This window comes from Streptomyces sp. NPDC005141 (genome assembly GCF_053599975.1).
In genome coordinates, this window is the sequence record NZ_JBSFYW010000010.1 from 1 (window position 1) to 113,825 (window position 113,825).

Consider the following 113,825-nt stretch of genomic DNA (forward strand, 5'->3'; position numbering starts at 1 on the left):
GGGTCCGCCTCCGGACGTACTTGTCGGCGACATCCTTTCCGTGCACGGGAGTTACCTGACAGTAATCGCGGGTGATTTGACCCACCCTGGGTGGGGGCACCGCCCCTGGGGGATCTCCCCGGCCGGGCGTCTCAGCCCCGCCAGGGCAGCTCCGCCGTGATCCGGGTCGGGCCGGCCACCGGCGAGTCCACCACCAGAATCCCGTCCACCGCGTCGAGCCGCTCCGTCAGCCCCGCGAGGCCCGACCCCTCGGAGATGTCGGCCCCGCCGACGCCGTCGTCGGCGACCTGGATCATCAGCCGGTTCTCGACCCGCCACACATCCACGGTCGCCCGTGTCGCCCGCGCGTGCTTGCTGATGTTCTGGAGCAGCTCGGAGACGGTGAAGTAGGCGATCCCCTCGATCGCGGGCGCCGGCCGCGCCGGCAGATCCACCTCCACCTGCACCGGAACCGTGCAGCGCGAGGCCACCGCGGACAGCGCGGCGTCGAGCCCGCGGTCGGTCAGCACCGCCGGATGGATACCGCGCGCGAGATCCCGCAGCTCCTGCAGTGCCGTCTTGACCTCGCCGTGCGCCTCGTCCACCATCCGCGCCGCGGCCTGCGGGTCCTCGGTCAGCTTCTCCTTGGCGAGCCCCAGATCCATCGCCAGGGCGACGAGCCGGGCCTGTGCGCCGTCGTGCAGATCGCGCTCGATCCGGCGCAGATCGGCGGCGGCCGTGTCGACCACGACCCCCCGGTCCGACTCCAGCTCCACCACACGCGTGGCCAGCCGCGAGGGGCCGAGCAGCCCGTGCACCATCAGCCGGTCCACGCTCGTCAGCGCCCGCACGATCCACGGGGTCGCCATCGTGAAGAGCAGCCCCACCAGCGCGGTCACCGTGATCTCGAACGGGTTGTCCAGATAGATCGAGTGCGTCCCGTCGCCGTACAGCTGGAGTCCGTCCTGACCGCCGTACATCGGGAAGATCCAGAACCACAGCGGATACGTCAGCAGCGCCCACCCGTACGCCCAGAAGTTCAGAGCCACGACGAAGGAGAACACCGACCACGGGAACTGGACCACCGCGTACAGCAGGTGCCGCCACGACGTGCCGCTCTTGAGCACGGCGCCCATCCACGCCATCGCCCCGTGCTTCTTCATCCTGAGCGGCTCGGGCTCGGCCACCTCGACACCGAGCAGCCCCCGCGCCCGCGCCCGCTCCAGCGAGCCGAAGCCGCGGCAGCCGGCCAGCGCCGCGGCGAGCACCGGTACGCCGAGGAAGGTGATCAGCAGGCCCGCGCCGAGCGAGACCATCGTGACGGCGAACGTGAACATGATGATCCCGAGCGGCAGGCCCAGCATCACGTAGCCGAACTCACGCCAGCTGCGGGCCTCGATCGGCGCCCGCAGCGGGGCCGGGAGACGGTGCCGCCGCTCGTCGGCACCCGCCCCGCCGAATCCGGGCCCGCTCCGGTGCCCGTATCCGTGTCCGTAGTCCGTGGCCATCGGTCCGTCCGTTCTCTCGTCTCGTCCTGCGCCTCGACTCGTCCTGCGCGTCGGCTCGTACCTCAACCCTGCCGTCCGGGACGCCCGCCGGCCATGGAGCGGATCGGCGTCTTGGACCGGGGGTTTTCCCTACCTCGGCGGACGTGGGCGGGCCCGTCTGCCGCGCGGGCTCGTGCTACCGGTCCCGCCACGGCAGTTCGGCCGTGATGACCGTCGGGCCGCCCACCGGTGACTCGACGACGAACAGTCCGTCCACCGCGCCGAGCCGGTCCGCGAGCCCCGCGATACCCGTACCGCCGTCGAGTCCCGCCCCGCCGCGGCCGTCGTCCGAGACCTGGATGAGCAGGCGCGCGTCCGTCCGCCAGACGTCGACGGACGCGGACCTCGCCCCGCTGTGCTTGCTGACGTTCTGCAGCAGCTCGGAGACCGTGAAGTACGCGATGCCCTCGATGGCGGCGGCCGGCCGCGTCTCCAGTTCGGCCGTCACCTTCACGGGCACGGTGCACCGCGAGGCGATCGCGGACAGGGCGGCGTCCAGACCCCGGTCGGTGAGGACCGCCGGGTGGATGCCCCGGGCCAGATCCCGCAGTTCCTGAAGGGCCAGTTTCACCTCGCCGTGCGCCTCGTCGACCATCGACGCCGCGGCGTCGGGGTCCTCCAGAAGCTTCTCCTTCGCCAGGCCGAGCCCCATCGCGAGATTGACGAGCCGGGCCTGCGCCCCGTCGTGCAGATCGCGCTCGATCCGGCGCAGATCGGCGGCGGCCGTGTCGACCACGACCCCGCGGTCCGACTCCAGTTCGGCGATGCGGCGCTCCAACTCGTCGGAGGGCGACAGCAGCCCGCGCACCATTGCCCGGTCCACGTTCGTCAGCCCCCGCGCGATGAACGGCAGTACCGGCCACAGTACGAACAGCGACACGAGCGTGATCGTGAACGTGGCGATGCCCCAGGGCAGCCGTATGAGGTCGTACAGCACCGCCCGCCAGCCCACCGGGTCCTTCAGACTCGACCACAGCCAGCCGAAGAAGCCGGTCCTGCGCACCGGCAACGGGCTCGGCTCGTCGATCCGCAGCCCCAACAGCCGCCGCGCCCGCGCCCGCTCCGCCTTGCCCAGCTGCCGAGAACCCCGCAGCCCGGCCGCGAGCAGGGGCAGCCCGACGACCGTCACCGCGAGCCCCGCGCCCGTGGCCAGCATCGTCACCACGTACACGAACCCGACGATCGAGGCCGGCAGATTCACCAGGAGATGGGAGATCTCCTTCCACGTCTGCGGTTCGAGGGCGAATCGTACGGTGGGCGGCCGGTCATCTTCGGACGGATCGTCCGGCGGACTGGCGGGCGTGATGCGTTCGGTCATATCCGCTACCCTGCCCGGCGGCGCGCCGCCGCGCCATGAGGTGGGCCGCCGCGATGCACTGGGGAAAACCCCACCCCCAGGGGTGACGGCAGGACGTGACGCCGAGATGCTCCCGGGCCATGTTCACACCGTGAGACGTGAACGCGTCCCCGGTGGCCGAGGGATGGTCGAGGCGTGACGGGCTGCTTACGCTCTCTTTAGCAGGCCCTAGACTCCCGTCCGTACAGATCGTCGAACACGGCGCATCACAGAGTGCGCGACGGCGCACGACGGGGCGCAACGAGGTCAGGGAGTGAGGGGCTGACGTGCCGGAACCGACCGTTGTCACGGCGACCGGAACTGTCGTCGCGGCGGACTACTTCCAGTCCTACTCGGTCGTCGGACTGCTCGCCGTGGTGGGCGTGCTGTTCGTCGCCGTAGCCTTCGGGGCCGGCCGCCTGCTGCGGCCCGTGGTCCCCACCCCCGAGAAACTCCTGACGTACGAGTGCGGCGTCGACCCGGTCGGCGAGGGCTGGGCCCACACCCAGGTCCGCTACTACGTGTACGCCTTCCTCTACGTCATCTTCGCCGTCGACTCGATCTTCCTCTTCCCCTGGGCCACGGTCTTCGCCGCTCCCGGCTACGGCGCCGCGACGCTGGTCGAGATGTTCATCTTCCTCGGCTTCCTGGCCGTGGGCCTGCTGTACGCATACAAGAAGGGCGTCCTGACATGGACGTGACCCCCTCCACCCCGGAACAGCCGGTGCTGCTGCCCGAGCCGAAGCGGCTCGGCGCGCTCGCCCGCCTCGCCCCCGAGCCCATGAAGGTGGTCCTGAACTGGGGCCGCCGCTACTCGCTCTGGGTCTTCAACTTCGGCCTCGCCTGCTGCGCGATCGAGTTCATCGCAGCGTCGATGGCCCGCCACGACTTCATCCGCCTCGGCGTGATCCCGTTCGCGCCGGGCCCGCGCCAGGCCGACCTGATGGTGGTGTCGGGCACCGTCACGGACAAGATGGCGCCCGCCGTCAAACGCCTGTACGAGCAGATGCCCGAACCGAAGTACGTCATCTCCTTCGGCGCCTGCTCCAACTGCGGCGGCCCCTACTGGGACTCCTACTCCGTCACCAAGGGCGTCGACCAGATCATCCCCGTCGACGTCTACGTCCCCGGGTGCCCGCCCCGCCCCGAGGCCCTGCTCCAGGGCATCCTCAAGCTCCAGGAGAAGATCGCCCGGGAGTCGCTGGGGGAGCGGTACGGGTCCGACGCGCCGCGACCGTCGGCCGCAGCGCTCCAGAGCGGCCTGGTGAAGCCCCCGGTCCCTTCGGCGACGAGCGTTCCGGGGACGGATGCGACCGCTCCCGGTGAGGAGGACCGATGACCGTCGGCTGGCTTCCCGGCCCCGCCGAGGAACTCTTCGGCCCCGACGCCACGGCCGAGGAGTCGTACGAGGTCCTGACGGTCGACGTACCCCCGGCGTCCTGGATCGCGGCCCTGGAGACGGCCCGTGACACGCTGGGCTGCACCTATTTCGACTGGCTGAGCGCCGTCGACGAACCCGGCACGGGCTTCCTCGTCTCGGCCCACGTCGTGGCCCTGTCCCCGGTACGCCGCCTCCTCGTCCGTACGACCGTCCCGCACGCCACCCCGGTCCTCCCGTCGGCGGTCTCCGTCTACGCGGGCGCCGCCTGGCACGAGCGCGAGACCCACGAGATGTTCGGGGTGGCCTTCGAGGGGCACCCCGGCCTCGACCCCCTGCTCCTGCCGGAGGGCTTCGAAGGCCATCCCCTGCGCAAGGACTTCGTCCTGGCCGCCCGCGTGGCCAAGGCCTGGCCCGGCGCGAAGGAACCCGGCGAGTCCGAGCACGGCGGCCCGAAGCGCCGCCAGATGCTTCCGCCCGGCGTTCCCGACCCCAACGAGTGGGGCCCGCTCAAGGGCCAGCTCCCCCCGGCCCCGTCCCGCCCGGCCCGCGGCGCGGCCCGCCCGGCCGGCGACCGCCCGGTGCGCAGGGCCCGCACGGCGGGGGAGGGGTCGGCCAGTCAGGCGCCTGCCGCTCCTGCCGCCGCACCCGCCGACGCGGGTACGTCCGGCGCGTCCGCCGGGGCCATGGACGCGGGTGCGGCTTCCGCGGGGGCGGGTGCCGCCTCCGGTGCGGAGGCCGCGCGGCCCGCGCGCAGAGCCCGCAGCGCGAGCCAGGGCTCGGCGACCCAACGGGCACAACAGACAGCGCCTGCGCCTTCAGATCCAACGCCCACCGCGGAACCGGCGGCAGCTGCGCAAGTGACGCCTGCTGCGGAGCCGACGGCTCCCGCCGGGCCGACGCCCACTGCGGAACCGACGCATGCTGCGGAGCCGAAGGTTCCTGTCGGGCCGACGGCTGGTGCGCAAGTGGCGCCCACTGCGGAGCCGACGCCTGCTGCGGAGCCGACGGTTCCTGCCGGGCCGACGGCTGGTGCGCAAGTGGCGCCCACTGCGGAACCGGCGCCTGCTGCGGAGCCGACGGTTCCTGCCGGGCCGACGGCTGGTGCGCAAGTGGCGCCCACTGCGGAGCCGACGCCTGGTGCGGAACCGACGCCTGCTGCGGAGCCGACGGCTCCCGCCGGGCAGACGCCCACTGCGGAACCGGCGGCTTCGGCCGAGGCGACCTCTCCGGCGAGTACCCCTCGGGCAGCCGGGCCCGACTCGGCGACGAGGCCCGTCAGAAGGCCTGCCGCACCGCGCAGCTCCGACGCTCCTTGGCACCAGGCGAAGCCCGCGTTCGAGGACCCGGAGCCGAAGGCGGAGCGGAGACCGGCGCCGGAAACGACGCCGGAGTCCCAGCCCGAGGGGACGGCGGAACCGACCCCCGAGGTGAAGTCCGCGGGGACCCCTGAACCGATCCCTGAGGCGAAGCCCGAGGCGAAAGCCAAGCCCGCCCCGGATTCCGGGCGGGAGTCCGAGCCCCGGCGGGAGCCGGAGCCCGAGTCCCCGTCGGACTCCGAGTCGGCGTCCGGCTCCGAGCCGGCGTCCGATCAGGAGCCGAACGTGAACCCCGGCCCCGGTTCGAAGCCCGGCCCCACCCTCGGTTCGAAGCCCGCCCCCACCCCTGACGACCCCTCCGGAGGTACGCAGTGAACGACGCTCTCGACGTCGCCCTACGCCTCCTTGTCGTCTTCGTCGTGTTCCTGACGTTCCCCCTGATCGTCGGCCAGACCGAGCACAAGGTGATGGCCCACATGCAGGGCCGCCTCGGCCCGATGTACGCGGGCGGCTTCCACGGCTGGGCCCAACTCGTCGCGGACGGAGTCAAGTTCGCGCAGAAGGAAGACATCGTCCCCACGGGCGCGGACCGCCGTATCTTCCAGATCGCCCCGGCCGTGGCCCTCCTCCCGTACCTCCTGGTCCTCCTCACCATCCCCATCGGCCCGGGCGAGGGCGCGGTCGGAGAGGTCGTCGACGCGGGCATCTTCTTCGTCCTCGCCGTCATGGGCGTGGGCGTCCTCGGCTCGCTCATGGCGGGCTGGGCGTCGGCCAACAAGTTCTCCCTCCTCGGCGGCCTCCGCACCGCCGCCCAGCTCCTCGCGTACGAACTCCCGATGCTGCTGACCGCGGCCTCGGTCGCGATGGCGGCCGGCACGGTCTCGCTCCCGGGCATCGTGGACGCCTTCGAGTGGTGGTGGCTGCCCTGGCAGATCGTCGGCGCGATCGTGTTCTTCGTCGCCGGTCTCGCCGAACTCCAACGGCCCCCCTTCGACATGCCCGTCGCCGACTCCGAGATCATCTTCGGCGCCTACACCGAGTACACCGGCCTGCGCTTCGCCCTGTTCCTGCTCGCCGAGTACGCCGGAATCGTCGTCCTGTGCGGCCTGACCACCGTCCTCTTCCTGGGCGGCTGGCACGGCCCCTGGGGTGCCGACGGCCTCGGCTGGGTCTGGACCTTCCTGAAGGCCGCGATCCTCGCCTTCGTCGTCATCTGGCTCCGCGTCACCTACCCCCGCCTGCGCGAGGACCAGCTCCAGAAACTCTCCTGGACCCTCCTCGTCCCTCTGTCCCTCGCCCAGATCGCCCTCACCGGCATCGTCAAGGTGGTGATCGCGTAACCATGGCTCCCATCCCTGGCTCCGGCCTCGCCAAGGGCCTGGCCGTCACCCTCCGCACGATGACGAAGAAGACCGTCACCGCGCAGTACCCGGACGCCCAGCCCGAACTCCCGCCCCGCACCCGCGGCGTCATCGGCCTCTTCGAGGAGAACTGCACGGTCTGCATGCTGTGCGCCCGCGAGTGCCCGGACTGGTGCATCTACATCGACTCCCACAAGGAGACGGTCCCAGCGGCCGCCCCGGGTGGCCGCGAGCGCAGCCGCAACGTCCTGGACCGCTTCGCGATCGACTTCTCCCTGTGCATGTACTGCGGTATCTGCATCGAGGTCTGTCCTTTCGACGCGCTCTTCTGGTCCCCGGAGTTCGAGTACGCGGAGACCGACATCCACGAACTCACCCACGAACGCGACAAGCTCCGCGAGTGGATGTGGACCGTCCCGGCCCCGCCCGCCCTCGACCCCGGCGCCGAGGAACCCAAGGAGATCGCCGCCGCCCGCAAGACCGCCGACAAACTCGCGGCCGAACAGGCAGCCCAGGCCGAACAGGCAGCACAAGCGGCACAGACCGACCAGGGTGGGCAGCCGGAGCCCCCGGCGACGCCCTCCTCCGGTCCGCAGGAGGGACAGTCGTGACCTTCTCAGCAGCCACGGCAACGGCGGCCCGTACGGCCACCACCGTCGCCACCGGACACCACGGCTTCCTCTCCCCGACCGGCGTCGAGATCGCCTTCCTCCTCGTCGGCCTGGTCACCTTCGGCGCCGCGCTCGTCACCGTCACCACCAAGCAACTGGTGCACGCCGCCCTGTGGCTCGTGGTGACTCTCGGCGGCCTCGCCGTCGAATACCTGCTGCTGACGGCCGAGTTCATCGCCTGGGTGCAGGTCCTCATCTACGTCGGTTCCGTCGTCGTCCTCCTGTTGTTCGGTCTGATGCTCACCAGGGCCCCGATCGGCCGTTCCCCGGACGCCGACTCCGGCAACCGCTGGGCCGCCCTGGCCGTGGCCGTCGCCTCGGCCGGCGCCCTGGTCTGGGTCGTCGTCGACGCCTTCCGCACGACCTGGGTCGACCTGAACGGCGCCGCCGCCGGTTCCACCGAGGTGACCGGAGCGAGCCTCTTCCAGAACTGGGTCCTTCCCTTCGAAGCGCTCTCCGTCCTTCTCCTCGCCGCCCTGGTCGGCGCGATCGTCCTCTCCCGCAAGGCGAAGGCGGACGCCGCGACGACCACCCCGCGCGTCCCCGGCAGCCGCAGCGGCAAGCAAGACAAGGAAGGTGTCCGCTGATGCACCTCGCCTATCCCGCCGTGCTCGCCGCCCTCCTGTTCTGCACGGGCCTGTACGGGGTCCTCGCGCGCCGCAACGCGATCCTGGTCCTGATGTCGGTCGAGCTGATGCTCAACGCCGTCAACCTGAACCTCGTCGCCTTCGACGTCTGGCTCTCCAGGACCGCCCGCGACACGCTGCACTCCGGCCAGGCACTGACCCTGTTCACCATCGCCATCGCCGCCGCCGAGATCGGCATCGGCCTGGCGATCGTCCTCGCCGTGTACCGCAACCGCGGCACCTCGGACATCGACAAGCTCCGCGACACCGCCGAGGGCCACGGCCCCGACGACCCCGACAGCGACGCCCCCGCGGCCGAGAAGGCTGAGGCCACCGCGTGACCACGACCACCCTCGCCGTCCTCGTCCCCCTCCTTCCGTTCCTGGGCGCCGCCGCCGGACTACTCCTCGGCCGCACGGCCCCGGGCTTCGTCCGTCCGCTCGCCGTACTGCCGCCTCTCGCGTCGCTCGTCCTCGCCGTGCTGGTCGCCGTGGACCAGGGCGGCGGCCAGGCCGTCGACGCGCACACCGAACTCACCCCGACCGGCTCGGTCCCCATCGAACTGAGCCTGCACATCGACGGCTTCGCCGCCCTCGTCGCCGTACTCGTCGGCGTCGTCGCCACCTGCGTGCAGATCTACTCGACGGGCTACCTGCGCGACGACCCGCGCTACCCCTCGTACGCCGCTCTCGTCTCCCTGTTCACCTCCGCGATGCTGCTCGTCGTCTACTCGGGCGACCTGGTGGTGCTCCTGGTCGGCTGGGAGATCATGGGCATCTGCTCGTACTTCCTGGTCGGCCACTACTGGGAGACGCCCGAGGCCCGCGCCGCCTCCATCAAGGCCTTCCTCGTCACCAAACTCGGCGACGTCCCCTTCCTCATCGGCCTGTTCGCGCTGGCCACCGACGCCGGCTCCTTCCGGATCACCACGGTCCTCGGCACCGTGGCGAGCGGCGGACTGCACCACCCGACCCTGGTCGCCCTGCTCCTCCTCGCGGCCGTGGCGGGCAAGTCGGCGCTGTTCCCGCTGCACACCTGGCTGCCCGACGCGATGGCGGGCCCCACCCCCGTCTCCGCGCTGATCCACGCCGCGACGATGGTCGCCGCCGGCATCTACTTCGTCGCGCGGCTCCTCCCCGTCTTCCAGGCCTCCTCGGCCGCGATGATCGTCCTCGCCGTCATGGCCGGTGTCACGATGGCCGGTTCGGGGCTCGCGGCGCTCGCCCAGGACGACATCAAACGTGTCCTCGCCTACTCGACGATCGGTCAGCTCGGCTACATGGCCGGCGCCCTCGCCGTCGGCGACCGCGGTGCCGCCGTCTTCCACCTCCTCGCGCACGGCGCCTTCAAGGCGCTGCTGTTCCTCGCGGCCGGCGTGATCATCCACGCCTCCGGCACCAACTCGCTCGCCGTCATGTCCCGTATGAAGGACCTGCGGGCCCGCGTCCCCGACGCCTACTGGACGATGACGGTGGCCCTGCTCGCGCTCGCCGCGATCCCTCCCTTCAGCGGCTTCTTCTCCAAGGAGGCCGTCCTCGGAGCCGCCGAGCACGTCGCCACCGGGCACACCGAGCAGGCCCCCGGCGCCGCGGGCTGGATCGTCCTCGTGACCGGTCTGATCACCGCCGTCCTCACCGCCGCGTACGCCACCCGGCTGTGGCTGCTGGCCTTCCGCGGGCACGGAGCCGAGGCCCCCGACCACGGCAGGCAGCCGGTCACCATGACGGCCGTGCTCTGGGTGCTCGCCGTCCCGTCGCTCGTCCTCGGCCTGGCGATCGGCCCGCTGCCCGACTGGTTCGACGGACGGGACCTGACACCGGTCCTCACCACCTCGGTGCTCGGCACAGGGCTCGCCCTGGTCGGCGTGATCGTCACCTACGGCGCCTGGCGGCACACCACCGCCCTGGCGGCCCGCGTACCGATGGGTGCGGTCGCGGCCCACCCCGGCGCCGATGCCGGACGGGTCGAGGCCGAGGCCATCGCCGCCCACGAACCCGCCTTCGGAGACGTGGCCCACGCCCCCGACCCCGCGGACCCGGGCCGGTTGCTGCTCGGCCCGCTGCACCGCCACGCGGCCGTCGGCTTCCACCTCGACGCCGTGTACAGCGTGCTGTTCGTCCGCCCGGTGCAGGCCGGAGCCTCGCTCGTCCGGTTCCTCGACCGCGAGGTCGTCGACACCTATGTACGCGGCGCGGGCGCCCTACCCCGCTGGCTGGGCACGGCCGTACGGCGTGCTCAGACCGGCAATGTGCAGACCTATGTGAGCGCGCTGCTCGCCGGCACCGTCGTCCTGGTGGTCGCCGCCCTCCTCGTCGCCACGGGAGCGTGAGCACGCGTGATCGATATCAGTGAATCCGTGATGCAGGTTCTTCTCGCGTTGATCGTCGTCGGCCCGCTGATCGGGGCCGTCGCGGTCCTTCTGCCGGCTCCGCCCGGGCTGAAGGGGAAGTCGCCGGAGCAGGCGGCGCTGCGGCACGGTGTGACCGTCACGGGCGTGGTGCTCATCGCCGCGATCGTCCTCGCGCTCGGCTTCGACCACGACCAGCCGTCGAGGATGCAGGCCACGACGGACATCAGCTGGATCCCCGCGCTCGACGTGCGGATCCACCTCGGCATCGACGGCATTTCCCTCCCCCTTCTGGTCCTGACCGCGCTGCTGACCTTCCTCTGCGCGCTGTACTCCTACTTCAAGATGCCCGCGGGCCCGACCCCGAAGGCATTCGTCGCGCTGCTGCTCGTCCTCGAGTCCGGCACGCTCGCGACCTTCGCCGTCCTCGATCTGCTGCTGTTCTTCCTGGCGTTCGAGATGGTGCTCATCCCGATGTACTTCCTCATCGCCCGGTGGGGAGGTGCCCAGCGCCAGGCCGCGGCCTGGAAGTTCATCCTCTTCACCCTGCTCGGTTCGGTCGTCATGCTGCTCGGCCTGCTCCTGATCGGAATCAAGGCGGGCACATTCGACATGGTGGCACTCGCCACTGACAACGGCCGGTCGCTGACCACATCCGTGCAGGTCATCGCCGTTCTGGCGATCGGGATCGGGCTCGCGGTGAAGACGCCGATGTGGCCGCTGCACAGCTGGCTGCCGGACGCCCACACCGCCGCTCCGACCGTCGGCTCGGTCCTGCTGGCCGGCGTCATGCTGAAGATGGGCACGTACGGGTTCGTCAGGATCCTGCTGCCCATCACCCCGGACGGCTTCCGCACCTTCGCCCCCTACCTCGCCGCCTTCGCCGTGGTCGGGATCATCTACGGCTCCCTGGCCTGCCTGGCGCTCGCCAAGCAGGGCGCGAAGGGCGACCTCAAGCGGCTCATCGCCTACTCCTCCGTCGGCCACATGGGCTTCGTCCTGCTCGGCATCTCGACGATGACCCCGACCGGCGTGAATGGCGCGCTCTTCGCCAACATCGCCCACGGCCTCATCACCGGCCTCCTCTTCTTCCTCGTCGGAGCGCTGAAGGACCGCACGGGCACCACCGACCTCGACACCCTCGCCGAGGAGACGGGCGCCGCGCTGTACGGCAAGGCCCCGCGCCTCGGCGGCCTGCTGGCCTTCGCCGCGGTCGCCTCGCTCGGGCTGCCGGGCCTCGCCGGGTTCTGGGGCGAGATGCTGGCGCTGTTCGGCGCGTTCGAGCCCGCCGCCGGCCTCAGCCGTCCCGCCTATCTGACGTTCATGGCGATCGCCGTGTTCGGCACCCTGCTCACGGCCGCGTACATGCTCATCGTCGTGCGCCGCGTCTGCATGGGCGGCACATCGCAGGAGGCGCCGAAGCTCGCCGACGTCCAGATCTACGAGTTCGCCGCCTGGACGCCGCTCGTCGCCCTCACCGTCGTCGCCGGTCTGTGGCCCCGGGCCCTCCTCGGCCTGACCGACCCGGCCGTACAGCAGCTCCTCGCAGGAGGCACCCGATGAGTTCCCTGGTCCAGTCCGTCGACTGGCTCGCCATCGCGCCGCCCACCCTCGCGGCGGTCGTCGGACTCGTCGTGCTCGTCGCCGACCTCTTCATCGGCGAGGCGAGGAAGGCCGTACTCGGCTGGGTGTCCGTGGCGGGTCTGGCCGCCTCCGCGCTGTTGCTGCTGCCCCTCCTGGACGGCGACCGGGCCACGTTCTGCCTGACGGGCGACGCGGACACCTGCAGCTATGTGGCGGACCGCTTCACCCTGGTCATCCAGCTCCTGGTACTCGGCGGCGCGCTCCTCGCCGCCCTGCTGTCGGTCACCGCCCTGAAGGACGCCGACAAGGAACTCCCTGAAGGGGAGTACTGGTTCCTGCTGCTCTCCTCGGCCGCCGGCGCCGCCCTGCTGCCCGCCTCCCGCGACCTCGCGACGCTCATCGTCGCCCTGGAGGTCGCCTCACTGCCCGCCTTCGCGCTCGTCGGCATCAGGCGCGGCGACAAGAAGTCCTCGGAAGCGGCCCTGAAGTTCTTCCTGTCCTCCGTCACCGCGACCGCCGTGAGCCTCATGGGCGTCAGCTTCGTCTACGCGACGACCGGCAGCCTCTACCTCACCCGGATCGCGGACAGGATCCAGCACGTCGACGGACAGTTCCACACCCTCGCCCAGGCGGGCGTCGTCCTCACCCTCGTCGGCTTCGCCTTCAAGACGGCCGCCGTGCCCTTCCACTTCTGGGTGCCCGACACCTACGTAGGGGCACCTTTGCCGATCGCCGCCTACCTGTCGGTCGTCGGCAAGGCGGTCGGCTTCTCCGGGCTGATCCTCGTCACCGTCATCGCCTTCCCGTCGTACGCCGATGTCTGGGGCCCGGCGCTGGCAGCGCTGGCGGCCCTCACCATGACGGTCGGGAACGTCGGCGCCCTGCGGCAGCGGGCCACGCGCGCGTACAGCGCGGTACGGCTGCTCGCCTGGTCCTCCGTGGGACAGGCCGGCTACCTCCTGGTCCCGATCGCTGCCGCCGCCTACTCCAAGGACGCCGAGAAGGCCATCGGCTCCACGGTCGCGTACGCCCTCATGTACGCCGCTGTGAACCTCGGCGCCTTCGCCGTGGCCGCCCTGGTGGCCCGCAGAAGTCCCCTGAACCGCATCAGCGACTACCGGGGCCTGTACGCCGAGAGCCCCCTCTCCGCGCTGGTCCTCGGCTTCTTCCTGCTCTGCCTCGCCGGTCTGCCGCCGGGCATCATCGGCCTCTTCGCCAAGGTGACCGTCTTCTCCGCGGCCGTCGACGCCGGGCTCGGCTGGCTGGCCGTCGTCATGGCCGTCAACGTGGTGATCGCGCTCTTCTACTACCTCCAGTGGACGACGCTGCTCTTCCGCGCCCCCGAGGGCGAGCCGGGCACGCACCGCGCCCCCGCTCCGCTCACCGCGGCCATCGCCCTGACGGCCGTCCTGGGCGTCGTCCTGTCCGGTGCGCCCCAGCTGATCCTGCGCTTCTCGGCGACCGGACTCTTCTGAATCGGCGGCCGGTTCCTCCGCCCGGGACAACCCGGTTTCTCCACCCCGTCCAAGAGGCCCACGCGCGCGTGGATCACCGTTCGATTCACCCGGACGGCCCACGCGCCAGGCCGTGCGCACAAGGGAACTAGTGCTCTCCGTCTGGCGTTGACCAGTACGGGAGGGTCCACTGAAGAGTGGAAGCAGAGCATCAGCAAGCAAAGGGTTCCCCTGCCGCACCACTTGGAGGGCGTACCGTGCACCGCCGGCACAACGGGCTCAGGACAGCCGTACTTCTCGGGGGGCTGTCCGCACTCATCATCGCCATCGGCAGCTTCTTCGGTCGCACCGGTCTGATCGTCGCGCTGTTCGTCGCGATCGGGACGAACGCGTACGCGTACTGGAACAGCGACAAACTGGCTCTACGCGCGATGCGAGCCCGCCCGGTGAGTGAGTTCGAGGCCCCGGCCCTGTACCGCATGGTCCGCGATCTCTCCACCCAGGCGCGCCAGCCCATGCCGCGCCTGTACATCTCACCCACGGAGGCGCCGAACGCGTTCGCGACGGGCCGCAACCCGCGCAACGCGGCCGTGTGCTGCACCGAGGGGATCCTGCGCATCCTGGACGAGCGCGAGTTGCGCGGCGTCATCGGTCACGAGCTCAGTCACGTCTACAACCGCGACATCCTGATCTCGTCCGTGGCCGGAGCCCTGGCCTCAGTGATCATGTTCCTGGTCAACTTCGCCTGGCTGATCCCGATCGGCCGCTCCAATGACGACGACGGTCCCGGCATTCTCGGGATGCTCCTGGTCATGATTCTGGGCCCGCTCGCCGCTTCCCTCATCCAGCTCGCGATCAGCCGCTCCAGGGAGTACGAGGCGGACGCGTCCGGTGCCCAGCTCACCGGCGACCCCCTCGCCCTCGCGAGCGCGCTGCGCAAGCTCGACGCCGGCACCAAGCAGCTGCCGCTGCCTCCCGAGCCGCGCATCGAGACCGCGAGCCACATGATGATCGCGAACCCCTTCCGCCCGGGACAGGGAATGTCGAAGATGTTCTCCACGCATCCGCCGATGGCGGAGCGTATCGCCCGGCTCGAGCAGATGGCAGGTCGTCACCAGTGAAGACAATTCTGAACGTCATTTGGCTCATCCTGAGCGGCTTCTGGCTGTTCCTCGGATACCTGCTCGCAGGCGTCATCCTGTGCATCACCATCATCGGCATCCCGTTCGGGATCGTCCTTCTGGGTTCAGCATCGCGCTCGGGTCGACCCGTCCTTCGATGACCATCGAGGGCAGGAGCTGAAGCTCCGGTAGGGGAACCTGTTCTCTGTCCGCCAAGGTGGCGTTTACGCGACCCCAGGTGCCGTCGGAGGCCCAGGTGTTGAAGTGTTTTGAAGCCTGGATGGTCGCACCGGTTTCCTTGATCACGTTGGGCCAGGACTTACCAGTGCGAGCCTTGTAGAAGATGGCGTCCACGGATCGGCGGACGGTCCCCCGGCGCCCCTTCGGGAGCAGGGGAGCGATCTTTGCCCACTCCTCGTCGGAGAGCCCGGTAGCGGGGATACCGAGGCCAGCAGCGGTGTACCAGGCCCGCACAGTGCAAGGAACACCGCCGCGCCGATCGTCGGGCACCGGGCCCGTGATCGTGACCTTCAGTTCCAGCATGGCCAAGATGGCCGCTTGCTGCTCCGGGGCCATGCCCGGGAACGACTTCTTCGCCATGCTCGCCAGCGCGATGAGATCACGGGTGCGCCGGTCGGTCTCCTCCATCTCCGTCAGCCATTCGGCAGCCTCGTCACGCAGGCTCTGAAGTTGTTGGAGTTCATCACCGAGGACCGCTGTAGCCGCCTCGATAGCGTCCGCCGACTTGCTTTGCTTGGCCGATGCGACGATGACGGCAGTGATCGAAGCGTTCATGCCCTCGATCTGCTGGTCGAGGTCCGCGATCCGGTCGACCAGGGCAACCGTGTCCCCTGCCGCTATCCCGATCCATTCGGCGGCCAGCTCTTGGAGCTTCTCACTGTCGCTCGCGATCTCGGTGACACGCTTCCAGACGTGCTTTTCAAGCGCGTTGGCATCGATGCGTGAGCAGCCACAGGACTTCTGACCAAGGTCCTTGGGCGCGTTGCCAGAGCATCGGTAGAACCGGGCGCCTTCCCGCGTCGGTGTGAAGCTGATCCCTGCGTACGTCTTCCCGCAAAGGCTCACAGTTCGGCCGCTCAGCGGATAGAGCCATCGTTGCCCGCTGCTGTGCTTCGCCGTTTCGGCGACCTTGCGTCGCAGCTCTGAACTCTGTTCCTCGGTCAGGATCCGAGGCAGTTCAATCTGCACAGAGTCGCCCCAGAGGGGGTCGCCATTCTCGTCATTCTTGGCGTGCTTTCCACGGAAGATGAGTACGCCGTCGAGTACGGGCGTCGACATGATGCGATCCCGGAGATTGTCGCGTGTCCAGGTCTTGCCGGAGCGCGCTGTGGACCCTTCGGCGATCAGACGGATAGTGGCCTTGCGGAGGTTGAGTCCTTCGCCGACGACCAGGTCGTAAACGCGCCGGATGACCCTTGCCTCGTCCTCGTCGACCACCAGGTAGGAGCCGGGGGTCCCCTTGTTGGCGATGCGGTAGCCGTAGGGAGGCCGCCCGCCGATGTGCGCGGCCGGCGTCAGTTCTGCTTTCTCCTGCAAGCCGCCCTGCGTACGATCTCGGATCGTCTCCCACTCGGTCTCGGCGTAATCGGCGTCACGGCGCATCTTCTTGCGCCCCTCCATCGTGGTGTTGTCGTAGTCGTCGGCGACGACGGCGACGTACACCCCGATGTCTTCGAGGGCCCAGACCCAGCGCCAGAAGGCACGGCCCTTGCGGCCGATCACACGGCCGTCGGGCACGACCACGATGTCGAAGGGGCGTGGGATCTGCTGTGCATCCTCCATCAGACGCTTCAGATCACCGCGGTGAGCCGCTTCCAAGGAGCCGGAGACTCCCTCATCCCTGTACGTCGCGATGTGCGTCCACTGCTTGAACGCGATGTGGCGGAGGGTCTTCCGGCTCTGCCTGGCGACGCCGTAGCCCTTCTTCTGTTCCTCGGTGGAGACCCGTAGATAGTCGACGGCGCGCAGCGACTGTGTGCCGGTTGATCGAGCAACGGTCTCGATGGCTGAAGACAGGGGTGTGCTTACACTGGACATGTCGACTCCCAATTAGTCGGCCAGCCCCGGGGCGGTTGCAGCCGCTGCCGGGGCATCTGTGTCAACTCCCAGCGTATCGCGACAATGTGACGTTGTGTCGGTTTTCCTAACCATTCTGCGGTGAGCATGAGGCCCGAACAGAATCCGGAGCAATAGCGCCCGCTCGGCCGGAGACAGCGTCTTGTCGGGGATCCAAATGACGCTGGAGCCGGGCACTAGATCACCTCCGGATTCGTCGCTAACTGCCGCGCGAATTCACGGTTCGAAGCCAGGTCTTCGGCGATGCCCGCGGCGATGAGCGCCGCGCCAGGGGTGTGGCCGGAGCCGACGTAGCGCCAATGAGCATCTGTGATCGTGCCTGGCACGGTTTCGTGGCCGCGATGTTCGGCGCGGTCGGCGCGCAGTGCAGCGTATGTCGTCGAGTAGGCACGTGACTTGGTGAGAATGTGACCCCGGTAGCCGAGCGTGTGAGCCCAGGCCCGCAGATGCAGGGGCGTGAACTCCGGGAGCCCGCCGAGGCGCCAGCACGTGCGCATGAGTGCCCGCACGTGATCGGAGACGCGGGCGGCGTCGATGTCTTCCCGGTTCGTGAGCCGGTAGTCGGTGCCGGCGCCTGTCTCGCCCGCTCCCTTGGTGACGTACTTGGCGACGTACGCGGCTACGGCATCGTCGTCCGGGCCGCCGGCATTGATGCGCAGCGGTCGGGCGTCGAGTTGTGCGCCCCAGCGGAGGGTGAGTTCGCCGACGGCAGGGCTGTGCGGTGTGCGGACCACGACTCGGCCGGCGGAGGCGCGCACGGAGTCGGCGAGTCGGTCGGTGGTTCCCCAGGCCGGGGGTTCGTCGTCGGGTCCGGCCGGGCCGTCGAGGCGGACGACCGCGTGGACGTGTACGGCGCCGCGTTTCTGGTACTCCGCGACGCGGGCAAACGACAGCCGGGCGTGCTTGGGGAAGCGGGACTGCGCGATGCCGACCGAGGTGGCGAGTTGGCGTCGGACGCCGATGACGAAGCGGTCCCAGAGCGGGCCCGCGTGGGCGTGCCAGAGCACATGTCCGGCGTAGTCGTAACAGTCGGCGCAGAGAGGTTGGCCCACGAGAGGGTCCGTCGCCTCATGGAGGGCCGCGCAGCCGAGTCGGCGACCGTGCTCGCATTCACCAATGCCGCGGCGTGGTCGGCAGAGCTCCCCGGCTCGGTGCACGGGCCCGAAGGAGGGGGCGGTCAGGGTGACGAACAGCCGGGGTCGATCTCGGACTGAGGCGGGGACGTTCTTGCCGCCGAGCAGACCCGCACGGACGAGGTGGAACGTGTCGCCCGCGTGGAGCCGGGAGCAGGGCGGACAGACGGTTGCGCGTCGGTTGCGGCAGCGGACGAGGAGCCGTTCGCCAGGTTCGCCGCGGGTGTCGTAGCGGTGGACGATCTCACCGGTTGTCGCGTCCAGGGTGGTCGTCGAGCCGGATAGCTGAATCGGGTGGGCGCAGCCGCCGCTTGCAGTGATCTGTACGATCCAGCGGGCAAATTGAGGATCTTGGGCGATGCGTATGGCGTCTCGGTCTGTTTCGGGGAGCTGACGCAGGCGCGCCGCGCGGTCGAGGGCGGCGCGCCTGCCAGCCGGGGTGAAGTCCGGGGTGATGGTGGTGACCTTCCGGGGTGGGCCGCCGAGGCGGCACGGGTGGTGGTTGGTGGCGCGGTGTCGTCCATGGGGGTCGCTCCTCACGTGGTCGGGCGGTAGGTGTGCGGGGTCAGCGGATGGTTCCGGTGCCGCGGCAGACGCGGCAGCGGTGCAGGCGTCCGGTCCAGGTTCTGCGGGCTCCGTCGCCCTTGCAGACGGGGCATCTCACGCGGGGCATGGGCATTGCGTTGGTCCTTTCTGCCGGTCTAGAAGTGGGAGAAGCCGCTCAGGACCCAGGTCAGGAGGCCGTTGATGGTGAGGCTGACGGGGGTCTGGCCGAGGTACATGCCGAAGAGCGCGATGCAGACGGCTTCCCAGGCGCGGACGTCGCGGGAGCGGACGAGGAGGAAGGTGATGATCCCGAAGACCACCACGAGGGACACGGCGGTACCTGTGCTGATCACTTGTCGTCTCCTTCGAGCGCTGCAAGGGCACGGACGATGGCGGGCAGTTCGGGGGTCAGGGCCGCGTGCTTGCGGGCCGTGGCCGCGGCTTCTTCGGTCGAGGTGAGGTGGGAGCGGGCCCGGCTCCAGCCGCCGTCAGGGCCGGTGCAGACGGCGACGCCCTGCTCGTCCGGGGTGATCGACTGGGCGACGGTGACGGCGTCCTTGTTGAGGTCGCCCAACGTCATCTCTGCCGTGCCGGGGTCATTCACGCGGTGGCAGATCCGGCCGCCGAGCTGGGCCCGCAGGGCGGTGACTCCGGGGCCGAGGTCGGAGCCGACGCGTTGGCCGGCGACGACCAGGTGCATACCGAGCGCGGCACCGAGCTGGGCCAGGCGCAGCAGGAGCGTGGAGCACTGTTCGGCTTCCGCCCTGCTCTCGCGCCGGCCGTCGGAGAGGTAGAGCTCCGCGATCTCGTCGACGATCACAACCACGGGTATGGGGCGCAGCTTCTCCGGGAGCTCCCAGATGGAGCGGACCCCCGCCGCACGGCAGACGCTCATGCGGTCCTGCATGTCGACGACGAGCGCCGTGAGCACGGCGACTGCCTCACGACGGCATGTCGTCAGCGCGCTGAGCCGTTCGGCGAAGAGGCCGAGTTCCATACCGCCCTTGCAGTCGATGCCGACCAGGGCGACGGGTTGCGGGGCGAGTTGGGTGATCAGCCGGGCCAACAGGGTGGACTTGCCGGAGCGGGTGGCGCCGGCGATAAGCCAGTGCGGGACGAGTCGCAGATCCATGACCCAGGCGCCGCCGCTTTCCAGTACGCCGATCAGGGCGGACAGGAGTACGGCGGGCGCCGAGGCTAAGCCGGGCCGGGCCAGCGGATCGCTCGCCGTCGCGGTCAGCAGCACGAGGCCGCGTTCCGGCGAGGTGACGCGTACTGCGTGGACCTTCCACGCGTGCACGAGCGCTTCGGCCGCCTTCATGTACGTCGCCGGGGTCTGGCCCGGGTGTAGGCGCACTGTCGCCGTCAGCCCCATGCGGTTGGCCCGCGGGAACGAGAGCCGCGGGACGATCGGACGCAGCGGATCGCCCTTGACGATTAGGTCCCCGAGCAACCCGCGGGGCGGACGGCGTGTGACGGTGAGGTCGTTGAGCAGGGCGACCTTGCGCCAGGTGAACACCACCCGGAGCGCGGTGGCCGGGTATCCGGCGAGGTACCAGTGCCAGGCCGGACGGTGCCGGCGCAGCAGGTCACCGACGACGAGCACCCACGCGAGTGCGGCGAGCCCGAAGGCGAGTGCGATCGGTCCCATCACGCACCGCCGCCCGTCTTGTTCGGTGCGGGGGTGGCGTGGACGGGGGTGATGGCGTCGGCGCGGAAGCTGATGCCGTGCCGGTCACCCATGGCCCAGGCGAACGCGGTCAGTCCGGTGACCTTGAGGATCTGTCCTTCCTCGATGCCCTTCGGCTCACCGGCGACCGCTATCTCGATGACGGAGATACGCCGTCCGTCCTGTCGGACCATCACGGCGACGGTGTAGACGGTGTTGCCGTCGCGGTCCTTCTTGACCTCCTGTGTCTCGAAGTTGCTGATCTTCGCTTCGGGTGTGATGGCGCACCGCAGTACGCCCAGTCGTGCCGTGTCCACGGGAATGGACTGCATTGCGTGGCCTCCCTGGCCAGTCGGAACGCCTGACATATTCAGACGTCACTTGTCCTTACGAGTTATGACTATGCGGCTCTGTACGGCGAGGGGTCAACTACTTATGCTGACGAGTGATGTCGCGCGTGCGACTGTCTACGACCTCACCCGGAGATGCCGAGATGACAGAGATCCAGCGCCCCGGAGCCCTCTACCAGCAGGTCGCCGCCGCGATCCGCGAAGCGATCCTCACCGGCGAGTACGAACCCGGCTCCTCGCTCCCCTCGGAAGCGCAGCTCATGGAGCGCTACAAGGTCTCGCGTCCGACTGTCCGCAACGCGGTCGCCGCTCTGCGCGCGGAAGGGCTCGTCGACGTCCAGCACGGCAAGGGCAGCTTCGTACGCTCCACAAGCGGCCCCGCCCTCCCGATCTCCCGTCATATCGGCAAGACGCCAGCCGGGCATTTCAGGCTGTACGGCGTAGCCACGTGGCAGCAGGCCGAGGAACCGCACACCTACCGCACCCACACCACCCAAGCCACGGCCCATCTGCTGGGACTCCAGACGGAAGAGGCCCTGTTCGGCTGTGACCAGCTGCTCGTCGACCCGGACACCGGAGCCCGAGCGATGCACCGGACACTGATCCCTTTCGCCACCGCCGAAGCCGTACCCGCTCTCGGCAAGACGCCGGACGCCGCCCCCGCCGCGATCTACGCCATGCTGACGGCGGCCGGGAACGAGCTGTGGTGGTCGGAGTCGGTACGGGCCCGCATGCCGCTGCCCGACGAGCGCACTACTCTGCGCCTGCTCGACGCGACCCCGGTCCTGCACGTCTCCCGCGTCACCTGCGGCACCGACGACCAGGCCCTGATCCTCGAAGAACTCCGCATCGGAGCGGCCCGCGCCGAACTCACCTACCGGATCGACGCCGACAATTAGCCCGCGCGGCGTGTCCGCAGCCGGGAGCCGGTGGCGATCGGTCGAATGCGTCTTCACTTCCTCAAGGGCGCGCCTGCGGCGCGCCGGGCAGCCCGGCCGCCCCGGCCGGGCGTGCGGCGTGGCCGCCGGTCCCGTCCGGTCGCCCGACTGCCCGCACCACGGCACGCCCAAGGAGTCGAGGCATCGACCCACCGTTGCGGGCCGGGGTCCGCGGGGCTGGGGGTCGCCGGCCACCGAGACTTTAGACAGCTCCCATGGGGCGAGCCTCGAAGAACAGGGGGCCGATCGGGCTGTTGCGGGCAGCTCCAAGGACTGCCCGATCCGCTGGCGAGCGTAAGGCCCCCTGTTCACTCGCCCCATGGCAGCTACCGTCCAAAGTCTCAGTGACCGACGACGTGCCCACGCGCGCCACTCACAAGCAAGACGCCTCACGCCGCGCCACCGTCGCCGCCCGAGATGCCCTCCAAGAGCCTGGAGAGCCGGTCCACCGCATCGAGCCGGCCCGCCACCCGCACTACTCCCCGCCCGCTCTCGTTCGTCGAGGCAACGGCCCGCACCTGGGACAGTTCGAACCCCGCACCGAGCAGTGCCCGGTTGAGCCGGTCCGCAGCACCCCGCGCCTCACGCCAACCCGCGATGTAGTCAACGCCAGGCACCCACATCCCGCAGGCCGCACCCTCGAAGTCGAGGCCGTCACTCAGCCGGTCCTCACCCGAGCCAGTCACCTTGCCCACCTCTGCCCTGATCTAGTAACGGATCGTCAACTCTCTTTTCTTCAGGGCAGATGCGCAGCGCAGCGGCCCCGGTACCATCAGGCACCGGGGACCGCTGCGTCCCCTCCCGGACCACCCCGGTTGCTTCCCGGCGCGGGGGTGGTCCGGTCTCGGTATGAGGTTGTGAAGCGCGGCCCCTCAGCTCAGGAGGGGAGCTCCTGGGATGGCCCGAGGAGCCGCGCCCCGTACGGCCGAAGCGGGTCAGGCTCCGGCCGGCGTCCGGACCGCCGCCTACTCCCGATCGCGTGGGAGTGGGCAGGCGTGCGGCCCGGAGATCTCTACGTAGCGCTGTCGAGGTCGAAGCGGCACCACACGGTCTTGCCTCCTGGGCCGTTTGGCGACCACCACACCGCGTCGGCCAGTCGCTGAATGATCAGTAGTCCCCGCCCCTGGTCTGGCAGCAAGGCTTCGGAGAAGTCACCCGCTAGCTCGGGTGAGACGAATTCGCGGGCCGGGAGATCGGGCGGGGTGGAGTCCTCGTCGGCGACGCCGATGAACAGCCACCCGGGCCACGTCTTCACCAGCACGTCGATTCGCCGCGCGGCACCAGGTTGTGTCAGGCAGTCGTCCGGCACCGCGTGGTGCACGACGTTGCCGACCAGCTCGGAGACGACGAGTCGGGCGTCGTCGACCATGTGGTCGAGCCCCCAGTCCTGGAGGCAGGCAGCGACCATGTTGCGGGCGGCGTAAGCGGTGCCGGCGGTCTCGTCGAAGAGCGTCAGTGCCCGGAAGTGACCCGCTGAGGGATCCTGCGCCGCGTCACGCAGCGGGACCGCACGCGGGGTGTTCGCTCTCCGTTTGCTCTGCCGAGCATCCATTGCGTCCCCTGCCACCTGCCGACGGACCCTGTAGCCCGTCGCTCCGTGCAGAACAGTGAACGGCGCGGCCCGCGGAACCGGGAGCGTTCACCCGGGGGTTCACGTGAACACCGGCAAATGCAAAGGGGGTTCACCGATGAACCCCCCAATGTCAGAGCCCTGTGCCACGATGAATACTCGCTGTCATTCTCGGGTTGGCAGGGGAGCATGAGCCGAGAGCCAAACGCACAGTTGATCGCGGTCATGACCGAAGCGAACGTCTCCAACAAGGGACTCGCCAAGCGGATGCAGGATGCCGCAGCCCGGCACGGAACGAGTCTCGGGACGACGCACGTCGCCGTGCAGCGTTGGCGAGACGGAGCGGGCATCCAGCCCCAGACGGCGGCAATCATGGCGGACGTTCTCAGTTCCAAACTGAACCGCCGCATCACACCCGCCAACCTCGGCTTCTTCCGCCACCTCCCGCAATCGTCACCGCAGCCGATCGGATACCCGGACACCGTGTCCGACGTGCTGTCCATGCTCGACGGACTTGCCGACGAACGGGTTGAAGCCGCTACTCCCGACCATCTGACGATCGCGGACACCGATCTCAACTCAGCGGTTCTGTCATGGATGATTGCGCGCCCCGACAGCATCGAGGCCGACAGACCCGCTCACCAACGCATCGGCATGCGCGACGTGCGCGCCATCCGAGACGCGGCCAGCATGTTCATGCAGCTCGACTTCAAGTACGGCGGAGGCCACGGCCACCGGGCGCTACGCCACTACTTCCGCCAGGAAGTGCTTCCGCTCCTGGAGGCCAGCTACAGCCAGAAGGTCGGCACCGCGTTATTCGGCGCCGCTGCCGAAGTGTCGCAGCTACTCGCGTGGACCGCGTACGACAGCGGAAACCAGCGACTCGCCCACCGCTACCTGACATCCACACTGCGCCTATCACAAGTCATCGGCGACCGCATGTTTGGCGCCCGCATCCTCGGCAACCTCAGCCACCAGGCCAACTACCTGGGCAACCACGCCCAAGCCATCCAACTCGCGCGCGCCGCCGTCGAAGGCGCCAAGGGCCGGGCCACTCCGCGAGCCATGGCGAACTACTCCGCCATGGAAGCCCGCGCCCTGGCCAACGGAGGAGACCGCATCGGCGCCGGCCGGGCGATGAACGAAGCGGAACGCCACTTCGAGCACGCCGACACCGCCGACGACCCCGCATGGCTCGACTACTTCGACTCCGCGGAACTCATGGGCGAACTCTGCCACTGCTTCCGCGACCTGAAGATGCGCCGCGAATCCGTCGAGGCAGCGCAACGCGCGGTCGATCAAACCGACCCGAAGTACGCCCGCACCCTGGGGTTCTGCCGCATGGTGCTCGCCCAAAGCCACCTGCTGAACGGCGAACTGGAAGCCGCCGTCACGACAGCCAGTCTGGCCGTGGACGGCGGGGACACCCTCCAGTCATCCCGCTTCCAGCGCTACGTGACCGACTTCCAAACCGAAGTCAGCATCCACGCCGCAAACCCAGTCGTGGCCGCCTTCAATGACCAGGTGCACGACGCCCTCGCCCGCTTGGACGACGACGAGTAGCTACCAGGGACGCCAATCCCGAGGCCCTTCGTCATTGCGCAGCCCAGCAATGCGACGGCCGTACTCGGCCGCCGTCCGCTCGTCTTCCTGCACGTTCTGCATCAGCCACGTCGTCATGCCGAACTCCTGCAACCCGCGCAGCGTCTCGTACCCGTGCCACTCGTACAGATCCCGCCCGTAGGCCCTAACGAAGTTGGCGTACTGATCGTCGGTCTGCCACCCAAGACTGTGGTGCTCGACGGCGGTTACCATCAGATCCCACTCGGGATGATCGAAGCAGAAGGCCTCGAAGTCGATCAGGATCACGTGTCCTTGATCGTCCACCATGAGGTTCTGCACGTGAGCGTCACCGTGCACCGGTCCCTTGGGCGTCTCGAACCGCAGCTCTTCGAACTTGTCCCGCAGCTCCCGCCACCGCTTCCGCAGGAAGACTCGGTCATCCTTGGGAATCGCGGCCCGATCGAGCCGCAGCTCCTGCTTGTCAAAGGGGTCGAACGAAGGCAGCTCCAAGTCAGCGGGCAGCGTCAAGGAATGTAGATCCTTCAGGATCGCACCCAACTCCCCATACGTTGCCTTGCGGTCTCCGGCCTCGATTAGATGCCAGAACGTCACAGGGTGCCCGCCGACCACGAGCGGCTGCTCCAGATCCTCAACGACCCGCGCAGCGGGAAACCCTTCCGCCGCCAGCCACCGCGCCACAGCCACCTCGTTGCGCGACTTCGGCAGCCACTCCTCCCCGCGAGCCACCCGCACGATCACCGGCACAGACGCCAGCCGGAACAACGCGTTTTCTCCGAGACGGATCAACTCCGCGCCTCTATGGTCGAGCCCGGCAGCCTGGCAGGCGGCAACCGCCACTCGCGTTGCCCCGGCCGAGGTGAACCCCTCTTCAGATCGAGCAGCGTCAACCGCCATGCCCGCACCAGCTCCCCTAGTTGCGCGCGATCAACCGGCGCGTCCGGGGGTGACCAACCCCGTACGCGCAGGACACAGGGGTGACCGTACCCAGGATCGCACGAAGGGTTCCAGAGCTCTCTTCTGGAATCAGGGCCTCGAACCGGCAACACCGCGGGATACTGATGACTCGGGCCACTATGCGGCGCGATTCGCTCTGAAACGGGGGAAGGCCCATGAGTTCTGGACAGCGGAAGATCGTAATCTTCACGGGACTGGCTGTCGGATTAATGGCTGGCTCTTTCTCGCTCATGAGTTGGAGTCACGCAAACGAAATCGCGGGTGTCACTTCTGCCCTCTTAAGCGTGATTGGAGTGGCGGTCACAATCTGGTTTTCCCTGACGCCAAACCCTCGCTTGGGAATACGAGTGTCATCGACGGGAAAAGCGTCTACGGTAGCCAACGGAAAGGCCAATACCGGATTCTTTGGTGCTCGATCTGCATCAACCTCAGTGTCGGTCACAGTCGAGAACACGGGAGATGCAGAAGCAGATAGCGGGGAAGCCAACTCAGGTATCCGTTTCCAATGACGAACGACCCATTAATCTCAGGAGAGCGAGGCAGGGGTCTAGTTGCTCAGGAAAGAGCCCAAGGGATTGTACGCCAGGCACACAGCGGCTGCCAGTGCCACTGGAGCGGGTTCGTTTGCCAATACAGGCGTCATCTATGGCGGCGTCTCTGTTACTTCTAATCGCCCGGCCACGTCTGGATATCACCATCAAATCAGACGCCTCGGTGCGGCGCGATTCGAAGGGCGGGAGTCCGAATTGGCGGCAATGGCTGAATTTTGCACAGTTTCGGATACCGCTCGTACGTATTGGCGATGGCACGCTCCTGCTTGGGCCGGCAAGACCGCTCTTATGGCGAGTTTTGCCCTTAATGGGCCTGATGATGTTGAACTGGCTTCCTTTTTCATTACCGGACGCCTTGCTGGGCAGGACGACCGCACAGCATTCTGCGAGGTTGTACAACGGCAACTCTGCGCGATCCTTGGTGAAGAGGTTCCGCCAGTCACTGATCACACACGTGACGAGCAGTTCCTCGAGGCGTTTGAGCGGGCAGCCGGCGCTTGCCGAGCGCGGGGACGCAGGCTTGTTCTCCTCGTCGATGGCCTTGATGAAGATCGCGGTGTTGTTGCTGGTCCAGATAGCTATAGCATCGCAGGACTCCTGCCAGCCATTCCGCCAAATGGATCCCGTATTATTGTTTCAGGGCGTCCGCACCCGCCGATACCTGACGACGTCTCTGATGATCACCCCCTTCGAGATCCCGAAATTTCGCATGAACTAAAAGTCTCCCCGTATGCTGAAGCGTCCCGTCGCGATGCCGAGCGTGATCTATTTCGTCTGCTGGAGACGGATGAAATGGGCCGCTTTCTGGTCGGTTTGACGGCCGTCGCCGGCGGGGGCTTGACTGCGGATGACCTAGGCAACTTGGCAGACGTACCTCCACGTCTGGTGCAAATAACCCTGGCGACAGTGGCTGGCCGGTCTTTTCGTCTGAGTGGACCGCAGTGGCCAGATGAAAACGATTCCCTAGCCTGGTCGGAAACTTATCTGCTTGCGCATGAGGAACTTCAGCAGGCAGCGATTCAGCTTCTATCTCGGAACGAGATAGAAGTGCATCGAGAGCGACTGCATACATGGGCTGAATCATATGCATTGCAGGGTTGGCCCGAAGGTACCCCTGAATATCTGCTACGAGGTTACAGTCGCCTACTGCTCCAAACGGCGGATAGCGAGCGTCTGACCAGATTGGCTTGTGACGTCCAGCGCCATGAGCGCCTTCTGAATGCCTCTGGAACGGACTGGGAAGCACTTTCCGAGATTTCGGCTGCTTTCGATCTAATTCTTTCGATTTCGCCACCTTCGGAAGTGCGGGTAAGGGACGCTATTGCTCTCGCGGTGCGCCGCGACGCGCTACATGAGCGCACGAGGGGTACGCCAAAATCCATTCTCTCTTTGTGGATTTCGCTGGGTCGTGCAAGTCGGGCTGTTAATTATGCGCGTGCACTAGAAGATCCGTCGTACAAGGCGGCCTCGCTCGTTTATGTGGCTGCGCGACTTCAGGACACCGAACATTCGGACTATGTGCATGAACTGATAGGCGAAGCTGTGATGCTCGCTCGCAGCGTAATCGAGCCTGAATTGAGGGCTGACGACTTTGCGGAGCTTGCCGAAGAACTTGCGTTGATGGGACGGCGTGAACTTTCCTTGCAGCTAGCCGATCAGGCTGCAGGGATACTTGACGAATTGGACCCATCGGATGTACTCGATGAAACGATGTCATCGCTAAGTGGAGCGCTGTCAGAGATGGGTGAATACGACCGTGCTCTGTCGCTCATTTCACTCGATACGACTGCAAGCGTCCAGGTTACCGTTTTGAGGCCTCTGGTCGTACGCCTGACGCGCAGGGGCGAGGTTTCTCGGGCGATTGACTTGGCTGATGCTGTAGAGGATTCCGCAAGTCGCGCTACCTTGTTGCTGAGTATTAGTAAATTTGCCACTAACGAGCTGAATGCAGAAGCGACTAGATGCGCCGAAAAGGCGATGCTATGTATTTCTCAGCTGTCTAGCCACGCGAGGCGTAGTCACCTGCTGTCCGAAGCTGCAAATCTGTGGGTGAAGATCGGAAATAATACGCGTGCGCTGGAGGTCGCTCAGCAAGCAATTCTGTCAGCCGAGGCGATAGCCGACTCGGTGCGATCCATTGACTTCGCTTTTGTTGTCGCCTGCGAAGCCCTAGCCGTCGCTGGAAATTGCGATGTAGCAGTGGAAAAGGCGCAATCTCTCGTAAGTGATGAAATGAAAGACTACTGCCTCGACACCATAGCTGTATCTGCTGCTATGGCTGGCAATTACGTGCGGGCTGTCGAAATTCTTGATCTCATCGAGGGGTCTAAGCAAAAAGGCTATGCTACGGACAACGTGGCAGGTGTTATGGCTCGCTCGGGTGAGTACGAGCAGGCAATTCGGTTGATAGATACGATGCCTGCACCGAGAGGCAGGTCCAATCGGCATGCTGAAACGCTCTGTGTAATCGCGGAAGCTCTTCTCAAGGCTGGCGATCGTGGTCGGGCATTGGAGATGGGGCAGCGGGCTACCTCCACCGCGCATGCAGAAATAGATTGGATGACACGGGCTCATCAGTTGTTCCTCGTGGCTGATTCCCTATGTGATGCTGGTGAGTTCGACTGTGCCCGTGGGGTACTTGATGAGGTTTTGGGCAGGGGTGGGACAGAGAATAATTCGGAGCCACCTTATGAGGCTCCGAGCATCCTTGCTAAGGCAGGTGATTTTGACCGCGCCATCCTTTTGGCGCGCGAGTTCGGTCATGCTCCTACTCGGGCTTCTGCTCAGATCTCTATTGCTGAGGCAATGGCGTCTAGCGGAGAACGGGAGCGCGCATTGACTCTATTGCGAGAAACGCTTGACCTCTGCCGAGAGTCCGACAGTGGAAAGTGGCGGATGAGTATCCTTGCAGCCATTGCTGAGGTCGTTGCCAAATCAGGAGATTTGGAGCATGCCGATGCCCTGGGCGAGGATCTCTTGGCTTCTGTTCGCGCATCTGGGATGCCAGAATCCAAAGCCTTTGGTCTAGCGTGCGCGTCTGAGAGTTTTTTTCATATGGGGCAAGAAGGCAGAGCTGTTGAATTGGCGATGGAAGCCGATGGCTTGATACAAGGACTGCCACACGTAGATGCGAAAGAAGAAGTCTGGCGATGTATAGCTCGCACTCTGGCAAGCATTGGAGAGGGTGATTCTGCATTCCAGTTCGCACTGTCCGTGGGAGACACCGAGGAGCGGGCAGAACTGGCGCTATTCGTTATCCGTGAAGTGGCTCGCCGCGGCGATGTGGAGATGGCCAATCGGCTTACCGATAGGCTGGCCCATCCATACTTGAAAGCGCTCGCTAGCGTTTCGATTTGTCTCGCAAGAAACGACCTGGCAGCGGCGTGTTGTAACCTGATGCGCGCGCTTCAAGTAGGCAAATGGGTGACGGCAGTGCCAACCATTGGGGAAATCGGAGCCAGCCATCTCGAAGGACTTTCCAGTCTGCTCTTGCGCGATATCGGGCGCGCTTAAAAAGCAGCCGTACGTGCGGTTGAGTCTCTCCACTAGCGGCCAAAAGCTTCATCCGTGGGAACCACTTCACGTCCCAGTGGCATGAGGGAGATCGGAATCAGCTTCAAGTTGGCCCACCCGAACGGGATCCCGATGATTGACAGGAACAACGGGATGCTTGTGACAAGGTGGGCCAGAGCCAGCCACCACCCAGCAAAAATGACCCAGATCACGTTCCCGATGAACGAACCTGCACCGGCATCCGGCTTCTCCACGGTGGTGCGGCCGAACGGCCAGAGGACGAAGCCGGCGATACGCAGCGACGCGACGCCGAACGGGATGGTGATGATCAGGATGAAGCAGATGATCGCGGCGATGAGGTAGCCGATCGCCATCCAGATGCCGCAAAAGATGAGCCAGATGATGTTCAGCAGCAGGTGGAAGAGCTTCATGATCGGTACCTCCAGATGGGTCCGCCAGCACGCTTCTCCTACAAGTATCCGCTGGTCATGACTTCAGGCGGAACCGCAACGCACTTGTGGCGCGATCGGGAAGGTTGCGGGACAATCCCGTTCGGGATCGCCGCCTTCCGCATCGGCATCTACGCCCTGTGGCCCTTCGGCTATACGACAGTGGAGCGCCACGACGCGGGCGCGCCGTCCTGCGTCGGCAACGTCCTGTGGCTGGTCCTGGCAGGCTGGTGGCTCGCCCTGGCCCACATCGTCACGGGCATCGCCATGTGCATCACGATCATCGGCATCCCGTTCGGCATCGCCAACTTCAAACTCATCCCGATCTCGCTGTTCCCGCTGGGACGCGAAATCGTGCCTACGGACCAGCCGTTCGCGTCGCGCTGACGGGTGGGAGCGGGCCGCTGCGGTCAACGGCCCGGGCGGCTACCTCGGCCGGGGCCCGGACGCGCTGAACGACTGCCTCCGCGTCCGCTGGGGCGCCCAGCCGCCCCTTCACGATCGTCCGGTACTCCGCCACGTCGCCCGCGCCTGCCTCGGCGTCACCCGCACACCGGCCATCGCCCGCCGACCTTCGGGGAACCCGTCGCCTTCCTCGCCGAAACGGCGTCGACGTCCGTCTCGGTGAGGGTTGTCCACAGGCTGCCCGATTGTCAGTGGCGCGCTGCATGATGAACCCATGACCGAAATCGAGCAGTTGCTGGCACGGGTTGCCACACAGGCCCGCAACACCCGCCCGTGGGGCTGGCCTTCGCTGCCCGAGCCCGTGGGCACGGCCGAGGTCGCCCGCGCCGAGGCCGTGCTCGGCTTCCCGCTGCCCGCCCTGCTCACCTCGCTCTACCTGCGGATAGGGGACGGCGGATTCGGTCCGGAATACGGCCTGTTGCCCTTGCTCGACGGCCCGCCGTCGGGCGAGCCGGCGGTCGTTCCGCAGTACCTCGCCAGCCGCGAGAGTGGCCGCAAGGACCCCGACTGGCCATGGCCTGAGGGTGTCCTGCCGATATCCCACTGGGGCTGCGGAATGTACGCGTGCGTGGACTGCCTGAGCCCCGATGGCACGGTCCTGCTCTACGAGCCGAACGCCGACGAGGCCGACCACGCCTGGTACGTGGACGCACCCGACCTCGCGACCTGGCTGCGCGCCTGGCTCGACGGAACCGGCTGGTACGAGGAGTTCCACGACGGCGCGGACCTCCTCCCGTGGCCCGACTTCCGCATACGTACGACGGCGACCCGGGCTTCGTGACCCGCTAGCGCGAAGCCGCCCACAGCCGTACGCCGTACACCGCCGCCCCCACCGCCAGGACGGCCGTGCCGACGACCACCGAAACACCCTGCAGGGCACAGGCCAGCGTCACGCACCCGAGGAGTCCCAGCACCGGCACGACCCGCGACGCCGGGGCCGGACTCAGCGTCCAGGCGGAGGCGTTGGCGATCGCGTAGTACGCCAGCACACCGAAGGAGGAGAAGCCGATCGCGCCGCGCACATCCACGGTCGCGGCCAGCGCGGCGACCACCACGCCCACGGCCGGTTCCGCCCGGTGCGGGACCTGGAAGCGCGGATGCACGGCGGCCAGCGCGCCCGGCAGATGACGGTCGCGGGCCATGGCCAGCGTGGTCCGCGAGACACCCAGGATCAGGGCGAGAAGAGAGCCGAGCGCGGCCACGGCGGCCCCCACCCGCACCACCGGCACGAGTCCCGGCAGCCCGGCTGCCCGTACAGCGTCCGCCAGCGGCGCCGGGGCAAGCCCCAGCCCGGTCGATCCGAGCACCGAAAGGACAGCGACAGCGACCGCCGCGTACACCGCGAGCGCGATGCCCAGGGCCAGCGGGATCGCACGCGGAATGGTGCGCGCCGGATCGCGTACCTCCTCGCCGAGCGTCGCGATGCGCGCGTACCCGGCGAACGCGAAGAACAGCAGACCGGCGCCCTGAAGCACCCCGCCCGCGCCGGACGACAGTCCGATGTCCAGCCGCCCGGCATCGGCGACGTCGGAACCGAGACACCCGACCACCACGGAAGCGAGGACCGCCAGGACCACCGCCACGATCACCCGCGTCAGCCAGGCCGACTTCTGCACGCCGCCGTAGTTCACGGCGGTCAGCGCGACCACGGCCGTGACCGCCACCGCGTGCGCGTGTGACGGCCAGACGTACGCGCCCACGGTGAGCGCCATCGCCGCGCAGGAGGCCGTCTTGCCGACGATGAAGGACCAGCCCGCCAGATATCCCCAGAAGGCGCCCAGCCGCTCACGCCCGTAGACGTACGTGCCGCCGGAAGCGGGGTACAGGGCGGCCAGCCGTGCCGAGGACATCGCGTTGCAGTAGGCGACGACCGCGGCGAGCGCGAGTCCGAGCAGCAGTCCGGATCCGGCCGCCCGCGCAGCGGGGCCGAGCGCGGCGAAGATCCCGGCACCGATCATCGAGCCGAGACCGATGACCACGGCGTCACCGACTCCTAGCGTGCGGCGCAACTCGGGACTCGACGACGTCATGGGCCGCACCCTACTGATCACTGCAACCGGGGGAGCCGTGGCTATGTCCTGTTCATCAACACAGCACCGGCACGCGCTCCACCGGCACCGGACGCGGACAGCTCGGGCACGGCCCGGCAGGACCGAGATCACAGGGCCGGGACAGCGTGAGCACAGCGCGGAAGAGCAGGTTCAGGACATGGGCATCATCAGCTGGGTCATTCTGGGGCTGCTGGCCGGCGCCATCGCCAAGTTCCTGCTCCCGGGGCGCGACCCGGGAGGCTTCATCGGAACGACCGTCATCGGTGTCGCGGGCGCGTTCATAGGCGGCTGGATATCGGCCCGCTGGCTGGACCACCCCATCACCAAGCAGTTCTACGACGGTGCCACTTGGGCCGCCGCCATCGGTGGCGCGCTCGTGCTGCTGATCGTCTACCGCGTCCTGTTCGGCGACTCGCGCCGCTGAGCGCGTACCGCCCGAGTCCACGGCCGGCAGACGAGAAGGGTGGACACCCCGGGTGTCCACCCTTCTTCGCACCGCCGACCACTCCCGTGGCCACTTCCTGGTGCCGCGAGACGAAGTGCCCCCGGCAACGATCCGCCCCGGCAGGAACCGCCCCGCAGCGACCCGGGCCCTGAGACGGGTCGGCGAAGTACTGGCGATGCGTGTCGGCGTTCGCCGTGCAGGGGTGTCACCAGGCGTTCTGTCAGGGGTTCTCCCAGGCGTTCTACCGGTAGTTCACGAACTGCAGAGCGAAGTCGAAGTCCTTGCCCTTGAGGAGGGCCTGAACGGCCTGCAGGTCGTCACGGCTCTTCGAGCTGACGCGCAGCTCGTCGCCCTGGACCTGGGCCTTCACGCCCTTGGGGCCCTCATCGCGAATGATCTTCGCCACCTTCTTCGCGTTGTCCTGGGAGATGCCCTCCTCGATCGTCGCGAAGATCTTGTACTCCTTGCCGGAGAGCTGGGGCTCACCGGCGTCCAGCGACTTCAGCGAGATGCCGCGCTTGATCAGCTTGGTCTCGAACACATCGAGGATGGCCTTCACCCGCTCCTCGGAGTTCGCCTCCATGAGGATCTTCTCGCCGGACCAGGAGATGGAGGCGCCGACGTTCTTGAAGTCGTAGCGCTGCGAGATCTCCTTGGCGGTCTGGTTGAGGGCGTTGTCGACCTCCTGCCGCTCGACCTTCGAGACGATGTCGAAACTGGAGTCGGCCATGTCCTGTGGCTCCTTGTATCGGGGTGCGTAGGGGCGGCCGTCGAGCCCGGCGTAGGCCTCCGGCCGCATCCGCATAAGCCTAGTCACCCCCCTCCCCCCAAGCGTCGATCAATTGGGTGGCGAAGCATCCCCGGGCATCAGGTATCGTTTACGTCGTTGCCAGGGAGCACCGCAGAAGCGAGGCTCAGGGGCAGCATCCCCGGCGGTGTGCCCGAGCGGCCAAAGGGAGCAGACTGTAAATCTGCCGGCTTAGCCTTCCGTGGTTCGAATCCACGCGCCGCCACACGGGAACCAAGGGCCCGTGACCTGCCTAAACGGCAGGTCACGGGCCCTTGGTCATGCTCCCCGCCGATCAGTGCGCTGTCTCACGCTGTCTCGCGTTCGACCGCCGTATCTCGGGATGCGTGGACGGGGCGTGGACGGGATCCTTGGAGTGTCAGCCGCGCAGTCCCAGCCGGGCCGAGATCTTGGCGTTGGCGGCTTCGTCGCCCTCCTTGAGGAATTTCGCACACACGGTAGAGCACGCCCACGCTGTGGCCGACCCGCTCCGCCATGAGCTGTGGCTCCACACCGGAGCTGAGGAACTGAGGCATGTGGAGACGGCAGCATGACGCAGGTCATACGGTCGCTTGGCCGGCGTCGATTCGAACTCCGGAGTGCTGAGGGCGCGTGTCCGGGCCTCCGCCCAGACCTCGCCGTATCCGGTGTCCTGGGACCAGGCACCGGCACGATGTCTGGAAGAGCCGGGCGTCGGGAGCCGTGCCGTACGCGGTGACGTGCCATCGGAGTAGGGCAACCAGCTCGAGCCACCTGATGCGGGTGAGCGGGTTGTCGGTGAGGAGTTCGGCCTCCACCGCGAACGCAGGGGAGTTGTAGAGAATCGCCCGCTTACGGCTGATGGTTCCGGGCGCCGCTGTCTTCCCGTCCAGCTTTCCGGAGACGGCCCGGAGACTGGTCCGCACGGGGACGAGATCCGAGAGCGCCGACGTTGCCAGTGAGTTGAGCTCGAACCAGTCCAGAATCTTGGCGACGTCGGCAGGGCTCCTCGCTTCAGAGGTTCTTGTTGAAGGCCCAGCCGTACAGCGCGGTGCGGACGACTCTCGCGTCCGGCATGCCCTTGGTGTCCTTCACGAACGTCGGTGAGGAACGACTCGGAGCGCGGGTGTTCGCCTACCTTCCAGCCTGCGGATGGCGATCGACAGGACAGTGGCAAGTCCTGAACGGCGTCAGCGTTTGGGGCGGGCGTTTCTTCTGGGGTGATGCCGCCGATGCTGATGGGGCGCCCCGTTGCGGTGCTTCGGGGTAGGAGGCGGGGATGGCCGACGGACAATCGCGCAAGGGCGGGACAGAGTTCGGCTCGAGAAGCCGCCCGTGGTTGCGCTATTTGGTGGTGCTCTGTGTGTGGGGACCGCTGTACGGACTGAGTGCACTAGCGTCCCACTTTGTGTTGGGCAGGCCGTGGGACCGGGCTTTCTTGCTGGCCATAGGTCCGATGGTGGCCGTGCCCGCGTACGTCTTGTGGTCCAACAGACGAGGCCGAGGCGGGCGCGAGGGCGACGCGAGGCCCGCGGTCCCGGCGAAGGTGCCGCCGCCTCCGCCACCGCCCTTGGACCCGTAACTCAGCTGTGGACCACGGTCCACATCCGCAAGGCCGTGATCAAGCGCGACCCCTTCTTGGAGCTGCCGGAAGCGGAGAAGATCTGCACGGCGATCCAGCCGCCGAACGCGTCGGCGGTCAGGGTGATGTGTTGCTGCGGACCGCGCGGGCGCCGCCGACGCCTTGTCCAGCGTGAGCCGCAACGCCAGGGGACGCAGGGCGACGGTCTTGCCCTCGGTTCGGCAGACCCGTGATCAGAAGGTGCCGCTGGTACAGGGACAGCGCGGCGGCATCCCCGCGCAGGTCATGCCCCCAGGGGGCGCGGCCCTTCGCGTAGTCGGCGGTCATCGTCTCGTCAGCGATCAGCGATCAGCGATCAGCGATCAGCGATCAGCGGAGGCGGATCGATCGGCTCGTCCAGTGCACCGAAGTCGGCGACCCGGACGCGAACCGTGCGGGCGGCCTGCGGGACGGTGATGAACACGTCGTGCTCGGAGTGATCGGCTCCGGGGTGGTGAGCGGGGCGGCCAGGCCCAGGGGTCATGAACTCGTCAGATAGGCTGCCGCCTCTTGTTGTGGTGTGCTCCTGAAGAGGTGTGAATGAAGACAGGCAGACGAACCGTCGCGGTGGCCACGCTCGTGGGGGCGCTGGGGTTCTCGGTGCTGAACGCGCCGACGGCTCAGGCGGCGGACACCGGTATCACCGTGTCGAGCATCGTCATCAACAACGGCAAGCCGATCGTCGTCGGCACGTCGAAGGAGGTGGAGCCGCCCATCAGTTTCAACATCGCGCTGCCTTCCGGGTACAGCACCGCCGACCCCTTCCGCTACGACGCGTTCCCCTTTCTCTACCGCGGCAGCATGACGACGGCGGCTGACACCGGGGAGAACTTCATCGGGCCGGGCGGCTACACCTGCTACGAGTTGGACTCCAAGCACGCTCGCTGCGAGGGCAGCCTCTATATCGACCCGCACCCGAGCCAGGAGCACGTCGACTCCAACAGTGACGCCACGACCTGGAAGGTCGGCGTCTCGCTGAAGCTGTGGAAGGCCGACGGCGGCCTCAAGACCGGGGAACGGGAGACGCGGTCCACGACCGTTCAGCTCAAGCGCGTGGCCAAGGCCACCACCAACGCCTCGCCGGAGCCGGTCACCAAGGGCAAGACGATCACCGTCACGGGCAAGGTGACCCGGGCGAACTGGAGCACGAAGAAGTACGACGCCTACAGCGGCCGTACGGTCAGCCTCCAGTTCCGCGCCGAGGGCGCCGACACCTTCACGACGGTCAAGAAGGCCACCACCAGCAGCACCGGGGGTCTGAAAGCCACGGTCACCGCCTCGGTCGACGGCTCCTACCGCTGGGTGTACTACGGCAACTCGACGACCGGCGTCGCCACCAGCGCGGCCGACTCCGTCGACGTGCGCTGACGCTCTCGGCTCAGGGTCCGGATCTCGCCGCCCTCGGCCCTCGTCAGCGTGACCCCCGTCAGATCGCGTAGCCCGCGTTCCGCCATGGTGGTCGGCTCGGCGGCGGTCGGTGGGGTGCCCCTGAGGCAGATCGGCGGCAGGCCGAACAAGAGCCAAGGGCCCGTGACCTTCTGTTTAGGCAGGTCACGGGCCCTTGGTCGTACCCTCTGGCGATAGCTGGCCGTCTCACACTGTCTCGTGCTCGGACGCCGTATCTCGGGATGCACCCCGGTGAGCTCCAGATCGCGTCGTCACGGATCTTCTCGATGGGCGCCCGGGCGTCAATCCAGACTCGGGGACGCGGGAACCCGAACGGCTGCCTCGAGGCAGTGAACGACCCGTCGATGCGTGTCCCCGACCTGGTCCGTGGCATCCACCTGGATCAGGAGGTCCTCGATCTCGGCCATGGCCCGACGGGTGAAGAGGGCGAGTATCCCGTGCTTCTGACTGGAGTTGGAGAGCGGAAAGGACGGCCCGAGCACCCGCAGCGAGTAGTCCTCCCCGTGCACCAGCCCCGCCTCGCCCAGTACGGAGACTGCCTCGTCCCGGGACATCCAGCGGGAGGCGGCCACCCGGGCGCCCCGCTGCCGGTCGCCCCGCAGGACGACCCGGTACTTCGGATCGTGGATCTGTGCCGCCGCCCCCGCCCCGTTGACCAGCCGGACCGTCCAGGCGAGGGGTTCGGAGAGCTCGGACACCTCGACGACGTATCCCACCCAGCCGATCATCGGCCGTACGGCTGAGGCGTATTGGGCCCGCGCGAAGATGAGCCCGGCGGTGACGGTGGTGGCGGTGGTGGCGGACTGGACATCGAGCAGTTCGAGTTTCCATGGCCAGGAGTCCCCAGCCGAAGCCGGCAGGTTGACCCGCACGACGCTCCACACGAGCACCGACGCGGTCAGGCCGAGAAGGATGACCGGAACCTTGAAGAGTGCCGTGTTCCGAAGGACCCGCCGCTGCGGCTCATTGCCCATGCCTCTCCTGCCCCCGGGGAGATCACTGACGCGAGCGTCGATGCTAGGGGGCGGCGGGTGGGTCGGGAAGAGGGCCCGGACATGGGTGGGGAGGGGCAGGCGTGAGCACTTGCCGCCCGCGTCCGTCCTTCGGCCTGCCGGGCTGAGCCGGCGCACACGCATGCAGGCGCCGGCTGTGGGTGGTGTGAGGGTGCCCGCGACGGGAGTGACGATCACCGGGCTCAGCGCACTCGATCGTGATCGGCGTCGCCGGCGACCGGGCCGCGAAGAAACGCAAGAAAGCTTTCTGGGACAGGTACGGCTCCTTCGAAGGATTCCGCGGCCAGGTCGACACGGAACGCATTCAGAGGGTCCTCAGGGCGAGTGGTGACATCGCGGCCATCAAGGTGGTCCGCAAGGAATACCCCTACGGCTCACTCGCGATGGCGAAGCGATACGTGGATGAACTGCCCGTCCGAGGGCGGTGGAAAGCGACCGGGCGGGCGTCGGCCTCGATCACGGCCTTGGTGATCGGCATGGCGAACCGGCGCACTGCCGACCTGGTTCGTGGGCAGTCCACACCGGCTTCGATGCCGTGATCGCGCCGGACACGGCAGGAACCGCTCACTCCCGACCGGTGCTGCGGGGCCACCCTGGGCCGGTATCTCTTGCCCTCTGGTCCGATATCTCTTCGTGTGGCTGCACCGGATTTCGGGACGGCCACGTTCTGCTTATGCACAACGCATTCCTCATGCGGACGAATTCTTGCCGGACGACGGTTGAGTCGATTACTGGCCGAGTCGATTATTTTTCATCGCTGGATCGTCTGTGGAAACCCGTGCGGAAATGCCCCGGAGGCGGAAACGTTCCGCCGAAGGCAGTTCATCGGGTGGGAACAGTCGCAGGGCTGCCACCGGCACCCACGCCGACCTCATGACCGCCAACGCCCACCACCGGGACCTGCCGGAGAGCCGGCGGTGGTCCCCTCTGGACCACGGGCGCGGCGACGGAAGTCGGGGCCCGCGGGGCACACTTATCCCATGTCATCGCGTCGCAGGAACTGCCCCGAGTGCCGTCGGGAGATCGCCGTCGTCGCGGGGCGGTTCGCCCGGCACGATCCGCCCGGCGCGCGGGGGAGCGGAGAACTGATCTCGTGCCCCGGTTCGCGCCGCCAGGCCCTCATCGGGGCGGCGCAGCCCGCGCTGGACGGGTACACCGTCCCGGAGTTCCCTGGCCAGCTCCCGCTGTTCTGAAACCTGCCCCGGGACGGCGCGCGCTCAGGACAGGTCCTAGTTGCCCGCCACCGACTTCACCGCGACCGAGATCGGTGTCGAGCCGCTGACCGCTTCCAGGGTCAGACCGGTCGTCGCCGGAGTGTCGACCAGTTCCGCGAGGATCGCGGCGACGTCGTCGCGGGGGATCATGCCGCGGCCGGTGGAGGCCTCCAGGCGTACGAGGCCGGTCCCGGCGTCGTCGATCAGGCTGCCGGGACGCAGAATCGTCCAGTCCAGGCCCGTACGACCGCGTACGTACTCGTCGGCCTGGCCCTTGGCACGCAGATACGCGTCGAAGATGTCGTCGCCCGGGTGGGCCGGGTCCGCGCCCATCGAGGAGACGATCACGTGCCGGCGTACGCCCGCGCGCTCCGCGGCGTCCGCGAAGAGGATCGCGGCGCCCTTGTCCACCGTCTCCTTGCGGTCCACTCCGCTGCCCGGGCCCGCGCCCGCCGCGAAGACGGCCGCGTCCGCGCCCTGCAGATGCGCGGCTACCTCCTCCACCGACGCCGACTCCAGATCGCACAGGACCGGCTCGGCGCCGGCCGCCCGCAGATCGTCGCCCTGTTCGGCACGGCGGATGATCCCCGCGACCTCGTCCCCGCGCGCGGAGAGCAGCTGCTCCAGCCGCAGCGCGATCTGACCATGACCACCAGCGATGACAATGCGCATGTTTCCGACCGTACGCCCGGACGAGCGCGTTCGCCGCACAACCCTGTGGGCGACTCGTGAGTCACATGGGTGATCACTGTGGAAGTGTGCGCGCGATCACCGCGAGAGCGAGTGAACACGCGAACGAAAGAACGTCGTGCGGGCCCGTACGGCGTCGTAAGAGGAGACCATCATCACCGTCATACGCAAGACCGTCATCGCGACCGGCTGCACCGCTGTCCTCCTCGCCACGGCGGCCGCCTGCGGCACGGTCGAGAACCTCACAGCCGGGCAGAAGGTGGACCACGCCGTCGACCGGCTCGGCGAACAGAAGTCACTCGCCTTCCGGTTGGACCTCGACGCCGACCCCGAGGCGATCAACAAGCTGATGAGCGAGTCCGGTCCCGACGAGGCCCTTCCGCCGGAGTTCGCGGAGTTCTTCGGCGGCCTGCGCGTCGATGTCTCCGTCAAGTCCAAGAAGCCGCTGGCGGATTCGGGTGAGAAGGACCTCACCGGGATCAGCCTGAAGCTCGCGGGGGCGGACGGGCTCCTGGCCGAATACCGGGTCGTCGGTGACTTCACGTACTACCGCGCGGACATGAAGGCCGTCGGCAAGGCGATGGGCTTCCCCATGCCGTCGGCCGACGATCTCCCCGCGAGCGAGAAGGAGATGAGGAAGGTCCTCGAAGGCGACTGGGTGAAGGTCAACACCAAGGAGCTGGAGAAGTCCCAGAAGGCCGCCGGAGGCGCCTCGAAGGGTGCCGGTGCCGATGACGTCGACGCCAAGACCCAGAAGAAGATCCTCAACGCGGTCAGCCGTGTCATCGCCCACGAGGTCACCTTCCGGACCAAGGGCGGTGCCGACGGCGTCGAGCACGTCGTCGCCACGGGCAACTTCCGCGACCTGCTCACCGGCGTCTTCGACAAGCTCCGGCCGCTGCAGGGGGACCTTCCGGAAGGTGCGGAACTCCCCACGGCGAAGGAGCTCAAGGATGCTCCGAACAAGAAGGTCGCCGTCGACTTCACGCTCAAGAACGGTGACCTCCGGCAGATCAAGGTCGACCTGGCCGTCCTCGCCGACGGCCCGAAGTCCGTCAAGCTGCCGCTCGTCCTGAAGTTCTCCGAGGCGGGTGACGTCAGCGCGCCGTCGGGGGCCACCGAGGTCCCCGTGGACAAGATTGCCGGGGGCAACCCGCTGAGCGGTGCCCTCCTGGGCGGCGGCGAGTTCTAGAACACGGACGCGAGCCCGCGAAAGGCTCACTGAAGAAGTCCTGGGGAGCAGCAGGCCCGGGAACAGGGAGTCCGCGACAGGGAGTCCGGGGCAGGCGCCCGGGCAGGCCGCGGGGTGCCGGGAGCTCATGGAATGACACGGCCGGACGCGGGTTTCCAGTGCTGGCCCGTCCTGCGAAGTCCCGCGCGCGTGGAGGGCGTCCGACGACCTCCACGCGCGCGGGGCCGTCCTCCTCAGGCGTGCGAGGCCGTCCTCCTCCAAGGTGCCGGGGCCGCGCACCCTCATACGGGTGACCGCCGCGCTCCGGCGACCAGGGCCGGGGTCCCCTTCCCGGGGTCCGCGGCCGACGCCCGACCGATCGCCCCGACCCGTCCACCTCCGCCTGCGCCCGCCCTGCTTTCGCCTCTGCGTCCCGCACCGGCTACGAAGGCTCTCCGCGTCCCTGCCGAGGCAGTTCCATCCCCGGCTCGGCGGCCGAGTTGCAGTACTCCCGCACCGCGCTCGTCCGCGCCACCACGCGCCCCCGGTGCACCACGATCCGGCTGTACGAGAGGGACAGCGCCCCCGCGAGCCGGTCCCCGCGTACGGCGAGCAACTCGGCCGGGAATCCCGCCTCCACGCGTACCTCGGGCAGCCCGAGAGCGGCCCGGGCGGCACAACTCACCGAGTCGTAGGCGTCCTCGGGGCGCAGCCCGTACCGCGAGGCCAGCAAGTAGGCGGCCTCCAGCGGGTCCCCGCGTCCCACCGGGTTGGACAGGTCGCGCAGGGCGCCGCTGCCCGCCGCGACCCGTACTCCGGCCGCCCGCAACAGCCGTACGGGAGCGGTGCCGCGACGGTCCGCCGATCCGCAGCCGCCCTGCGGCAGGCAGACCACCGTCACTCCGGCCGCGGCGAGTTGGTCCGCGGCGCGGGAGGCCACCTCGGCGGGCAGCCGGCCGAGCCCGCCGCACGGGCCGAGCGTCACCCCGGGCCGCAAGCCGCCCGCCATCGCGACGAGCCGGGCGAGCCGGGCGGGATCGGCGGCGTCCGTGTGCAGATCGACCGGGCAGCCGTGTTCGGAGGCGAGCTCCAGGACCGCCTGCACGTACCCCGTCGGATCGGGGTCCGCGTCCGGGCAGCCGCCCACCACGGAAGCGCCCATCTTCAGCGCGTCCCGCAGCATCGCGAGCCCGTCGGCGCCGGCCACGCCCGTCAGCAGCCGCGGCATCGCCACCGTCGTCAGCTCCGCGAGCCCCCGCAGCGACCGCCGCACCTGAAGCACCGCCGCCAGCGCGTCCAGCCCCTGTACGTCGCCGACGCGCACATGGGACCGCAACGCCGTGGCGCCGTGGCCGAGTTGCAGGAGCGCGGCCTCGGTGGCCAGGCGCTGGACCTCCTGGTCGTCGTACGCCGGCGGGCCGTCGCCGTCGGCCGCCAGGGCCGTGTCGCTGTGCGCGTGGGCCTCGGCGGGGGCGGGCAGCAGGAGATAGCCGTCGAGGTCCACCTTCGCGGCGAGAGCCCCCGAGGCACCCGCCGCGAGGCTCCCGGCGGTACCGACCGCCTCGATACGCCCACCGCCCAGCCGTACGTCCACGGCCCGGCCGTCGGTGAGCCGCGCCCCGCACAGCAGGAGAGCGGCCGTGTCGGTCTGTCCCGCCGAGGAGTGGGGCGGCTGCTGCTGACTGTCGGGCATCGCACTCCTGGGGCTCGGGACGGCTGCGGGAGGGACGACTACGGAGCGTGGGGAGACAAGATCACGCAGCGTGAGTCGAGCCTAGGGCGGCGACCCGTCAACGTCGGGGAGGAGCGCAATAGTCGTACCGGTGTGGCCCGTCGACGGGTCGGGGACCGGCCGTCTCGGGGCCGGATCGGGCCCCGAGCCACCTCGCGCACCGGCCCGCCCCGCTGCCCTCTGTCCGCTGCCCCGGCCCTCCGGCTGTCCGCACCGGCCTCGGCCGCCCGCTCGGCCCGGTGTCCGCGGGTGGCCGGAGGGCCGTCACCCCCTGTGATCCAAGGGGTCCGAGGGGCCGGTGAGGGGTTCTGGGAACGCCTGGGGAAACGCGTGGGAACAGGCCGGGGTGGGTGCCGCGAAACGGATTTGGGCGATCGACGGAGGACCGTGTAATGTCTTCATCGCTCGCCCCAATAGCTCAGTCGGTAGAGCGTCTCCATGGTAAGGAGAAGGTCTACGGTTCGATTCCGTATTGGGGCTCTGGTGCGAGAGGTTCCCGTCGCAAGGCGGGACCCGATCGCATCTCAGCGGTGTAGCTCAGTCGGTAGAGCAAGCGGCTCATAATCGCTGTGTCACCGGTTCAAGTCCGGTCACCGCTACTGACAGTAGCCGATTGTGGGGTCGGTCCTTCGATCGGCTACTCTTCTATGCATTAATGTCCCATCCGTTCGTCAAGGAGCACTCCTGTGGCTGCCACCGACGTCCGCCCGAAGATCACGCTGGCCTGCGTGGAGTGCAAGGAGCGGAACTACATCACCAAGAAGAACCGGCGTAACGACCCGGACCGACTGGAGATGAAGAAGCACTGCCCGCGTTGCAACGCGCACACCGCGCACCGCGAAACGCGATAATTCAGGCTCGTACACGAGGCCGTCCCCTTCACGGGGGGCGGCCTCGCGTCGTTGCGGAACCGATGTCCGGCGCGGGCCAGGCGTCATGCGTGGACCCCGTGATTTAGAGCGAAGATAGGCCGTCCGGCTAAGACGGTCGCTCCAGCTGTGACAACCAGTGCGGCGACGACAACCAGGAGGTGCCGAGCCCATGGCGCTCGACCAGTCCTTCGTAGGGCGGTCCTACCCGCCCACCGACCCCTATGAGGTCGGCCGGGAGAAGATCCGCGAGTTCGCGGAGGCCGTGGGGGACAGCAACCCTGCGTACACGGACCCCGAGGCCGCACGCGCGCTCGGGCACCCCGATGTGATCGCCCCGCCGACTTTTGTGTTCGCCATCACGTTCAAGGCCGCGGGCCAGGTCGTCCAGGACCCGCAGCTGGGCCTCGACTACAGCCGGGTGGTGCACGGCGACCAGAAGTTCGCGTACACCCGCCCGGTGCGCGCGGGTGACCGGCTCACGGTCACCTCGACCATCGAGTCGATCAAGTCCCTCGCGGGCAACGACATCCTGGACATCCGTGGCGAGGTCCACGACGAGGCGGGGGAGCACGTAGTGACAGCTGTCACGAAGCTCGTGTCCCGTGCGGCGGAGGTGGGCTGACATGGCGGCGAAGATCTCTTACGCGGACGTCGAGGTCGGTACGGAGCTGCCGGCCGGGACGTTTTCCGTGACGCGTGCCACGCTCGTGCAGTACGCGGGGGCCTCCGGGGACTTCAACCCGATCCACTGGAACGAGAAGTTCGCGGTCGAGGTGGGCCTTCCCGACGTCATCGCGCACGGCATGTTCACCATGGCCGAGGCGATCCGCGTGGTCACCGACTGGGTCGGCGACCCGGGCTCGGTCCTCGACTACGGCGTCCGCTTCACCAAGCCCGTCGTCGTCCCGAACGACGACAAGGGCGCCACGATCGAGGTCAGCGGCAAGGTCGCGGCCAAGCTCGACGACAACACCGTCCGCGTCGACCTCACGGCGACCAGCGGCGGACAGAAGGTGCTGGGGATGTCGCGAGCGGTCGTACGACTGGCCTGACCTCGAAGCCCCGAAGCCTCGAAGCCCCGAAGCCTCGGAGCGCTCGGCACGCCGGAGTGCTGACGCGACGGAGTACGTAAGGGGCGCCCGTTATTGCGGGCGCCCCTTACGCGTTCCCCGCTGTGGCGGCTCCAGGGCCTCGCCTCAGGAGCTCCGCCCTCAAGAGCCAGACGCCCGAAAGTCCCGCTCCCCGCATCATCCCTTGACTTAGTTAGTGATTGAGCACTAACTTAGCCGCATGGTCAGGATGAGCGCAGAGGAGAGGCGCGAGAGCGTCATTCGCGCGGCGATGAGCGAGTTCTCGCGGGGCGGCTACCACGGCACGTCCACCGAGGCGATCGCCAAGCGCGTGGGTGTCTCGCAGCCGTATCTCTTCCGGCTCTTCCCGGGCAAGAAAGCGATCTTCCTGGCGGCCGCCGAGCACTGCATGGAGCTCGCCCGGCGCACGATGGAAGAGGCTTCCGAAGGGCTGGAGGGGGAGGACGCGCTGCATGCCATGGCGAGCGCCTACGTCAAGGTGATCGCGGAGCACCCGGAGCGGTTGCTCATGCAGATGCAGACGTACGTCGCGGTGGCGGCGGCCGAGGAGGCCGGCGATCACGAGCTCGGCGAGGCGGTCCGGGCCGGCTGGATGCGGCTCTGGGACACCGTTCATGTGCCGCTCGGGGCCGAGGTGAACGACACCACGACCTTCATGGCGTACGGAATGCTCGTCAACTGCCTGGTGGCGATGGGGTTCCCGCCCGAGCACCGGGTCTGGGAAGGGCTCTATCCGTCGGCGCGGGTCACGGGCCGGCTGGAGAAGTAGCGCGAAGGAGAAGGCGGAGTTCGACGCCTTTTCATGAGCGCGAAAGTTAGTCATCAATAACTAACCATCGATAACGATCACATCATCTCTGGGGGAGCGATGTCTCAGCGGACGGCACGGACAGAAGAGAACGGACCGGTGGCACCGACCCCGGCACGGGCCACGGGATCGCCCAAGGGATCGGCCCCGGCGTCGGCCGCGGATTCGGCACCGGCCGGGCGGCGTGGCGGAGCCGGGTGGGCCCTCCTCATCACCGGCGTCGCCGGGTTCATGGCGGCTCTCGACAATCTCGTGGTCACCACCGCCCTGCCCTCCATCCGCAAGGACCTCGGGGGAGGGCTGGACGACCTGGAATGGACCGTGAGCGCCTACACGCTCACCTTCGCCGTCCTGCTGATGTTCGGCGCGGCGCTCGGCGACCGGTTCGGCCGCCGCAGGCTCTTCCTCGTCGGCCTGAGCATCTTCACCGGCGCTTCCGCCGCCGCGGCCATGGCGCCCGGCATCGACTCGCTGATCGCCGCCCGAGCGGTCCAGGGCGTCGGCGCGGCGATCATGATGCCCCTGACCCTGACCCTGCTGACGGCCGCCGTTCCGGCCGCCAAGCGCGGCATGGCGTACGGGATATGGGGAGCCGTCAACGGGCTCGCGGTCGCCTCGGGACCCCTCATCGGCGGCAGCCTCACCGAGCACGTCTCGTGGCACTGGATCTTCTGGCTGAACGTTCCGCTGGGTCTCGCCGTGCTCCCGCTCGCCCGGCTGCGTCTGTCCGAGTCGTTCGGCGCAGGCGCCCGGCTCGACTTCCCCGGCACCCTGCTGGCCAGCGGCGGCCTCTTCGGGATCGTCTACGGCCTGGTCCGCGGGCCCGCCGACGGCTGGACCAGCCCGGTCGTCCTGACCGGCCTGCTCGCGGGTGGCGCGCTGCTCACCGGCTTCGTCGTCCACGGCACCCGGGCCAAGAACCCGATGCTCCCGATGCGGCTCTTCCGCTCCCGCGCCTTCGCCGGGATCAACGCGGCCAGCCTGCTGATGTTCCTCGGGATGTTCGGCTCGATCTTCCTGCTCAGCCAGTACATGCAGGGCGTGCTCGGCTACTCGCCGACCGAGGCGGGTCTGCGGATGCTCCCCTGGACCGGCATGCCGATGCTCGTCGCGCCCATCGCCGGCTACCTGTCCGACCGCGTCGGCGGCCGCCCCGTCGTCGCCACGGGGCTCTTCCTGCAGGCCATCGGTCTCGCGTACTACGCCACCGTGGTCGCCGCCGACGCCTCGTACGCCTCTCAGCTGCCCGCCCTGATCATCAGCGGCATCGGGATGTCCCTCTACTTCGCCCCGGCCTCCAGCCTGGTCATGTCCAGCGTCCGGCCGCACGAGCAGGGCATCGCCTCCGGCGCCAACAACGCGCTGCGCGAGGTGGGCGGCGCGCTCGGTATCGCGGTGATGTCCTCGATCTTCTCGGCGCAGGGCGGCTACGCGACCGCGCACAGCTTCATCGACGGACTGCGGCCCGCGCTCGTGGTCGGTGCCTCGGTCGTCGCCCTCGCGGGCATCGCGGCCCTGTTCATCCCGACCGCTCGGCGCGCGGCTGGAACCGGGACGGCCGAGGTCCCGGCGCACGACCTCGCGGCCGGCTCGCCCGAGGCGGAGCGGCTCGGAGCCGACCCGCTCACGACTCCCTCCCTCGAAACCGCCTCCCGCTGACGTCCGGAACGAAGCCACCTGGTCGAACCCCCAGGGAAGTGACCTCGGTCAGACTGTCGGCATCGGAACGGCCCCGCCCACCGGCGGGGCCGTTCGCATGTCCGCGGAGCACCGGTGGCCGGGCGCCCCTGCCCCTTCTCGTAGTCTTGGGCGCGTGCAGGAACTCCACGATGCCCCGCTCGCCCCGCTGACCACCTTCCGTCTCGGCGGCCCGGCCGCCCGGCTGATCACCGCCACGACCGACGCCGAGGTGGTCGCCGCCGTGCGCGAGGCCGACGACACCGGTACGCCGCTGCTGCTCATCGGCGGTGGATCGAACCTGGTCATCGGCGACAAGGGCTTCGCCGGGACCGCCCTGCGCATCGCCACGAAGGGCTTCTCGCTCGACGGTACGAGGCTGGAGCTGGCCGCGGGCGAGGTGTGGACCGACGCGGTCGCCCGCACCGTCGAGGCCGGGCTCGCCGGGGTCGAGTGCCTCGCCGGTATCCCCGGCTCCGCGGGCGCGACGCCGATCCAGAACGTGGGCGCGTACGGCCAGGAAGTGTCGTCGACGATCACCGAGGTGATCGCCTATGACCGGAAGGCCCGGGAAACGGTCACGCTGACCAACGCCGAGTGCTCCTTCTCGTATCGTCACAGCCGCTTCAAGGCCGATCCCGACCGCCATGTGGTGCTGCGCGTGCGCTTCGAGCTGGAGGACGCGCGGGGGCTGTCGGCGCCGGTCAAGTACGCCGAGACGGCCCGCGCGCTGGGTGTGGAACCCGGCGACCGCGTGGCCCTCGGCGACGCCCGCGCGACCGTCCTGAAGCTGCGGGCCGGCAAGGGCATGGTGCTCGACCCCGAGGATCACGACACCTGGTCCGCCGGGTCGTTCTTCACCAACCCGATCCTCACGGAAGAGGCGTTCGCCGCGTTCCACGCGCGCGTGAAGGAGCGGCTCGGTGCCGACGCCGTACCGCCCGCGTACGCGGCCGGCGAGGGGCACACCAAGACCTCGGCGGCCTGGCTGATCGACAAGTCGGGCTTCACCAAGGGCTACGGAACCGGGCCCGCCCGCATCTCCACCAAGCACACGCTGGCCCTGACGAACCGGGGCGGGGCCACCACCGAGGATCTCCTCGCGCTGGCCCGGGAAGTCGTCGCGGGTGTCCACGACGCCTTCGGGATCACCCTGGTCAACGAGCCGGTGACGGTGAACGCCGGCCTCTAGGGGCTCCGAGGGGCTTTGACGGGCTCCGAGAAGGGCCCCAGCCCGGTGGGTGCCGGCAGGGCTCAGTAGGCGACGCCCACGCCCTGCTTCACCGTCCCCGGGTCGTCGATCATCGCCAGCATCGCGTGGGCCACGTCGGCGCGCGCGATGAAGCGGCCCCTCTGCGGGGTGCCTCCCACGACCGTGCGATAGGAGCCGGTCAGCGGCTTGTTCTGGAGCCGGGGCGGACGGACGACGGTCCAGTCCGTGGCACTGGCCGCCAGTGCGTCCTCCATCTTCCTCAGGTCGGCGTAGACGTCCTTGAGGATGCCGGAGATCAGCTTCCGCATGGCGCGGTCGGCGAACGCGTCGTCCTCGGCGGCGGGGCCGACCGGACTCGCGCTGACCACCAGCAGCCGCCGGACCTGCTCCGCCTCCATGGCGTCCAGCACCGTACGGGTGAGCCGGGCCGCGACCCCGGCGTCCTTGCGGCTGCGCGCGCCGAGACCGGACAGGACGGCGTCCCGGGCCGCGACGGCGGGGCGCAGCGCCCGAGGGTCGGTGAGATCCGCGCGGAACACCTCCAGTCCCGCTCCCGTGACGGTCAGCCGCGCGGGGTCCCGTACGACGGCCGTGACCTGGTGGCCCGCGCCCAGGGCCTGGCGGACGATCTCCTGGCCGATGCCTCCGGTGGCACCGAGAACGGTGAGTTTCATGACGTGCTCCGCTGGGTGGGAATGGGGTGGGTGAGTATTCACTCACCTGTACTTCTTCTAGAGTGAGTAAGTACTCACCCACCCGTCAACCCCGAGAGGGTGTGCCATGGAATCCTTGGGCCCCATGCAGCAGAAATCCGCCACGGAGCCCACGCCGTCGAAACCGGCCAGGATCCGCATCCTCGACGCGGCGCACGAGCTCATGCTCACCCTCGGCCTCTCCCGCGCCACGACCAAGGAGATCGCCAGGGCGGCCGGCTGCTCCGAGGCCGCGCTCTACAAGTACTTCGCGAGCAAGGAAGAGCTGTTCATCCGGGTCCTTCAGGAGCGGCTGCCCAAGCTGGGGCCTCTCCTGGAGCGGCTGACGGCCGAGCCGGGGGAGCACTCCCTTGAGGAGAACCTCACCGAGATCGCCCGCCAGGCGGCCCTCTTCTATGAGCAGAGTTTCCCGATCGCCGCCTCCTTGTACGCGGAGACGCAGCTCAAGCGCCGCCACGACGACGCCATGCGGGCCATGGACGCGGGCCCCCACATGCCCATCCGGGGCGTCGCCGCGTATCTGCGGGCGGAGCAGCGGGCCGGGCGCGTCCAGCCGGACACCGACACCTACGCGGCCGCGTCCCTCCTGCTCGGCGCCTGCGCGCAGCGCGCGTTCGCCTACGACGCGACCCCGGAGGGCACGCCCCCGCCCCTGGACACCTTCGCCCCGGCGCTCGCCCGCACCCTGCTCGCCGGAATCGCGCCCGGGAAACCGGCGGAGTCCGCGGGGGCCTGAGGCCCGCAGGGGCAGGCCGCAGAAGGTCAGCGGGTGCCAGAAGGTCAGCGGGTTCCCAGGAGGTCAGCGGGTTCTAGGAGGTCAGCCAGTCGTCGACCCCGGACAGGAGCTTCGCCCGGACGTCCTCCGGCGCGGCCGACGCGCGGACGGACTGCCGCGCCAGCTCGGCGAGCTCCGGGTCCGTGAAGCCGTGGTGACGGCGGGCGATCTCGTACTGGGCGGCGAGCCGGGAACCGAAGAGCAGCGGGTCGTCGGCGCCGAGGGCCATCGGCACACCGGCTTCGAACAGAGTTCGCAGGGGGACGTCGGCGTGCTTCTCGTAGACGCCCAGGGCGACGTTCGAGGCGGGGCAGACCTCGCAGGTCACCCCGCGGTCCGCGAGGCGCTTCAGCAGCCGCGGGTCCTCGGCGGCCCGCACCCCGTGGCCGATCCGTGAGGCGTGCAGATCGTCCAGACAGTCGCGGACCGAGGCGGGTCCGGTCAGCTCGCCGCCGTGCGGCGCGGACAGCAGCCCGCCCTCCCGCGCGATGGCGAAGGCCCGGTCGAAGTCCCGCGCCATGCCCCGTCGCTCGTCGTTGGAGAGTCCGAAACCGACGATGCCCCGGTCGGCGTACCGCACGGCGAGCCTCGCCAGCGTGCGGGCGTCCAGCGGGTGCTTCATCCGGTTCGCGGCCACCAGGACGCGCATCCCGAGTCCGGTCTCCCGCATCGCCGTGTCCACCGCGTCCAGGATGATCTCCAGGGCCGGGATGAGTCCGCCCAGGCGCGGCGCGTACGACGTCGGGTCGACCTGGATCTCCAGCCACCCGGAGCCGTCCTTCAGATCCTCCTCGGCGGCCTCGCGCACCAGGCGCTGGATGTCCTCGGGATCCCTGAGACACGACCGCGCCGCGTCGTACAACCGCTGGAACCGGAACCAGCCCCGCTCGTCCGTCGCCCGCAGCTTCGGCGGTTCCCCGCTGGTCAGCGCGTCGGGCAGATGGATCCCGTGCTTGTCGGCCAGTTCCAGCAGGGTGGTGTGCCGCATCGAACCGGTGAAGTGCAGGTGCAGATGGGCCTTCGGCAGTTCACTCACATCACGTACGCGCTCCATCCAAAGATCCTGCCGTACGCGGATGTCGTGCCGGTAGCGCTTTCGCTGATCGGAGGCTTGCTCGAACGAACGAACGGGGGCCGGCCACTCCGCTGAGTGGCCGGCCCCCGCACGCGCGCGTGGAGCGCGAAGACGTCACCGGCGCCCCGATGGCGACGGTGGACGCAGGAAGGTCAGTCCGTCGCCTCGGCCAGCAGCTTCTGGATCCGGCTGACGCCCTCGACGAGGTCCTCGTCACCGAGGGCGTACGACAGACGCAGGTAGCCCGGCGTGCCGAAGGCCTCACCCGGGACGACCGCGACCTCGGCCTCCTCCAGGATGAGCGCGGCCAGCTCGACGGTGTCCGCGGGGCGCTTGCCGCGGATCTCCTTGCCGAGCAGTCCCTTCACCGAGGGGTACGCGTAGAAGGCGCCCTCGGGCTCGGGGCAGAGCACGCCGTCGATCTCGTTCAGCATGCGCACGATGGTCTTGCGGCGGCGGTCGAAGGCCTCGCGCATCTTCGCGACGGCCGTGAGGTCGCCGGAGACGGCGGCGAGCGCGGCGACCTGGGCCACGTTCGAGACGTTGGACGTGGCGTGCGACTGCAGGTTGGTCGCGGCCTTGATGACGTCCTTCGGGCCGATGACCCAGCCCACGCGCCAGCCGGTCATCGCGTACGTCTTGGCGACGCCGTTGACGACGATGCACTTGTCGCGCAGCTCGGGCACCACCACGGGCAGGGAGTGGAATTCCGCGTCGCCGTAGACCAGGTGCTCGTAGATCTCGTCGGTCAGGACCCACAGGCCCTTCTCGGCGGCCCAGCGGCCGATCTCCTCGATCTGCTCGCGGGTGTAGACCGCGCCCGTCGGGTTGGACGGGGAGACGAAGAGCAGCACCTTGGTGTTCTCGGTGCGGGCTGCCTCCAGCTGCTCGACCGAGACGCGGTAACCGGTGGTCTCGTCGGCGACGACGTCGACCGGGACACCGCCGGCGAGACGGATGGACTCCGGGTAGGTCGTCCAGTACGGCGCCGGGACGATGACCTCGTCGCCCGGGTCGAGGATCGCGGCGAAGGCCTCGTAGATGGCCTGCTTGCCGCCGTTGGTGACCAGGACCTGAGTGGCCTCCACCTCGTAGCCGGAGTCACGCAGCGTCTTCGCGGCGATCGCGGCCTTCAGCTCGGGGAGCCCGCCGGCCGGCGTGTAGCGGTGGTACTTGGGGTTCGAGCAGGCCTCGATGGCGGCCTGGACGATGTAGTCCGGGGTGGGGAAGTCGGGTTCACCGGCGCCGAAGCCGATCACCGGACGTCCGGCGGCCTTGAGGGCCTTGGCCTTCGCGTCCACGGCGAGGGTGGCGGACTCGGAGATCGCGCCGACTCGGGCGGAGACCCGGCGCTCGGTGGGAGGGGTTGCAGGGCTCATGGGACCCATCGTTTCAGACCGGAAACTCCCCCGGCACGCGGGTTTCACAGACTGAACACGGCAGAACATCCGTCCGGATCCGTGCGCCCTACCAGTGGATCTTCTGCGGAGGCGCTCCGCGCGGACACTTTCTGTTCGACGCCCGGCTCCGGACCACGTACACTCTCACCTCGTTGGCCTTCACCGGCCGCACTCAACCGGTGCACACCGAGCACCCGGTCGGATGCGGTACGTTGGGGGAAATCAAAGGGTCGTAGCTCAATTGGTAGAGCACTGGTCTCCAAAACCAGCGGTTGGGGGTTCAAGTCCCTCCGGCCCTGCTTCACACACCTTTCGCCAGGATGTGTGCGCATGTACGTACTGCAATGCACCGCCGTGCGGCTCAACCGGGCGCGGCACGGTCACGACCCGGGAATCAGGTGAGGACGAGTGACGGACGCCGTGGGCTCCATCGACATGCCTGATGCCGAGGCGCCGGAGTCCAAGAAGAAGGCCCGCAAGGGCGGTAAGCGTGCCAAGAAGGGCCCGCTGAAGCGCCTCGCCACCTTCTACCGCCAGATCATCGCGGAACTCCGCAAGGTTGTCTGGCCGACTCGCCATCAGCTGACGACGTACACCACAGTGGTGATTGTGTTCGTCGTCATCATGATCGGCCTGGTGACCGTGATTGACTATGGGCTCAACCACGCCGCCAAGTACGTCTTCGGCTGAGCCGAGAGCGAAGGGCGCCGTCACCGGCGCCCCTTTCGCGTGTTCCACCCCCATGTATCCAGGAAGAAGCAGCCACCGTGTCTGACCCGAACCTGAACGACGCCAGCGAGTCGGTCGAGTCCGTTGACGACGAGCTCGAGATCGTCGAGGGAGCGGACGTCGTGGACGAGTTCGAGGCTGCAGATGCCGCCGCCGGCGAGCCCGCCGAGGACGCGGCCCTCCACGTCGAGGACGAGTCCGGTGAGGACGTCGAGGGCGAGGACGTGCCCGACGAGGCGCTCGCCGCCGACACCGACGAAGCGCTCGACACCGACGAGGCAGAGGCCGAAGACGAGGCCGAGGCCGAAGTAGAGGCCGAGCCCGTCGACCCCGTCACCGCCCTGCGCGAGGAACTGCGCCTGCTCCCCGGCGAGTGGTACGTCATCCACACGTACGCCGGTTACGAGAACCGCGTGAAGACCAACCTCGAGCAGCGTGCCGTCTCGCTGAACGTCGAGGACTTCATCTTCCAGGCCGAGGTGCCGCAGGAAGAGGTCGCGCAGATCAAGAACGGCGAGCGCAAGACGATCAAGCAGAACAAGCTCCCGGGCTACGTCCTGGTCCGCATGGACCTGACGAACGAGTCCTGGGGCGTCGTCCGCAACACCCCCGGCGTCACCGGCTTCGTGGGCAACGCCTACGACCCGTACCCGCTGACCCTGGACGAGATCGTCAAGATGCTCGCCCCGGAGGCCGAGGAGAAGGCCGCCCGCGAGGCCGCCGAGGCCGAGGGCAAGCCCGTCCCGCAGCGCAAGGTCGAGGTCCAGGTTCTGGACTTCGAGGTCGGCGACTCGGTCACCGTCACCGACGGCCCGTTCGCCACGCTGCAGGCCACGATCAACGAGATCAACGCCGACTCGAAGAAGGTCAAGGGCCTCGTCGAGATCTTCGGCCGCGAGACTCCGGTCGAGCTCTCCTTCGACCAGATCCAGAAGAACTAGCACCTTCTGGACGTACGTCTTCCGAACAGGTCAGACGGGCTCTCGCAGCCGGTCTGACCTGCTCGGTTTTTAGCCGCGCACAGATACCCGTTATCGTTGTGCGGTATGCCTCCATCCGGATCATCACCTCGGTTGAAGGCAGCCGTCCGGGGCGACTCGGACGTAGGAAGGCGAAAACGAAAGAGGACCCGGAATGCCTCCCAAGAAGAAGAAGGTCACGGGGCTTATCAAGCTCCAGATCAACGCCGGTGCGGCGAACCCGGCCCCGCCGGTCGGCCCCGCGCTCGGTCAGCACGGCGTCAACATCATGGAGTTCTGCAAGGCCTACAACGCCGCGACCGAGTCGCAGCGTGGCTGGGTCATCCCGGTGGAGATCACGGTCTACGAGGACCGTTCCTTCACCTTCGTGACCAAGACTCCGCCGGCCGCGAAGATGATCCTCAAGGCCGCGGGTGTCGAGAAGGGCTCCGGCGAGCCGCACAAGACCAAGGTCGCCAAGATCACCCAGGCGCAGGTCCGCGAGATCGCCACGACCAAGCTGCCCGACCTCAACGCCAACGACCTGGACGCCGCGTCGAAGATCATCGCCGGCACCGCCCGTTCCATGGGCATCACGGTCGAGGGCTGACACCCACCTTCGTAGGAACCACGCGGCTTCGGCCGCACGTGGCAGGGCCTGCTCGGCCCGTACCACGACTCCTCAGAACACATCAGGAGCAGTAGTGAGCAAGCGCAGCAAGTCTCTCCGCGCTGCGGACGCCAAGGTCGACCGGGAGAAGCTCTACGCCCCGCTCGAGGCCGTCCGTCTCGCCAAGGAGACCTCCACGAGCAAGTACGACGGCACCGTCGAGGTCGCCTTCCGCCTGGGTGTCGACCCGCGCAAGGCCGACCAGATGGTCCGTGGCACCGTGAACCTCCCGCACGGCACCGGTAAGACCGCCCGGGTCCTGGTCTTCGCGACCGGTGACCGTGCCGAGGCCGCGACCGCCGCGGGCGCCGACATCGTCGGCTCCGACGAGCTCATCGACGAGGTGGCGAAGGGCCGTCTGGACTTCGACGCCGTCGTCGCCACCCCGGACCTCATGGGCAAGGTCGGCCGCCTCGGCCGCGTGCTCGGTCCCCGTGGTCTCATGCCGAACCCCAAGACCGGCACCGTGACCCCGGACGTCGCCAAGGCTGTCACCGAGATCAAGGGTGGCAAGATCGAGTTCCGCGTCGACAAGCACTCGAACCTCCACTTCATCATCGGCAAGGTGTCCTTCGACGACACCAAGCTGGTGGAGAACTACGGCGCCGCGCTGGACGAGATCCTTCGTCTGAAGCCGTCGGCCGCCAAGGGTCGCTACATCAAGAAGGCCGCGATCAGCTCCACGATCGGCCCCGGCGTTCCCGTCGACCCCAACCGCACCCGCAACCTCCTCGTCGAGGAGGACCCGGCCGCCGTCTGAGCCTCCCGCTCACCCCGGTGACCGCGTCGCGCACGCGTTTTTGAACGGGCCCCGCAACCTTTCGAGGTGCGGGGCCCGTCCTCATCTCCGGAGGCCTTTCCGGGGCGTGTGCCCCGGGGCGGAATCCTGATACGTGTGTCAGTGGCCTGCGCTAGCGTGCAGTTCACATAATTCGCATAGGGGTGGGACGAATGAAGAGCACCATGGTGCGCCGCGTGGCCCTCTCGATCGCGCTGACGGCCGCGCTGGCGGGGGCGACGGCCTGCAACTCCTCCGACTCCTCCGGGGGTTCGGAGAAGGACGGCAAGGCCGGGCACAAGGGCACCTCGCGCGTCAGCCCCATAGCGGCCCTGCGCTCCGCGGAGAGGTCCACCGACAGCGCGGACTCCGCCAAGGTCGAGTCCACGACCACCATGGGCACGCTGATGTCCATGAAGGCCGACGGCGTCATGGGCTGGGCGGACGGTCTCACCGGCACCATGACCATCACGTACACGGGCGGCACGCTCGCCGACACGATGCGTCAGACGGGCAGCACCTCGATGCAGGCCCGCTATCTGCCCGACGCCTACTACGCGAGGATGAGCGACAAGTTCGCCGAGCAGTCCGGCGGCAAGCACTGGATCCGGTACGCGTACGACGACCTCGCCAAGTTCGGCGGCAGCTCGGGCGCGTATCTCAAGGACCAGATGCAGAACACCACACCGAACCAGTCCGTGAAGCTCCTGCTCGCCTCCGGTGACGTCGAGAAGGTCGGCACGGAGACCGTGCGCGGCCGCGGGACCACGCACTACTCCGGCACGGTCGACGTCGCGGACCTGGCGACCAAGTCCTCCAACCTCAGCGCGAGCCAGCTCGCCGACCTCAAGAAGCAGCTCACGGCGGCCGGCGTCACCACCGAGAAGATCGACATCTGGGTCGACAGCGACGACCTGCTGGTCAAGAAGGTCGAGAAGGGCGAGCTGGCGAGCGGCACGATGAACTCGACGGCGTACTACAGCGACTACGGGACGAAGGTCTCCGCCGAGGAGCCCCCGACGGCCGACACCGCCGACTTCAAGGACCTGCTGAAGGCGCAGGGCGCCACGGGCGGCACCACGTCCTGAGCCCCGTCCGCCCTCCCGTGTCCCCGCCGCCGCCTCCCGAGCCCGTCGTCGCACCCCAAGTCCGGTCGTCCGCTGCCGGGTTCGGTGAAAACCCGGATGATCACCCGAGTCTCTTCGGATACGCTCACGCCGAATCTGTGTATGACTCATCTGTTCCTTGGGGGGAATCATGAGACTTTCTGTGCGCAACTCGGTACGGCACCCGGCGACCGGCGCGGCACTCGCGGCGCTGGTCCTCGGCGGGGGCGCGGTGGGCTGTACGAAGGACACCGCGGAGTCGCCCGCGCTCACGCCCGCCGCGGCCGTGGCGAAGGCGGCGAAGAAGACGGAGGCCGTCACCTCCCTCCGCTACCGCATGACCGGCAAGGTCCCGGAGCAGGGCCGGGTCAGCGGTGAGGCGGCGATGAGCACGAAGCCGCCGGCCATGAGCATGAAGATGACCGCCGAGGACCAGGCCGCCGACGGTCCCGTCGAGATCCGGCTCGTGGACAAGGCGATGTACATCGGCGGGGGTGCCCAGGCCGCCAAGGACATGGACGGCAAGAGCTGGATCAAGTTCGACATGTCCGCGCTGGGCGCGGACAAGGAGCTGAACGCGAACCAGCTGGGCGGCGGCCAGGCCGACAAGAACCCGGCCACCGAGTCCACCTTCCTCACCGGTTCGAAGAACGTGAAGAAGGTCGGGACCGAGACCGTCGACGGCGTGAAGACCACGCACTACAAGGGGAAGGTCACCCTCGACGAGTTCCGCAAGTCCCTCAAGGGCGCGGACAAGGCCACTCGCGCGACGCGGGAGAAGAGCCTCGACCAGTACACGAAGATGGGCATCGACGCGCTCACGATGGACGTGTGGGTCGACGGAGACGACCGCACCAAGCAGTTCCGTATGCGGGGGACCGCCGACAAGGGTCCGCTCGACATGACCATCACCTTCCTCGAATACAACAAGCCGGTGACGGTCAAGGCCCCGCCCGCCAAGGACACCGTCGACCTCGCCGAGATGATGAAGGGCGCCCAGGAGGGCTGATCCGCGCGGCCGGATCCGGCCGCGGCGGACCGGCCCCGCTGGGCCGTTCGGCCGGATTTGCTTGACGGAGTCCCCTTCACGTAGTCTCCTCGAGAAGCCAAAGACCGCTGGTCGTTGCCTCGTGCTCGCAAGAGGGCGTGGTGACCGAAGGATCCGCTGAAACTGCGGACGACCCGCGTAGGTGTTCGTGGATGTGATCCCGGAGTTCGCTCGCCCAGCGTGCGGAAGAATCCGGTTGAGCTACGCCCCGTGCGCCTGCGCCGGGGCGTTTCGTTTTCCTCAGCCCCTTCTGAGCGGTCCTCATCACCCGGAAGGAGGCCACGCTTATGGCAAGGCCCGACAAGGCTGCCGCGGTAGCCGAGCTCGCGGACCAGTTCCGCAGCTCGAACGCCGCCGTGCTGACCGAGTACCGGGGTCTCACCGTGGCGCAGCTCAAGACGCTGCGTCGTTCGCTCGGTGAAGACGCCCAGTACGCCGTGGTGAAGAACACGCTGACCAAGATCGCGGCCAACGAGGCCGGGATCTCCACGCTCGACGACCTGTTCAACGGTCCGACGGCGGTCGCCTTCATCACCGGTGACCCGGTGACGTCGGCGAAGGGTCTTCGTGACTTCGCCAAGGACAACCCGAACCTCGTCATCAAGGGCGGTGTCCTTGACGGCAAGGCGCTGTCCGCCGACGAGATCAAGAAGCTTGCGGACCTCGAGTCCCGCGAGGTTCTGCTCGCCAAGCTGGCGGGTGCCTTCAAGGGCAAGCAGACGCAGACTGCTCGTCTCTTCCAGGCGCTGCCCTCGAAGTTCGTCCGCACCGCGGAGGCGCTTCGTGCCAAGCAGGCCGAGCAGGGCGGTGCCGAGTAATTCGGCTCGCGCATTGACCGCCGCCTGAGGCGACGGTCGCAGCGGGCCGAACGTACGCCCGCCTCACCAGTACATACCGGCACCTGCCGAATGAGTGGAAGGACGCCATCATGGCGAAGCTGTCCCAGGAAGAGCTGCTCGCGCAGTTCGAGAACCTCACCCTCATCGAGCTCTCCGAGTTCGTGAAGGCCTTCGAGGAGAAGTTCGACGTCACCGCCGCCGCCGCGGTCGCCGCTGCCCCGGTCGGCCCCGTCGCCGTTGAGGCCGCCGAGGAGCAGGACGAGTTCGACGTCATCCTCACGGGTGCCGGCGAGAAGAAGATCCAGGTCATCAAGGTCGTGCGTGAGCTCACCTCGCTGGGTCTGAAGGAGGCCAAGGACCTCGTCGACGGCGCTCCGAAGCCGGTCCTCGAGAAGGTCGCCAAGGAGGCCGCCGAGAAGGCTGCCGAGTCCCTCAAGGGCGCCGGCGCCTCCGTCGAGGTCAAGTAACTCGACGAGTCCCCCGAGGACTCCTGTGAAGCCGACACAGCCGCTCGAGTAGCGCTGTAACGCTGACGCACTGAAGAGCGATCACCCAACTGGGTGGTCGCTCTTCGGCGTTCCAGGGGGTCCCCGAAGCGGCAGCCTTGCGCTGCAGGTCGCGACGAGTATGGTGATCTTCGTAGTGCCTCCGGCCGCCCTGTGACAGGCAGAGAGACGGGTTGCAAGACGGGCCGCACGTGACGATCGCGGCACTTGCTTTCGGCTTGGGGGGCCTTGACGAACCGCACGCAGCGCGCAATTCTCAGGACGCGTCGTCACAACGATCCGTATCCGAGGCATGGATCGCTGACGAAGAGGGCAGTATCGATGTGCATTGAGGGCGTGGCTTGCCGCAGGTGTTGAGCACGAAGAGGGTCTCAAGAAACCGGGACTGGACATCAGTGGGCCTACTGGCTACACTGACCCTTTGCGCTGCCTGTTAGCTGCCTCCTGCCCGTCACCAGGGGCATCCCCGTGTTTGAGCATCGACGGTTGGACTATCCCTGACCTGGCCTTCTCTGGCTGGATCGGGAACGGCCCGACGCTTTGTCCGACATGGGACCGGTACGCGCGTAGTGAGTCCGAGCCCTCGGAAGGACCCCCTCTTGGCCGCCTCGCGCACTGCCTCGACCGCGAATACGAACAACGGCGCCAGCACCGCCCCGCTGCGCATCTCTTTTGCAAAGATCAAGGAGCCCCTCGAGGTTCCGAACCTTCTTGCGCTGCAGACCGAAAGCTTCGACTGGCTGCTCGGCAACGACGCGTGGAAGGCTCGTGTCGAGGCGGCTCTGGACAGCGGACAGGACGTCCCCACCAAGTCCGGTCTTGAAGAGATCTTCGAGGAGATCTCTCCGATCGAGGACTTCAGTGGGTCGATGTCCCTGACGTTCCGCGACCACCGCTTCGAGCCGCCGAAGAACTCCATCGACGAGTGCAAGGACCGCGACTTCACGTACGCGGCCCCGCTCTTCGTCACCGCCGAGTTCACCAACAACGAGACCGGCGAGATCAAGTCCCAGACGGTCTTCATGGGCGACTTCCCGCTCATGACCAACAAGGGCACCTTCGTCATCAACGGCACCGAGCGTGTCGTCGTGTCGCAGCTGGTCCGCTCGCCGGGTGTCTACTTCGACTCCTCCATCGACAAGACGTCCGACAAGGACATCTTCTCGACCAAGGTCATCCCGTCCCGGGGTGCCTGGCTGGAGATGGAGATCGACAAGCGCGACATGGTCGGTGTCCGCATCGACCGCAAGCGCAAGCAGTCCGTCACCGTTCTCCTGAAGGCTCTCGGCTGGACCACCGAGCAGATCCTCGAGGAGTTCGGCGAGTACGAGTCCATGCGCGCCACCCTGGAGAAGGACCACACCCAGGGCCAGGACGACGCGCTGCTGGACATCTACCGCAAGCTGCGTCCGGGCGAGCCGCCGACCCGTGAGGCCGCGCAGACGCTTCTGGAGAACCTCTACTTCAACCCGAAGCGCTACGACCTCGCCAAGGTCGGCCGTTACAAGGTCAACAAGAAGCTGGGCAGCGAAGCCCCGCTCGACGCCGGCATCCTGACCGTCGAGGACATCATCTCGTCGATCAAGTACCTGGTGATGCTGCACGCCGGTGAGACCGAGACCGTTGGTGCCAACGGCACCTCGATCGTCGTCGAGACCGACGACATCGACCACTTCGGCAACCGTCGTCTGCGCAACGTCGGCGAGCTCATCCAGAACCAGGTCCGCACGGGTCTGGCTCGTATGGAGCGCGTCGTCCGCGAGCGCATGACGACTCAGGACGTCGAGGCGATCACGCCGCAGACCCTGATCAACATCCGGCCGGTCGTCGCCTCCATCAAGGAGTTCTTCGGCACCAGCCAGCTGTCGCAGTTCATGGACCAGAACAACCCGCTGTCGGGTCTCACCCACAAGCGCCGTCTGTCGGCGCTTGGCCCGGGTGGTCTCTCCCGTGAGCGGGCCGGCTTCGAGGTCCGTGACGTGCACCCGTCGCACTACGGCCGCATGTGCCCGATCGAGACCCCTGAAGGCCCGAACATCGGCCTGATCGGCTCGCTCGCCTCCTACGGCCGGGTCAACGCGTTCGGTTTCGTCGAGACGCCGTACCGCCGGGTCACCGACGGTGTCGTCACCGACGAGGTCGACTACCTGACGGCCGACGAAGAGGACCGATTCGTCATCGCGCAGGCCAACGCGCCGCTCGGCGATGACTTCCGGTTCGAGGAGACCCGCGTCCTGGTCCGCCGTCGTGGCGGAGAGGTCGACTACGTCCCCGGTGACGACGTCGACTACATGGACGTCTCCCCGCGCCAGATGGTGTCGGTCGCGACCGCCATGATCCCGTTCCTGGAGCACGACGACGCCAACCGTGCCCTCATGGGCGCGAACATGATGCGCCAGGCCGTTCCGCTCATCAAGTCCGAGGCGCCGCTGGTCGGCACCGGCATGGAGTACCGCTGCGCGGTCGACGCCGGTGACGTCCTGAAGTCGGAGAAGGACGGTGTGGTCCAGGAGGTCTCCGCGGACTACGTCACCACCGCCAACGACGACGGCACGTACACCACGTACCGCCTGCACAAGTTCTCCCGGTCGAACCAGGGCACCTCCGTCAACCAGAAGGTTGTCGTTGACGAGGGCGCCCGCGTGATCGAGGGCCAGGTACTGGCCGACGGTCCCGCGACCGAGAACGGCGAGATGGCGCTCGGCAAGAACCTGCTCGTGGCGTTCATGCCGTGGGAGGGTCACAACTACGAGGACGCGATCATCCTGTCGCAGCGCCTCGTGCAGGACGACGTCCTCTCCTCGATCCACATCGAGGAGCACGAGGTCGACGCCCGTGACACCAAGCTCGGCCCCGAGGAGATCACCCGGGACATCCCGAACGTCTCCGAGGAGGTCCTCGCCGACCTCGACGAGCGCGGCATCATCCGTATCGGTGCCGAGGTCGTCGCCGGCGACATCCTCGTCGGCAAGGTCACGCCCAAGGGTGAGACCGAGCTGACGCCGGAGGAGCGCCTGCTGCGCGCGATCTTCGGTGAGAAGGCCCGTGAGGTCCGCGACACCTCCCTGAAGGTCCCGCACGGCGAGATCGGCAAGGTCATCGGTGTCCGCGTCTTCGACCGTGAAGAGGGCGACGAGCTGCCGCCGGGCGTGAACCAGCTGGTTCGTGTCTACGTGGCGCAGAAGCGCAAGATCACGGACGGTGACAAGCTCGCCGGCCGTCACGGCAACAAGGGTGTCATCTCGAAGATCCTGCCGATCGAGGACATGCCGTTCCTGGAGGACGGCACCCCGGTCGACATCATCCTCAACCCGCTGGGTGTCCCGTCCCGAATGAACCCGGGACAGGTCCTGGAGATCCACCTCGGCTGGCTCGCCAGCCGCGGCTGGGACGTCTCCGGTCTCGGGGACGACTGGGCCAAGCGCCTGCAGGCCATCGGAGCCGACCAGGTCGCCCCCGGCACCAACGTCGCCACGCCCGTCTTCGACGGTGCGCGCGAGGACGAGATCTCCGGTCTCTTCGAGGCCACGATCCCGAACCGCGACGGCGATCGTCTGGTGCAGCCCTCCGGCAAGGCCCACCTGTTCGACGGCCGCTCCGGCGAGCCGTTCCCGGACCCGGTTTCGATCGGGTACATGTACATCCTCAAGCTCCACCACCTGGTCGACGACAAGCTCCACGCCCGCTCGACCGGTCCGTACTCGATGATCACCCAGCAGCCGCTGGGTGGTAAGGCTCAGTTCGGTGGCCAGCGCTTCGGTGAGATGGAGGTGTGGGCGCTGGAGGCGTACGGCGCCGCTTACGCCCTCCAGGAGCTGCTGACCATCAAGTCCGACGACGTCACCGGCCGCGTGAAGGTCTACGAGGCCATCGTCAAGGGCGAGAACATCCCCGAGCCCGGCATCCCCGAGTCCTTCAAGGTGCTCATCAAGGAGATGCAGTCCCTCTGCCTCAACGTGGAGGTGCTGTCCAGCGACGGTATGTCCATCGAAATGCGTGACACCGACGAGGACGTCTTCCGCGCGGCGGAGGAGCTCGGCATCGACCTGTCGCGGCGCGAGCCGAGCAGCGTCGAAGAGGTCTGACGGGAGTTCGGCGGGCCTTCTGCCACCTGTGGAAAAGGTGAGGAAGGCCTGCCGGCCCCAGGACCCCCGAATCAGACCCCTAAGACTTACAACCCTGAGAGGGATTGACGCATAGTGCTCGACGTCAACTTCTTCGATGAGCTCCGGATCGGTCTGGCCACCGCTGACGACATCCGTCAGTGGAGCCACGGCGAGGTCAAGAAGCCCGAGACCATCAACTACCGCACCCTCAAGCCCGAAAAGGACGGACTCTTCTGCGAGAAGATCTTCGGTCCGACCCGGGACTGGGAGTGCTACTGCGGTAAGTACAAGCGTGTCCGCTTCAAGGGCATCATCTGCGAGCGCTGCGGCGTCGAGGTCACTCGCGCCAAGGTGCGTCGTGAGCGGATGGGCCACATCGAGCTGGCCGCGCCTGTCACCCACATCTGGTACTTCAAGGGCGTTCCGTCGCGGCTGGGCTACCTGCTCGACCTCGCCCCGAAGGACCTCGAGAAGGTCATCTACTTCGCCGCGTACATGATCACGTACGTCGACGAGGAGCGCCGCACCCGCGACCTGCCCTCGCTGGAGGCCCACGTCTCCGTCGAGCGTCAGCAGGTCGAGAACCGTCGCGACGCCGACCTCGAGGCCCGCGCCAAGAAGCTCGAGACCGACCTGGCCGAGCTCGAGGCCGAGGGTGCCAAGGCCGACGTGCGCCGCAAGGTGCGCGAGGGCGCCGAGCGTGAGATGAAGCAGCTGCGCGACCGTGCGCAGCGCGAGATCGACCGTCTCGACGAGGTGTGGACCCGCTTCAAGAACCTCAAGGTCCAGGACCTGGAGGGCGACGAGCTCCTCTACCGCGAGCTGCGTGACCGCTTCGGCACGTACTTCGACGGTTCGATGGGTGCCGCGGCGCTGCAGAAGCGCCTGGAGTCCTTCGACCTGGACGAGGAGGCCGAGCGCCTCCGCGAGATCATCCGCACCGGCAAGGGCCAGAAGAAGACCCGTGCGCTCAAGCGCCTCAAGGTCGTCTCCGCGTTCCTGCAGACCAGCAACAGCCCCAAGGGCATGGTGCTCGACTGCGTGCCGGTCATCCCGCCGGACCTTCGCCCGATGGTGCAGCTGGACGGTGGCCGCTTCGCGACCTCCGACCTGAACGACCTGTACCGCCGTGTGATCAACCGCAACAACCGTCTGAAGCGACTCCTCGACCTCGGCGCCCCCGAGATCATCGTGAACAACGAGAAGCGCATGCTTCAGGAGGCCGTCGACGCGCTCTTCGACAACGGCCGTCGTGGTCGCCCTGTCACGGGCCCCGGCAACCGTCCGCTGAAGTCGCTGTCCGACATGCTCAAGGGCAAGCAGGGTCGATTCCGTCAGAACCTGCTCGGCAAGCGTGTGGACTACTCCGCGCGTTCCGTGATCGTCGTCGGTCCGCAGCTGAAGCTGCACCAGTGTGGTCTGCCCAAGGCCATGGCGCTGGAGCTCTTCAAGCCGTTCGTGATGAAGCGCCTGGTCGACCTGAACCACGCGCAGAACATCAAGAGCGCCAAGCGGATGGTCGAGCGCGGCCGCACGGTCGTGTACGACGTCCTGGAAGAGGTCATCGCGGAGCACCCGGTTCTGCTGAACCGTGCGCCCACGCTGCACCGCCTCGGCATCCAGGCCTTCGAGCCCCAGCTGGTCGAGGGCAAGGCCATCCAGATCCACCCGCTCGTCTGCACCGCGTTCAACGCGGACTTCGACGGTGACCAGATGGCCGTCCACCTGCCGCTCTCCGCGGAGGCGCAGGCCGAGGCCCGCATCCTGATGCTGTCCTCGAACAACATCCTCAAGCCGGCCGACGGCCGCCCGGTCACGATGCCGACCCAGGACATGGTCCTCGGTCTGTTCTTCCTGACCACCGACGGCGACCTGCGGAACGTGAAGGGCGAGGACCGCTCCTTCGCTTCCGTGGCCGAGGCGATCATGGCGTTCGACGCCGGCGAGCTCTCGCTGCAGTCGCGCGTGGACATCCGCTTCCCGGTGGGCACCATCCCGCCGCGCGGCTGGACCCCGCCGGCGCAGGAGGAGGGCGACCCGGAGTGGCAGCAGGGTGACACCTTCCGTCTGCGGACGACCCTGGGCCGCGCGCTCTTCAACGAGCTGCTGCCCGAGGACTACCCGTTCGTCGACTACGAGGTCGGCAAGAAGCAGCTCTCCGAGATCGTCAACGACCTCGCCGAGCGCTACCCCAAGGTCATCGTGGCGGCGACGCTCGACAACCTGAAGGCGTCGGGCTTCTTCTGGGCGACCCGTTCCGGCGTCACCGTGGCCATCTCCGACATCGTCGTTCCGGATGCGAAGCGCGCGATCGTCAAGGGCTACGAGGACCTGGACGAGAAGGTCCAGAAGCAGTACGAGCGCGGTCTGATCACCAAGGAAGAGCGCACGCAGGAGCTCATCGCGATCTGGACCAAGGCGACCAACGAGGTTGCCGAGGCGATGAACGCGAACTTCCCGAAGACCAACCCGGTTTCGATGATGGTGAACTCGGGCGCACGAGGCAACATGATGCAGATGCGTCAGATCGCCGGTATGCGTGGTCTGGTGTCGAACGCCAAGAACGAGACGATCCCGCGCCCCATCAAGGCCTCCTTCCGTGAAGGCCTGTCGGTGCTCGAGTACTTCATCTCGACCCACGGTGCCCGTAAGGGTCTGGCGGACACCGCTCTGCGTACCGCCGACTCGGGTTACCTCACCCGTCGTCTGGTCGACGTCTCCCAGGACGTCATCATCCGCGAGGAGGACTGCGGCACCGACCGTGGCCTCAAGCTGCACATCGCGGAGCGCGGCGCGGACGGCATCCTGCGCAAGGCCGAGAACGTCGAGACCAGCGTGTACGCACGTGCGCTGGCCGAGGACATCACCGTCGACGGCAAGGTGCTGGCCCCGGCCAACACCGACCTCGGCGACGTCCTCATCGACGAGCTCGTCAAGCACGGCATCGAGGAGGTCAAGACCCGTTCGGTCCTGACCTGTGAGTCCGCCGTCGGCACCTGCGCCATGTGCTACGGCCGCTCGCTGGCCACCGGCAAGCTGGTCGACATCGGTGAGGCGGTCGGCATCATCGCCGCCCAGTCCATCGGTGAGCCCGGTACCCAGCTGACGATGCGTACCTTCCACACCGGTGGTGTGGCCGGTGACGACATCACCCAGGGTCTGCCCCGTGTCGTCGAGCTCTTCGAGGCTCGTACGCCGAAGGGTGTCGCCCCGATCTCCGAGGCCTCCGGCCGCGTGCGGATCGAGGAGACCGAGAAGACCAAGAAGCTCGTCGTCACCCCGGACGACGGCAGCGACGAGACGGCGTTCCCGATCTCGAAGCGTGCCCGTCTCCTGGTGTCCGAGGGCGAGCACGTCGAGGTGGGCCAGAAGCTCACCGTGGGTGCCACCAACCCGCACGACGTGCTGCGCATCCTGGGTCAGCGTGCGGTCCAGGTCCACCTGGTCGGCGAGGTCCAGAAGGTCTACAACTCGCAGGGTGTGTCGATCCACGACAAGCACATCGAGATCATCATCCGGCAGATGCTGCGCCGTGTGACGATCATCGAGTCGGGCGACGCGGAGCTGCTGCCCGGCGAGCTGGTCGAGCGTTCGAAGTTCGAGACCGAGAACCGTCGTGTGGTCCAGGAAGGCGGCCACCCGGCCTCCGGCCGTCCGCAGCTGATGGGTATCACCAAGGCCTCGCTGGCGACCGAGTCGTGGCTGTCGGCGGCGTCCTTCCAGGAGACGACCAGGGTTCTGACGGACGCGGCGATCAACGCCAAGTCCGACTCCCTGATCGGCCTCAAGGAGAACGTCATCATCGGTAAGCTCATCCCGGCCGGTACGGGTCTATCCCGCTACCGCAACATCCGGGTCGAGCCGACCGAGGAAGCCAAGGCCGCGATGTACTCGGCCGTCGGCTACGACGACATCGACTACTCGCCGTTCGGCACGGGCTCCGGCCAGGCCGTCCCGCTGGAGGACTACGACTACGGTCCGTACAACCAGTAAGCGGTAGGCAGTAAGTAGTACGAAGGGCGGTCATCCCCGATGGGGGTGACCGCCCTTCGGCGTTCCTCGGCCCGCCGTGGACCCGTCCTGGCGTGTCCTAGCGCGGGAGCTGGAGGTACGGCTCCAGGGCGCGCAGCCGGGTGTAGTTGTCCGGGTGGGTGGACAGCAGCTTGGCGAGGCCGCCGGGCTCCTTGAGCTTCTTGCCCTGGGTGACGGCGTACGCCTTCGCGGCGTCCTCCTCGGCCTGGAAGTGGTGCAGGACCTGGGCCATCTCGGGCGCGAAGCCGAGGGCCGCGGCCTGCTGGTCGGCGCGCAGTTCGCCGAGGCGGCCCGCGTAGGCGAGGAGATAGGGCGCGACGACGAGCGGGACGGTGATGTACCAGGCGACGAGGAACCCGGCGAGCACGAACATCCCCATGAAGAGGATCAGGAGTCCGGTCGCGGCCGCCGAGAAGACGCCGGCGACGGCGAGCGCGATGCGTGCCAGCACGCGGGTGAACGCCCAGGCGAGCCGGCCGGGCAGCGAGTACCAGTAGCCGAGGAGTCCGGCCCAGGCGTGACCGCCGGTGTGGTGGCCGAGCTCATGGGCGAGTACGGCGGCGAGGTTGCTGCTGGGAATCCGGTTGAGGGAGTAGGTGGTGACGCCGACGACATGGCCGGCGGCCGCGACCGCGTTCAGGTCGTCGCTGTTCTCCACCATCAGCTCGTAGGTGTTCGCCTCGACGCCCGCACGGGCGGTGACCTCCCGCCAGATCGGCTCCAGCCGGGCCCGCTCCTCGGCCAGCGGCGCCCGCAGCTTGAGCACGTGCCGGGCGAAGCGCAGCTCGGTGGGCCGGTGGAAGACGAGCGCGCCCGAGGCCAGCCAGGCCACCACGACCAGCCAGCCCACGGCCGTGCCGAACATGCCGAGCGCGAGGGACGAGACCACGGCGAGGCTCACCAGGAACCCCGGGATCTGCGTCGCCAGCTGTCCGATGGCGGTGGCGTCGGCACCGCGCTGATGGCTCGCCAGATGAACGCGTGAGCCCTGGTGGCGGTAGTCGAGGTCGTCGGGCGCGGTGGCGGGCCGCGGGACGAAGGGCGCAGGCTGCTGCTGCCCCGCGTACCGCGGGTCCGGCCCCGGGTACTGCGGCGGGGTGGCCGTCTGCTGGTGTGCGGAGGACGGGACGGCGGAGCCCGGGTAGTGGGGTGCGGGGCCTCCTCCGGCTCCGGGGTACTGGGGTGCGGGGCCTCCGGCCCCTGGATATCGCGGGGACTGGCCTCCGGCCCCTGGGTACTGGGGTGCGGGGCCTCCGGCTCCGGGGTATGGGGGCGGGTGGCCTTCCGCCCCCGGGTACTGGGGTGCGGGGCCTCCGGCCCCCGGGTACTGCGGCGGGCGGCTTCCCGCCCCTGGGTACATGGGCCCCGGTCCGCCCGCCCCGGGGCTCCCGGGGTATTGCGGTGGGGGAGCGGAGGCCGTGGGGTACTGGGGCGCGGGGTCGGCGGTTCCCGGGTACGGGGGCGGCGGAGCGGACGCTCCGGGGTACGGGGGCGGCGGAGTGGCGGCACCCGGGTACGGGGGCTCGGGGGAGGCGGGGGCCGGGCCGGGGGGCTGGGACATGAGGGCTCCTTCGATGAGGGGACGTCAGCCGATGAGCAGCGCGGTCGGCAGCAGCGCGGTGCCGGCGCAGAAGGCGATCAGGCCGGTGCGGATCCACTGGTGCTTGCGGGCGGCGATGCGGCTGGTCTCGACGAGCGCCGCCGTGAGTCCGGCGGCGGGGTCGCGGTCGGTGTCGGCCAGCGCGGTGGCCAGCCGGCCCTCGCGTACGGCCTGCTGGATGTCGCCGAAGTAGCAGAGCGGCCGGCCCGGGACCCAGGTACCGCGGCGGTAGCGGGGGAGCACGGCGAGCAGCAGCGCGAACAGGGACAGCCCCAGCGCGGCCGCCCCGGTCCACCACAGGCCCGTTCCGGCCCGGGACAGCTCGCTCGGTGTCCAGCCGCGTCCGGCCAGCAGTGCGCTGAACACCCCCGCCGTCATCCCGAGCGCCGCCACGAGCACGGAGGCCTTGCTGTCGGCCCGGGCTATCTCGCCGCGCAGCTCGGTCAGGAGCCGCTCCGCGGTGCGGCCACCGGCCCCGGAAGGGGGCGCGGACGGGTCCGGGAGCGGCGCGGACGGCGGCGGGCCGGCCGGTGTCGGCGGGTCGGCGGGGGTCGGCGGAGCCGCGGGCGCGGGTGGCCGCGCCGTGTCGGGTGTGGTCACGCGGGCTCGTCCCCCGGAGTGTCCTGCTGCGTCGGGGCGGGCGCCGTGAACGGCGTGGCGGGCGGCACGGCGGCCCGGGCGTTCTCGGGGCCGGGCACCGGGGGCACGGCGGGAGCCGGTCCGGCGGCGGCGTAGGGCGTCGTGGCGGGCTGTCCGTACGGGGCGTGGCTGTCGGGCTGCCCCGGTACCGCGGGGACCGTGGCGTCCGGACCGCCCGTGTACGGCGGCTGAGCGCCCGCGTAGGGCGGCTGTCCGGCGTACAGGGTCCGGTCGTCGGCGTACGGCGCGTGACCGCCCGCGTACGGCGGCTGTCCCGTGTACGGCGGCTGAGCGCCCGCGTAAGGGGGCTGTCCGGCGTACGGAGGCTGCCCGGCGTACGGAGGCTGCCCGGCGTACGGAGGCTGCCCACCCGCGTACGGAGGCTGCCCACCCGCGTACGGAGGCGGGCCTCCGTACGGGGGCTGTCCCGCGTACGGCGGCTGCGGGGACTGGCCGGGGTAGGGCGACTGGCCCGGATACGGCGGCTGGGGCGGCGTCTGCGGCTGTCCCGGCGTCGCCCCGGCCGGGAGTGCCCCCTGCCCGTCCCGCGGCGCCGGAGGTGTCTGCTGCTGGATCAGCTCGTCGACCGCCCGCAGGGTCGAGCGCGCCGACTCCGCCTTCTGGAAGTCCTCCAGGGTGTCCCCGGCGATGACCTCCAACTGGCCTCTGATGATGGACAGCTGATCCTTCTGGATGGAGCCGATGACCATCTTCGTGTCCTCGGGGTGCTGGGCGAGGTGCAGGGCCCAGGCGGCGACGCCCCCGTGCTGGAGGTGGTACTGGTAGAAGTTGATCTTCTCGGTGATCAGATGGTGGTCCTGCTGCTGGCGCAGCACCTCCAGCTCGTGCTGCTGCCGGGCCAGCCGGAGCCGGAACTCGTGCTCGGGGTCGAGCATGTCGGACTCGTAGCGCAGGCTCCGCTGCCGTCGCCGGTGCGCGATCGCCTCGTCGTCCAGCCGCAGGCGTACGACACAGGTCACGGCGAGCCCGATGCCCGTGGCGAAACCGCCCGTCTCCACGGCCCGCTGGACCGCGCGCTCGGCGGCCGGGCTGTCCTCGATGGAGAAGGTCCGGCTCACCGGCCGCGCGAGCTGGTGCAGTTCACGGGTGAGCCGCGTCGGCACATCGCGCTCGCCGCTCGCCACGTACGCGATCGGGTCCGCGACCCGCCAGGTCAGATCCGCGGTGGCGCCGAAGGAGAACGCGTCGTCGTCGCTCGGTACCTCCAGGGCGAGCTGCACGGGGTGGCTGCCCATGTCCACCTCGTAGACGGAGGTGTAGCGGCGGGTGGCCGCGTCCGCGCGGCTCGGCCGGTGCGGCGGCATGTAGACGTCGTACGAGCCCTTCGCGGTGACGAAGACCAGCGCGTGGTCGATCGCGCTGACCGCGCGGCGGACGGTGTAGTCGAAGCGCGCGATCGGCCGCACGGTGAGCACCGGGTCGATCAGCGTGGTGTGCCGGTTGGCGTCCTGCTGCCACTCCGGCTGACGGCGGAACTCCGCCATGGTTCAACTCCTCGATGGATCTGGGGTGGAGGGGATCAGGAGGCCGAGCAGGCGGTCGGCCGCCGGTGGGCGCGGGCCGCCGTCCGGGGCACGCAGGTTGAGCAGTTCGTGGCTCAGGCGTTTGCGGTCGTCCGCCGTGACGACCAGCGAGGGCAGCAGCAGCTCCAGGGCCTGGGCGACGTCCGCCCGGCGCTCGGCCAGGTGCACCCAGGTGTGCAGGGCGTACAGGGCGCCACGGGTGTGCACGCGGTCGCCGAGCGCGGTCCGCCAGAGGGTGGCCAGGTCACGGGCCGAGTCCTCCTCGTACATGCCGGTGTCGGCGTACCACTCGACGAGCGCGCCCTCCTCGGCGTTGTCGCAGGCGCGCACGAACGCTCCCAGCGCGAGCGCGCGGACCGAGGCCGTGTCGTGGTGGAGCAGGCGCACCAGTTCGGAGAGCATCTCGCCGCGCCGGGCGCCCACCGAGAGCAGCAGGGCCGTCGAGTCGATCAGGTTGTTCGCCTCGGTCTCGCCGCTGTCCCCGGCACGGGCGCGGGCGGCGAGCGCGCTCAGGGCCGGGCCCGCGAGGTCGGGGCGCAGCGGGGTGAGCAGGCCGAAGGCACGGATCGCGGTCCAGCGGCGGGCCCAGTGGGTGTCCGTGCACCACTGGGTGAGCAGGCGCAGTACGACGGGCGCGTCGAGGAGCTGGGCGAGCGTGAGCGTGTTCGCGGCGGTGACGCGGGGGCCGAAGGCCTTCGACACCGCCCAGCCGTCGATCAGCAGTGCCACCGCCGAGGGCAGGTCGGCGCGGGCGAGCAGCGCGGTGGCCGCGGCGGCCCGGGTCCGGACGACCGGACGGCTGTCGCGGGCCAGCTCCTTCAGCCAGGAGACCAGCGCGGGCCGTGCCGAGGGGTGGCCCGTCCACACCTCGCCGAGCAGGACGCGGGGCGTGTTGTCCTTCTTGAAGTACGCCGTGAACTGCGGCACCGAGCCCCACTCGGTGGCCTCGTCCCGTACTTCGCCCTCGGCCCGCGCCCGCTCCAGCCGGGTTCCGGCGGCGAGCCCGAACACCGGGATCTCCGGCGGCTGTTCGGGATGCTGGAGCCGCTGGAAGTGCACGTACAGCTTGTCGGCGAGTTCGGCGGCCAGCACGTACGGCGCCTGGTCGAAGACGGCGAGCGAGATGAGGAACGCCTTGTCGCGCAGGGTGGCCTCGGGGTCGCTGAGCCACTCCCGGCACTGCTGCTCGACCGCCGCGTGCCCGAAGTCGGCGAGCCGGGCCGCCGCTTCCTCGCCGCCGTCGTAACGGGCGACCTCCGCGGCGAACCGGGCGACCTCGGCGGGGCGGTGGGAGCCCCGCGAGAGGAAGTCGCGCACGGGGCCGAGGGTGAGCAGGCCGGCGCTGTCTCCCGGCTCTTTCCGCAGGTCGGCCAGGTGGGCGCGCAGCACCTCGGCCGCCTCCGGCGGTTCCCAGGCGGACGGGGCGACCCCCAGCAGGAACGGGGAGTTCTCGACGGTCACCACCAGATAGCCGTCGGTCCTCGCGAGCCGGTCGCGGGCCGCGTACAGGTGGGTGTCCCGCAGCGGGCGGTTGCGGCTCAGCGGCAGATCGCGCAGGACGTGTCCGCCGGGCGCGGAGACCTGGGCGCCCAGGTTCGCCGGGCCGGTCTCGGCGGACAGGGCGTGCACGGCGGGAACGCCCAGGTGGTGCAGGAGCATCAGCGCGGCGGCGTAGCGGCCGGTGGAGTGGGCGCCGGCGAGGACGAGGACGCGCTCGTCGCGCAGCCGGGCCAGGGCGGCGGCGAAGGAGGGGCCCTCGACGAAGACTCCGGCGAGCGCGTCGAGCCGCTGCCGGGGGATCTCCCCCGAGGCGTACGCCTCCGCCGCGGAGGCCGCCCCGTGGTGGTGGATCTCCGTCTTGCCGCCCATGAACACGTCACGGGCCGAGCCGCCCGCCGAGACCCCGTGCTGGGCCCCGCCGACCAGGCTGCCGCCGAAGGACGCGGCCTCGCTGAAGATGAAGCCCGGAGTGTGCGCGACCAGCTCGCGCTGCGCGGCCCTGGCCTCCTGGGTCCGCTCCTCGGGCTCGCCGGAGTCGGTGCGCGCCTCGGGTGACGGGCGCGGGTCCCTCGGTCCTCTCGGCGCCTTCGGCTCCGGCGGCGGTACGTCGTCGGAGGCGTCCGGCGTCACGGGCGGGGCCGCCGTCACGCCGACTCACCTCCGCTTCCGCCCAGGTGGACGTCACCGGTGACCTGGCCGCCGGACACGCCGTGCTGGTCACCCGCGACGAGGCTGCCGCCGAAGCTGGGGGAGCCGCCGTTGAAGGTGAAGACGACGTTCCCGGGAGGCGCGGCGGCCTGGGCGGGCTCCGCGTGAGGCCCGGCCGCTTCCGTCCCGGATGCTTCCGTCCCCGTGACCTCCGATGCCCCGGGCCCTGTGGCCCCGGCCCTCGTGGCCCCCGACCCCGGCGCCGGGCTCTCCCCCGAGCCGCCCGGCGCCGGGGCTCCCCCCCTTTCACTGTGGTCCGTGTGGTCGGCGTGGTCGGTGTGGCCCTCTGCACCGTGCGGAACCGGGCCGTGCAGCCAGGCCCGCAGGGGTCCGTTCTTGCTGTCCACCGTCACCGGGTGGAAGCCGTCCGCCGGGATGCCGGGGTGGTTGTGCCGCACGATCCCCGCGTGCACGCTCTCCGAGACGCACAGGGCGAAGTCGTTCGGCCGCTCCCGCAGGGCAGCGCGCAGCAGTCCGGCGTCGAGGAGCCGGCAGGCGTGGTTGAGGTCGGAGCCGACCCAGCCGTCGTACGCGTCGACGGCGACGTATCCGGTGGCGACGACACCGCGCAGCCGGATCTGGGCGGAGCTGGACGCCATCCGGTTGACCGCGCGGAGCTGGGCGGGCACCTCGGTGAGCAGGGCGCGCAGCAGTGCGGTGACCGAGGCGTTGGCGTCGATCAGCTCCATCACCGAGTCACCGCGGTCCGCCCGCAGGCGCAGGCGCTCGTCGATGCCGGCGCTCTCCAGCACGCGGTCCGTGATGTCGTACAGCATCCGGCGCAGGTAGGCCTGCTCGACGTCGTCCCGGTCGCTGTACTTCTCGATGTCGAGCAGGAGGATCGTCCGGCTCACGGGGTCGGTCATGGTCGCCTTTCGGTGGGGGCCTCGCCTGGCAAGCAGGGTGGCGTCACCGGTGGGCCGGGTGTGAGGGCGGATGTCCCACTCGAAGTGTGACCGTGTGCACAGAAGGGGTCCGCAGTCACGGGCGGCTCAGCTGTCCGGGGAGTCCCGCCCGTCCACGGCGGGGAGTCCGTGTTCCGTGCCGGGCCCGGTCATCCCCGGGCGATCCGGCGCAGGACGTCCATCCGAAGGATCACCATCGTTCGCCTGCCCGTCAGCACGGCTTCCCGCTCGCGGAGTTCTTTCAGCAGGCGCTGGACCATCTCCCGGGACGCCCCCACCGAGCCCGCCAGCTCCTGCTTGCTCAGCGGGACGGAGAGTTCGATGCCCTTCTCCGTGCGGCGGCCGTTCGTGCGGGCCAGGTCGAGCAGGAGTGCCGCGAAGCGCTCGCGGACGCTCATGGAGGCGAACTCCAGGCGGCGGCGGTCGGCGGCGCGGGTGCGGTCCGAGGTGAGGCCGAGCAGGGCGAAGGAGACGGCGGGGGAGCGGGCGAGGAGGTCCGTGAAGTGTTCGCGTACGACCGCGACCGTGCGGACCGGTTCCAGGGCCGTCACCGTCGCGGAGCGCGGCCGGCCGGTGAGCGCGGCGGACTCGCCGACGATGTCGCCGGGCCCCCGCAGCGCGAGCAGCGCCTCGTAGCCGTTGGCCGCGGACGCCGTCACCTTCGTCCAGCCGTGCGTCACGATCAGTACGTGCGAGGACGGCTCGCTCTGGTGCAGGAGCACCATCCGGGGCGTGAAGGACAGCTCGCGCCCGAGCGACAGCAGCGCGGAGCGGTCGTCGCTCTCCAGGCGTGCCAGGAACGGCACCCGGTCGTCCAGGCTCTCGTCCCCGGTTAAGGGTGCAGCCGTCATGAGTCCCATCCCCCGTCCCCCGATCGGCACCGTGGCCGACGCACAGTGACCGATGCACAGCAACCGGTCAACGTACTCACCCAGTGTGTGCCGTGCGCACGGAATCCGGGACATTCACCGGTGAGAAGCTGCGCGAGGCGTGAACAGCCCCGAGAATGGATCGGGAGAAGTGCGGCGTGTCGGGCGCCACGGCATTTGTTTTGACCGGAGTCCGTGAGGTAGGTACGCTCGACCTTGTGCCTGGGGTGTGCCCTGGCTCTCGTGCGTGCCTTCGAACCGCGCTGAGAGCCGTAAGCGGCCACCGCAATCTGCGCCCTTTTCGCCTGGCGGCGAAAGTCTGCAGTATTCGACACACCCGACCGCGTGGGTCGGTGACGTTCCAGGTTAGCTTCACCATTCGGCACACAGAAACCGGAGAAGTAGTGCCTACGATCCAGCAGCTGGTCCGGAAGGGCCGGCAGGACAAGGTCGAGAAGAACAAGACGCCCGCACTCGAGGGTTCGCCCCAGCGTCGTGGCGTCTGCACGCGTGTGTTCACGACCACCCCGAAGAAGCCGAACTCGGCCCTGCGTAAGGTCGCGCGTGTGCGTCTGACCAGCGGGATCGAAGTCACCGCTTACATTCCGGGTGAGGGACACAACCTGCAGGAGCACTCCATCGTGCTCGTGCGCGGCGGCCGTGTGAAGGACCTGCCGGGTGTTCGCTACAAGATCATCCGAGGCTCGCTCGACACCCAGGGTGTCAAGAACCGCAAGCAGGCCCGCAGCCGCTACGGCGCCAAGAAGGAGAAGTAGAAAATGCCTCGTAAGGGCCCCGCCCCGAAGCGCCCGGTCATCATCGACCCGGTCTACGGTTCCCCTCTGGTGACCTCCCTCATCAACAAGGTGCTGCTCAACGGCAAGCGCTCCACCGCCGAGCGCATCGTCTACGGCGCCATGGAGGGTCTGCGTGAGAAGACGGGCAACGACCCGATCATCACGCTGAAGCGCGCGCTGGAGAACATCAAGCCCACGCTCGAAGTCAAGTCCCGCCGTGTCGGTGGTGCGACGTACCAGGTTCCGATCGAGGTCAAGCCCGGTCGCGCCAACACGCTCGCGCTGCGCTGGCTCGTCGGTTACTCCCGCGCCCGTCGCGAGAAGACCATGACCGAGCGTCTGCTCAACGAGCTTCTCGACGCCTCCAACGGCCTTGGTGCCGCTGTGAAGAAGCGCGAGGACACCCACAAGATGGCCGAGTCCAACAAGGCCTTCGCGCACTACCGCTGGTAGTCGTTACCCACATCGAGACCGAGAGAAGACCGAAGCCTTATGGCTACCACTTCACTTGACCTGGCCAGGGTCCGCAACATCGGGATCATGGCGCATATCGACGCGGGCAAGACGACCACCACCGAGCGGATCCTCTTCTACACCGGCGTCAGCTACAAGATCGGTGAAGTCCACGACGGCGCCGCCACCATGGACTGGATGGAGCAGGAGCAGGAGCGTGGCATCACGATCACCTCTGCTGCCACCACCTGTCACTGGCCGCTCGAGGACGACGACTACACGATCAACATCATCGACACCCCCGGGCACGTCGACTTCACGGTCGAGGTGGAGCGCTCGCTGCGCGTCCTCGACGGTGCCGTCACGGTGTTCGACGGTGTCGCCGGTGTCGAGCCGCAGTCCGAGACGGTGTGGCGTCAGGCCGACCGTTACGGCGTGCCGCGCATCTGCTTCGTGAACAAGCTTGACCGCACCGGCGCCGAGTTCCACCGCTGCGTTGACATGATCAAGGACCGGCTTGGCGCCGTTCCGATCATCATGCAGCTGCCGATCGGCGCCGAGATGGACTTCAAGGGCGTTGTGGACCTGGTCCGCATGAAGGCGCTCGTGTGGTCCGCCGAGGCGGCCAAGGGCGAGATGTACGACGTCGTCGACATCCCGGCCACGCACGTCGAGGCCGCTGAGCTGTACCGCGGCCAGCTGGTCGAGACCGTCGCGGAGCACGACGACGAGATCATGGAGCTGTTCCTGGAGGGCCAGGAGCCCACCGAGGAGCAGCTGTACGCCGCGATCCGTCGCGTCACCATCGCGTCCGGCAAGTCCGAGGGCATCACGGTCACCCCGGTGTTCTGTGGCACCGCGTTCAAGAACAAGGGCGTTCAGCCCCTGCTCGACGCGGTCGTGCGCTACCTCCCGACTCCGCTTGACGTCGAGGCCATCGAGGGCCACGACGTGAAGGACGCGGAGCTCGTGATCAAGCGCAAGCCGTCGTTCGACGAGCCGCTGTCCGCGCTGGCGTTCAAGATCATGAGCGACCCGCACCTCGGCAAGCTCACCTTCGTCCGGGTGTACTCGGGCCGCCTGGAGACCGGCACTGCCGTGCTGAACTCCGTCAAGGGCAAGAAGGAGCGCATCGGCAAGATCTACCGCATGCACGCGAACAAGCGTGAGGAGATCGAGGCGGTGGGCGCCGGCGACATCGTCGCCGTGATGGGTCTGAAGCAGACCACGACCGGTGAGACGCTCTGCGATGACAAGAACCCGGTGATCCTGGAGTCCATGGACTTCCCGGCGCCGGTCATCCAGGTCGCCATCGAGCCCAAGTCCAAGGGTGACCAGGAGAAGCTGGGTGTAGCCATCCAGCGTCTCGCGGAGGAGGACCCCTCCTTCCACGTTCACTCGGACGAGGAGACCGGCCAGACCATCCTCGGCGGTATGGGCGAGCTGCACCTCGAGGTGCTGGTCGACCGTATGAAGCGCGAGTTCAGGGTCGAGGCCAACGTCGGTAAGCCGCAGGTCGCGTACCGCGAGACGATCCGCAAGACCGTCGAGCGTCACGACTACACCCACAAGAAGCAGACCGGTGGTACCGGTCAGTTCGCCAAGGTGCAGATCGCGATCGAGCCCATCACCGAGACCGATGGTCCGGCGTACGAGTTCGTGAACAAGGTCACCGGTGGCCGTATCCCGCGGGAGTACATTCCGTCGGTGGACGCCGGTGCGCAGGAGGCCATGCAGTTCGGCATCCTGGCCGGCTACGAGATGACGGGCGTCCGCGTCACGCTTCTCGACGGCGGCTACCACGAGGTCGACTCCTCCGAGCTCGCGTTCAAGATCGCCGGTTCGCAGGCCTTCAAGGAGGCCGCGCGCAAGGCGTCCCCCGTGCTTCTTGAGCCGATGATGGCCGTCGAGGTCACCACGCCCGAGGAGTCGATGGGTGATGTCATCGGCGACCTCAACTCCCGCCGTGGCCAGATCCAGGCCATGGAGGAGCGCAGCGGCGCTCGCGTCGTGAAGGGCCTCGTGCCCCTCTCGGAGATGTTCGGCTACGTCGGCGACCTCCGCAGCAAGACCTCGGGTCGCGCAAGCTACTCGATGCAGTTCGACTCCTACGCCGAGGTTCCCAGGAACGTCGCCGAGGAGATCATCGCGAAGGCCAAGGGCGAGTAACACACCCCGTTTGCACGCTTTAGGCTTGACACCGACCGCCGGGGCTCACCCGGCAGGGGAAAACCCCGGCGGGCGGCATCCCAGCAAAGATCACCTGGCGCCGATGAGTAAGGCGTACCAGAACCACTCCGCAGGAGGACCCAGTGGCGAAGGCAAAGTTCGAGCGGACTAAGCCGCACGTCAACATCGGCACCATCGGTCACATCGACCACGGTAAGACGACCCTCACGGCCGCCATTACCAAGGTGCTGCACGACGCGTTTCCGGACCTGAACGAGGCCTCGGCCTTCGACCAGATCGACAAGGCTCCCGAGGAGCGCCAGCGCGGTATCACGATCTCGATCGCGCACGTCGAGTACCAGACGGAGGGCCGTCACTACGCCCACGTCGACTGCCCCGGTCACGCGGACTACATCAAGAACATGATCACGGGTGCGGCGCAGATGGACGGCGCCATCCTCGTTGTCGCCGCGACCGACGGCCCGATGCCGCAGACCAAGGAGCACGTGCTCCTGGCCCGCCAGGTCGGCGTTCCGTACATCGTCGTCGCCCTGAACAAGGCCGACATGGTGGACGACGAGGAGATCCTGGAGCTCGTCGAGCTCGAGGTCCGTGAGCTCCTCTCCGAGTACGAGTTCCCGGGCGACGACCTTCCGGTCGTCAAGGTCTCGGCGCTCAAGGCGCTCGAGGGCGACAAGGAGTGGGGCCAGTCGGTCCTGGACCTGATGGCCGCCGTCGACGAGGCGATCCCCACCCCGGCGCGTGACGTCGAGAAGCCGTTCCTCATGCCCGTCGAGGACGTCTTCACGATCACCGGTCGCGGTACGGTCGTCACCGGCCGTATCGAGCGTGGTGTCCTGAAGGTCAACGAGACCGTTGACATCATCGGCATCAAGCAGGACAAGACCACGACCACGGTCACGGGCATCGAGATGTTCCGCAAGCTGCTCGACGAGGGCCAGGCCGGTGAGAACGTCGGTCTGCTCCTCCGTGGCATCAAGCGCGAGGACGTCGAGCGCGGCCAGGTCATCATCAAGCCGGGCTCGGTCACCCCGCACACCGAGTTCGAGGCGCAGGCGTACATCCTGTCCAAGGACGAGGGTGGCCGTCACACGCCGTTCTTCAACAACTACCGTCCCCAGTTCTACTTCCGTACGACTGACGTGACCGGTGTTGTGACCCTCCCCGAGGGCACGGAGATGGTCATGCCGGGCGACAACACTGAGATGACCGTTTCGCTCATCCAGCCCGTCGCCATGGAAGAGGGCCTGAAGTTCGCCATCCGTGAGGGTGGCCGGACCGTGGGCGCCGGCCAGGTCACCAAGATCAACAAGTAATTGTTGACCGCATGACCTGGTAGCTCCTCAGAGCTCCAGAAAGGGCCCGTACGACTTCGGTCGTACGGGCCCTTTCGCATGTCCGGGAACGGCCGCTCGGGCACGGCGGTACTCAGGGGCCCACCCTCCGTCTCGTGACGGCCGAATCCGTATACGAAGCCATGTCAGGTTTGCGGCAGGAAGGCGATTCCTGCAGGTGAAACGATTCTTGCCACGTGTAGGCGGAATCACGTAACGCGGCCGAAATTCAGAGGTAACACTGTAGGCACGGTCCCCCGCCTCCGGGCGGGGGTTCCACTGGTCTGCGCACCGGCAACAGCGCCGAGCGCACCCCGCCGGTCGCACCGGAGTGCCGGGGTCCCAGGCGTTTGCCCGTGTAAGGGTGTGCCCTGGCCCCTGCGCCCATTCCGCCGGGAACCAGCCGGCCGAACCGACCCCGGTCAGTCGTTCCGGCAACCCCATCAGAAGGGACCCCAGTTGACCCGCCCAGACACGAAGAGCCGTATCGCCTCCATGCTCGCCGACATCGAGCGGCGCAATCCGGCGCAGCCCGAATTCCTCCAGGCCGCGCACGAGGTGCTCGAAACCCTGGCTCCGGTCCTTTCGCAGCGCCCGGAGTACGCCGACGCGGCCCTCGTCGAGCGCCTGGTGGAGCCCGAGCGGCAGATCATCTTCCGCGTCCCGTGGCAGGACGACCACGGCAAGGTCCAGGTCAACCGGGGCTACCGCGTGGAGTTCAACAGCGCCCTCGGCCCGTACAAGGGCGGGCTGCGCTTCCACCCGTCGGTGAACCTGGGCATCGTGAAGTTCCTCGGCTTCGAGCAGATCTTCAAGAACGCCCTGACCGGTCTCGGCATCGGCGGCGGCAAGGGCGGCAGCGACTTCGACCCGCGCGGCAGGTCGGACTCCGAGGTCATGCGGTTCTGCCAGTCGTTCATGACGGAGCTGTACCGGCACATCGGTGAGCACACGGACGTGCCGGCGGGCGACATCGGTGTGGGCGGCCGGGAGATCGGCTACCTGTTCGGCCAGTACCGGCGCATCACCAACCGCTGGGAGGCCGGTGTCCTCACGGGCAAGGGCACGCACTGGGGCGGTTCGCTGATCCGGCCCGAGGCGACCGGCTACGGCAACGTCCTGTTCGCCGCCGCCATGCTGCGGGAGCGCGGCGAGGACCTGGAGGGCCGCACCGTGGTCGTCTCCGGCTCCGGCAATGTCGCGACCTACACCATCGAGAAGCTCGCCGCCCTCGGCGCCAACGCGGTGACCTGCTCCGACTCCGGCGGCTACGTCGTCGACGAGAAGGGCATCGACGTCGACCTGCTCAAGCAGGTCAAGGAGGTCGAGCGCGGCCGGGTCTCCGACTACGCGGCACGGCGCGGCGCGTCGGCGCGGTTCGTCGCGAACGGCAGTGTCTGGGACGTGCCGGGCGATGTCGCGCTGCCCTCGGCGACCCAGAACGAGCTGGACGCGGCCGCGGCGGCCACCCTGATCGGCAACGGAGTCAAGGTGGTCTCCGAGGGCGCCAACATGCCCACCACTCCCGAGGCGGTCCACCTCTTCCAGGAGGCGGGTGTCGCGTTCGGCCCCGGCAAGGCGGCGAACGCGGGCGGTGTCGCGGTCAGCGCGCTGGAGATGAGCCAGAACCACGCCCGCACCTCGTGGTCGCGGGAGCGGGTCGAGGACGAGCTGACCCACATCATGAACAACATCCACGCCATCTGCCACGAGACCGCCGAGCGCTACGGCGTCCCGGGCGACTACGTCAGCGGTGCGAACATCGCGGGGTTCGAGCGGGTCGCCTCCGCGATGCTGGAGCAGGGTGTGATCTGACCCGACCGCGTCATCCGCCGGACCGGGCTCCGGGGAGGGGCTCGTACGACGTCGGTCGTACGAGCCCTTTCCCGTGGCCGGGTTCACTCGGTCTCAGGCGGTCGCAGGCAGCCTCGGGAACCGGCTGCGGCCCGATCGCCAGGATGGTCGTACGAGGACACGCACACGTAGATCTGCATGCTGTAGCTGCGGCCGATGTCGAGCCGGGTGGCGCAGGCCGGGCCGAGCGTGCCGGTGGCGCGCCGGCCGGGGGAGCGGGCGTGCGCCCGGTGCCCCGCCGTGCGGCGGCAGTCGTGTCGAACCGGCGTTCCCTGTAAGTTCACTTGTGCATACGGGTGTTGACGGGTCGGGCGTGACGGGGGTTGCGGCATGGCGGGGAATCGGCCGGGTGACTGGCATGTCCTGGATCTGGACAAGGATCCGACGCCGGGTGATCCGGACCGGGTGCGGAAGCTGTCGAAGGACCTGCACGATTTCGCCGACGACGTGTCGGACGCGCTGCGTCTGATCAAGGGGATGGCGGACGAGGACGCGGTTCTGACGTGGGCGGGGAAGTCGGCGAAGGCGTTCCAGGACGAGTTCTCCGGTGTGCCGAAGCAGCTGAAGAAGCTGAAGAAGTCGTACGAGATGGCGGGGGACGCGCTCGCCGACTACTGGCCGAAGCTGGAGCGTGCGCAGGCGCTGGCGGACAAGGCGCTGGCCAAGGGGCGGGAGGCACAGGCCGATCTCACGTCCGCCAAGTCCCGTCTGTCGTCCGCCGATTCGTGGGTGACGAAGGCCGGTAAGGAAGCGGACAAGTACAAGGACGACCCGACCGGCAGCAAGGACACCGAGAAGCCGGACGAGGCGAAGGTCCGCGCCGCCACGAGGGACGCGCAGCACGCCAAGTCGGCGCGGACCAGCGCCCAGTCGGACGTGACGAACGCGAACGGCGCGCTCGACGCGGCGAAGAAGATGGCCGCGGACGCCCGCAAGATGCGGGAGGAGGCGGCGCGGGACGCGAAGTCGAAGATCGACGAGGCGTCCGACGCCGGTATCCACAACCGGAAGTGGTGGGAGGAGGTCGGGGACTGGTTCTCCGACAACTGGGACACCATCGTCACGGTCTGCAAGGTCGTCGTGGCCGTGGTCGGGATCATCGCGCTGATCATCGGAGGGCCGATCCTCGGTGCGATCGTGCTGATCGCCGCGCTGGTGGTCCTCGCCGACACACTCAACAAATACGCGAAGGGCCAGGCGTCCCTGTGGGACGTGGGCTTCGCGGCGCTGGACTGCATACCCGGCATGAAGGGGCTCACCACCCTCGGCGGACTCGCCAAGGGACTCAAGGGCGGCCTGGCGGCGATGAAGGGCCTCAAGGTCGGGCTCAAGGGGATGGCCCTGGCGGCCCGGGGTCTGGGCAAGAGCGCTCGCGGCATGCTCGCCGCGGGTGGCAGGAGTGCCTTCAACCGGCTGAAGAACGTGGTCAAGTTCAAGGGCAGCGACCCCGTGGACATGGCCACCGGCGCGATGTTCCTGCCGCAGACCGACATCGTCCTGCCGGGCCTGCTCCCGCTCGCCTTCAGCCGCCGGGTCGCCTCCGACCACCGCTGCGGCTGGTGGTTCGGCCCCACGTGGTCCTCCACGGTGGACCAGAGGCTGGAGATCGACACCGAGGGAGTCGTGTTCGTCACCGAAGACGGACTGCTCCTCGCCTATCCGCACCCGGACGGCCCCGGCTCACCGGTGCTGCCTCTGGCCGGCCCGCGGTGGCCGCTCTCCCGCCAGGAGGACGGCGGTTACACGGTGACCGACCCGGTCGCCGGCCACACGCGTCGTTTCGCTGCGGTCTCCGGCGGAACCGTGGGACTGGCCCTGCTGGAGCGGATATCCGACCGCAACGGCCACACGATCGACTTCGACCACGACGAGACCGGCGCCCCGACCGGCATCCGGCACTCCGGCGGCTACCACCTCAAGCTCACCACCGAGGACGGCCGTGTCACCGGGCTGGCCCTGGCGGGCGCCTCCGAGGACGGCTCGGACGTCGTCGTCAGGCGGTTCGAGTACACCGACGGCAGTCTCACCGCCGCGGTCGACTCCTCGGGCCACCCGCTCCTCCTCACGTACGACGAGCGGCTGCGTGTCACCTCGTGGACCGACACGAACGGCAGCCGCTACGCCTACGCCTACGACGACCGTGACCGCTGTGTCGCCGAGGGCGGCGAGGCCGGCCACATCACCATCGCCCTCGACTACGACGGCACGGATCCGCGCTGGCCCGATCTGCGGATCACCGCCCTCACCACGGCGGAGGGCGCGACCAGCCGCTTCGTGATCAACGATCTCCGCCAGGTCGTCGCCGAGATCGACGCCAACGGCTCGGTCACCCGCACCGAGTACGACCAGGACCACCACGTCAGGTCCCGGACCGACGCCCTCGGCCGCACCACCCGGTTCGACGTCGACACGGCGGGACGGACCCTCGCCGTCGTCGCCCCGGACGGCGGAACGACCCGCAGCACGTACAACGGCCTCGGCCGCCCGACGGCTGTTCTCCTGCCCGACGGCTCCAGCCTGCTGCGCGAGTACGACGAGCGCGGCAACTGCACCGCCGCCACCGACGAGACGGGCGCCACCACGCGCTACGCGTACGACGGCTCCGGCAGACTGACGGGCATCACCGACCCGCTGGGAGCGACGACGCGGGTGCGCTGCACCGCCGCGGGTCTGGTCGCCGAGCTGACCGACCCTCTGGGCGGACGCCGCGTCGCACATCACGACGGCTTCGGGCGGGTCGTTCTCGTCAGCGACCCCCTGGGTGCGCGCACCCGGCGCTGGTGGACCGTCGAGGGCCTGCTCGCCCGGGAGGTCGGGCCGGACGGGGCGGAACAGACGTGGGTGTACGACGGAGAGGGCAACTGCATCCGCCACACGGATGCCGCAGGCGGCGTCTCCACCTACGAGTACAGCCACTTCGACCTGCTGACCGCACGTACCGGGCCCGACGGGGTCCGCTACGCGTTCGAGCACGACTCCTCGCTGCGCCTGACGAAGGTCATCGACCCGCACGGGCTGACATGGGACTACGCCTACGATCCGGCCGGCCGGCTGGTCGCGGAAACCGACTTCGACGACCGCCGTGTCGTGTACCGGCGTGACGCGGCGGGCAGCGTGCTCGCACGCACGAATCCGCTGGGACAGTCCGTCACCTACGCGTACGACATCCTGGGCCGCCTCGCCTCCAAGAACGTGGAGGGCGCGGTCACCACGTACGCGTACGACAGCATGGGCAGGGGACTGTGTGCCACGAACCCGGACGGCGAGGTCGTCTGGGAACGGGACGCCGCGGGGAGGATCACCGCCGAGACGGTGAACGGGCGCACTCTGTCGATCGGCTACGACGCGGCGGGCCGGCGCACCGAGCGCAGGACACCCACCGGCGCCCTCGCCGTCCACGGCTACGACGCGGCGGGCCGCACGACCTCGCTGACCACCTCCGGGCACACCCTGGCCTTCACCCACGACGCGGCGGGCCGGGAGATCTCCCGCCTCGTGGACGGCTCGCTCACCCTCACCCAGGGCTGGGACACGGCCGGCCGGCCGGCGGACAGGACCGTGGCGGGGCCCCATGGCACCGTCCAGCAGCGCTCGTACGCCTTCCGCCCGGACGACTCGCTCATCGGCATCGACGACTCCCGGTACGGCGAGATCGGTGTGGAGCTGGACGGCGCGGGCCGCGTGACGCGGGTCCGGGCCCGCGACTGGGCGGAGGACTACGCCTACGACCAGCGGGGGAACCAGAGCCGGGCCTCCTGGCCCGGGCGGGAGGCGGGCGAGGACGTACGGGGGGAGCGGGCGTACGAAGGCAACCGCCTCATCCACGCCGGCTCCGTGCGGTACGAGTACGACGGGGCCGGGCGCGTCGTGGTGCGCCGCAGAACCCGTCTCTCGCGCAAGCCGGACGTCTGGCGGTACATGTGGGACGCCGAGGACCGTCTGACCTCGGTGACCACCCCGGACGGGACGGTGTGGCGCTACCTCTACGACCCGTTCGGCCGCCGCACGGCCAAACGGCGCATGGCCGCCGACGGCGTGACGGCCGTGGAGGAGACCCGGTTCACCTGGGACGGCCCCCTCGTCACGGAGCAGACGACCACCGGCCCCGGCCTGCCGCATCCGGTGACCCTGACCTGGGACCACGACGGCGTGTTCCCCCTGGCGCAGACCGAACGCCTCACCGATGGGGCCACGCAGGAGGAGATCGACTCCCGCTTCTTCGCGATCGTCACCGACCTCGTCGGCTCTCCCACCGAACTCGTCGACGGCACCGGACACGTCGCCTGGCGCTCACGCAGGACGCTCTGGGGCGTCACCCCGTGGAAGGCCGACAGCACCGCCTACACGCCGCTGCGTTTCCCGGGCCAGTACCACGACCCGGAAACCGGTCTCCACTACAACTACCACCGCTATTACGACCCGGAGACCGCGAGGTATTCCTCCGCCGATCCGCTCGGCCTGGAACCGGCGCCGAATCCCTACGGGTACGTGACGAACCCGTTGGGGATGATCGACCCCTTCGGACTCGCGCCCTACACGATCCTGTACCACGGATCGATGGACTGGCAGGGCACCAAGTTCGCCCTGAACATCTCCGAGGACGCGAAGCGGGCGGGCACGCCGAACGCCGGTGTCTATCTGTCGGACGACTTCAACAGGGTGGCGACGTCGTACGGCCGGGGCGGACACGTGGTGCGGGTCAAGGTGCCGAAGGAGTTCGCGGATTCCGTCTTCCAACTGGGCGGACCGCGGCACAATCAGCCGGAGTTCTTCGTCAACACCCCCGAAGGGGTACAGATACTGAACGACGGGATCACGGAGGTCCTGCCCACGATGGAAGCGACGATGAAGCATTTCGCGGGCTTGTTCTGAGATGTTCGAGGCTATTGCTATGACGGAAAATCACCCGCCGATCTCGGAGACGGGACTCGGCTACGACGTGTTCGCGCCGCTGTGGGGGATCCTGGAACTGGGTGTGGTGGCGGAGTCGGGGGAAGAGGCCCTGCGGGGCCCCGCGCTCGCCGGCTTCGTGGCGGCCCACCGGAAGGACATCGACAGGCTCCTGGCGATGATTCGGGACCTCGGCGACTTCTCCTCCGAGACGATGGCCGTCTTCGAGGAGCAGGGCGGATGGAACGACGGCCGTCAGGTGACGCCCGAATACCTGACCATGTACTCGGGCTGCATCGAGGGATACCCGCCGGAGACCGGCGACCCCGCCGTGCTGCGGCGCATCGTCCGCACGGGGAGCGACCTCCAGCTGGCCACCTTCATGGACGCCCTCGTGGGAACGGCCACGGCGCGGGGCCCGGGCCCCGGCGTCTCGGCGCCGCTCGTCGCCGACGCCGTGCGCAGGGCGGGGGCCCTGCTGGGTCTCCACGACGAGCGAGTGGTGCCGGACACCTTCCGGATGTGGCGCGTCAAGTTCCTGCCGGACGTCCTGCGCCCCGACTCCCCCTCGGGGGAGGCGGTCAAGGCCGATCTGCGGCTGTACGCCCGCGCGTTGGAGGAACTGGCCGAGGGAATCCGCTGAGCGAGGACTCCACGGCGTCGCGGGCGCGGTGACCGGCTCACGGCGAGCCGGGACGGCGGGGCGGAGGCGGTGTGCCGGGCGGTGCCGGGTGGCATTCTCCGGGCGGGCGCCGATGTCCCGGCCGAGCCGGGTTTGATCTGCGTCACCTTAGGGGTACGATCCTCGGCTCGATTGGCCAGGTCCCTGTCCTGTATGGCAGACTAGCGGGGTTGCTCGGTCGAGTGCCGATGCTGCGCGCCTCCCGTCGGGAGGACTGGAAGCGAGTCCCACAGTACTCGTCGCCCCATCTGTCGTCAGGCAGCGCTGGGGCGGACGTACGGGAATCTTCCGGGAAGTGTCAGCGGGGTGCAGACCAGGCACCCGGTGGGTGTTTTCGCCCCCGGTCCTGCGGTTGCTTTCGGGCGGAGCCGCGTCCCTCGTAGGGAAATCCGTGACGGATATCCCTGTCGGCAGGAACGCGACACACCCGACCGCGTGGGTCGGAGGCCAGGACGCGAACCCCCGGGTTCCAGAGCGTTTCACTAGACAAAGGACTACTGAGTAGCCATGGCGGGACAGAAGATCCGCATCCGGCTCAAGGCCTACGACCACGAGGTCATCGATTCCTCGGCGAAGAAGATCGTCGAAACGGTGACCCGCACTGGTGCGTCGGTCGCAGGCCCGGTGCCGCTGCCCACTGAGAAGAACGTGTACTGCGTCATCAAGTCGCCGCACAAGTACAAGGACTCTCGCGAGCACTTCGAGATGCGCACGCACAAGCGCCTCATCGACATCCTCGACCCCACGCCCAAGACCGTTGACTCTCTGATGCGACTCGACCTCCCGGCCGGTGTCGACATCGAGATCAAGCTCTAGGGATCGGTGATCTGAGAATGGCTAAGCAGATCAAGGGAATCCTGGGCGAGAAGCTCGGCATGACGCAGGTGTGGGACGAGAACAACCGTGTTGTTCCCGTCACCGTCGTCAAGGCCGGCCCGAACGTCGTGACCCAGGTCCGTACGAATGACTCCGACGGCTACGAGTCGGTCCAGATCGCCTTCGGCGAGATTGACCCGCGCAAGGTGAACAAGCCCCTCAAGGGTCACTTCGCCAAGGCCGACGTCACCCCCCGCCGCCACCTCGTCGAGATCCGTACCGCTGACGCCAGCGAGTACACCCTCGGCCAGGAGATCACCGCTGAGGTGTTCGAGGCCGGCATCAAGGTGGATGTGACCGGCAAGAGCAAGGGCAAGGGCTTCGCCGGTGTCATGAAGCGTCACAACTTCAAGGGCCTCGGCGCCGGACACGGTGTCCAGCGCAAGCACCGCTCTCCCGGCTCCATCGGTGGCTGTGCCACCCCGGGCCGTGTGTTCAAGGGCGTCCGCATGGCGGGCCGCATGGGCAACGAGCGGGTCACCACCCAGAACCTGACCGTTCACGCCGTTGACGCGGAGAAGGGCCTGCTCCTCATCAAGGGAGCGATCCCTGGTCCGAACGGCGGCCTCGTCCTGGTCCGTACCGCGGCCAAGGGGGCCTGAGGACATGAGCACCATTGACATTCTGTCGCCCTCCGGCGACAACGCCGGGACCGTTGAGCTCCCGGCCGAGATCTTCGATGTAGAGAAGATCAGCATCCCGCTGCTTCACCAGGTTGTCGTCGCGCAGCTGGCCGCGGCCCGTCAGGGCACGCACAAGGTCAAGCGTCGTGGCGAGGTCCGTGGTGGTGGCCGCAAGCCTTACCGCCAGAAGGGCACCGGCCGCGCCCGTCAGGGTTCGACCCGCGCGCCGCAGTTCGCCGGCGGTGGCGTCGTTCACGGCCCCACCCCGCGTGACTACTCGCAGCGGACCCCGAAGAAGATGAAGGCCGCGGCCCTGCGCCACGCCCTCACCGACCGGGCCCGCAACGCTCGCATCCACGTCATCACCGGCGTGATCGAGGGCGAGACCCCCTCCACCAAGGCCGCGAAGAGCTTCCTCGGCAAGGTCAGCGAGCGCAAGAACGTGCTCCTGGTCATCGAGCGCTCGGACGAGGCCGCGCTGCTTTCCGCGCGCAACCTGCCCCAGGTCCACATCCTGGAGCCGGGCCAGCTGAACACGTACGACGTTCTCGTCTCGGACGACGTGGTCTTCACCCAGGCCGCTTTCGAGTCCTTCGTGTCTGGCCCCCAGGCCGCTGACACCGAAGGGAGCGAAGCCTGATGGCTACGCGTCACCCGAGCATTGCCTCGAAGGCCGCCAAGGCCAAGAAGGTCGCGCGCGTCGCCAAGGCGAAGCGTCACGAGGCCGAAGGCAAGAACACCGTCGAGACCCCGCTGAGCAAGAGCTTCACGGACCCCCGTGACGTTCTCCTCAAGCCGGTCGTCTCGGAGAAGAGCTACGCGCTGCTCGACGAGGGCAAGTACACCTTCGTCGTGGACCCGCGGGCCAACAAGACCCAGATCAAGCAGGCCGTCCAGGCGGTCTTCTCGGTCAAGGTCACCGGTGTCAACACGATCAACCGTCAGGGCAAGCGCAAGCGCACCAAGACGGGCTTCGGCAAGCGTGCTGACAGCAAGCGCGCGATCGTGACCCTCGCTGAGGGCGACCGTATCGACATCTTCGGCCAGGCCTCCTAACGGAGCGCCCTGGTCCGAATATCGGACGAGGACTGAGAAATGGGAATCCGCAAGTACAAGCCGACTACGCCGGGCCGTCGTGGCTCCAGCGTCGCCGACTTCGTCGAGGTCACGCGGTCCACGCCGGAGAAGTCGCTGGTCCGCCCGCTGCACAGCAAGGGCGGCCGTAACAACGCCGGTCGTGTGACCGTTCGCCACCAGGGTGGCGGACACAAGCGCGCCTACCGAGTGATCGACTTCCGTCGTCACGACAAGGACGGCGTGCCGGCGAAGGTCGCGCACATCGAGTACGACCCCAACCGCACCGCGCGCATCGCGCTGCTGCACTACGCGGACGGCGAGAAGCGCTACATCCTCGCCCCGCGCAACCTGTCGCAGGGTGACCGCGTCGAGAACGGTCCTGGGGCCGACATCAAGCCGGGCAACAACCTGGCGCTCCGCAACATCCCGGTCGGTACCACGATCCACGCGATCGAGATCCGTCCCGGTGGCGGCGCCAAGTTCGCCCGCTCCGCCGGTGCCTCGGTGCAGCTGCTCGCGAAGGAGGGCACGATGGCCCACCTTCGTATGCCTTCCGGTGAGATCCGCCTGGTCGACCAGCGCTGCCGCGCCACGGTCGGCGAGGTCGGCAACGCCGAGCAGAGCAACATCAACTGGGGTAAGGCCGGCCGTAAGCGCTGGCTGGGCGTTCGCCCGTCCGTCCGCGGTGTGGCGATGAACCCGGTTGACCACCCGCACGGTGGTGGTGAGGGCAAGACCTCCGGTGGTCGCCACCCGGTCAGCCCGTGGGGTCAGAAGGAGGGTCGTACTCGTTCGCCGAAGAAGGCTTCGAACAAGTACATCGTCCGCCGCCGCAAGACGAACAAGAAGCGCTAGGAGCGGGTTTAGATGCCGCGCAGTCTCAAGAAGGGACCCTTCGTCGACGGACACCTTGTAAAGAAGGTGGACGTACAGAACGAAGCCGGTACCAAGAACGTCATCAAGACCTGGTCCCGTCGCTCGATGATCATCCCGGCCATGCTCGGCCACACGATCGCGGTGCACAACGGCAAGACCCACATCCCGGTGTTTGTCACCGAGTCGATGGTCGGCCACAAGCTCGGCGAGTTCTCGCCGACGCGCACCTTCCGGGGTCACGTCAAGGACGACCGGAAGTCGAAGCGCCGCTAACGCGGGGTGGAATCGACCATGACAGACACTGGAAGGACAACCATGGAAGCCAGGGCCCAGGCGCGGTACATCCGCGTTACGCCCATGAAGGCCCGCCGAGTGGTGGACCTTATCCGTGGCATGGATGCCACGGAGGCTCAGGCGGTCCTGCGTTTCGCCCCGCAGGCCGCGAGCGTGCCGGTTGGCAAGGTGCTTGACAGCGCCATCGCCAACGCCGCGCACAACTACGACCACACCGACGCCGGCAGCCTTGTCATCTCTGAGGCGTACGTCGACGAGGGTCCGACCCTGAAGCGGTTCCGGCCGCGTGCCCAGGGCCGTGCCTACCGGATCCGCAAGCGGACCAGCCACATCACCGTGGTCGTCAGCAGCAAGGAAGGAACCCGGTAATGGGCCAGAAGGTTAACCCGCATGGGTTCCGGCTCGGCATCACCACGGACTTCAAGTCCCGTTGGTACGCCGACAAGCTGTACAAGGACTACGTCAAGGAAGACGTCGCCATCCGTCGGATGATGACGTCCGGCATGGAGCGCGCCGGCATCTCGAAGGTTGAGATCGAGCGCACCCGTGACCGCGTGCGGGTGGACATCCACACCGCGCGTCCCGGCATCGTCATCGGCCGCCGTGGCGCCGAGGCCGACCGCATCCGCGGCGACCTCGAGAAGCTCACGGGCAAGCAGGTCCAGCTGAACATCCTCGAGGTCAAGAGCCCCGAGACCGACGCTCAGCTGGTTGCTCAGGCCGTTGCCGAGCAGCTGTCCTCCCGCGTCTCCTTCCGTCGCGCCATGCGTAAGAGCATGCAGGGCACGATGAAGGCCGGCGCCAAGGGCATCAAGATTCAGTGCGGTGGCCGTCTCGGCGGCGCCGAGATGTCCCGCTCGGAGTTCTACCGCGAGGGCCGTGTGCCCCTGCACACGCTCCGCGCGAACGTCGACTACGGCTTCTTCGAGGCCAAGACGACCTTCGGCCGTATCGGTGTGAAGGTCTGGATCTACAAGGGCGACGTCAAGAACATCGCCGAGGTTCGCGCCGAGAACGCCGCTGCCCGTGCCGGCAACCGCCCGGCCCGTGGCGGCAACGACCGCCCGGCCGGCCGTGGTGGCCGTGGTGGCGAGCGTGGCGGTCGCGGTCGTAAGCCGCAGCAGGCTCCCGCTGCCGAGGCCCCCAAGGCCGAGGCTCCGGCTGCCGCTCCGGCTGAGAGCACCGGAACGGAGGCCTGACCGACATGCTGATCCCCCGCAGGGTCAAGCACCGCAAGCAGCACCACCCGAAGCGCCGTGGTCAGGCCAAGGGCGGTACGCAGGTTTCGTTCGGCGAGTACGGCATTCAGGCCCTCACGCCGGCGTACGTGACGAACCGCCAGATCGAGGCCGCGCGTATCGCGATGACCCGCCACATCAAGCGTGGCGGCAAGGTCTGGATCAACATCTACCCGGACCGCCCGCTCACGAAGAAGCCCGCCGAGACCCGCATGGGTTCCGGTAAGGGTTCCCCCGAGTGGTGGGTCGCGAACGTGCACCCGGGCCGGGTCATGTTCGAACTGTCCTACCCCAACGAGAAGATCGCCCGTGAGGCCCTCACTCGCGCAGCCCACAAGCTGCCGATGAAGTGCCGGATCGTCAAGCGCGAGGCAGGTGAAGCGTGATGTCGGCCGGTACCAAGGCGTCCGAGCTGCGCGAACTGGGTGACGAGGAGCTTCTCGCGAAGCTCCGCGAAGCCAAGGAAGAGCTGTTCAACCTCCGCTTCCAGGCGGCGACCGGTCAGCTCGAGAACCACGGTCGGCTCAAGGCCGTCCGCAAGGACATCGCGCGGATCTACACCCTGATGCGTGAGCGCGAGCTGGGCATCGAAACGGTGGAGAGCGCCTGATGAGCGAGAGCAACGTGACTGAGCAGAAGACCGACCGCGGTTTCCGCAAGACCCGCGAGGGTCTGGTCGTCAGCGACAAGATGGACAAGACCGTCGTCGTCGCTGTCGAGGACCGCGTGAAGCACGCGCTGTACGGCAAGGTCATCCGCCGTACGAACAAGCTCAAGGCCCACGACGAGCAGAACGCCGCCGGCGTCGGCGACCGCGTCCTCCTGATGGAGACCCGGCCGCTGTCCTCGACGAAGCGCTGGCGCATCGTCGAGATCCTCGAGAAGGCCAAGTAATTACCTGAGGGGTATCCCTCAGGTTGGTTCCGCCAGGCTCGGGGCGGGGTCGCCGTAAAGGCCGACCCCGCCCCGGGAACCGGCAGACAATCAGGAGATAGACGTGATCCAGCAGGAGTCGCGACTGCGTGTCGCCGACAACACTGGTGCGAAGGAAATCCTTTGCATCCGTGTGCTCGGTGGCTCCGGTCGCCGCTACGCGGGCATCGGTGACGTCATCGTCGCCACCGTCAAGGACGCGATCCCCGGCGGCAACGTGAAGAAGGGTGACGTCATCAAGGCCGTCATCGTTCGCACCGTCAAGGAGCGCCGCCGTCCGGACGGCTCGTACATCCGCTTCGACGAGAACGCCGCCGTCATTCTGAAGAACGACGGCGACCCTCGCGGCACCCGTATCTTCGGCCCTGTCGGCCGTGAGCTGCGCGAGAAGAAGTTCATGAAGATCATCTCGCTCGCGCCGGAGGTGCTGTAAGCATGAAGATCAAGAAGGGCGACCTGGTTCAGGTCATCACCGGTAAGGACAAGGGCAAGCAGGGCAAGGTCATTGCCGCTTACCCGCGCGACGAGCGCGTCCTGGTCGAGGGTGTCAACCGGGTCAAGAAGCACACGAAGGCCGGCCCGACCGCCAAGGGTTCGCAGGCCGGTGGCATCGTCACGACCGAGGCGCCCGTCCACGTCTCCAACGTCCAGCTGGTCGTTGAGAAGGACGGCAACAAGGTCGTCACGCGCGTCGGTTTCCGCTTCGACGACGAGGGCAACAAGATCCGCGTTGCCAAGCGGACGGGTGAGGACATCTGATGGCTACCACCACCACTCCGCGTCTCAAGACGAAGTACCGCGAGGAGATCGCGGGCAAGCTGCAGGAAGAGTTCTCGTACGAGAACGTCATGCAGACCCCGGGCCTCGTCAAGATTGTGGTCAACATGGGTGTGGGCGACGCCGCCCGCGACTCCAAGCTGATGGACGGCGCGATTCGCGACCTCACCACGATCACCGGTCAGAAGCCGGCCGTCACCAAGGCCCGCAAGTCCATCGCGCAGTTCAAGCTGCGTGAAGGTCAGCCGATCGGTGCCCACGTCACGCTCCGTGGCGACCGCATGTGGGAGTTCCTGGACCGCACCCTGTCGCTCGCGCTTCCGCGCATCCGCGACTTCCGTGGTCTGTCCCCCAAGCAGTTCGACGGCCGTGGCAACTACACCTTCGGTCTCACGGAGCAGGTCATGTTCCACGAGATCGACCAGGACAAGATCGACCGCACCCGGGGTATGGACATCACCGTGGTGACCACGGCGACCAACGACGCTGAGGGCCGCGCGCTCCTCCGTCACCTCGGCTTCCCCTTCAAGGAGGCGTAAGCGAGATGGCGAAGAAGGCTCTGATTGCCAAGGCTGCTCGTAAGCCCAAGTTCGGTGTGCGTGGCTACACGCGCTGCCAGCGCTGCGGTCGTCCGCACTCCGTGTACCGCAAGTTCGGCCTGTGCCGCGTCTGCCTTCGTGAGATGGCTCACCGTGGCGAGCTGCCGGGCGTGACCAAGAGCTCCTGGTAGTCCCCGCAATTCAGGGATTCCAGGGCTCTCGGTAAGCAAAGGGCTCTGTCAGGTGCCCACCTCTCCATGGCTTAGGCTAGGAGGGTTGGGCGCCTGACGCCCGTACGACTTACTACGCCGTAGGTCCCCGCACCGCACCCGTCCCGCCCATGAGTGGGGAGAGGGATGGCGCATACAGGAAACCCCGGCGAGAGAGGCCGAAGGCCAATTCATGACCATGACTGATCCGATCGCGGACATGCTTACGCGTCTGCGTAACGCGAACTCGGCGTACCACGACACCGTGGGTATGCCGCACAGCAAGATCAAGTCGCACATCGCGGAGATCCTCCAGCAGGAGGGCTTCATCACGGGCTGGAAGGTCGAGGACGCCGAGGTCGGCAAGAACCTCGTTCTCGAGCTGAAGTTCGGCCCGAACCGTGAGCGCTCCATCGCGGGCATCAAGCGGATCTCCAAGCCCGGTCTCCGGGTTTACGCGAAGTCCACCAACCTGCCCAAGGTGCTGGGCGGCCTCGGCGTGGCGATCATCTCCACGTCGCACGGGCTCCTCACCGACAAGCAGGCCGGCAAGAAGGGCGTAGGCGGAGAAGTTCTCGCCTACGTCTGGTAACGGAAGGGAACGGAGGAAACAGCTATGTCGCGTATTGGCAAGCTCCCCATCACGGTTCCCGCCGGCGTGGACGTCACCATCGACGGCCGTACGGTTGCGGTGAAGGGCCCCAAGGGCACCCTCTCTCACACCATTGCGTCGCCGATCGAGATCGCTAAGGGCGAGGACGGCGTTCTGAACGTCACCCGCCCGAACGACGAGCGTCAGAACAAGGCCCTCCACGGCCTGTCCCGCACGCTGGTGGCGAACATGATCACCGGCGTGACCACGGGTTACGTGAAGAAGCTCGAGATCAGCGGTGTCGGTTACCGCGTCCTGGCGAAGGGCTCCAACCTGGAGTTCTCGCTCGGCTACAGCCACTCGATCACCGTCGAGGCCCCCGAAGGCATCACCTTCAAGGTCGAGAACCCGACGCGGTTCTCGGTCGAGGGCATCGACAAGCAGAAGGTCGGCGAGGTTGCGGCCAACATCCGCAAGCTGCGCAAGCCCGACCCGTACAAGGCCAAGGGCGTCAAGTACGAAGGCGAAGTCATCCGCCGCAAGGTCGGAAAGGCGGGTAAGTAAGCCATGGCATACGGTGTCAAGATTGCTAAGGGCGACGCTTACAAGCGTGCTGCCATCAAGCGTCGTCACATCCGGATCCGGAAGCACATCTCGGGTACGGCTGAGCGTCCGCGCCTGGTCGTGACGCGCTCCAACCGCCACATCGTGGCCCAGGTCATTGACGACGTTAAGGGTCACACCCTCGCGTCGGCGTCGACCCTGGACACGACGATCCGCGGCGGCGAGAGCGACAAGTCGGCTCAGGCCAAGTCGGTCGGCGCCCTTGTCGCCGAGCGCGCCAAGGCCGCCGGTGTCGAGGCTGTCGTATTCGACCGTGGTGGAAACCAGTACGCCGGGCGCATTGCCGCCCTGGCGGACGCCGCCCGCGAAGCCGGACTCAAGTTCTGAGTCGGTTCCGTAGCTAGCGGAAACAGAGAGAGGTAATTCCAATGGCTGGACCCCAGCGCCGCGGTGGCGGTGCCGGTGGCGGCGAGCGGCGGGACCGGAAGGGCCGTGACGGCGGCGCAGCTGCTGCCGAGAAGACCGCGTACGTTGAGCGCGTTGTCGCGATCAACCGCGTCGCCAAGGTTGTGAAGGGTGGTCGTCGCTTCAGCTTCACCGCGCTGGTCGTGGTGGGCGATGGTGACGGCACCGTCGGTGTCGGTTACGGCAAGGCCAAGGAGGTGCCGGCCGCGATCGCCAAGGGTGTTGAAGAGGCCAAGAAGCACTTCTTCAAGGTCCCCCGCATCCAGGGCACCATCCCGCACCCGATCACGGGCGAGAAGGCCGCGGGCGTCGTCCTGCTCAAGCCTGCTTCCCCCGGTACCGGCGTTATCGCCGGTGGCCCGGTGCGTGCTGTGCTCGAGTGCGCCGGCGTTCACGACATCCTGTCGAAGTCGCTCGGCTCGTCCAACGCGATCAACATCGTGCACGCGACCGTGGCGGCCCTCAAGGGCCTGCAGCGTCCCGAGGAGATCGCGGCTCGCCGTGGTCTGCCCCTCGAGGACGTCGCCCCCGCGGCTCTCCTTCGTGCACGTGCCGGGGCGGGTGCGTAATGGCTCGCCTCAAGGTCACGCAGACGAAGTCGTACATCGGCAGCAAGCAGAACCACCGTGACACCCTGCGCTCCCTTGGTCTCAAGGGCATCAACACGCAGGTCGTCAAGGAGGACCGCCCCGAGTTCCGCGGAATGGTTCACACCGTCCGCCACCTCGTGACGGTCGAGGAGGTCGACTGATCATGGCGGAAAACAACCCGCTCAAGATCCACAACCTCCGTCCCGCCCCGGGCGCCAAGACCGCCAAGACCCGTGTTGGTCGTGGTGAGGCGTCGAAGGGTAAGACGGCTGGTCGTGGTACCAAGGGCACGAAGGCCCGCTACCAGGTTCCGGAGCGCTTCGAGGGTGGCCAGATGCCCCTCCACATGCGTCTTCCGAAGCTGAAGGGCTTCCGCAACCCGTTCAAGACCGAGTTCCAGGTCGTGAACCTCGACAAGCTGGGCGCGCTGTACCCGGAGGGTGGCGAGGTCACCGTCGAGGGTCTCGTCGCCAAGGGTGCCGTTCGCAAGAACAGCCTCGTCAAGGTCCTCGGCCAGGGCGAGATCTCCGTGGCGCTGCAGGTGACGGTCGACGCCGTCTCCGGCTCCGCCAAGGAGAAGATCACCGCCGCCGGCGGTACCGTCACCGAGCTCGTCTGATTTCAGCAGGCGTCTCGATGACTTGAGCGATCCCGACCGGGGATGCCCCACAAAAGGGGCATCCCCGGTTGGTCGTTCCAAGGGGGGCAGTGTCGCCGGTAAGGTGGCCTGCACTGTTGATTTTCGTCCGGCGTGCCTCAAGGGAACTCCGGGCGGTCTTTGACTGTTGGTTAGCTGTCAGTCATCCGTCGAACCTCAAGACCGTCACCCTCTGACGCAGTAGCGCGGGGGTCGCAGGAGGCACCGTGCTCACCGCGTTCGCCCGGGCGTTCAGGACGCCCGACCTGCGCAAGAAGCTCCTCTTCACGCTCGGCATCATCGTGGTCTACCGGGTCGGTACCCACATTCCGATCCCCGGTGTGAACTACAAGAACGTCCAGTCGTGCATGGACATGGCCGACACGAACCGCGGGCTGTTCAGCCTGATCAACATGTTCAGTGGCGGCGCGCTGCTGCAGATCACGATTTTCGCGCTCGGCATCATGCCGTACATCACGGCGAGCATCATTCTCCAGCTGCTCACCGTGGTGATCCCGCGACTGGAAGCCCTCAAGAAGGAGGGCTCGGCCGGTACGGCGAAGATCACGCAGTACACCCGTTATCTGACGGTCGCGCTCGCCGTCCTGCAGGGAACGGGCCTGGTGGCCACCGCTCGCAGCGGTGCGCTGTTCGGTACGTGCCCGGTCGGCAACCAGATCGTGCCGGACCAGTCGATCTTCACCACCATCACGATGGTCATCACGATGACCGCCGGTACCTGTGTCGTCATGTGGCTCGGTGAGATCATCACCGACCGCGGCATCGGCAACGGCATGTCGATCCTCATGTTCATCTCGATCGCCGCGACCTTCCCGAGCGCGCTGTGGACCGTCAAGATCCAGGGCAAGCTGGCCGGTGGCTGGATCGAGTTCGGCACGGTCATCGCCGTGGGTCTGTGCATGGTCGGTCTGGTGGTCTTCGTCGAGCAGGCGCAGCGCCGGATTCCGGTCCAGTACGCGAAGCGCATGATCGGCCGCCGTTCCTACGGCGGTACCTCGACCTACATTCCGCTGAAGGTCAACCAGGCAGGTGTGATTCCTGTCATCTTCGCCTCGTCGCTGCTCTACATTCCGAGCCTGATCGCCCAGTTCTCGAAGAGCGATTCCGGGTGGAAGACGTGGGTCACGGACAACCTGACCAAGGGTGACCACCCGATTTACATCACGATGTACTTCCTTCTGATCGTTTTCTTCGCGTTCTTCTACGTGGCGATCTCGTTCAACCCCGAGGAAGTAGCCGACAACATGAAGAAGTATGGTGGCTTCATCCCGGGCATCCGGGCTGGCCGGCCGACCGCTGAGTACCTGAGTTACGTACTCAACCGGATCACCTGGCCGGGTTCGCTGTATCTGGGGCTGATCGCTCTCGTACCGACAGTGGCGTTGGTTGGTTTCGGGGCAAACCAGAACTTCCCGTTCGGTGGCACAAGCATCCTGATCATCGTGGGTGTCGGCCTCGAGACGGTGAAGCAGATCGAGAGTCAGCTTCAGCAGCGCAATTACGAAGGGTTCCTCCGCTGATGCGAATCGTCCTCGTCGGGCCGCCCGGTGCCGGGAAGGGAACGCAGGCCGCGTTCCTTGCCAAGAATCTGGAGATCCCGCACATCTCAACGGGCGACCTGTTCCGTGCCAACATCTCTCGGCAGACGGAGCTCGGCAAGCTGGCGAAGTCCTACATGGACAAGGGCGAACTGGTACCGGACGAGGTCACCATCGCCATGGCCAAGGACCGCATGGAGCAGCCCGACGCGGAGCACGGCTTCCTGCTCGACGGCTTCCCGCGCAACGTCTCGCAGGCCGAGGCGCTCGACGAGATGCTGAGCACCGAGGGCATGAAGCTGGACGCGGTCCTGGACCTCGAGGTCCCCGAGGACGAAGTGGTCCGCCGTATCGCGGGCCGTCGCATCTGCCGCAACGACTCGTCGCACGTCTTCCACGTGTCGTACAAGGCGCCGAAGCGGGAGGGTGTCTGCGACGTGTGCGGCGGCGAGCTGTACCAGCGCGACGACGACTCCGAGGACACCGTCCGCACGCGGCTGGAGGTCTACCACACGCAGACCGAGCCGATCATCGACTACTACATGGCCCAGGGCCTGGTCGTCACGATCGCGGCGCTCGGCAAGGTGGAAGAGGTCACGGCGCGCGCGATGGAGGCGCTGTCCCGCGAGGCCGCCTAGGTCCGGGTGGGGCCGCTCCGCGGTAGTACGTATCGCGGGCGCGTGAAGCAGTACGTCGCATCGGCCGCGGCACCCTCTTCGGGTGCCGCGGCCGACGTGCGCGGCGAGGGGTCCAGGACCCCGGGCGGGGTGGGACCAGTCCCCCGTATCGTTGGAATAGTCCGTCGTTCCGGTCCAGAAAGGCCGCAGCCACCATGGTGCAGATCAAGAGCCCCGAGCAGATCGCCAAGATGCGTGAGGCCGGGCTGGTCGTCGCGGCCATTCATGCGGCCACGCGGGAAGCGGCCGTACCCGGTGCCACGACCCGGGATCTGGACGAGGTCGCGCGCAAGGTGCTCGCCGAGCACGGCGCCAAGTCGAACTTCCTCGGGTACGGCGGTTTCCCCGCGACGATCTGCACCTCGGCCAACGAGGTCGTCGTCCACGGCATCCCGGACGAGAAGACCGTCCTGAAGGACGGCGACATCATCTCCATCGACGCCGGCGCGATCGTGGACGGCTGGCACGGCGACGCCGCGTACACCGCCTTCGTGGGCTCCGGCCACGCTCCGGAGCTCATCGAACTCTCCCGGGTGACCGAGGAGTCGATGTGGGCGGGCATCGCGGCCATGAAGCAGGGCAACCGGCTGGTGGACGTCTCGCGGGCCATCGAGACCTACATCCGCCGCCAGCCGAAGCCGGGCGGCGGCAAGTACGGGATCATCGAGGACTACGGCGGCCACGGCATCGGCACCGAGATGCACATGGACCCGCACCTGCTGAACTACGTCGAGCGGAAGCGGGGGAAGGGGCCGAAGCTGGTCCCCGGGTTCTGCCTCGCCATCGAGCCGATGGTGTCGCTCGGCACACCGCGGACCGAAGTGCTCGAGGACGACTGGACCGTGATCACCACGGACGGGACCTGGTCCTCGCACTGGGAGCACTCCGTGGCGCTGACCGAGGACGGGCCGCTCGTTCTCACGGCGCCCGACTGCGGCCGGGCGAAGCTCGCCGAGTACGGCGTCACGGCGGCGCCCGATCCCCTCGCGGGCTGAAGCACGGGCGATGTCACGCGGGCCGAGCGCGGCCCGATGCCCTCGCGGGTCGAAGCGCCACCCGTGGAGGGCACTCGCAAGATTCTCTGACATCGACCTTGCGTTCGATTTCTTTTCCCTCTTCTTCCCCTCCCGTCACTCCGCCGACCGTACGACCGGTCAGCCCTGCCCGTCGCGCATACCGCGCCGACGGGTGGGGCATCGTCATGAATGGCGGAGGTGGCCGGAGATGAATTCGTCTTTCCGGGAGCCCTGACGTAGACTGACTCGTCGGCTCTCGTGCACCCGCATGTCTGCATGCGCTCGCACGAAGTCGATCAAGGTAGTCGATTCGAAGGGCAAAGCGTGGCCAAGAAGCAAGGTGCCATCGAGATCGAGGGCACTGTCGTTGAGTCTCTTCCGAACGCGATGTTCAAGGTGGAGCTCCAGAACGGCCACCAGGTCCTGGCGCACATCAGCGGCAAGATGCGCATGCACTACATCCGCATCCTCCCTGACGACCGGGTCGTGGTGGAGTTGTCTCCGTACGACCTGACGCGCGGCCGGATCGTCTACCGCTACAAGTAGATCTTGCCTTGCTCCGTGTCCCGGTCCCGGGACACGGGGGGTGGCACTGACCCGGAGAACCTCACCTAATGAAGGTCAAGCCGAGCGTCAAGAAGATCTGCGACAAGTGCAGGGTGATCCGCCGTCACGGTCGGGTCATGGTCATCTGCGAAAACCCGCGCCACAAGCAGCGCCAGGGCTGACGCACGACCGCACCTTCTGCATCCGCAGATACTTCGCGCGACGCAAGCAGTACATGTTCATACGCAGGATCCAGGGCTGAGTCTCATCGGCCCTGACACCCCCGGTCGGAGGCCGGGGACCCGGTCCGTGCCGAATTCTCGATCCTTTGGATCAGAGGACGACGGCGGGCGGGATCCGGTTCTGCGGAAGACCTCCGAACGACAACTGGAGCCATTGAATGGCACGCGTTTCCGGTGTTGACATCCCGCGCGAAAAGCGTGTGGAGGTCGCCCTCACCTACGTGTTCGGCATCGGCCGGACCCTTTCCCAGCAGACGCTGGCCGAGACTGGCGTGAACCCCAACACGCGCGTTCGTGACCTCTCCGAGGAGGAGCTGGTCAAGATCCGCGAGTACGTGGACGCCAACATCAAGACCGAGGGTGACCTCCGTCGCGAGGTTCAGGCCGACATCCGCCGCAAGGTGGAGATCGGCTGCTACCAGGGTCTGCGCCACCGTCGTGGCCTGCCCGTCCACGGTCAGCGCACCAGCACGAACGCTCGTACCCGCAAGGGCCCGCGTCGCGCCATCGCCGGTAAGAAGAAGCCGGGCAAGAAGTAGTCCTCAGCGGACAACGCTTCATCAGCGGTCTTCGCTGTAGGACCGACCACCTCCCCGTAGGAGAAATAGATGCCCCCCAAGGGTCGTCAGGGCGCTGCCAAGAAGGTGCGCCGCAAGGAAAAGAAGAACGTCGCTCACGGGCACGCTCACATCAAGAGCACGTTCAACAACACGATCGTCTCGATCACCGACCCCTCGGGCAACGTGATCTCCTGGGCCTCCGCCGGCCACGTCGGCTTCAAGGGCTCGCGCAAGTCCACTCCCTTCGCCGCGCAGATGGCCGCCGAGTCGGCCGCCCGTCGCGCGCAGGAGCACGGCATGCGCAAGGTTGACGTCTTCGTGAAGGGCCCGGGCTCCGGTCGCGAGACCGCGATCCGCTCCCTCCAGGCCACGGGCCTCGAAGTCGGCTCCATCCAGGACGTCACCCCCACCCCGCACAACGGCTGCCGTCCGCCGAAGCGCCGCCGCGTCTGACGCACGGCCGCTCGGTCGTCGTCCTCGACGGCCCTGTGTCGGTTTGAGGATTCCGGGCGGTACGGCTCCGTAAAAGGGCCGTATCGCCCGTACCCTTGCTGTACCCGGCCTCTCGCGAGGCGCGGTTCCGTCGGGCGTCAAATAGTGGGCGCCCACGAAAAAGAGGATTGATCCACACATGCTGATCGCTCAGCGTCCCTCGTTGACCGAAGAGGTCGTCGACGAATTCCGCTCCCGGTTCGTGATCGAGCCGCTGGAGCCGGGCTTCGGCTACACCCTCGGCAATTCCCTGCGCCGCACCCTCCTCTCGTCGATCCCCGGCGCTGCTGTCACCAGCATCCGCATCGACGGTGTCCTGCACGAGTTCACCACCGTGCCGGGCGTCAAGGAGGACGTCACCGACCTGATCCTCAACATCAAGCAGCTGGTCGTCTCCTCGGAGCACGACGAGCCGGTCGTGATGTACCTGCGCAAGCAGGGCCCGGGTCTGGTCACCGCCGCCGACATCGCGCCCCCGGCCGGTGTCGAGGTCCACAACCCCGACCTCGTCCTCGCCACGCTCAACGGCAAGGGCAAGCTGGAGATGGAGCTGACCGTCGAGCGCGGTCGCGGCTACGTCTCCGCCGTTCAGAACAAGCAGGTCGGTCAGGAGATCGGGCGCATCCCGGTCGACTCGATCTACTCGCCGGTGCTGAAGGTCACGTACAAGGTCGAGGCGACCCGTGTCGAGCAGCGCACCGACTTCGACAAGCTGATCGTCGACGTCGAGACCAAGCAGGCCATGCGTCCCCGTGACGCCATGGCGTCGGCCGGTAAGACCCTGGTCGAGCTGTTCGGTCTGGCCCGCGAGCTCAACATCGACGCCGAGGGCATCGACATGGGCCCGTCCCCCACGGACGCCGCCCTTGCCGCCGATCTCGCGCTGCCGATCGAGGAGCTCGAGCTCACGGTCCGCTCGTACAACTGCCTCAAGCGTGAGGGCATCCACTCCGTGGGTGAGCTCGTCGCCCGCTCCGAGGCCGACCTCCTGGACATCCGCAACTTCGGCGCGAAGTCCATCGACGAGGTCAAGGCGAAGCTGGCCGGCATGGGCCTGGCCCTCAAGGACAGCCCGCCCGGATTCGACCCGACCGCTGCCGCCGACGCCTTCGGCGCCGACGACGACGCGGACGCGGGTTTCGTGGAGACCGAGCAGTACTGAGCCGGTACTGGGACGGATTCCGTCCTCCGGGGTCCTTCGGGACCCCGGATCTTCGACGGGCAATCGCCCGCTCGGACACTGACCCCGGTACCTGATACGGCCAGGGCAGACACCTAGGAGAAACACCATGCCGAAGCCCGCCAAGGGTGCCCGTCTGGGCGGCAGCGCCGCGCACGAGAAGCTGCTCCTCGCGAACCTCGCGAAGTCGCTCTTCGAGCACGGCCGCATCACCACCACCGAGGCCAAGGCCCGTCGCCTGCGTCCCTACGCGGAGCGTCTGGTCACCAAGGCGAAGAAGGGTGACCTTCACAACCGCCGTCAGGTGCTCTCGGTGATCACGGACAAGAGCATCGTGCACACGCTCTTCACCGAGATCGGCCCGCGCTACGAGAACCGCCCGGGTGGCTACACCCGTATCACCAAGATCGGTAACCGCCGTGGCGACAACGCGCCCATGGCTGTCATCGAGCTGGTGGAGGCCCTGACCGTGGCCCAGCAGGCCACCGGTGAGGCCGAGGCTGCCACCAAGCGTTCCGCCAAGGACGCCGAGGCCAAGACCGAGGCTCCGGCCAAGGTCGAGGACACCAAGGCCGAGGACGCCGTCGAGGCTCCCGCCGAGGAGTCGAAGGACGCCTGAGGCACTGCCTTGCTGTGAGCGGGTCCGTCCCTTCGGGGCGGGCCCGCTTTCGCGTTGCCGGGGAGGAACCCGGGCTTGAGAGGATCTAGGTGTGAGTGACGAAGCGGAGCCCGGGTTCGTACGGGTGCGGTTGGACCTGTCGTACGACGGGAGCGAGTTCTCCGGGTGGGCCAAGCAGGCCGGGGGGCGCAGGACCGTCCAGGGGGAGATCGAGGACGCGCTCCGGACGGTGACGCGGACGAAGGACACGACGTACGAGCTGACCGTGGCCGGGCGGACCGACGCCGGGGTGCACGCGCGCGGGCAGGTGGCTCACGTCGACCTCCCCGAGGAGCTGTGGGCCGAGCATCGGGAGAAGCTGCTGAAGCGGCTCGCCGGGCGGCTCGCCAAGGACGTGCGGGTGTGGTCGCTCACCGAGGCGCCGGCCGGGTTCAACGCGCGGTTCTCGGCGATCTGGCGGCGCTACGCCTATCGCGTCACCGACGAACCGGGCGGTGTCGACCCGCTGTTGCGCAGTCATGTCCTGTGGCACGACTGGCCGTTGGACGTCGACGCCATGAACCAGGCGGCCGAACGGCTCCTGGGGGAGCACGACTTCGCCGCCTACTGCAAGAAGCGCGAGGGCGCGACGACCATTCGCACGCTCCAGCAACTGAGCCTGGTGCGTGGCGAGGACGGTGTCATCACCGCCACCGTGCGGGCCGACGCCTTCTGCCACAACATGGTGCGGTCGCTGATCGGGGCCCTGCTGTTCGTGGGGGACGGGCACCGCGGGCCCGACTGGCCGGGGAAGGTGCTCGCCGCCGGTGTGCGGGACTCCGCCGTCCATGTCGTACGGCCGCACGGCCTGACGCTCGAGGAAGTCGGTTACCCAGCGGACGAGTTGCTCGGCGCGCGGAACAAGGAGGCGCGGAACCGGCGGACGTTGCCGGGTGCGGCCGGGTGCGAGACCTGCTAGCGACGGTGCGTGCGGCCGGGGTGGTGTTCAACCGCCGCTCCGACCGCGGCCTGCCGGGCCGCGTTCGGCGATCGTGCGCGCCCGCGGAGCGGGCTGTGCGGGGCGGCGGCCGGTGTTCCGGGCCGCCGCCCTGTGCCGCTACTGGCCGGCCGCGGCCGATGCCTGGGCCTCGCCCCGGCGGCGGATCTGACGGAAGGCGAACTCGGCGAGGTCGTCGCCGGTCGTGAACACCTGGGTGTCCTTCGTCGTCACGTCCTTGCCGTTGGTGAAGCCGGCGAGGGTGAAGTAGGCGTAACGGCCGTAGGCGTTGGTCGTCGAACGGCAGACGGCCGAGTCGCAGAACGACTTGACGCCGTTGCCGGCGAGTGACGCGATGATGCTCTTCTTGTCCGCGTCGGCCTTGGCCTTGGTCGCCTTGGCCTCGGTGTCGAACACCGCGACGCCGACCGTCACCGCCACGCCGTCCTTGGAGTAGGTGACCCGCAGGAAGCGGGTGCAGCCGTCCTTCTTGAGGACCGCGGGGAGGGAACCCTTCGCGGCCGAGGCGCAGTTCTTCGTGTCGGCCGTCGGCCCCTTGCGGTAGACGCGGTCACCCATGGTGAGCTGCGTACCGGGGAAGAGGATGTCCGGACTCAGCGGTGCCGTGTCCTTCTGCGCGCTGGCTATGAACTGCTTCGGATCCAGCGGCGGCGGAGCCGAGGTCGGCTCGAAGGACGGTGCCGGCGCCGTGGAACTGGGGATGTCCGCGGTGGCGGGCAGATTGGACGGCTCGTTCGAGGCCTGGTTGTTCCCGTTCGCGTTGACGACGGCCATGGCGACGGCCGCGCCGACCGCGACGGTGGCCAGCGCTCCGCCCACGATGAACAGCACCTTGCGGCGCTTGTTGCGCGTTTCGGAAGCCTCCGCCAGTGCGGCCCAGTCGGGATTCCCGCTGGATCGCTGATTGCCCCACTGGGGCTCCTGCTGAGAACCCGGCTTCCAGGGATCCCATGGGGGCTGCCCCTGCCCACCCTGCCCATAACTCATGCGCCGCATCTTAGACGGGCGTTGGGGGGTGCCGTTCCGCTCCAGCGGTCACTTGAGCCCCTAGCGTGATCTGACCGGGCACGGGCAAAAGTGACATCTCCGGGTGGTTGGTACGTCGGGCCTCCTGGCACGTGTGTGCGGTGTCGTGCGCGGTGCTGTCTGCGCATGTCGTGGGGGTCGCGCGCGGCTCCTCGGACGGCGGGACGGACACCGCGATCGTCGTCGGGGCCGCGCACCTGGCTGGACGGCGGCTCGCCCTGTGCCGACCGGTACTCCTCCATCTGCCGGGCACGGTGCTCGGGCACTCCTCCATCTGCCGGGCGCGGTGATCGCCGCGGTGCCGCAGGCGGCGCTCCCGCCGTACGCGCTGCGGGTGCTCGTCCCGCCGCGGCGCCGCCGATGCCGGATCCTGCGGGGTTCGTCACACGGACGCCGCCGTTTCCGCTGCGGAGCCCGACAATTCGCTCCGCTGGTCGTGGTGCCGCTGCTGCTCGCGGGGCTGCCGCAGCCCGGCTCGGCGGCTCGCGGGCCCCGGTTCTGGCCCGCCCTGGCGCCGCGGGTGCCCGGCGATCGGCCGGCCCTGGCTGGAGCCGGTGACCCGGCGTTCCTTCCGGGACTGCTTTACCCTGTGTGTATTGACTGCATCGGTGGCGCTCCGGCGTCCCCGTCATCTGCCGCTCGCCGGCCCCGATCACCTCGTCGCTCCGCGGCGGGTAGGAAGGGCCGCGACGGTGTGAGCACTCGCGTTTTGACCCTTCCGGGGCACCGCGGGTAAGCTTGCGGTTCGTTATGTGTATTGGCTTGCTCATTCTCACGTGAGGGGCCCTTACACCGGTCCACCGGGGCTGATGACCAGCGACCAGCACGCGGTATGCGTCACCGCAGTGCGGTCAGGGCTGTCGTGATCGTCCGTGGTGGCCATGTCAGGACCCACTCACTGAAGAAGCGAAGGCTACGACCGTGCGTACGTACAGCCCCAAGCCCGGCGACATCACTCGCCAGTGGTACGTCATCGACGCCCAGGATGTCGTCCTGGGCCGTCTGGCGACCACTGCTGCGAACATTCTGCGCGGCAAGCACAAGCCGATCTACGCGCCCCACGTCGACGCTGGTGACTTCGTCATCATCATCAACGCCGACAAGGTGCACCTGTCCGGCAACAAGAAGACCCAGAAGCTGGCGTACCGCCACTCCGGTTACCCGGGTGGTCTGCGCTCCGTCCGTTACGACGAGCTGCTGGCGAAGAACCCCGAGAAGGCCGTCGAGAAGGCCATCAAGGGCATGGTTCCCAAGAACACCCTGGGCCGTCAGGTGCTCTCGAAGCTGAAGGTCTACGCGGGCGAGAACCACCCGCACGCTGCGCAGCAGCCGGTCCCGTTCGAGATCACCCAGGTCGCGCAGTAGTTCCGGCCACCCCCTAAGACGAAAAAGAATCTGAGGAGAATCGTGGCCGAGACCACCGTTGAGCAGCCGGTCGAAGAGACTGAGACCGAGCTTGTCGACATCGAGAGCTACACCAGCGAGTCCGAGGTGCCCGTCGAGGGCGAGTACACCTCGGAGTCCCTCGCCGGCCGCTTCGGCGACCCCCAGCCGGCCGCCGGCCTGGGCCGTCGCAAGAACGCCATCGCCCGCGTCCGGATCGTCCCGGGCACCGGCAAGTGGAAGATCAACGGTCGCACCCTTGAGGACTACTTCCCCAACAAGGTGCACCAGCAGGAAGTCAACGAGCCCTTCAAGGTGCTCGAGCTCGACAACCGCTACGACGTTGTCGCCCGCATCTCGGGTGGCGGCGTCTCGGGTCAGGCCGGTGCCCTGCGCCTCGGCGTGGCCCGTGCGCTGAACGAGGCCGACGTGGACAACAACCGCGGCGCCCTCAAGAAGGCCGGCTTCCTCAAGCGCGACGACCGTGCGGTCGAGCGCAAGAAGGCCGGTCTCAAGAAGGCCCGTAAGGCCCCGCAGTACAGCAAGCGTTAATCTTCGCTGCTTGCTTCTGCGCGTCAGTACGCGTAGCTCCGAACGCCCCGGCGGCACACCACAGTGCCGCCGGGGCGTTCGTTTATCACATTGGTTGGGCGTATAACGGCACAAGGTGCTCAAAGGCTCATGTGATCGGATGACCTCCGTATTCTTCGGGGGACTTCCGTACTCTGAAGCTTTCTCAGGAGGACAAGTGGGACGACTCTTCGGCACGGACGGCGTGCGCGGTGTCGCCAACGCGGATCTGACGGCCGAGCTCGCGCTCGGGCTCTCCGTGGCGGCGGCGCACGTACTCGCCGAGGCGGGCACGTTCCAAGGCCACCGGCCTGTGGCCGTGGTCGGGCGGGATCCGCGCGCGTCCGGGGAGTTCCTGGAGGCCGCCGTGGTCGCCGGCCTCGCCAGCGCCGGCGTGGACGTCCTGCGCGTCGGTGTGCTGCCCACTCCGGCGGTGGCCCACCTCACCGGGGTACTGGGCGCCGACCTCGGTGTGATGCTCTCCGCCAGCCACAACGCCATGCCGGACAACGGCATCAAGTTCTTCGCCCGCGGCGGGCACAAGCTCGCCGACGAGCTGGAGAACCGGATCGAGGGCGTCTACGAGGAGCACCGCACCGGCGCTCCCTGGGACCGTCCGACCGGCGCCGGCGTCGGCCGGGTGAACTCCTACGACCAGGGCTTCGACCAGTACGTCGCCCACCTCATCGGCGTCCTCCCCAACCGCCTCGACGGTCTGAAGGTCGTCCTCGACGAGGCGCACGGCGCGGCCGCCCGTGTCTCGCCGGAAGCCTTCGCACGAGCCGGCGCCGAGATCATCACGATCGGCGCGGCGCCCGACGGGCTGAACATCAACGACGGCTGCGGCTCCACCCACCTGGAGCTGCTCAAGGCCGCCGTCGTCGAGCACGGCGCCGACCTCGGCATCGCGCACGACGGCGACGCCGACCGCTGCCTCGCGGTGGACCACACGGGCGACGAGATCGACGGCGACCAGATCCTGGCCGTCCTCGCGCTGGCGATGCGAGAGCGTTCCGCACTGCGCTCCGGCACCGTTGTCGCGACGGTCATGTCCAACCTGGGCTTCAAGCTCGCCATGGAGCGCGAGGGTCTCGCCCTCGTCCAGACGGCGGTCGGCGACCGTTACGTCCTGGAGGAGATGAAGCGGCACGGCTACGCCCTCGGCGGCGAGCAGTCCGGGCACGTCATCATCCTCGACCACGCCACCACCGGCGACGGCACGCTGACCGGCCTGCTGCTCGCCGCCCGGGTCGCCCAGAGCGGCCGTACGCTCCGGGACCTCGCTTCGGTCATGGAGCGGCTGCCGCAGGTCCTCATCAACGTGCCCGACGTCGACCGGTCGCGGGTGAACACCTCCGCCGAACTGGCCACCGCGGTGGCCGACGCCGAGCATGAACTCGGCACCACCGGACGCGTGCTGCTGCGCCCCTCCGGCACCGAGCCGCTCGTCCGCGTGATGGTCGAGGCCGCCGACATCGACCAGGCCCGGTCGGTGGCCGCCCGCCTGGCCGACGCCGTGAAGTCGGCGCTCGGCTAGTTCTCCCCACCTGAATCCGTGAGGCCCGGCACCCCAGGGGTGCCGGGCCTCACGGCGGTGTGCGGCGGGTGCCTCCGCCGGGCGGCCTGCTACCGGGCGGGGTCCGGCCGGACGACCTGCCGCTTGCGCTGCATCGCCCAGAACCACTTCTGGGCGAGCAGCGTGAGCGTGCCGGCGACCACGATGCCGAGCAGGTTGAACAGCAGCTGCTTGGTGGATCCCCAGGTCTGGGAGTAGTCCGTGTAGCTGAGGGCCACGGCGGCGTTCGCGGCGGCCGGGACCGTGGTCACCGAGATCGCGACGCCGATCAGGGCGCCCGACTTGGCGGACGTGAGGGACAGCGTCCCGGCGATCCCGGCGAGGAACGCCACCACGAACGACATCCAGTCCGGCTTCCAGATGAACGCCGTGTTCGGCCGGGCCGCCTCCACCATGGACTTCTCGAACAGCCCGAAGACGTCCATCAGCCAGCTGAAGCCCGCGGTGATGGCCATCGCCGCCGCGAAACCGGCGAGCAGCGCCCACAGCGACCGCCACACGAGATGCGGGGCACGCTCGACCAGCGCCGTGGAGATGCCCGCCAGCGGCCCGAACTCCGGGCCGACGGCCATCGCGCCGACGATCAGGATCGCGTTGTCGAGCATCACACCGCAGGCCGCCAGCATCGTGGCCACGGTGAGGAACGCGAGATAGGTGACGTTGAGCGTCGACTCCTCGTGCGTCGCGTCCCTCAACTGCTCCCACAGCACCGCGTCCGCGCCCTCGCCCGGTGCCTCCTCCTCCGCCTCGTCGGCCCGCTTCGACAGCGACAGGTCAATGGTCTCGACGGCGATCGAACCCGTCCGGTCGAGCCCCGACTCCCGGAGCGCGCCGATGAGTTCGTCGCCCGCCTCGCGCGCGACGTCGCACATCACCACATCGCCCGCCGGGTTGCGGGCGGCACCCGGGATCACGACGAGGTGCGTGGTGCCGACCGTCTTCTCGATCAGGCGTACCACGCCGTCGGTCCGGTCGGCGGGAGTGATCAGTCGCAGGTGCAGCATGGGCGCAGAGTAGTCGTGTGTACGGGGCGGCCGTACGGCGGTTCCGGCCGGGCGGCCCCGGGGGACCGCGGTGCAGGACGTCCGCGGGGACTACAGCTTGCGCAGGCTCAGGCGCTGCACCTTGTGATCCGGGCCCTTGCGCACGACGAGGGTCGCCCGGCCCCGGGTGGGGGCCACGTTCTCCAGCAGATTCGGCTTGTTGATGGTGCGCCAGGTCGTGCGCGCGTAGTCGAGGGCTTCCTCCTCCGAGACCTGGGTGTACTTGCGGAAGTACGAGTCGGGCTTCTGGAAGGCGGTCGCGCGGAGCTTGCGGAAGCGGTTCAGGTACCAGCGCTCGATGTCCTCGGGGCGGGCGTCGACGTACACGCTGAAGTCGAAGTAGTCCGCGAGGCCGACGCGGGTGCGGCCGTCCTTGCCGGGCAGGGCCGGCTGCAGCACGTTCAGGCCCTCGACGATGAGGATGTCGGGCCGGCGGACCGTGAGCCGGTCGCCGGGCACGATGTCGTAGATCAGATGCGAGTAGACGGGGGCCGTCACCTCGTCCTTGCCCGCCTTGATGTCGGCGACGAACCGGGTCAGGGCCCGGCGGTCGTACGACTCGGGGAAGCCCTTGCGGGACATCAGCCCGCGCTCCTCGAGCTCCTTGGTGGGGAGCAGGAAGCCGTCCGTGGTGACCAGCTCGACGCGGGGGTGCTCGGGCCAGCGGGAGAGCAGCGCCTGGAGCAGTCGGGCGACGGTGGACTTGCCGACGGCCACGGAACCGGCGACGCCTATGACGAACGGGGTGCCGGACTGCGAGCCCTTCTCGCCGAGGAAGGTGTTCAGAGCGCCTCGGAGTCCGTCCGTGGCACCGACGTACAGATTCAGCAGCCTGGACAGCGGCAGATAGATGTCCCGCACCTCGTCGAGGTCGATGACATCGCCCAGGCCGCGCAGCTTCTCGACCTCCTCGGCGTTCAGCGGGAGCGGCGTCTTTTCGCGCAGCGCGCTCCACTCGGCACGGGTGAGGTCGACGTAGGGAGTCGCCTCCGGCTTGGACCGGTGGGCGCTCCGCGGCAACGAGGAGACCGGAGAGATCACAGTCCATTGTTACGGGAGTATGGACGGGATGGAGGGTGGGGTCCGTCACGCCGGGTGACACCGGACGGGTCAGAGGGAGCCCGGCGGCCGCCGCCAAGGGCGCCAGAATTTCCGATATCGGGCACGCTAAGCCTGATTCGGGCGGGCGGGGGACCGTACGCTGCCGCCATGTGCGGAATCGTGGGTTATGTGGGGTCGCAGTCGGCGCTCGACGTGGTGATGGCCGGACTGAAGAGGCTCGAGTACCGGGGATACGACTCGGCGGGTGTCGCCGTCCTGGCGGACGGAGGGCTCGCCGTCGCGAAGAGGGCCGGGAAACTGGTCAACCTGGAGAAGGAGCTGGGCGGCCGGCCGCTGCCGGCCGGAACGACGGGGATCGGGCACACCCGCTGGGCCACCCACGGGGGCCCCACGGACGCCAACGCGCATCCGCACCTCGACAACGCGGGCCGGGTCGCCGTCGTCCACAACGGCATCATCGAGAACTTCGCGCTGCTCCGCGCCGAACTGGCCGAGCGGGGCCACGACCTGGCCTCCGAGACGGACACCGAGGTGGTCGCCCATCTGCTCGCCGAGGAGTTCTCCTCGTGCGCGGACCTGGCGGAGGCGATGCGGCTGGTGTGCCGTCGTCTGGAGGGCGCGTTCACGCTGGTCGCGGTGGACGCCGACGATCCGGACGTGGTCGTCGGGGCGCGCCGGAACTCCCCGCTGGTGGTCGGTGTCGGGGAGGGCGAGGCCTTTCTCGCCTCGGACGTCGCGGCGTTCATCGCCCACACCCGGTCGGCGATCGAACTGGGGCAGGACCAGGTGGTCGAACTGCGCCGGGACGGCGTGACCGTCACCGGCTTCGACGGCAGCCCCGCCGAGGTCCGCTCGTACCACGTCGACTGGGACGCGTCGGCGGCGGAGAAGGGCGGCTACGACTACTTCATGCTCAAGGAGATCGCCGAGCAGCCCAAGGCGGTCGCCGACACCCTGCTGGGGCGGATCGACGCGGCCGGTTCGCTGACGCTCGACGAGGTGCGCATCCCGGTCCGGGTGCTGCGCGAGATCGACAAGGTCGTCATCATCGCCTGCGGGACCGCCTTCCACGCCGGACTGATCGCCAAGTACGCCATCGAGCACTGGACGCGGATCCCGTGCGAGGTGGAGCTGGCCAGCGAGTTCCGTTACCGGGACCCGATCCTGGACCGCCGTACGCTCGTCATCGCGATCTCGCAGTCCGGCGAGACCATGGACACGCTGATGGCGCTGCGGCACGCCCGTGAGCAGGGCGCCAAGGTGCTCGCCATCTGCAACACCAACGGCTCGACGATCCCACGCGAGTCCGACGCGGTGCTGTACACGCACGCCGGCCCCGAGGTCGCCGTCGCCTCCACCAAGGCCTTCCTGACCCAGCTCGTCGCCTGCTACCTCGTGGCGCTGTACCTGGGCCAGGTGCGCGGCACCAAGTGGGGCGACGAGATCCAGGCCGTGATCCGGGAGCTGTCCCGCATCTCCCGCGAGGTCGAGCGGGTCCTGGAGACCATGGAGCCGGTACGGGAGCTCGCGCGCTCCCTCGCCGACAAGAACACGGTGCTGTTCCTCGGGCGGCACGTGGGCTATCCGGTCGCGCTCGAAGGCGCGTTGAAGCTCAAGGAGCTGGCGTACATGCACGCCGAGGGCTTCGCGGCGGGCGAGCTGAAGCACGGCCCGATCGCGCTGATCGAGGAGGATCTGCCGGTGGTGGTGATCGTGCCGTCGCCTCGGGGCCGGTCCGTCCTCTACGACAAGATCGTCTCCAACATCCAGGAGATCAGGGCCCGGGGCGCCCGCACGATCGTCATCGCGGAGGAGGGCGACGAGGCGGTCGTTCCCTACGCCGACCACCTGATCCGTATCCCGGCCACGCCGACGCTGCTGCAGCCGCTGGTGGCGACGGTTCCGCTGCAGGTCTTCGCCTGTGAGCTGGCCACCGCCCGGGGGAACGAGGTGGACCAGCCCCGGAACCTGGC

At 68.2% G+C, this 113,825-nt stretch carries 109 protein-coding genes, 4 tRNA genes and 2 pseudogenes (1 of these 115 running past the window's edge); 86 read left to right on the forward strand and 29 right to left on the reverse strand.

Annotated elements, in window-relative coordinates; all coding sequences use genetic code 11:
• Nucleotides 1-131 precede the first annotated feature (131 nt).
• Both ACWD68_RS10300 and ACWD68_RS10305 read right to left on the reverse strand, forming a co-directional pair.
• Nucleotides 132-1,487 carry a sensor histidine kinase gene (locus ACWD68_RS10300; protein ID WP_451806027.1) on the reverse strand — a complete coding sequence of 452 codons (1,356 nt, stop codon included), beginning with the start codon at nt 1,485-1,487 and terminating at the stop codon, nt 132-134.
• Between the two features lie 175 nt (nt 1,488-1,662).
• Nucleotides 1,663-2,844 carry a sensor histidine kinase gene (locus tag ACWD68_RS10305; protein WP_451806028.1) on the reverse strand — a complete coding sequence of 394 codons (1,182 nt, stop codon included), beginning with the start codon at nt 2,842-2,844 and terminating at the stop codon, nt 1,663-1,665.
• 305 nt (nt 2,845-3,149) lie between these two features.
• On the opposite strand from ACWD68_RS10305, the gene ACWD68_RS10310 reads away from it, so the two are divergent.
• From ACWD68_RS10310 to ACWD68_RS10365, 12 genes and pseudogenes are all read left to right on the forward strand, one after another.
• On the forward strand, nt 3,150-3,563 hold the full coding sequence (locus tag ACWD68_RS10310; protein WP_326786120.1) for an NADH-quinone oxidoreductase subunit A: 414 nt from the start codon (nt 3,150-3,152) through the stop codon (nt 3,561-3,563).
• The gene (locus tag ACWD68_RS10315) at nt 3,554-4,201 is read left to right on the forward strand and encodes an NADH-quinone oxidoreductase subunit B (RefSeq protein WP_451806029.1); all 648 of its coding nucleotides are present in this window, start codon (nt 3,554-3,556) and stop codon (nt 4,199-4,201) included. Before ACWD68_RS10310 ends, ACWD68_RS10315 begins: the two co-directional genes overlap by 10 nt.
• Nucleotides 4,198-5,934, forward strand: coding sequence for an NADH-quinone oxidoreductase subunit C (locus ACWD68_RS10320; RefSeq protein WP_451806030.1), 1,737 nt, complete (start codon nt 4,198-4,200; stop codon nt 5,932-5,934). The genes ACWD68_RS10315 and ACWD68_RS10320 overlap by 4 nt, the downstream gene beginning before the upstream one ends.
• Nucleotides 5,931-6,899, forward strand: a complete 969-nt coding sequence (locus tag ACWD68_RS10325) for a complex I subunit 1/NuoH family protein (RefSeq protein ID WP_451806031.1) — start codon at nt 5,931-5,933, stop codon at nt 6,897-6,899. Before ACWD68_RS10320 ends, ACWD68_RS10325 begins: the two co-directional genes overlap by 4 nt.
• Nucleotides 6,900-6,901: 2 nt before the next feature.
• On the forward strand, nt 6,902-7,531 hold the full coding sequence (locus ACWD68_RS10330) for a NuoI/complex I 23 kDa subunit family protein (RefSeq protein ID WP_451806032.1): 630 nt from the start codon (nt 6,902-6,904) through the stop codon (nt 7,529-7,531).
• A complete protein-coding gene (locus tag ACWD68_RS10335) occupies nt 7,528-8,178 on the forward strand; it encodes an NADH-quinone oxidoreductase subunit J family protein (RefSeq protein ID WP_451806033.1) in 651 nt (216 codons plus the stop codon). Before ACWD68_RS10330 ends, ACWD68_RS10335 begins: the two co-directional genes overlap by 4 nt.
• Nucleotides 8,178-8,558, forward strand: a complete 381-nt coding sequence (gene nuoK, locus ACWD68_RS10340; RefSeq protein ID WP_451806034.1) for an NADH-quinone oxidoreductase subunit NuoK — start codon at nt 8,178-8,180, stop codon at nt 8,556-8,558. The genes ACWD68_RS10335 and nuoK overlap by 1 nt, the downstream gene beginning before the upstream one ends.
• Entirely contained in the window at nt 8,555-10,546 is a 1,992-nt protein-coding gene (locus tag ACWD68_RS10345) for an NADH-quinone oxidoreductase subunit 5 family protein (RefSeq protein WP_451806035.1), read from the forward strand. The genes nuoK and ACWD68_RS10345 overlap by 4 nt, the downstream gene beginning before the upstream one ends.
• Before the next feature lie 6 nt (nt 10,547-10,552).
• Nucleotides 10,553-12,127 carry a complex I subunit 4 family protein gene (locus ACWD68_RS10350; RefSeq protein ID WP_451806036.1) on the forward strand — a complete coding sequence of 525 codons (1,575 nt, stop codon included), beginning with the start codon at nt 10,553-10,555 and terminating at the stop codon, nt 12,125-12,127.
• Entirely contained in the window at nt 12,124-13,623 is a 1,500-nt protein-coding gene (locus ACWD68_RS10355) for an NADH-quinone oxidoreductase subunit N (protein ID WP_451806037.1), read from the forward strand. Before ACWD68_RS10350 ends, ACWD68_RS10355 begins: the two co-directional genes overlap by 4 nt.
• Nucleotides 13,624-13,859: 236 nt before the next feature.
• On the forward strand, nt 13,860-14,723 hold the full coding sequence (htpX, locus tag ACWD68_RS10360; protein WP_451806038.1) for a zinc metalloprotease HtpX: 864 nt from the start codon (nt 13,860-13,862) through the stop codon (nt 14,721-14,723).
• A pseudogene (locus ACWD68_RS10365) lies at nt 14,720-14,836 on the forward strand (YccF domain-containing protein); the annotation flags it as partial. The gene htpX and the pseudogene ACWD68_RS10365, both read left to right, overlap by 4 nt.
• Here ACWD68_RS10365 and ACWD68_RS10370 read toward each other — a convergent pair.
• The 5 genes from ACWD68_RS10370 to ACWD68_RS10390 form a co-directional block, all read right to left on the reverse strand.
• Nucleotides 14,814-16,781, reverse strand: coding sequence for a recombinase family protein (locus ACWD68_RS10370; RefSeq protein ID WP_451806039.1), 1,968 nt, complete (start codon nt 16,779-16,781; stop codon nt 14,814-14,816). The pseudogene ACWD68_RS10365 and the gene ACWD68_RS10370 overlap by 23 nt on opposite strands.
• A 215-nt stretch (nt 16,782-16,996) precedes the next feature.
• Nucleotides 16,997-18,352, reverse strand: coding sequence for a replication initiator (locus tag ACWD68_RS10375; protein ID WP_451806146.1), 1,356 nt, complete (start codon nt 18,350-18,352; stop codon nt 16,997-16,999).
• Between the two features lie 302 nt (nt 18,353-18,654).
• Nucleotides 18,655-18,852: a hypothetical protein gene (locus ACWD68_RS10380; RefSeq protein WP_217574491.1), complete on the reverse strand. Its 198-nt coding sequence runs from the start codon at nt 18,850-18,852 to the stop codon at nt 18,655-18,657.
• Complete coding sequence (locus ACWD68_RS10385) at nt 18,849-20,150, reverse strand: FtsK/SpoIIIE domain-containing protein (RefSeq protein ID WP_451806040.1); 1,302 nt, start codon at nt 20,148-20,150, stop codon at nt 18,849-18,851. The genes ACWD68_RS10380 and ACWD68_RS10385 overlap by 4 nt, the downstream gene beginning before the upstream one ends.
• Nucleotides 20,150-20,500, reverse strand: coding sequence for an SCO3933 family regulatory protein (locus ACWD68_RS10390; protein ID WP_451806041.1), 351 nt, complete (start codon nt 20,498-20,500; stop codon nt 20,150-20,152). Before ACWD68_RS10390 ends, ACWD68_RS10385 begins: the two co-directional genes overlap by 1 nt.
• A gap of 161 nt (nt 20,501-20,661) precedes the next feature.
• On the opposite strand from ACWD68_RS10390, the gene ACWD68_RS10395 reads away from it, so the two are divergent.
• Complete coding sequence (locus tag ACWD68_RS10395; RefSeq protein WP_451806042.1) at nt 20,662-21,417, forward strand: GntR family transcriptional regulator; 756 nt, start codon at nt 20,662-20,664, stop codon at nt 21,415-21,417.
• Nucleotides 21,418-21,845: 428 nt separating this feature from the next.
• Here ACWD68_RS10395 and ACWD68_RS10400 read toward each other — a convergent pair whose 3' ends face one another.
• Together ACWD68_RS10400 and ACWD68_RS10405 are read right to left on the reverse strand one after the other, a co-directional pair.
• On the reverse strand, nt 21,846-22,142 hold the full coding sequence (locus ACWD68_RS10400) for a hypothetical protein (protein WP_451806043.1): 297 nt from the start codon (nt 22,140-22,142) through the stop codon (nt 21,846-21,848).
• A 326-nt stretch (nt 22,143-22,468) separates the two neighbouring features.
• Nucleotides 22,469-23,008 (reverse strand): ATP-binding protein, encoded by a 540-nt coding sequence (locus ACWD68_RS10405; RefSeq protein ID WP_451806044.1) that lies wholly within the window; start codon nt 23,006-23,008, stop codon nt 22,469-22,471.
• A gap of 207 nt (nt 23,009-23,215) precedes the next feature.
• On the opposite strand from ACWD68_RS10405, the gene ACWD68_RS10410 reads away from it, so the two are divergent.
• The gene (locus ACWD68_RS10410; RefSeq protein WP_451806045.1) at nt 23,216-24,589 is read left to right on the forward strand and encodes a sporulation protein; all 1,374 of its coding nucleotides are present in this window, start codon (nt 23,216-23,218) and stop codon (nt 24,587-24,589) included.
• Here the strand turns inward: ACWD68_RS10410 and ACWD68_RS10415 are convergent, their stop codons facing one another.
• Nucleotides 24,590-25,504, reverse strand: coding sequence for an aminoglycoside phosphotransferase family protein (locus ACWD68_RS10415; RefSeq protein WP_451806046.1), 915 nt, complete (start codon nt 25,502-25,504; stop codon nt 24,590-24,592).
• Nucleotides 25,505-26,403: 899 nt separating this feature from the next.
• On the opposite strand from ACWD68_RS10415, the gene ACWD68_RS10420 reads away from it, so the two are divergent.
• Nucleotides 26,404-29,628 (forward strand): tetratricopeptide repeat protein, encoded by a 3,225-nt coding sequence (locus ACWD68_RS10420; RefSeq protein ID WP_451806047.1) that lies wholly within the window; start codon nt 26,404-26,406, stop codon nt 29,626-29,628.
• A 32-nt stretch (nt 29,629-29,660) separates the two neighbouring features.
• On the opposite strand, the gene ACWD68_RS10425 is transcribed toward ACWD68_RS10420, so the two are convergent.
• The gene (locus tag ACWD68_RS10425) at nt 29,661-30,059 is read right to left on the reverse strand and encodes a YccF domain-containing protein (protein ID WP_451806048.1); all 399 of its coding nucleotides are present in this window, start codon (nt 30,057-30,059) and stop codon (nt 29,661-29,663) included.
• Between the two features lie 57 nt (nt 30,060-30,116).
• On the opposite strand from ACWD68_RS10425, the gene ACWD68_RS10430 reads away from it, so the two are divergent.
• Nucleotides 30,117-30,464 carry a YccF domain-containing protein gene (locus tag ACWD68_RS10430; protein ID WP_451806147.1) on the forward strand — a complete coding sequence of 116 codons (348 nt, stop codon included), beginning with the start codon at nt 30,117-30,119 and terminating at the stop codon, nt 30,462-30,464.
• Nucleotides 30,465-30,756: 292 nt separating this feature from the next.
• The gene (locus ACWD68_RS10435; RefSeq protein ID WP_451806049.1) at nt 30,757-31,323 is read left to right on the forward strand and encodes an SMI1/KNR4 family protein; all 567 of its coding nucleotides are present in this window, start codon (nt 30,757-30,759) and stop codon (nt 31,321-31,323) included.
• Nucleotides 31,324-31,327: 4 nt separating this feature from the next.
• Here ACWD68_RS10435 and ACWD68_RS10440 read toward each other — a convergent pair whose 3' ends face one another.
• Nucleotides 31,328-32,572, reverse strand: coding sequence for an APC family permease (locus tag ACWD68_RS10440; protein WP_451806050.1), 1,245 nt, complete (start codon nt 32,570-32,572; stop codon nt 31,328-31,330).
• Between the two features lie 178 nt (nt 32,573-32,750).
• Here ACWD68_RS10440 and ACWD68_RS10445 point away from each other — a divergent pair, with 178 nt between their 5' ends.
• Nucleotides 32,751-33,017 (forward strand): GlsB/YeaQ/YmgE family stress response membrane protein, encoded by a 267-nt coding sequence (locus tag ACWD68_RS10445; protein ID WP_451806051.1) that lies wholly within the window; start codon nt 32,751-32,753, stop codon nt 33,015-33,017.
• A gap of 262 nt (nt 33,018-33,279) precedes the next feature.
• On the opposite strand, the gene ACWD68_RS10450 is transcribed toward ACWD68_RS10445, so the two are convergent.
• Nucleotides 33,280-33,768, reverse strand: a complete 489-nt coding sequence (locus tag ACWD68_RS10450) for a YajQ family cyclic di-GMP-binding protein (RefSeq protein ID WP_451806052.1) — start codon at nt 33,766-33,768, stop codon at nt 33,280-33,282.
• A 201-nt stretch (nt 33,769-33,969) separates the two neighbouring features.
• Here ACWD68_RS10450 and ACWD68_RS10455 point away from each other — a divergent pair.
• Nucleotides 33,970-34,051, forward strand: a tRNA-Tyr gene (locus ACWD68_RS10455).
• Nucleotides 34,052-35,544: 1,493 nt separating this feature from the next.
• On the opposite strand, the pseudogene ACWD68_RS10460 reads toward ACWD68_RS10455, so the two are convergent.
• A pseudogene (locus ACWD68_RS10460) lies at nt 35,545-35,858 on the reverse strand (ATP-binding protein); the annotation flags it as partial.
• Nucleotides 35,859-35,965: 107 nt separating this feature from the next.
• Here ACWD68_RS10460 and ACWD68_RS10465 point away from each other — a divergent pair.
• On the forward strand, nt 35,966-36,793 hold the full coding sequence (locus ACWD68_RS10465; protein ID WP_451806053.1) for a hypothetical protein: 828 nt from the start codon (nt 35,966-35,968) through the stop codon (nt 36,791-36,793).
• Nucleotides 36,794-37,113: 320 nt separating this feature from the next.
• Here the strand turns inward: ACWD68_RS10465 and ACWD68_RS10470 are convergent, their stop codons facing one another.
• The gene (locus ACWD68_RS10470) at nt 37,114-37,806 is read right to left on the reverse strand and encodes a hypothetical protein (RefSeq protein WP_451806054.1); all 693 of its coding nucleotides are present in this window, start codon (nt 37,804-37,806) and stop codon (nt 37,114-37,116) included.
• A gap of 236 nt (nt 37,807-38,042) precedes the next feature.
• Here ACWD68_RS10470 and ACWD68_RS10475 point away from each other — a divergent pair, with 236 nt between their 5' ends.
• Complete coding sequence (locus tag ACWD68_RS10475) at nt 38,043-38,384, forward strand: hypothetical protein (RefSeq protein WP_451806055.1); 342 nt, start codon at nt 38,043-38,045, stop codon at nt 38,382-38,384.
• 441 nt (nt 38,385-38,825) lie between these two features.
• On the forward strand, nt 38,826-39,038 hold the full coding sequence (locus ACWD68_RS10480) for a hypothetical protein (protein WP_451806056.1): 213 nt from the start codon (nt 38,826-38,828) through the stop codon (nt 39,036-39,038).
• Nucleotides 39,039-39,074: 36 nt separating this feature from the next.
• On the opposite strand, the gene ACWD68_RS10485 is transcribed toward ACWD68_RS10480, so the two are convergent.
• Nucleotides 39,075-39,731, reverse strand: a complete 657-nt coding sequence (locus ACWD68_RS10485; protein ID WP_451806057.1) for an SDR family oxidoreductase — start codon at nt 39,729-39,731, stop codon at nt 39,075-39,077.
• Nucleotides 39,732-40,008: 277 nt separating this feature from the next.
• On the opposite strand from ACWD68_RS10485, the gene ACWD68_RS10490 reads away from it, so the two are divergent.
• Entirely contained in the window at nt 40,009-40,941 is a 933-nt protein-coding gene (locus ACWD68_RS10490; protein ID WP_451806058.1) for a hypothetical protein, read from the forward strand.
• A gap of 421 nt (nt 40,942-41,362) precedes the next feature.
• Here ACWD68_RS10490 and ACWD68_RS10495 read toward each other — a convergent pair whose 3' ends face one another.
• A complete protein-coding gene (locus ACWD68_RS10495; RefSeq protein WP_451806059.1) occupies nt 41,363-42,613 on the reverse strand; it encodes an amidohydrolase family protein in 1,251 nt (416 codons plus the stop codon).
• Nucleotides 42,614-43,059: 446 nt separating this feature from the next.
• On the opposite strand from ACWD68_RS10495, the gene ACWD68_RS10500 reads away from it, so the two are divergent.
• The 8 genes from ACWD68_RS10500 (at nt 43,060) to ACWD68_RS10535 (ending at nt 48,292) form a co-directional block, all read left to right on the forward strand.
• Nucleotides 43,060-43,132: transfer RNA gene (locus tag ACWD68_RS10500), tRNA-Thr, on the forward strand.
• Between the two features lie 46 nt (nt 43,133-43,178).
• A tRNA-Met gene (locus ACWD68_RS10505) sits at nt 43,179-43,251 on the forward strand.
• 87 nt (nt 43,252-43,338) lie between these two features.
• Nucleotides 43,339-43,503, forward strand: a complete 165-nt coding sequence (gene rpmG / locus ACWD68_RS10510) for a 50S ribosomal protein L33 (RefSeq protein ID WP_004571794.1) — start codon at nt 43,339-43,341, stop codon at nt 43,501-43,503.
• A gap of 190 nt (nt 43,504-43,693) precedes the next feature.
• Complete coding sequence (locus ACWD68_RS10515; protein ID WP_326786093.1) at nt 43,694-44,146, forward strand: MaoC family dehydratase N-terminal domain-containing protein; 453 nt, start codon at nt 43,694-43,696, stop codon at nt 44,144-44,146.
• Nucleotide 44,147: 1 nt separating this feature from the next.
• Nucleotides 44,148-44,576: a MaoC family dehydratase gene (locus ACWD68_RS10520; protein ID WP_451806060.1), complete on the forward strand. Its 429-nt coding sequence runs from the start codon at nt 44,148-44,150 to the stop codon at nt 44,574-44,576.
• A gap of 238 nt (nt 44,577-44,814) precedes the next feature.
• Nucleotides 44,815-45,384 (forward strand): TetR/AcrR family transcriptional regulator, encoded by a 570-nt coding sequence (locus ACWD68_RS10525; RefSeq protein WP_451806061.1) that lies wholly within the window; start codon nt 44,815-44,817, stop codon nt 45,382-45,384.
• A gap of 249 nt (nt 45,385-45,633) precedes the next feature.
• Nucleotides 45,634-47,082: a DHA2 family efflux MFS transporter permease subunit gene (locus ACWD68_RS10530; RefSeq protein WP_451806148.1), complete on the forward strand. Its 1,449-nt coding sequence runs from the start codon at nt 45,634-45,636 to the stop codon at nt 47,080-47,082.
• A 154-nt stretch (nt 47,083-47,236) separates the two neighbouring features.
• Complete coding sequence (locus ACWD68_RS10535) at nt 47,237-48,292, forward strand: UDP-N-acetylmuramate dehydrogenase (RefSeq protein WP_451806062.1); 1,056 nt, start codon at nt 47,237-47,239, stop codon at nt 48,290-48,292.
• A gap of 62 nt (nt 48,293-48,354) precedes the next feature.
• Here the strand turns inward: ACWD68_RS10535 and ACWD68_RS10540 are convergent, their stop codons facing one another.
• Nucleotides 48,355-48,987 (reverse strand): NAD(P)-dependent oxidoreductase, encoded by a 633-nt coding sequence (locus tag ACWD68_RS10540; protein ID WP_451806063.1) that lies wholly within the window; start codon nt 48,985-48,987, stop codon nt 48,355-48,357.
• Between the two features lie 124 nt (nt 48,988-49,111).
• Here ACWD68_RS10540 and ACWD68_RS10545 point away from each other — a divergent pair, with 124 nt between their 5' ends.
• The gene (locus tag ACWD68_RS10545) at nt 49,112-49,762 is read left to right on the forward strand and encodes a TetR/AcrR family transcriptional regulator (RefSeq protein ID WP_451806064.1); all 651 of its coding nucleotides are present in this window, start codon (nt 49,112-49,114) and stop codon (nt 49,760-49,762) included.
• A gap of 73 nt (nt 49,763-49,835) precedes the next feature.
• On the opposite strand, the gene ACWD68_RS10550 is transcribed toward ACWD68_RS10545, so the two are convergent.
• A complete protein-coding gene (locus ACWD68_RS10550; RefSeq protein ID WP_451806065.1) occupies nt 49,836-50,855 on the reverse strand; it encodes an adenosine deaminase in 1,020 nt (339 codons plus the stop codon).
• 173 nt (nt 50,856-51,028) lie between these two features.
• Nucleotides 51,029-52,255 (reverse strand): pyridoxal phosphate-dependent aminotransferase, encoded by a 1,227-nt coding sequence (locus ACWD68_RS10555; protein ID WP_451806066.1) that lies wholly within the window; start codon nt 52,253-52,255, stop codon nt 51,029-51,031.
• 247 nt (nt 52,256-52,502) lie between these two features.
• Between ACWD68_RS10555 and ACWD68_RS10560 the strand changes: the two genes are divergently transcribed.
• The 11 genes from ACWD68_RS10560 to ACWD68_RS10610 all read left to right on the forward strand — a co-directional run bounded on the left by ACWD68_RS10560 (nt 52,503) and on the right by ACWD68_RS10610 (nt 67,010).
• Nucleotides 52,503-52,575, forward strand: a tRNA-Trp gene (locus ACWD68_RS10560).
• A 109-nt stretch (nt 52,576-52,684) separates the two neighbouring features.
• Nucleotides 52,685-52,966 carry a preprotein translocase subunit SecE gene (gene secE, locus ACWD68_RS10565; protein WP_151473517.1) on the forward strand — a complete coding sequence of 94 codons (282 nt, stop codon included), beginning with the start codon at nt 52,685-52,687 and terminating at the stop codon, nt 52,964-52,966.
• A gap of 77 nt (nt 52,967-53,043) precedes the next feature.
• On the forward strand, nt 53,044-53,946 hold the full coding sequence (gene nusG / locus ACWD68_RS10570; protein ID WP_451806067.1) for a transcription termination/antitermination protein NusG: 903 nt from the start codon (nt 53,044-53,046) through the stop codon (nt 53,944-53,946).
• 193 nt (nt 53,947-54,139) lie between these two features.
• Nucleotides 54,140-54,574 carry a 50S ribosomal protein L11 gene (gene rplK / locus ACWD68_RS10575; protein ID WP_019072313.1) on the forward strand — a complete coding sequence of 145 codons (435 nt, stop codon included), beginning with the start codon at nt 54,140-54,142 and terminating at the stop codon, nt 54,572-54,574.
• Between the two features lie 94 nt (nt 54,575-54,668).
• Entirely contained in the window at nt 54,669-55,394 is a 726-nt protein-coding gene (gene rplA, locus ACWD68_RS10580; protein WP_451806068.1) for a 50S ribosomal protein L1, read from the forward strand.
• A 191-nt stretch (nt 55,395-55,585) separates the two neighbouring features.
• Nucleotides 55,586-56,500 (forward strand): hypothetical protein, encoded by a 915-nt coding sequence (locus ACWD68_RS10585; protein ID WP_451806069.1) that lies wholly within the window; start codon nt 55,586-55,588, stop codon nt 56,498-56,500.
• A gap of 181 nt (nt 56,501-56,681) precedes the next feature.
• The gene (locus ACWD68_RS10590) at nt 56,682-57,527 is read left to right on the forward strand and encodes a DUF1396 domain-containing protein (protein WP_451806149.1); all 846 of its coding nucleotides are present in this window, start codon (nt 56,682-56,684) and stop codon (nt 57,525-57,527) included.
• A gap of 326 nt (nt 57,528-57,853) precedes the next feature.
• The gene (gene rplJ / locus ACWD68_RS10595; RefSeq protein WP_103549163.1) at nt 57,854-58,384 is read left to right on the forward strand and encodes a 50S ribosomal protein L10; all 531 of its coding nucleotides are present in this window, start codon (nt 57,854-57,856) and stop codon (nt 58,382-58,384) included.
• Between the two features lie 110 nt (nt 58,385-58,494).
• Nucleotides 58,495-58,872 carry a 50S ribosomal protein L7/L12 gene (rplL, locus tag ACWD68_RS10600; RefSeq protein WP_326786080.1) on the forward strand — a complete coding sequence of 126 codons (378 nt, stop codon included), beginning with the start codon at nt 58,495-58,497 and terminating at the stop codon, nt 58,870-58,872.
• A gap of 638 nt (nt 58,873-59,510) precedes the next feature.
• On the forward strand, nt 59,511-62,996 hold the full coding sequence (gene rpoB, locus ACWD68_RS10605) for a DNA-directed RNA polymerase subunit beta (RefSeq protein WP_451806070.1): 3,486 nt from the start codon (nt 59,511-59,513) through the stop codon (nt 62,994-62,996).
• Nucleotides 62,997-63,110: 114 nt separating this feature from the next.
• Nucleotides 63,111-67,010, forward strand: a complete 3,900-nt coding sequence (locus tag ACWD68_RS10610) for a DNA-directed RNA polymerase subunit beta' (protein WP_451806071.1) — start codon at nt 63,111-63,113, stop codon at nt 67,008-67,010.
• 97 nt (nt 67,011-67,107) lie between these two features.
• On the opposite strand, the gene ACWD68_RS10615 is transcribed toward ACWD68_RS10610, so the two are convergent.
• From ACWD68_RS10615 to ACWD68_RS10640, 6 genes are all read right to left on the reverse strand, one after another.
• Nucleotides 67,108-68,409, reverse strand: coding sequence for a M48 family metalloprotease (locus tag ACWD68_RS10615; RefSeq protein ID WP_451806072.1), 1,302 nt, complete (start codon nt 68,407-68,409; stop codon nt 67,108-67,110).
• 225 nt (nt 68,410-68,634) lie between these two features.
• Nucleotides 68,635-69,249 carry a Pycsar system effector family protein gene (locus ACWD68_RS10620; protein ID WP_451806073.1) on the reverse strand — a complete coding sequence of 205 codons (615 nt, stop codon included), beginning with the start codon at nt 69,247-69,249 and terminating at the stop codon, nt 68,635-68,637.
• A complete protein-coding gene (locus tag ACWD68_RS10625) occupies nt 69,246-70,793 on the reverse strand; it encodes a PE-PGRS family protein (protein WP_451806074.1) in 1,548 nt (515 codons plus the stop codon). Before ACWD68_RS10625 ends, ACWD68_RS10620 begins: the two co-directional genes overlap by 4 nt.
• Nucleotides 70,794-70,796: 3 nt before the next feature.
• Nucleotides 70,797-72,980, reverse strand: coding sequence for a hypothetical protein (locus tag ACWD68_RS10630; RefSeq protein WP_451806075.1), 2,184 nt, complete (start codon nt 72,978-72,980; stop codon nt 70,797-70,799).
• The gene (locus ACWD68_RS10635) at nt 72,977-73,906 is read right to left on the reverse strand and encodes a hypothetical protein (RefSeq protein ID WP_451806076.1); all 930 of its coding nucleotides are present in this window, start codon (nt 73,904-73,906) and stop codon (nt 72,977-72,979) included. Before ACWD68_RS10635 ends, ACWD68_RS10630 begins: the two co-directional genes overlap by 4 nt.
• Nucleotides 73,907-74,094: 188 nt before the next feature.
• Nucleotides 74,095-74,796 carry a Crp/Fnr family transcriptional regulator gene (locus tag ACWD68_RS10640; RefSeq protein ID WP_451806077.1) on the reverse strand — a complete coding sequence of 234 codons (702 nt, stop codon included), beginning with the start codon at nt 74,794-74,796 and terminating at the stop codon, nt 74,095-74,097.
• 422 nt (nt 74,797-75,218) lie between these two features.
• Here ACWD68_RS10640 and rpsL point away from each other — a divergent pair, with 422 nt between their 5' ends.
• The 38 genes from rpsL to truA all read left to right on the forward strand — a co-directional run bounded on the left by rpsL (nt 75,219) and on the right by truA (nt 105,153).
• Nucleotides 75,219-75,590, forward strand: coding sequence for a 30S ribosomal protein S12 (gene rpsL / locus ACWD68_RS10645; RefSeq protein ID WP_003948652.1), 372 nt, complete (start codon nt 75,219-75,221; stop codon nt 75,588-75,590).
• 3 nt (nt 75,591-75,593) lie between these two features.
• Complete coding sequence (gene rpsG / locus ACWD68_RS10650) at nt 75,594-76,064, forward strand: 30S ribosomal protein S7 (protein ID WP_003992340.1); 471 nt, start codon at nt 75,594-75,596, stop codon at nt 76,062-76,064.
• Between the two features lie 39 nt (nt 76,065-76,103).
• A complete protein-coding gene (gene fusA / locus ACWD68_RS10655; protein WP_451806078.1) occupies nt 76,104-78,233 on the forward strand; it encodes an elongation factor G in 2,130 nt (709 codons plus the stop codon).
• A gap of 143 nt (nt 78,234-78,376) precedes the next feature.
• Nucleotides 78,377-79,570, forward strand: a complete 1,194-nt coding sequence (gene tuf, locus ACWD68_RS10660; RefSeq protein WP_451806079.1) for an elongation factor Tu — start codon at nt 78,377-78,379, stop codon at nt 79,568-79,570.
• A 477-nt stretch (nt 79,571-80,047) separates the two neighbouring features.
• Nucleotides 80,048-81,403 carry an NADP-specific glutamate dehydrogenase gene (gene gdhA, locus ACWD68_RS10665; protein WP_451806080.1) on the forward strand — a complete coding sequence of 452 codons (1,356 nt, stop codon included), beginning with the start codon at nt 80,048-80,050 and terminating at the stop codon, nt 81,401-81,403.
• 369 nt (nt 81,404-81,772) lie between these two features.
• Nucleotides 81,773-86,314 (forward strand): RHS repeat-associated core domain-containing protein, encoded by a 4,542-nt coding sequence (locus ACWD68_RS10670; RefSeq protein ID WP_451806081.1) that lies wholly within the window; start codon nt 81,773-81,775, stop codon nt 86,312-86,314.
• Nucleotides 86,315-86,333: 19 nt separating this feature from the next.
• Nucleotides 86,334-86,975, forward strand: a complete 642-nt coding sequence (locus tag ACWD68_RS10675) for a hypothetical protein (RefSeq protein WP_451806082.1) — start codon at nt 86,334-86,336, stop codon at nt 86,973-86,975.
• A gap of 546 nt (nt 86,976-87,521) precedes the next feature.
• The gene (rpsJ, locus tag ACWD68_RS10680; protein ID WP_003948644.1) at nt 87,522-87,830 is read left to right on the forward strand and encodes a 30S ribosomal protein S10; all 309 of its coding nucleotides are present in this window, start codon (nt 87,522-87,524) and stop codon (nt 87,828-87,830) included.
• A 17-nt stretch (nt 87,831-87,847) separates the two neighbouring features.
• Complete coding sequence (gene rplC, locus ACWD68_RS10685) at nt 87,848-88,492, forward strand: 50S ribosomal protein L3 (RefSeq protein WP_261705325.1); 645 nt, start codon at nt 87,848-87,850, stop codon at nt 88,490-88,492.
• A 4-nt stretch (nt 88,493-88,496) separates the two neighbouring features.
• A complete protein-coding gene (gene rplD, locus ACWD68_RS10690; RefSeq protein WP_081218887.1) occupies nt 88,497-89,153 on the forward strand; it encodes a 50S ribosomal protein L4 in 657 nt (218 codons plus the stop codon).
• A complete protein-coding gene (rplW, locus tag ACWD68_RS10695; protein WP_189190335.1) occupies nt 89,153-89,569 on the forward strand; it encodes a 50S ribosomal protein L23 in 417 nt (138 codons plus the stop codon). The genes rplD and rplW overlap by 1 nt, the downstream gene beginning before the upstream one ends.
• Nucleotides 89,570-89,608: 39 nt before the next feature.
• The gene (gene rplB / locus ACWD68_RS10700) at nt 89,609-90,445 is read left to right on the forward strand and encodes a 50S ribosomal protein L2 (RefSeq protein ID WP_081218889.1); all 837 of its coding nucleotides are present in this window, start codon (nt 89,609-89,611) and stop codon (nt 90,443-90,445) included.
• A gap of 12 nt (nt 90,446-90,457) precedes the next feature.
• Nucleotides 90,458-90,739 (forward strand): 30S ribosomal protein S19, encoded by a 282-nt coding sequence (rpsS, locus tag ACWD68_RS10705; RefSeq protein WP_024755409.1) that lies wholly within the window; start codon nt 90,458-90,460, stop codon nt 90,737-90,739.
• 42 nt (nt 90,740-90,781) lie between these two features.
• Nucleotides 90,782-91,129: a 50S ribosomal protein L22 gene (gene rplV / locus ACWD68_RS10710; RefSeq protein ID WP_006604878.1), complete on the forward strand. Its 348-nt coding sequence runs from the start codon at nt 90,782-90,784 to the stop codon at nt 91,127-91,129.
• The gene (gene rpsC / locus ACWD68_RS10715; protein ID WP_266761750.1) at nt 91,129-91,959 is read left to right on the forward strand and encodes a 30S ribosomal protein S3; all 831 of its coding nucleotides are present in this window, start codon (nt 91,129-91,131) and stop codon (nt 91,957-91,959) included. The genes rplV and rpsC overlap by 1 nt, the downstream gene beginning before the upstream one ends.
• A gap of 5 nt (nt 91,960-91,964) precedes the next feature.
• On the forward strand, nt 91,965-92,384 hold the full coding sequence (gene rplP / locus ACWD68_RS10720; RefSeq protein WP_099500627.1) for a 50S ribosomal protein L16: 420 nt from the start codon (nt 91,965-91,967) through the stop codon (nt 92,382-92,384).
• Nucleotides 92,384-92,608 (forward strand): 50S ribosomal protein L29, encoded by a 225-nt coding sequence (gene rpmC / locus ACWD68_RS10725; protein ID WP_003998824.1) that lies wholly within the window; start codon nt 92,384-92,386, stop codon nt 92,606-92,608. The genes rplP and rpmC overlap by 1 nt, the downstream gene beginning before the upstream one ends.
• Complete coding sequence (gene rpsQ / locus ACWD68_RS10730) at nt 92,608-92,892, forward strand: 30S ribosomal protein S17 (RefSeq protein WP_266761752.1); 285 nt, start codon at nt 92,608-92,610, stop codon at nt 92,890-92,892. The genes rpmC and rpsQ overlap by 1 nt, the downstream gene beginning before the upstream one ends.
• Nucleotides 92,893-92,995: 103 nt before the next feature.
• A complete protein-coding gene (gene rplN, locus ACWD68_RS10735; protein WP_003992364.1) occupies nt 92,996-93,364 on the forward strand; it encodes a 50S ribosomal protein L14 in 369 nt (122 codons plus the stop codon).
• 2 nt (nt 93,365-93,366) lie between these two features.
• The gene (gene rplX / locus ACWD68_RS10740) at nt 93,367-93,690 is read left to right on the forward strand and encodes a 50S ribosomal protein L24 (protein WP_451806083.1); all 324 of its coding nucleotides are present in this window, start codon (nt 93,367-93,369) and stop codon (nt 93,688-93,690) included.
• The gene (gene rplE, locus ACWD68_RS10745; protein WP_328553959.1) at nt 93,690-94,247 is read left to right on the forward strand and encodes a 50S ribosomal protein L5; all 558 of its coding nucleotides are present in this window, start codon (nt 93,690-93,692) and stop codon (nt 94,245-94,247) included. The genes rplX and rplE overlap by 1 nt, the downstream gene beginning before the upstream one ends.
• A gap of 5 nt (nt 94,248-94,252) precedes the next feature.
• Nucleotides 94,253-94,438, forward strand: coding sequence for a type Z 30S ribosomal protein S14 (locus tag ACWD68_RS10750; protein ID WP_003948630.1), 186 nt, complete (start codon nt 94,253-94,255; stop codon nt 94,436-94,438).
• A 211-nt stretch (nt 94,439-94,649) separates the two neighbouring features.
• Nucleotides 94,650-95,048, forward strand: a complete 399-nt coding sequence (rpsH, locus tag ACWD68_RS10755) for a 30S ribosomal protein S8 (RefSeq protein ID WP_010986352.1) — start codon at nt 94,650-94,652, stop codon at nt 95,046-95,048.
• Nucleotides 95,049-95,072: 24 nt separating this feature from the next.
• On the forward strand, nt 95,073-95,612 hold the full coding sequence (gene rplF / locus ACWD68_RS10760) for a 50S ribosomal protein L6 (protein WP_451806084.1): 540 nt from the start codon (nt 95,073-95,075) through the stop codon (nt 95,610-95,612).
• Between the two features lie 3 nt (nt 95,613-95,615).
• Nucleotides 95,616-95,999, forward strand: coding sequence for a 50S ribosomal protein L18 (gene rplR, locus ACWD68_RS10765; protein ID WP_010986354.1), 384 nt, complete (start codon nt 95,616-95,618; stop codon nt 95,997-95,999).
• Between the two features lie 41 nt (nt 96,000-96,040).
• A complete protein-coding gene (rpsE, locus tag ACWD68_RS10770) occupies nt 96,041-96,646 on the forward strand; it encodes a 30S ribosomal protein S5 (protein WP_037694140.1) in 606 nt (201 codons plus the stop codon).
• The gene (rpmD, locus tag ACWD68_RS10775) at nt 96,646-96,828 is read left to right on the forward strand and encodes a 50S ribosomal protein L30 (RefSeq protein ID WP_055553514.1); all 183 of its coding nucleotides are present in this window, start codon (nt 96,646-96,648) and stop codon (nt 96,826-96,828) included. Before rpsE ends, rpmD begins: the two co-directional genes overlap by 1 nt.
• 2 nt (nt 96,829-96,830) lie before the next feature.
• Nucleotides 96,831-97,286 (forward strand): 50S ribosomal protein L15, encoded by a 456-nt coding sequence (rplO, locus tag ACWD68_RS10780; RefSeq protein WP_189190330.1) that lies wholly within the window; start codon nt 96,831-96,833, stop codon nt 97,284-97,286.
• A gap of 245 nt (nt 97,287-97,531) precedes the next feature.
• Nucleotides 97,532-98,845, forward strand: coding sequence for a preprotein translocase subunit SecY (gene secY, locus ACWD68_RS10785; protein WP_451806085.1), 1,314 nt, complete (start codon nt 97,532-97,534; stop codon nt 98,843-98,845).
• Nucleotides 98,845-99,501, forward strand: coding sequence for an adenylate kinase (locus tag ACWD68_RS10790; RefSeq protein WP_451806086.1), 657 nt, complete (start codon nt 98,845-98,847; stop codon nt 99,499-99,501). The genes secY and ACWD68_RS10790 overlap by 1 nt, the downstream gene beginning before the upstream one ends.
• Nucleotides 99,502-99,695: 194 nt before the next feature.
• Nucleotides 99,696-100,535, forward strand: coding sequence for a type I methionyl aminopeptidase (gene map, locus ACWD68_RS10795; RefSeq protein ID WP_451806087.1), 840 nt, complete (start codon nt 99,696-99,698; stop codon nt 100,533-100,535).
• A 345-nt stretch (nt 100,536-100,880) separates the two neighbouring features.
• A complete protein-coding gene (infA, locus tag ACWD68_RS10800; protein WP_003948620.1) occupies nt 100,881-101,102 on the forward strand; it encodes a translation initiation factor IF-1 in 222 nt (73 codons plus the stop codon).
• A 68-nt stretch (nt 101,103-101,170) separates the two neighbouring features.
• Nucleotides 101,171-101,284 carry a 50S ribosomal protein L36 gene (rpmJ, locus tag ACWD68_RS10805; RefSeq protein WP_003998809.1) on the forward strand — a complete coding sequence of 38 codons (114 nt, stop codon included), beginning with the start codon at nt 101,171-101,173 and terminating at the stop codon, nt 101,282-101,284.
• Nucleotides 101,285-101,502: 218 nt separating this feature from the next.
• The gene (gene rpsM, locus ACWD68_RS10810) at nt 101,503-101,883 is read left to right on the forward strand and encodes a 30S ribosomal protein S13 (RefSeq protein ID WP_351126538.1); all 381 of its coding nucleotides are present in this window, start codon (nt 101,503-101,505) and stop codon (nt 101,881-101,883) included.
• Between the two features lie 69 nt (nt 101,884-101,952).
• Complete coding sequence (gene rpsK, locus ACWD68_RS10815; RefSeq protein WP_003956432.1) at nt 101,953-102,357, forward strand: 30S ribosomal protein S11; 405 nt, start codon at nt 101,953-101,955, stop codon at nt 102,355-102,357.
• Nucleotides 102,358-102,535: 178 nt separating this feature from the next.
• Nucleotides 102,536-103,558 (forward strand): DNA-directed RNA polymerase subunit alpha, encoded by a 1,023-nt coding sequence (locus tag ACWD68_RS10820; RefSeq protein ID WP_003966937.1) that lies wholly within the window; start codon nt 102,536-102,538, stop codon nt 103,556-103,558.
• Between the two features lie 127 nt (nt 103,559-103,685).
• A complete protein-coding gene (gene rplQ / locus ACWD68_RS10825) occupies nt 103,686-104,195 on the forward strand; it encodes a 50S ribosomal protein L17 (protein WP_451806088.1) in 510 nt (169 codons plus the stop codon).
• Between the two features lie 91 nt (nt 104,196-104,286).
• A complete protein-coding gene (truA, locus tag ACWD68_RS10830; RefSeq protein WP_451806089.1) occupies nt 104,287-105,153 on the forward strand; it encodes a tRNA pseudouridine(38-40) synthase TruA in 867 nt (288 codons plus the stop codon).
• A 138-nt stretch (nt 105,154-105,291) separates the two neighbouring features.
• On the opposite strand, the gene ACWD68_RS10835 is transcribed toward truA, so the two are convergent.
• A complete protein-coding gene (locus ACWD68_RS10835) occupies nt 105,292-106,179 on the reverse strand; it encodes a hypothetical protein (RefSeq protein WP_451806090.1) in 888 nt (295 codons plus the stop codon).
• 152 nt (nt 106,180-106,331) lie between these two features.
• Here ACWD68_RS10835 and ACWD68_RS10840 point away from each other — a divergent pair, with 152 nt between their 5' ends.
• The 4 genes from ACWD68_RS10840 (at nt 106,332) to glmM (ending at nt 109,708) form a co-directional block, all read left to right on the forward strand.
• Complete coding sequence (locus ACWD68_RS10840; protein WP_451806091.1) at nt 106,332-106,508, forward strand: hypothetical protein; 177 nt, start codon at nt 106,332-106,334, stop codon at nt 106,506-106,508.
• Nucleotides 106,509-107,139: 631 nt separating this feature from the next.
• Entirely contained in the window at nt 107,140-107,583 is a 444-nt protein-coding gene (gene rplM, locus ACWD68_RS10845) for a 50S ribosomal protein L13 (protein ID WP_168529673.1), read from the forward strand.
• A 42-nt stretch (nt 107,584-107,625) separates the two neighbouring features.
• Nucleotides 107,626-108,153 carry a 30S ribosomal protein S9 gene (gene rpsI, locus ACWD68_RS10850; protein ID WP_355843961.1) on the forward strand — a complete coding sequence of 176 codons (528 nt, stop codon included), beginning with the start codon at nt 107,626-107,628 and terminating at the stop codon, nt 108,151-108,153.
• A gap of 196 nt (nt 108,154-108,349) precedes the next feature.
• Nucleotides 108,350-109,708 (forward strand): phosphoglucosamine mutase, encoded by a 1,359-nt coding sequence (glmM, locus tag ACWD68_RS10855; RefSeq protein ID WP_451806092.1) that lies wholly within the window; start codon nt 108,350-108,352, stop codon nt 109,706-109,708.
• Nucleotides 109,709-109,797: 89 nt separating this feature from the next.
• On the opposite strand, the gene ACWD68_RS10860 is transcribed toward glmM, so the two are convergent.
• Both ACWD68_RS10860 and coaA read right to left on the reverse strand, forming a co-directional pair.
• Nucleotides 109,798-110,751, reverse strand: coding sequence for a DUF389 domain-containing protein (locus ACWD68_RS10860; RefSeq protein ID WP_451806093.1), 954 nt, complete (start codon nt 110,749-110,751; stop codon nt 109,798-109,800).
• A gap of 90 nt (nt 110,752-110,841) precedes the next feature.
• Nucleotides 110,842-111,831: a type I pantothenate kinase gene (gene coaA, locus ACWD68_RS10865; RefSeq protein ID WP_451806094.1), complete on the reverse strand. Its 990-nt coding sequence runs from the start codon at nt 111,829-111,831 to the stop codon at nt 110,842-110,844.
• Nucleotides 111,832-111,999: 168 nt separating this feature from the next.
• On the opposite strand from coaA, the gene glmS reads away from it, so the two are divergent.
• On the forward strand, nt 112,000-113,825 hold the 5' portion of the coding sequence (gene glmS, locus ACWD68_RS10870; RefSeq protein ID WP_451806095.1) for a glutamine--fructose-6-phosphate transaminase (isomerizing). Its footprint extends 22 nt past the window's final position; 1,826 of the gene's 1,848 nt are visible here — the first part of the coding sequence; the start codon lies at nt 112,000-112,002; its stop codon lies off the right edge, out of view.

Coding starts and splice junctions, on each gene's coding strand:
- ACWD68_RS10670 (WP_451806081.1), top strand. CDS start 81,773: ATGGCGGGGAATCGGCCGGGTGACTGGCATGTCCTGGATCTGGACAAG.
- rplC (WP_261705325.1), top strand. CDS start 87,848: ATGGCTAAGCAGATCAAGGGAATCCTGGGCGAGAAGCTCGGCATGACG.
- ACWD68_RS10420 (WP_451806047.1), top strand. CDS start 26,404: ATGGCGAGTTTTGCCCTTAATGGGCCTGATGATGTTGAACTGGCTTCC.
- ACWD68_RS10635 (WP_451806076.1), bottom strand. CDS start 73,906: ATGACCGACCCCGTGAGCCGGACGATCCTCCTGCTCGACATCGAGAAG.
- rplX (WP_451806083.1), top strand. CDS start 93,367: ATGAAGATCAAGAAGGGCGACCTGGTTCAGGTCATCACCGGTAAGGAC.
- rplO (WP_189190330.1), top strand. CDS start 96,831: ATGGCGGAAAACAACCCGCTCAAGATCCACAACCTCCGTCCCGCCCCG.
- rplW (WP_189190335.1), top strand. CDS start 89,153: ATGGCTACGCGTCACCCGAGCATTGCCTCGAAGGCCGCCAAGGCCAAG.
- ACWD68_RS10625 (WP_451806074.1), bottom strand. CDS start 70,793: ATGGCGGAGTTCCGCCGTCAGCCGGAGTGGCAGCAGGACGCCAACCGG.
- rplJ (WP_103549163.1), top strand. CDS start 57,854: ATGGCAAGGCCCGACAAGGCTGCCGCGGTAGCCGAGCTCGCGGACCAG.
- ACWD68_RS10790 (WP_451806086.1), top strand. CDS start 98,845: ATGCGAATCGTCCTCGTCGGGCCGCCCGGTGCCGGGAAGGGAACGCAG.
- rplK (WP_019072313.1), top strand. CDS start 54,140: ATGCCTCCCAAGAAGAAGAAGGTCACGGGGCTTATCAAGCTCCAGATC.
- ACWD68_RS10390 (WP_451806041.1), bottom strand. CDS start 20,500: ATGCAGTCCATTCCCGTGGACACGGCACGACTGGGCGTACTGCGGTGC.
- map (WP_451806087.1), top strand. CDS start 99,696: ATGGTGCAGATCAAGAGCCCCGAGCAGATCGCCAAGATGCGTGAGGCC.
- ACWD68_RS10640 (WP_451806077.1), bottom strand. CDS start 74,796: ATGACGGCTGCACCCTTAACCGGGGACGAGAGCCTGGACGACCGGGTG.
- ACWD68_RS10370 (WP_451806039.1), bottom strand. CDS start 16,781: ATGTCCAGTGTAAGCACACCCCTGTCTTCAGCCATCGAGACCGTTGCT.
- ACWD68_RS10470 (WP_451806054.1), bottom strand. CDS start 37,806: ATGGGCAATGAGCCGCAGCGGCGGGTCCTTCGGAACACGGCACTCTTC.
- rplF (WP_451806084.1), top strand. CDS start 95,073: ATGTCGCGTATTGGCAAGCTCCCCATCACGGTTCCCGCCGGCGTGGAC.
- ACWD68_RS10615 (WP_451806072.1), bottom strand. CDS start 68,409: ATGTACCCAGGGGCGGGAAGCCGCCCGCCGCAGTACCCGGGGGCCGGA.
- ACWD68_RS10520 (WP_451806060.1), top strand. CDS start 44,148: ATGGCGGCGAAGATCTCTTACGCGGACGTCGAGGTCGGTACGGAGCTG.
- ACWD68_RS10415 (WP_451806046.1), bottom strand. CDS start 25,504: ATGGCGGTTGACGCTGCTCGATCTGAAGAGGGGTTCACCTCGGCCGGG.
- ACWD68_RS10465 (WP_451806053.1), top strand. CDS start 35,966: ATGAAGACAGGCAGACGAACCGTCGCGGTGGCCACGCTCGTGGGGGCG.
- rpsK (WP_003956432.1), top strand. CDS start 101,953: ATGCCCCCCAAGGGTCGTCAGGGCGCTGCCAAGAAGGTGCGCCGCAAG.
- rplR (WP_010986354.1), top strand. CDS start 95,616: ATGGCATACGGTGTCAAGATTGCTAAGGGCGACGCTTACAAGCGTGCT.
- rpmC (WP_003998824.1), top strand. CDS start 92,384: ATGTCGGCCGGTACCAAGGCGTCCGAGCTGCGCGAACTGGGTGACGAG.
- ACWD68_RS10450 (WP_451806052.1), bottom strand. CDS start 33,768: ATGGCCGACTCCAGTTTCGACATCGTCTCGAAGGTCGAGCGGCAGGAG.
- ACWD68_RS10675 (WP_451806082.1), top strand. CDS start 86,334: ATGACGGAAAATCACCCGCCGATCTCGGAGACGGGACTCGGCTACGAC.
- rplQ (WP_451806088.1), top strand. CDS start 103,686: ATGCCGAAGCCCGCCAAGGGTGCCCGTCTGGGCGGCAGCGCCGCGCAC.
- ACWD68_RS10495 (WP_451806059.1), bottom strand. CDS start 42,613: ATGCCCGACAGTCAGCAGCAGCCGCCCCACTCCTCGGCGGGACAGACC.
- ACWD68_RS10440 (WP_451806050.1), bottom strand. CDS start 32,572: ATGACGTCGTCGAGTCCCGAGTTGCGCCGCACGCTAGGAGTCGGTGAC.
- rpsC (WP_266761750.1), top strand. CDS start 91,129: ATGGGCCAGAAGGTTAACCCGCATGGGTTCCGGCTCGGCATCACCACG.
- rpmD (WP_055553514.1), top strand. CDS start 96,646: ATGGCTCGCCTCAAGGTCACGCAGACGAAGTCGTACATCGGCAGCAAG.
- ACWD68_RS10315 (WP_451806029.1), top strand. CDS start 3,554: ATGGACGTGACCCCCTCCACCCCGGAACAGCCGGTGCTGCTGCCCGAG.
- ACWD68_RS10585 (WP_451806069.1), top strand. CDS start 55,586: ATGAAGAGCACCATGGTGCGCCGCGTGGCCCTCTCGATCGCGCTGACG.
- rplB (WP_081218889.1), top strand. CDS start 89,609: ATGGGAATCCGCAAGTACAAGCCGACTACGCCGGGCCGTCGTGGCTCC.
- rplP (WP_099500627.1), top strand. CDS start 91,965: ATGCTGATCCCCCGCAGGGTCAAGCACCGCAAGCAGCACCACCCGAAG.
- ACWD68_RS10410 (WP_451806045.1), top strand. CDS start 23,216: ATGAGCCGAGAGCCAAACGCACAGTTGATCGCGGTCATGACCGAAGCG.
- ACWD68_RS10820 (WP_003966937.1), top strand. CDS start 102,536: ATGCTGATCGCTCAGCGTCCCTCGTTGACCGAAGAGGTCGTCGACGAA.
- rplV (WP_006604878.1), top strand. CDS start 90,782: ATGGAAGCCAGGGCCCAGGCGCGGTACATCCGCGTTACGCCCATGAAG.
- ACWD68_RS10430 (WP_451806147.1), top strand. CDS start 30,117: ATGACTTCAGGCGGAACCGCAACGCACTTGTGGCGCGATCGGGAAGGT.
- rpsM (WP_351126538.1), top strand. CDS start 101,503: ATGGCACGCGTTTCCGGTGTTGACATCCCGCGCGAAAAGCGTGTGGAG.
- ACWD68_RS10305 (WP_451806028.1), bottom strand. CDS start 2,844: ATGACCGAACGCATCACGCCCGCCAGTCCGCCGGACGATCCGTCCGAA.
- ACWD68_RS10330 (WP_451806032.1), top strand. CDS start 6,902: ATGGCTCCCATCCCTGGCTCCGGCCTCGCCAAGGGCCTGGCCGTCACC.
- rpsJ (WP_003948644.1), top strand. CDS start 87,522: ATGGCGGGACAGAAGATCCGCATCCGGCTCAAGGCCTACGACCACGAG.
- ACWD68_RS10860 (WP_451806093.1), bottom strand. CDS start 110,751: ATGCTGCACCTGCGACTGATCACTCCCGCCGACCGGACCGACGGCGTG.
- rplL (WP_326786080.1), top strand. CDS start 58,495: ATGGCGAAGCTGTCCCAGGAAGAGCTGCTCGCGCAGTTCGAGAACCTC.
- rpsH (WP_010986352.1), top strand. CDS start 94,650: ATGACCATGACTGATCCGATCGCGGACATGCTTACGCGTCTGCGTAAC.
- ACWD68_RS10435 (WP_451806049.1), top strand. CDS start 30,757: ATGACCGAAATCGAGCAGTTGCTGGCACGGGTTGCCACACAGGCCCGC.
- ACWD68_RS10540 (WP_451806063.1), bottom strand. CDS start 48,987: ATGAAACTCACCGTTCTCGGTGCCACCGGAGGCATCGGCCAGGAGATC.
- ACWD68_RS10445 (WP_451806051.1), top strand. CDS start 32,751: ATGGGCATCATCAGCTGGGTCATTCTGGGGCTGCTGGCCGGCGCCATC.
- rpsS (WP_024755409.1), top strand. CDS start 90,458: ATGCCGCGCAGTCTCAAGAAGGGACCCTTCGTCGACGGACACCTTGTA.
- ACWD68_RS10515 (WP_326786093.1), top strand. CDS start 43,694: ATGGCGCTCGACCAGTCCTTCGTAGGGCGGTCCTACCCGCCCACCGAC.
- rpmJ (WP_003998809.1), top strand. CDS start 101,171: ATGAAGGTCAAGCCGAGCGTCAAGAAGATCTGCGACAAGTGCAGGGTG.
- ACWD68_RS10835 (WP_451806090.1), bottom strand. CDS start 106,179: ATGAGTTATGGGCAGGGTGGGCAGGGGCAGCCCCCATGGGATCCCTGG.
- ACWD68_RS10525 (WP_451806061.1), top strand. CDS start 44,815: ATGGTCAGGATGAGCGCAGAGGAGAGGCGCGAGAGCGTCATTCGCGCG.
- rplE (WP_328553959.1), top strand. CDS start 93,690: ATGGCTACCACCACCACTCCGCGTCTCAAGACGAAGTACCGCGAGGAG.
- ACWD68_RS10425 (WP_451806048.1), bottom strand. CDS start 30,059: ATGAAGCTCTTCCACCTGCTGCTGAACATCATCTGGCTCATCTTTTGC.
- ACWD68_RS10405 (WP_451806044.1), bottom strand. CDS start 23,008: ATGGATGCTCGGCAGAGCAAACGGAGAGCGAACACCCCGCGTGCGGTC.
- rpsE (WP_037694140.1), top strand. CDS start 96,041: ATGGCTGGACCCCAGCGCCGCGGTGGCGGTGCCGGTGGCGGCGAGCGG.
- ACWD68_RS10355 (WP_451806037.1), top strand. CDS start 12,124: ATGAGTTCCCTGGTCCAGTCCGTCGACTGGCTCGCCATCGCGCCGCCC.
- ACWD68_RS10485 (WP_451806057.1), bottom strand. CDS start 39,731: ATGCGCATTGTCATCGCTGGTGGTCATGGTCAGATCGCGCTGCGGCTG.
- nuoK (WP_451806034.1), top strand. CDS start 8,178: ATGCACCTCGCCTATCCCGCCGTGCTCGCCGCCCTCCTGTTCTGCACG.
- rpsQ (WP_266761752.1), top strand. CDS start 92,608: ATGAGCGAGAGCAACGTGACTGAGCAGAAGACCGACCGCGGTTTCCGC.
- ACWD68_RS10300 (WP_451806027.1), bottom strand. CDS start 1,487: ATGGCCACGGACTACGGACACGGATACGGGCACCGGAGCGGGCCCGGA.
- fusA (WP_451806078.1), top strand. CDS start 76,104: ATGGCTACCACTTCACTTGACCTGGCCAGGGTCCGCAACATCGGGATC.
- ACWD68_RS10550 (WP_451806065.1), bottom strand. CDS start 50,855: ATGGAGCGCGTACGTGATGTGAGTGAACTGCCGAAGGCCCATCTGCAC.
- ACWD68_RS10555 (WP_451806066.1), bottom strand. CDS start 52,255: ATGAGCCCTGCAACCCCTCCCACCGAGCGCCGGGTCTCCGCCCGAGTC.
- ACWD68_RS10480 (WP_451806056.1), top strand. CDS start 38,826: ATGTCATCGCGTCGCAGGAACTGCCCCGAGTGCCGTCGGGAGATCGCC.
- ACWD68_RS10545 (WP_451806064.1), top strand. CDS start 49,112: ATGCAGCAGAAATCCGCCACGGAGCCCACGCCGTCGAAACCGGCCAGG.
- ACWD68_RS10395 (WP_451806042.1), top strand. CDS start 20,662: ATGACAGAGATCCAGCGCCCCGGAGCCCTCTACCAGCAGGTCGCCGCC.
- rplD (WP_081218887.1), top strand. CDS start 88,497: ATGAGCACCATTGACATTCTGTCGCCCTCCGGCGACAACGCCGGGACC.
- ACWD68_RS10320 (WP_451806030.1), top strand. CDS start 4,198: ATGACCGTCGGCTGGCTTCCCGGCCCCGCCGAGGAACTCTTCGGCCCC.
- rpsG (WP_003992340.1), top strand. CDS start 75,594: ATGCCTCGTAAGGGCCCCGCCCCGAAGCGCCCGGTCATCATCGACCCG.
- ACWD68_RS10385 (WP_451806040.1), bottom strand. CDS start 20,150: ATGGGACCGATCGCACTCGCCTTCGGGCTCGCCGCACTCGCGTGGGTG.
- ACWD68_RS10750 (WP_003948630.1), top strand. CDS start 94,253: ATGGCGAAGAAGGCTCTGATTGCCAAGGCTGCTCGTAAGCCCAAGTTC.